Source organism: Corynebacterium renale (genome assembly GCF_002563965.1).
Classification (GTDB): domain Bacteria; phylum Actinomycetota; class Actinomycetes; order Mycobacteriales; family Mycobacteriaceae; genus Corynebacterium; species Corynebacterium renale.
The window spans coordinates 1,897,688-2,013,030 of the sequence record NZ_PDJF01000001.1 but is presented as its reverse complement, the minus strand read 5'-3'; the positions used below and the strand labels follow the sequence as shown (position 1 = coordinate 2,013,030).

Annotated in this window: 107 protein-coding genes, 2 tRNA genes and 3 rRNA genes (2 of these 112 running past the window's edge); 65 read left to right on the top strand and 47 right to left on the bottom strand. The window is 55.5% G+C overall.

What is annotated here, in order from left to right:
* Both ATK06_RS09420 and ATK06_RS09415 read right to left on the bottom strand, forming a co-directional pair.
* A protein-coding gene (locus ATK06_RS09420) for a DoxX family protein (RefSeq protein ID WP_098389240.1) crosses the window boundary here: on the bottom strand, positions 1–301 show its 5' portion. It extends 614 nt beyond the left edge of the window; the window shows 301 of its 915 coding nt (coding positions 1–301); it begins with the start codon at positions 299–301; its stop codon lies beyond the left edge, outside the window.
* Between the two features lie 118 nt (positions 302–419).
* The gene (locus ATK06_RS09415; RefSeq protein WP_048381298.1) at positions 420–1,022 is read right to left on the bottom strand and encodes an MBL fold metallo-hydrolase; all 603 of its coding nucleotides are present in this window, start codon (positions 1,020–1,022) and stop codon (positions 420–422) included.
* Positions 1,023–1,291: 269 nt separating this feature from the next.
* On the opposite strand from ATK06_RS09415, the gene uvrA reads away from it, so the two are divergent.
* From uvrA to der, 39 genes are all read left to right on the top strand, one after another.
* Positions 1,292–4,132, top strand: a complete 2,841-nt coding sequence (gene uvrA, locus ATK06_RS09410; RefSeq protein WP_048381301.1) for an excinuclease ABC subunit UvrA — start codon at positions 1,292–1,294, stop codon at positions 4,130–4,132.
* Between the two features lie 88 nt (positions 4,133–4,220).
* Entirely contained in the window at positions 4,221–4,937 is a 717-nt protein-coding gene (locus tag ATK06_RS11125) for a hypothetical protein (protein ID WP_143341414.1), read from the top strand.
* A 289-nt stretch (positions 4,938–5,226) separates the two neighbouring features.
* Positions 5,227–5,772 (top strand): translation initiation factor IF-3, encoded by a 546-nt coding sequence (gene infC, locus ATK06_RS09405; protein WP_083986167.1) that lies wholly within the window; start codon positions 5,227–5,229, stop codon positions 5,770–5,772.
* Positions 5,773–5,807: 35 nt separating this feature from the next.
* Positions 5,808–6,002 (top strand): 50S ribosomal protein L35, encoded by a 195-nt coding sequence (rpmI, locus tag ATK06_RS09400; protein ID WP_048381304.1) that lies wholly within the window; start codon positions 5,808–5,810, stop codon positions 6,000–6,002.
* Between the two features lie 58 nt (positions 6,003–6,060).
* A complete protein-coding gene (gene rplT, locus ATK06_RS09395; RefSeq protein ID WP_048381306.1) occupies positions 6,061–6,444 on the top strand; it encodes a 50S ribosomal protein L20 in 384 nt (127 codons plus the stop codon).
* A 102-nt stretch (positions 6,445–6,546) separates the two neighbouring features.
* On the top strand, positions 6,547–7,407 hold the full coding sequence (locus ATK06_RS09390; protein ID WP_048381308.1) for a TrmH family RNA methyltransferase: 861 nt from the start codon (positions 6,547–6,549) through the stop codon (positions 7,405–7,407).
* Positions 7,408–7,473: 66 nt separating this feature from the next.
* Complete coding sequence (locus ATK06_RS09385; RefSeq protein WP_048381328.1) at positions 7,474–7,689, top strand: TOBE domain-containing protein; 216 nt, start codon at positions 7,474–7,476, stop codon at positions 7,687–7,689.
* A gap of 150 nt (positions 7,690–7,839) precedes the next feature.
* On the top strand, positions 7,840–8,898 hold the full coding sequence (pheS, locus tag ATK06_RS09380) for a phenylalanine--tRNA ligase subunit alpha (protein WP_098389239.1): 1,059 nt from the start codon (positions 7,840–7,842) through the stop codon (positions 8,896–8,898).
* Between the two features lie 84 nt (positions 8,899–8,982).
* Entirely contained in the window at positions 8,983–11,502 is a 2,520-nt protein-coding gene (gene pheT / locus ATK06_RS09375; protein ID WP_098389238.1) for a phenylalanine--tRNA ligase subunit beta, read from the top strand.
* A 111-nt stretch (positions 11,503–11,613) separates the two neighbouring features.
* The gene (gene argC / locus ATK06_RS09370; protein WP_048381311.1) at positions 11,614–12,666 is read left to right on the top strand and encodes an N-acetyl-gamma-glutamyl-phosphate reductase; all 1,053 of its coding nucleotides are present in this window, start codon (positions 11,614–11,616) and stop codon (positions 12,664–12,666) included.
* 51 nt (positions 12,667–12,717) lie between these two features.
* Positions 12,718–13,872 carry a bifunctional glutamate N-acetyltransferase/amino-acid acetyltransferase ArgJ gene (argJ, locus tag ATK06_RS09365; RefSeq protein WP_048381313.1) on the top strand — a complete coding sequence of 385 codons (1,155 nt, stop codon included), beginning with the start codon at positions 12,718–12,720 and terminating at the stop codon, positions 13,870–13,872.
* 44 nt (positions 13,873–13,916) lie between these two features.
* Positions 13,917–14,858 carry an acetylglutamate kinase gene (argB, locus tag ATK06_RS09360; protein ID WP_048381315.1) on the top strand — a complete coding sequence of 314 codons (942 nt, stop codon included), beginning with the start codon at positions 13,917–13,919 and terminating at the stop codon, positions 14,856–14,858.
* The gene (locus tag ATK06_RS09355; RefSeq protein WP_098389237.1) at positions 14,858–16,096 is read left to right on the top strand and encodes an acetylornithine transaminase; all 1,239 of its coding nucleotides are present in this window, start codon (positions 14,858–14,860) and stop codon (positions 16,094–16,096) included. Before argB ends, ATK06_RS09355 begins: the two co-directional genes overlap by 1 nt.
* Positions 16,089–17,054, top strand: a complete 966-nt coding sequence (gene argF / locus ATK06_RS09350; protein WP_048381319.1) for an ornithine carbamoyltransferase — start codon at positions 16,089–16,091, stop codon at positions 17,052–17,054. Before ATK06_RS09355 ends, argF begins: the two co-directional genes overlap by 8 nt.
* Before the next feature lie 42 nt (positions 17,055–17,096).
* A complete protein-coding gene (gene argR / locus ATK06_RS09345; protein WP_272913505.1) occupies positions 17,097–17,615 on the top strand; it encodes an arginine repressor in 519 nt (172 codons plus the stop codon).
* Between the two features lie 142 nt (positions 17,616–17,757).
* Positions 17,758–18,957 (top strand): argininosuccinate synthase, encoded by a 1,200-nt coding sequence (locus ATK06_RS09340; RefSeq protein ID WP_048381320.1) that lies wholly within the window; start codon positions 17,758–17,760, stop codon positions 18,955–18,957.
* Complete coding sequence (argH, locus tag ATK06_RS09335; protein ID WP_098389236.1) at positions 18,958–20,391, top strand: argininosuccinate lyase; 1,434 nt, start codon at positions 18,958–18,960, stop codon at positions 20,389–20,391.
* Between the two features lie 65 nt (positions 20,392–20,456).
* Positions 20,457–20,633, top strand: coding sequence for a Trm112 family protein (locus ATK06_RS09330; RefSeq protein ID WP_048381322.1), 177 nt, complete (start codon positions 20,457–20,459; stop codon positions 20,631–20,633).
* Between the two features lie 12 nt (positions 20,634–20,645).
* Positions 20,646–21,914 carry a tyrosine--tRNA ligase gene (gene tyrS / locus ATK06_RS09325; RefSeq protein WP_197712636.1) on the top strand — a complete coding sequence of 423 codons (1,269 nt, stop codon included), beginning with the start codon at positions 20,646–20,648 and terminating at the stop codon, positions 21,912–21,914.
* Between the two features lie 567 nt (positions 21,915–22,481).
* A 16S ribosomal RNA gene (locus ATK06_RS09320) occupies positions 22,482–24,007 on the top strand.
* Positions 24,008–24,310: 303 nt separating this feature from the next.
* Positions 24,311–27,399: ribosomal RNA gene (locus ATK06_RS09315) — 23S ribosomal RNA — on the top strand.
* 115 nt (positions 27,400–27,514) lie between these two features.
* Positions 27,515–27,632 (top strand): 5S ribosomal RNA (gene rrf, locus ATK06_RS09310).
* Together the 16S, 23S and 5S rRNA genes form the textbook arrangement of a ribosomal RNA operon.
* 269 nt (positions 27,633–27,901) lie before the next feature.
* Complete coding sequence (locus ATK06_RS09305; protein ID WP_083986211.1) at positions 27,902–28,957, top strand: tetratricopeptide repeat protein; 1,056 nt, start codon at positions 27,902–27,904, stop codon at positions 28,955–28,957.
* 13 nt (positions 28,958–28,970) lie between these two features.
* Positions 28,971–29,954: an HAD-IIA family hydrolase gene (locus ATK06_RS09300; protein WP_048381789.1), complete on the top strand. Its 984-nt coding sequence runs from the start codon at positions 28,971–28,973 to the stop codon at positions 29,952–29,954.
* Positions 29,948–30,124 (top strand): hypothetical protein, encoded by a 177-nt coding sequence (locus tag ATK06_RS11265; protein ID WP_161796018.1) that lies wholly within the window; start codon positions 29,948–29,950, stop codon positions 30,122–30,124. The genes ATK06_RS09300 and ATK06_RS11265 overlap by 7 nt, the downstream gene beginning before the upstream one ends.
* Positions 30,125–30,136: 12 nt before the next feature.
* Positions 30,137–30,970: a TlyA family RNA methyltransferase gene (locus ATK06_RS09295; protein ID WP_048381788.1), complete on the top strand. Its 834-nt coding sequence runs from the start codon at positions 30,137–30,139 to the stop codon at positions 30,968–30,970.
* A complete protein-coding gene (locus ATK06_RS09290; protein ID WP_048381787.1) occupies positions 30,967–31,917 on the top strand; it encodes an NAD kinase in 951 nt (316 codons plus the stop codon). Before ATK06_RS09295 ends, ATK06_RS09290 begins: the two co-directional genes overlap by 4 nt.
* A gap of 97 nt (positions 31,918–32,014) precedes the next feature.
* Positions 32,015–33,769, top strand: a complete 1,755-nt coding sequence (recN, locus tag ATK06_RS09285) for a DNA repair protein RecN (protein ID WP_098389436.1) — start codon at positions 32,015–32,017, stop codon at positions 33,767–33,769.
* A complete protein-coding gene (gene steA, locus ATK06_RS09280; RefSeq protein WP_197712637.1) occupies positions 33,766–34,962 on the top strand; it encodes a putative cytokinetic ring protein SteA in 1,197 nt (398 codons plus the stop codon). Before recN ends, steA begins: the two co-directional genes overlap by 4 nt.
* 32 nt (positions 34,963–34,994) lie before the next feature.
* Positions 34,995–35,963, top strand: a complete 969-nt coding sequence (locus ATK06_RS09275; protein ID WP_048381783.1) for a copper transporter — start codon at positions 34,995–34,997, stop codon at positions 35,961–35,963.
* A gap of 38 nt (positions 35,964–36,001) precedes the next feature.
* Positions 36,002–36,652 (top strand): NUDIX domain-containing protein, encoded by a 651-nt coding sequence (locus ATK06_RS09270; RefSeq protein ID WP_098389235.1) that lies wholly within the window; start codon positions 36,002–36,004, stop codon positions 36,650–36,652.
* Positions 36,649–37,566: a site-specific tyrosine recombinase XerD gene (gene xerD, locus ATK06_RS09265; RefSeq protein WP_048381778.1), complete on the top strand. Its 918-nt coding sequence runs from the start codon at positions 36,649–36,651 to the stop codon at positions 37,564–37,566. Before ATK06_RS09270 ends, xerD begins: the two co-directional genes overlap by 4 nt.
* Before the next feature lie 153 nt (positions 37,567–37,719).
* Positions 37,720–38,613, top strand: a complete 894-nt coding sequence (locus ATK06_RS09260; RefSeq protein WP_098389435.1) for a ParA family protein — start codon at positions 37,720–37,722, stop codon at positions 38,611–38,613.
* A gap of 8 nt (positions 38,614–38,621) precedes the next feature.
* Positions 38,622–39,452: a segregation and condensation protein A gene (locus tag ATK06_RS09255; protein WP_048382007.1), complete on the top strand. Its 831-nt coding sequence runs from the start codon at positions 38,622–38,624 to the stop codon at positions 39,450–39,452.
* 29 nt (positions 39,453–39,481) lie between these two features.
* On the top strand, positions 39,482–40,327 hold the full coding sequence (locus ATK06_RS09250; RefSeq protein ID WP_098389234.1) for a sulfurtransferase: 846 nt from the start codon (positions 39,482–39,484) through the stop codon (positions 40,325–40,327).
* Between the two features lie 30 nt (positions 40,328–40,357).
* A complete protein-coding gene (scpB, locus tag ATK06_RS09245; protein ID WP_098389233.1) occupies positions 40,358–40,918 on the top strand; it encodes an SMC-Scp complex subunit ScpB in 561 nt (186 codons plus the stop codon).
* A gap of 117 nt (positions 40,919–41,035) precedes the next feature.
* Complete coding sequence (locus ATK06_RS09240) at positions 41,036–41,890, top strand: pseudouridine synthase (protein WP_408608309.1); 855 nt, start codon at positions 41,036–41,038, stop codon at positions 41,888–41,890.
* Complete coding sequence (gene cmk / locus ATK06_RS09235) at positions 41,890–42,624, top strand: (d)CMP kinase (RefSeq protein ID WP_048381772.1); 735 nt, start codon at positions 41,890–41,892, stop codon at positions 42,622–42,624. The genes ATK06_RS09240 and cmk overlap by 1 nt, the downstream gene beginning before the upstream one ends.
* Positions 42,617–44,143: a ribosome biogenesis GTPase Der gene (gene der, locus ATK06_RS09230; RefSeq protein ID WP_098389232.1), complete on the top strand. Its 1,527-nt coding sequence runs from the start codon at positions 42,617–42,619 to the stop codon at positions 44,141–44,143. The genes cmk and der overlap by 8 nt, the downstream gene beginning before the upstream one ends.
* A gap of 29 nt (positions 44,144–44,172) precedes the next feature.
* Here der and ATK06_RS09225 read toward each other — a convergent pair whose 3' ends face one another.
* On the bottom strand, positions 44,173–45,087 hold the full coding sequence (locus ATK06_RS09225) for a LysR family transcriptional regulator (RefSeq protein WP_048381770.1): 915 nt from the start codon (positions 45,085–45,087) through the stop codon (positions 44,173–44,175).
* A gap of 2 nt (positions 45,088–45,089) precedes the next feature.
* Positions 45,090–45,890 carry a class I SAM-dependent methyltransferase gene (locus ATK06_RS09220; protein WP_048381768.1) on the bottom strand — a complete coding sequence of 267 codons (801 nt, stop codon included), beginning with the start codon at positions 45,888–45,890 and terminating at the stop codon, positions 45,090–45,092.
* Positions 45,891–45,923: 33 nt separating this feature from the next.
* Here ATK06_RS09220 and ATK06_RS09215 point away from each other — a divergent pair, with 33 nt between their 5' ends.
* The 3 genes from ATK06_RS09215 (at position 45,924) to ATK06_RS09205 (ending at position 49,556) form a co-directional block, all read left to right on the top strand.
* Positions 45,924–46,889 (top strand): CE1 family esterase, encoded by a 966-nt coding sequence (locus tag ATK06_RS09215; RefSeq protein WP_083986209.1) that lies wholly within the window; start codon positions 45,924–45,926, stop codon positions 46,887–46,889.
* A gap of 376 nt (positions 46,890–47,265) precedes the next feature.
* A complete protein-coding gene (locus ATK06_RS09210) occupies positions 47,266–47,805 on the top strand; it encodes a hypothetical protein (RefSeq protein WP_098389231.1) in 540 nt (179 codons plus the stop codon).
* A gap of 224 nt (positions 47,806–48,029) precedes the next feature.
* On the top strand, positions 48,030–49,556 hold the full coding sequence (locus ATK06_RS09205; protein ID WP_098389230.1) for a hypothetical protein: 1,527 nt from the start codon (positions 48,030–48,032) through the stop codon (positions 49,554–49,556).
* Positions 49,557–49,621: 65 nt separating this feature from the next.
* Here ATK06_RS09205 and ATK06_RS09200 read toward each other — a convergent pair.
* Together ATK06_RS09200 and ATK06_RS09195 are read right to left on the bottom strand one after the other, a co-directional pair.
* Positions 49,622–49,695 (bottom strand) — tRNA-Pro (locus tag ATK06_RS09200).
* Between the two features lie 78 nt (positions 49,696–49,773).
* Complete coding sequence (locus ATK06_RS09195; RefSeq protein WP_048381765.1) at positions 49,774–50,172, bottom strand: YchJ family protein; 399 nt, start codon at positions 50,170–50,172, stop codon at positions 49,774–49,776.
* Positions 50,173–50,297: 125 nt separating this feature from the next.
* On the opposite strand from ATK06_RS09195, the gene secA2 reads away from it, so the two are divergent.
* From secA2 to ATK06_RS09170, 5 genes are all read left to right on the top strand, one after another.
* Positions 50,298–52,586 carry an accessory Sec system translocase SecA2 gene (gene secA2, locus ATK06_RS09190; protein ID WP_098389229.1) on the top strand — a complete coding sequence of 763 codons (2,289 nt, stop codon included), beginning with the start codon at positions 50,298–50,300 and terminating at the stop codon, positions 52,584–52,586.
* Between the two features lie 149 nt (positions 52,587–52,735).
* Positions 52,736–53,173, top strand: coding sequence for an oxoglutarate dehydrogenase inhibitor Odhl (gene odhI, locus ATK06_RS09185; RefSeq protein ID WP_048381761.1), 438 nt, complete (start codon positions 52,736–52,738; stop codon positions 53,171–53,173).
* Positions 53,174–53,263: 90 nt separating this feature from the next.
* Entirely contained in the window at positions 53,264–53,998 is a 735-nt protein-coding gene (gene ftsR / locus ATK06_RS09180; RefSeq protein ID WP_098389228.1) for a transcriptional regulator FtsR, read from the top strand.
* Positions 53,999–54,613: a bifunctional nuclease family protein gene (locus ATK06_RS09175; protein WP_048381758.1), complete on the top strand. Its 615-nt coding sequence runs from the start codon at positions 53,999–54,001 to the stop codon at positions 54,611–54,613. It begins immediately after the preceding gene.
* A gap of 123 nt (positions 54,614–54,736) precedes the next feature.
* Positions 54,737–55,285, top strand: coding sequence for a MerR family transcriptional regulator (locus tag ATK06_RS09170; RefSeq protein WP_048381756.1), 549 nt, complete (start codon positions 54,737–54,739; stop codon positions 55,283–55,285).
* Between the two features lie 13 nt (positions 55,286–55,298).
* On the opposite strand, the gene ATK06_RS09165 is transcribed toward ATK06_RS09170, so the two are convergent.
* From ATK06_RS09165 to corA, 6 genes are all read right to left on the bottom strand, one after another.
* Entirely contained in the window at positions 55,299–56,591 is a 1,293-nt protein-coding gene (locus ATK06_RS09165; RefSeq protein WP_098389227.1) for a hypothetical protein, read from the bottom strand.
* A gap of 99 nt (positions 56,592–56,690) precedes the next feature.
* A complete protein-coding gene (locus tag ATK06_RS09160) occupies positions 56,691–57,743 on the bottom strand; it encodes a hemolysin family protein (RefSeq protein ID WP_098389226.1) in 1,053 nt (350 codons plus the stop codon).
* Entirely contained in the window at positions 57,740–59,122 is a 1,383-nt protein-coding gene (locus ATK06_RS09155) for a hemolysin family protein (protein ID WP_098389225.1), read from the bottom strand. Before ATK06_RS09155 ends, ATK06_RS09160 begins: the two co-directional genes overlap by 4 nt.
* 15 nt (positions 59,123–59,137) lie before the next feature.
* The gene (locus ATK06_RS09150; RefSeq protein WP_098389224.1) at positions 59,138–60,496 is read right to left on the bottom strand and encodes a DEAD/DEAH box helicase; all 1,359 of its coding nucleotides are present in this window, start codon (positions 60,494–60,496) and stop codon (positions 59,138–59,140) included.
* A 45-nt stretch (positions 60,497–60,541) separates the two neighbouring features.
* A complete protein-coding gene (gene gndA, locus ATK06_RS09145) occupies positions 60,542–61,996 on the bottom strand; it encodes an NADP-dependent phosphogluconate dehydrogenase (RefSeq protein ID WP_098389223.1) in 1,455 nt (484 codons plus the stop codon).
* 88 nt (positions 61,997–62,084) lie between these two features.
* Positions 62,085–63,230: a magnesium/cobalt transporter CorA gene (gene corA, locus ATK06_RS09140; RefSeq protein ID WP_098389222.1), complete on the bottom strand. Its 1,146-nt coding sequence runs from the start codon at positions 63,228–63,230 to the stop codon at positions 62,085–62,087.
* A gap of 133 nt (positions 63,231–63,363) precedes the next feature.
* Between corA and ATK06_RS09135 the strand changes: the two genes are divergently transcribed.
* Positions 63,364–64,041 (top strand): class I SAM-dependent methyltransferase, encoded by a 678-nt coding sequence (locus ATK06_RS09135; RefSeq protein WP_083986207.1) that lies wholly within the window; start codon positions 63,364–63,366, stop codon positions 64,039–64,041.
* Positions 64,042–64,139: 98 nt separating this feature from the next.
* Here ATK06_RS09135 and ATK06_RS09130 read toward each other — a convergent pair whose 3' ends face one another.
* The gene (locus tag ATK06_RS09130) at positions 64,140–65,534 is read right to left on the bottom strand and encodes an NAD(P)/FAD-dependent oxidoreductase (RefSeq protein WP_098389221.1); all 1,395 of its coding nucleotides are present in this window, start codon (positions 65,532–65,534) and stop codon (positions 64,140–64,142) included.
* Positions 65,535–65,781: 247 nt separating this feature from the next.
* On the opposite strand from ATK06_RS09130, the gene ATK06_RS09125 reads away from it, so the two are divergent.
* Complete coding sequence (locus ATK06_RS09125) at positions 65,782–67,089, top strand: SAM-dependent methyltransferase (protein ID WP_048381745.1); 1,308 nt, start codon at positions 65,782–65,784, stop codon at positions 67,087–67,089.
* Positions 67,090–67,159: 70 nt separating this feature from the next.
* Here ATK06_RS09125 and ATK06_RS09120 read toward each other — a convergent pair whose 3' ends face one another.
* Positions 67,160–67,645 (bottom strand): phosphoribosyltransferase, encoded by a 486-nt coding sequence (locus ATK06_RS09120; protein WP_048381742.1) that lies wholly within the window; start codon positions 67,643–67,645, stop codon positions 67,160–67,162.
* A 149-nt stretch (positions 67,646–67,794) separates the two neighbouring features.
* On the opposite strand from ATK06_RS09120, the gene ATK06_RS09115 reads away from it, so the two are divergent.
* Entirely contained in the window at positions 67,795–68,694 is a 900-nt protein-coding gene (locus tag ATK06_RS09115) for a hypothetical protein (RefSeq protein ID WP_048381740.1), read from the top strand.
* A gap of 209 nt (positions 68,695–68,903) precedes the next feature.
* On the opposite strand, the gene ATK06_RS09110 is transcribed toward ATK06_RS09115, so the two are convergent.
* The 3 genes from ATK06_RS09110 to ATK06_RS09100 are packed head-to-tail and all read right to left on the bottom strand — an operon-like array spanning position 68,904 to position 70,117.
* Positions 68,904–69,089, bottom strand: a complete 186-nt coding sequence (locus tag ATK06_RS09110; protein ID WP_048381737.1) for a hypothetical protein — start codon at positions 69,087–69,089, stop codon at positions 68,904–68,906.
* Positions 69,089–69,778 (bottom strand): YceI family protein, encoded by a 690-nt coding sequence (locus tag ATK06_RS09105; RefSeq protein WP_048381735.1) that lies wholly within the window; start codon positions 69,776–69,778, stop codon positions 69,089–69,091. The genes ATK06_RS09110 and ATK06_RS09105 overlap by 1 nt, the downstream gene beginning before the upstream one ends.
* Before the next feature lie 6 nt (positions 69,779–69,784).
* Positions 69,785–70,117: a hypothetical protein gene (locus ATK06_RS09100; RefSeq protein ID WP_231913504.1), complete on the bottom strand. Its 333-nt coding sequence runs from the start codon at positions 70,115–70,117 to the stop codon at positions 69,785–69,787.
* Between the two features lie 135 nt (positions 70,118–70,252).
* Between ATK06_RS09100 and ATK06_RS09095 the strand changes: the two genes are divergently transcribed.
* A complete protein-coding gene (locus tag ATK06_RS09095) occupies positions 70,253–70,636 on the top strand; it encodes an RNA polymerase-binding protein RbpA (RefSeq protein WP_048381998.1) in 384 nt (127 codons plus the stop codon).
* 76 nt (positions 70,637–70,712) lie between these two features.
* Here ATK06_RS09095 and ATK06_RS09090 read toward each other — a convergent pair whose 3' ends face one another.
* The 3 genes from ATK06_RS09090 to ATK06_RS09080 all read right to left on the bottom strand — a co-directional run bounded on the left by ATK06_RS09090 (position 70,713) and on the right by ATK06_RS09080 (position 73,770).
* Positions 70,713–71,516, bottom strand: a complete 804-nt coding sequence (locus tag ATK06_RS09090; RefSeq protein ID WP_048381733.1) for a polyprenol monophosphomannose synthase — start codon at positions 71,514–71,516, stop codon at positions 70,713–70,715.
* A gap of 15 nt (positions 71,517–71,531) precedes the next feature.
* The gene (lnt, locus tag ATK06_RS09085) at positions 71,532–73,025 is read right to left on the bottom strand and encodes an apolipoprotein N-acyltransferase (RefSeq protein WP_231913505.1); all 1,494 of its coding nucleotides are present in this window, start codon (positions 73,023–73,025) and stop codon (positions 71,532–71,534) included.
* A gap of 100 nt (positions 73,026–73,125) precedes the next feature.
* A complete protein-coding gene (locus ATK06_RS09080; RefSeq protein ID WP_048381731.1) occupies positions 73,126–73,770 on the bottom strand; it encodes an FxsA family protein in 645 nt (214 codons plus the stop codon).
* Between ATK06_RS09080 and ATK06_RS09075 the strand changes: the two genes are divergently transcribed.
* Positions 73,762–74,415 carry a hypothetical protein gene (locus ATK06_RS09075; protein WP_111704140.1) on the top strand — a complete coding sequence of 218 codons (654 nt, stop codon included), beginning with the start codon at positions 73,762–73,764 and terminating at the stop codon, positions 74,413–74,415. The genes ATK06_RS09080 and ATK06_RS09075 overlap by 9 nt on opposite strands.
* Here ATK06_RS09075 and ATK06_RS09070 read toward each other — a convergent pair.
* The 14 genes from ATK06_RS09070 to ATK06_RS09005 all read right to left on the bottom strand — a co-directional run bounded on the left by ATK06_RS09070 (position 74,412) and on the right by ATK06_RS09005 (position 90,620).
* A complete protein-coding gene (locus tag ATK06_RS09070; protein ID WP_048381729.1) occupies positions 74,412–75,143 on the bottom strand; it encodes a precorrin-6A/cobalt-precorrin-6A reductase in 732 nt (243 codons plus the stop codon). The genes ATK06_RS09075 and ATK06_RS09070 overlap by 4 nt on opposite strands.
* A 58-nt stretch (positions 75,144–75,201) precedes the next feature.
* Positions 75,202–75,939: an SDR family oxidoreductase gene (locus ATK06_RS09065; protein ID WP_098389219.1), complete on the bottom strand. Its 738-nt coding sequence runs from the start codon at positions 75,937–75,939 to the stop codon at positions 75,202–75,204.
* Positions 75,940–77,067 (bottom strand): M24 family metallopeptidase, encoded by a 1,128-nt coding sequence (locus ATK06_RS09060; protein WP_408608289.1) that lies wholly within the window; start codon positions 77,065–77,067, stop codon positions 75,940–75,942.
* A gap of 88 nt (positions 77,068–77,155) precedes the next feature.
* Positions 77,156–79,951, bottom strand: a complete 2,796-nt coding sequence (locus ATK06_RS09055; RefSeq protein ID WP_098389218.1) for a DEAD/DEAH box helicase — start codon at positions 79,949–79,951, stop codon at positions 77,156–77,158.
* 56 nt (positions 79,952–80,007) lie between these two features.
* The gene (tatC, locus tag ATK06_RS09050; protein ID WP_098389217.1) at positions 80,008–81,087 is read right to left on the bottom strand and encodes a twin-arginine translocase subunit TatC; all 1,080 of its coding nucleotides are present in this window, start codon (positions 81,085–81,087) and stop codon (positions 80,008–80,010) included.
* A 92-nt stretch (positions 81,088–81,179) separates the two neighbouring features.
* Positions 81,180–81,440, bottom strand: a complete 261-nt coding sequence (tatA, locus tag ATK06_RS09045) for a Sec-independent protein translocase subunit TatA (RefSeq protein WP_048381723.1) — start codon at positions 81,438–81,440, stop codon at positions 81,180–81,182.
* 61 nt (positions 81,441–81,501) lie between these two features.
* Positions 81,502–82,491, bottom strand: a complete 990-nt coding sequence (locus ATK06_RS09040; protein ID WP_048381722.1) for a helix-turn-helix transcriptional regulator — start codon at positions 82,489–82,491, stop codon at positions 81,502–81,504.
* A 3-nt stretch (positions 82,492–82,494) separates the two neighbouring features.
* Positions 82,495–83,493: a helix-turn-helix transcriptional regulator gene (locus ATK06_RS09035; protein ID WP_053072909.1), complete on the bottom strand. Its 999-nt coding sequence runs from the start codon at positions 83,491–83,493 to the stop codon at positions 82,495–82,497.
* 63 nt (positions 83,494–83,556) lie between these two features.
* A complete protein-coding gene (pafA, locus tag ATK06_RS09030; protein ID WP_048381720.1) occupies positions 83,557–85,023 on the bottom strand; it encodes a Pup--protein ligase in 1,467 nt (488 codons plus the stop codon).
* 3 nt (positions 85,024–85,026) lie between these two features.
* Entirely contained in the window at positions 85,027–85,215 is a 189-nt protein-coding gene (locus tag ATK06_RS09025) for a ubiquitin-like protein Pup (RefSeq protein WP_048381717.1), read from the bottom strand.
* 44 nt (positions 85,216–85,259) lie between these two features.
* Positions 85,260–86,804 carry a depupylase/deamidase Dop gene (gene dop / locus ATK06_RS09020; RefSeq protein WP_098389216.1) on the bottom strand — a complete coding sequence of 515 codons (1,545 nt, stop codon included), beginning with the start codon at positions 86,802–86,804 and terminating at the stop codon, positions 85,260–85,262.
* A gap of 35 nt (positions 86,805–86,839) precedes the next feature.
* The gene (gene arc, locus ATK06_RS09015) at positions 86,840–88,387 is read right to left on the bottom strand and encodes a proteasome ATPase (RefSeq protein ID WP_169916291.1); all 1,548 of its coding nucleotides are present in this window, start codon (positions 88,385–88,387) and stop codon (positions 86,840–86,842) included.
* A 70-nt stretch (positions 88,388–88,457) separates the two neighbouring features.
* Entirely contained in the window at positions 88,458–89,294 is an 837-nt protein-coding gene (locus tag ATK06_RS09010; protein ID WP_048381715.1) for a tRNA (adenine-N1)-methyltransferase, read from the bottom strand.
* Between the two features lie 63 nt (positions 89,295–89,357).
* The gene (locus ATK06_RS09005) at positions 89,358–90,620 is read right to left on the bottom strand and encodes a M18 family aminopeptidase (RefSeq protein ID WP_098389215.1); all 1,263 of its coding nucleotides are present in this window, start codon (positions 90,618–90,620) and stop codon (positions 89,358–89,360) included.
* A 53-nt stretch (positions 90,621–90,673) separates the two neighbouring features.
* Here ATK06_RS09005 and ATK06_RS09000 point away from each other — a divergent pair, with 53 nt between their 5' ends.
* Genes ATK06_RS09000 through ATK06_RS08990 form a run of 3 tightly spaced genes read left to right on the top strand, consistent with a single transcriptional unit; the run spans position 90,674 to position 92,273 of the window.
* Positions 90,674–91,543, top strand: coding sequence for a RecB family exonuclease (locus ATK06_RS09000; protein ID WP_048381992.1), 870 nt, complete (start codon positions 90,674–90,676; stop codon positions 91,541–91,543).
* Between the two features lie 14 nt (positions 91,544–91,557).
* Positions 91,558–91,944 carry a YidH family protein gene (locus ATK06_RS08995; protein WP_048381714.1) on the top strand — a complete coding sequence of 129 codons (387 nt, stop codon included), beginning with the start codon at positions 91,558–91,560 and terminating at the stop codon, positions 91,942–91,944.
* Positions 91,945–91,952: 8 nt separating this feature from the next.
* Positions 91,953–92,273, top strand: a complete 321-nt coding sequence (locus ATK06_RS08990; RefSeq protein ID WP_083986201.1) for a DUF202 domain-containing protein — start codon at positions 91,953–91,955, stop codon at positions 92,271–92,273.
* 24 nt (positions 92,274–92,297) lie between these two features.
* Here ATK06_RS08990 and ATK06_RS08985 read toward each other — a convergent pair whose 3' ends face one another.
* From ATK06_RS08985 to ATK06_RS08950, 8 genes are all read right to left on the bottom strand, one after another.
* A complete protein-coding gene (locus tag ATK06_RS08985) occupies positions 92,298–93,605 on the bottom strand; it encodes an anaerobic C4-dicarboxylate transporter (RefSeq protein ID WP_048381711.1) in 1,308 nt (435 codons plus the stop codon).
* 182 nt (positions 93,606–93,787) lie between these two features.
* Entirely contained in the window at positions 93,788–95,224 is a 1,437-nt protein-coding gene (gene aspA, locus ATK06_RS08980) for an aspartate ammonia-lyase (RefSeq protein ID WP_098389214.1), read from the bottom strand.
* 128 nt (positions 95,225–95,352) lie between these two features.
* Positions 95,353–96,198, bottom strand: coding sequence for an ATP phosphoribosyltransferase (gene hisG, locus ATK06_RS08975; protein ID WP_048381707.1), 846 nt, complete (start codon positions 96,196–96,198; stop codon positions 95,353–95,355).
* 59 nt (positions 96,199–96,257) lie between these two features.
* Positions 96,258–96,521: a phosphoribosyl-ATP diphosphatase gene (locus ATK06_RS08970; RefSeq protein ID WP_048381704.1), complete on the bottom strand. Its 264-nt coding sequence runs from the start codon at positions 96,519–96,521 to the stop codon at positions 96,258–96,260.
* Between the two features lie 24 nt (positions 96,522–96,545).
* Positions 96,546–97,235 (bottom strand): HAD family hydrolase, encoded by a 690-nt coding sequence (locus tag ATK06_RS08965; RefSeq protein WP_048381702.1) that lies wholly within the window; start codon positions 97,233–97,235, stop codon positions 96,546–96,548.
* 13 nt (positions 97,236–97,248) lie between these two features.
* A complete protein-coding gene (locus tag ATK06_RS08960) occupies positions 97,249–97,647 on the bottom strand; it encodes a hypothetical protein (protein WP_053072908.1) in 399 nt (132 codons plus the stop codon).
* Between the two features lie 59 nt (positions 97,648–97,706).
* The gene (mshC, locus tag ATK06_RS08955; protein ID WP_048381700.1) at positions 97,707–98,966 is read right to left on the bottom strand and encodes a cysteine--1-D-myo-inosityl 2-amino-2-deoxy-alpha-D-glucopyranoside ligase; all 1,260 of its coding nucleotides are present in this window, start codon (positions 98,964–98,966) and stop codon (positions 97,707–97,709) included.
* 115 nt (positions 98,967–99,081) lie between these two features.
* Entirely contained in the window at positions 99,082–99,954 is an 873-nt protein-coding gene (locus tag ATK06_RS08950; protein ID WP_098389213.1) for an undecaprenyl-diphosphate phosphatase, read from the bottom strand.
* A 39-nt stretch (positions 99,955–99,993) separates the two neighbouring features.
* On the opposite strand from ATK06_RS08950, the gene ATK06_RS08945 reads away from it, so the two are divergent.
* From ATK06_RS08945 to ATK06_RS08935, 3 genes are all read left to right on the top strand, one after another.
* Positions 99,994–100,896: an aldo/keto reductase gene (locus ATK06_RS08945; RefSeq protein ID WP_098389212.1), complete on the top strand. Its 903-nt coding sequence runs from the start codon at positions 99,994–99,996 to the stop codon at positions 100,894–100,896.
* A gap of 139 nt (positions 100,897–101,035) precedes the next feature.
* Positions 101,036–102,010 carry a WD40 repeat domain-containing protein gene (locus ATK06_RS08940; RefSeq protein ID WP_231913506.1) on the top strand — a complete coding sequence of 325 codons (975 nt, stop codon included), beginning with the start codon at positions 101,036–101,038 and terminating at the stop codon, positions 102,008–102,010.
* Positions 102,003–103,121 carry a quinone-dependent dihydroorotate dehydrogenase gene (locus ATK06_RS08935; protein ID WP_098389211.1) on the top strand — a complete coding sequence of 373 codons (1,119 nt, stop codon included), beginning with the start codon at positions 102,003–102,005 and terminating at the stop codon, positions 103,119–103,121. The genes ATK06_RS08940 and ATK06_RS08935 overlap by 8 nt, the downstream gene beginning before the upstream one ends.
* 89 nt (positions 103,122–103,210) lie before the next feature.
* Here ATK06_RS08935 and ATK06_RS08930 read toward each other — a convergent pair whose 3' ends face one another.
* Positions 103,211–103,759: a YbhB/YbcL family Raf kinase inhibitor-like protein gene (locus ATK06_RS08930; RefSeq protein WP_048381692.1), complete on the bottom strand. Its 549-nt coding sequence runs from the start codon at positions 103,757–103,759 to the stop codon at positions 103,211–103,213.
* Between the two features lie 238 nt (positions 103,760–103,997).
* Between ATK06_RS08930 and ATK06_RS08925 the strand changes: the two genes are divergently transcribed.
* The 4 genes from ATK06_RS08925 (at position 103,998) to ATK06_RS08910 (ending at position 106,158) form a co-directional block, all read left to right on the top strand.
* Positions 103,998–104,083: transfer RNA gene (locus tag ATK06_RS08925), tRNA-Leu, on the top strand.
* Between the two features lie 59 nt (positions 104,084–104,142).
* Positions 104,143–104,790: a GNAT family N-acetyltransferase gene (locus ATK06_RS08920; RefSeq protein ID WP_098389210.1), complete on the top strand. Its 648-nt coding sequence runs from the start codon at positions 104,143–104,145 to the stop codon at positions 104,788–104,790.
* Positions 104,791–104,807: 17 nt separating this feature from the next.
* Entirely contained in the window at positions 104,808–105,497 is a 690-nt protein-coding gene (locus ATK06_RS08915) for a VTT domain-containing protein (RefSeq protein ID WP_048381689.1), read from the top strand.
* A gap of 46 nt (positions 105,498–105,543) precedes the next feature.
* Positions 105,544–106,158 (top strand): DNA-binding protein, encoded by a 615-nt coding sequence (locus tag ATK06_RS08910; RefSeq protein WP_048381686.1) that lies wholly within the window; start codon positions 105,544–105,546, stop codon positions 106,156–106,158.
* Here ATK06_RS08910 and ATK06_RS08905 read toward each other — a convergent pair.
* Positions 106,155–107,006, bottom strand: a complete 852-nt coding sequence (locus ATK06_RS08905; RefSeq protein ID WP_048381683.1) for a DUF3097 domain-containing protein — start codon at positions 107,004–107,006, stop codon at positions 106,155–106,157. The genes ATK06_RS08910 and ATK06_RS08905 overlap by 4 nt on opposite strands.
* A gap of 51 nt (positions 107,007–107,057) precedes the next feature.
* Between ATK06_RS08905 and ATK06_RS08900 the strand changes: the two genes are divergently transcribed.
* Complete coding sequence (locus tag ATK06_RS08900) at positions 107,058–107,885, top strand: hypothetical protein (RefSeq protein ID WP_048381681.1); 828 nt, start codon at positions 107,058–107,060, stop codon at positions 107,883–107,885.
* Here the strand turns inward: ATK06_RS08900 and ATK06_RS08895 are convergent.
* The 3 genes from ATK06_RS08895 to ATK06_RS08885 form a co-directional block, all read right to left on the bottom strand.
* Positions 107,860–108,915 (bottom strand): ferrochelatase, encoded by a 1,056-nt coding sequence (locus tag ATK06_RS08895; protein ID WP_048381679.1) that lies wholly within the window; start codon positions 108,913–108,915, stop codon positions 107,860–107,862. The genes ATK06_RS08900 and ATK06_RS08895 overlap by 26 nt on opposite strands.
* 59 nt (positions 108,916–108,974) lie before the next feature.
* Positions 108,975–110,696, bottom strand: coding sequence for a DIP1281 family NlpC/P60 protein (locus tag ATK06_RS08890; protein WP_048381677.1), 1,722 nt, complete (start codon positions 110,694–110,696; stop codon positions 108,975–108,977).
* Positions 110,697–111,153: 457 nt separating this feature from the next.
* Entirely contained in the window at positions 111,154–111,642 is a 489-nt protein-coding gene (locus ATK06_RS08885; protein WP_098389209.1) for an Rv1476 family membrane protein, read from the bottom strand.
* 254 nt (positions 111,643–111,896) lie between these two features.
* Here ATK06_RS08885 and can point away from each other — a divergent pair, with 254 nt between their 5' ends.
* Positions 111,897–114,716 carry an aconitate hydratase gene (can, locus tag ATK06_RS08880; protein ID WP_211282019.1) on the top strand — a complete coding sequence of 940 codons (2,820 nt, stop codon included), beginning with the start codon at positions 111,897–111,899 and terminating at the stop codon, positions 114,714–114,716.
* Positions 114,717–114,900: 184 nt separating this feature from the next.
* On the top strand, positions 114,901–115,343 hold the 5' portion of the coding sequence (locus tag ATK06_RS08875) for a TetR/AcrR family transcriptional regulator (protein WP_048381673.1). It continues 121 nt past the right edge of the window; the window shows 443 of its 564 coding nt (coding positions 1–443); its start codon is at positions 114,901–114,903; its stop codon lies beyond the right edge, outside the window.

Genomic DNA, 115,343 nt, shown 5'->3' with positions numbered 1-115,343 from the left:
AGAAAGCGTACTCTCCGAGCAGAGTAGGAACAGTGGTCAATGCCAACACCGTTGCGGAGAGGCGAGGCGCCTTGCCCAGTGCAAGAAGGGAACCAGCGCCGACCTTCGTGCCACCGAGAACACGAGTAACCAGCTCCGCGTCTTGCGGGACCTGGCGTGCGTACGTGCGGGGGAGTAGCCCGCGAACTCGGTTGAGAACCGCTTCCGTACCTTCAACATGCTTGTTGGTGTTAATCAGGGCATCAGCGCCCTCAACAACGTACACGGAAGCCAGTAGTGGACGTGCAATCTTACGAATCATGATGATCTGCTCTCCTTCGAGCTTCGTTACGAATGTCCCAACAACTTTACAGACTTTTGAAAGTTTTCGCCGACACTACAGGTGGTAAGGGACACAAGATATACAAGGTATGTCAGGTTTACCAGCGGCGTTCCCACCAGGTCTCCAAGTGAGGGCGCTCCGCCCCCAACGTAGTTGAAGCGCCGTGGCCTGGGTGAACGATGGTCTCATCGGGGAACTCGTCAAAGATTCGAGTCTTGACGTCGTTAAATAGGCGTACGAAGTCACTATCGGACGTGGTCTTGCCGAGGCCGCCGGGAAAGAGGCTGTCGCCTACGAAAATATGAGGCGTGTCATCAATGACAGTCGAAACTGCAGCCCCGCCAGGGGTGTGGCCACGAAGGATAATAACCGGCAGTTCCACACCTGCATGCGTAATTACTTCCCCGTGGTCAAGCTCGACGTCCACTGGGGCTGGCAGCGCAGGGCTATCAAGAAATGGGGCGTAGTGGGTAGCGCCCGTCTTTTCTAGGATTTCTTCTAGCGCGCGTGTATGGTCTGCGTGCCGGTGGGTAGTCAGTACTTTAGTAATTTTCACGCCCGCGTCTTCTGCCATAGTCAGTAGCTTGTCGGCGTTGTCGGCAGCGTCGATAAGCAAACCTTCGCCATCGCCGCAGAGGAGGTAGCAGTTGTTGTCCATCTCGGAGACGGATACAGAATGGAGTGTTAGTTCTTGAGCCATGCCACCACTGTAGCGATTCGTTTCTTTTGATGATGTGCATGCAATTCGTGCACTTCGTTGGTATGTTCGAAAGGGTAACTGTGGAGTCGACGTTGCACAGGTAGTTATAGACGGCTGCAGTCGGTGAGGCAGTGGCGTATCCTGGGCAGGATATCGCCATCGCGATTGGATGGTCGGGAACTCCGCATCCGGTGGTTGGCGTCCGCATTAATTGATAAAGCACGCGCGTCGAGAACGTGCACTACAACAGAAGTTTAAGGAAAAATATCGTGGCAGAACGCCTCATAGTACGTGGAGCACGCGAGCATAACCTCAAGGGAGTAGACGTTGACCTACCGCGCGACGCGATGGTCGTCTTTACTGGTTTATCTGGCTCGGGTAAATCTTCGCTTGCCTTTGACACCATCTTTGCCGAAGGCCAACGCAGGTACATTGAGTCTTTATCGTCCTATGCGCGTATGTTCCTTGGCCAGATGGACAAGCCAGACGTAGATTTTATTGAAGGGCTTTCACCAGCGGTTTCCATCGACCAAAAGTCTACTAACCGCAACCCGCGATCGACCGTAGGCACCATCACTGAAGTCTACGATTACCTCCGACTCCTTTTCTCTCGCGCAGGTACCGCGCATTGTCCTAAGTGCGACGAACCAATCGCGCGTCAGACTCCGCAGCAAATCGTAGACTCCGTACTTGCTGGCGAAGAGGGCGAAAAATTTCAGGTGTTGGCGCCAGTGGTTCGCACCCGAAAAGGCGAATTTGTCGATCTTTTTGAGGACTTGGCTTCCCAAGGTTTTGCTCGTGTGAACGTGGATGGGGAAACGTACCAGCTATCCGACCCGCCGAAGCTGAAAAAGCAGATTAAGCACAATATTGACGTGGTCGTGGACCGCCTCCAGGTCAAGGATTCACAGAAGCAGCGCTTGACGGATTCTGTGGAAACTGCTTTAAAGCTTGCCGACGGCCTCGTGGTCATCGATTACGTAAAGAGGGAAGAAAACCGGTTCATCCCGTACTCGGAAAAAATGGCTTGCCCGAACGGCCACATTTTGGACATTGATGAGCTCGAGCCACGTTCATTTTCCTTCAACAACCCCTACGGCGCGTGCCCTGCCTGCGACGGGTTGGGCACCACCATCGAAATCGATGAAGACCTACTGATCCCGGACCCAGACGCCCCAGTAGTCAACTCGGTGCAGCCCTGGAACTCTAGCCCTAATAAAAAGTACTTCTTCACCTTGATTGAGGCTCTGGCAAAGGAGCTTGGATTCGATCCTCAGACGCCGTATTCAGAACTGAGCGCTAAAGACCGGAAAGCGCTGATTAACGGCACTTCGACAAAGGTGTCCGTGCGCTACAAAAACCGCTTCGGCCGCCAACGCTCGTGGACAGCACCATTCGAAGGCGTGAAAGGATACCTCCACCGCAAACTCGAACAAGCAGAAAGCGAACACGCTAAGGAGCGTTATCTTGCGTACACCCGTGAGATTCCATGCCCAACATGCGGTGGTACCCGCCTCAAGCCAGAAATTCTCGCAGTTCGCTTGAGCAACCAGGAAGGTCGAGAACTTAGTATTGCAGGTCTTACCGAGCTGTCCATTGTGGATGCCTCGGCATATCTCGACGATCTCAAGCTTGGCCACCGCGAGGAGATTATCGCCGGTGCAGTCCTCAAGGAGATCCAAGCGCGCCTTCACTTCTTACTCGACGTCGGCTTGGAATACCTCACACTTAATCGTGCCGCAGGGACCCTATCTGGTGGTGAGGCCCAGCGTATCCGACTAGCGACTCAGATTGGTTCCGGTCTTGCTGGCGTTCTCTATGTTCTGGACGAACCATCCATCGGGCTGCACCAGCGAGACAATCAGAGGCTTATTAAGACCTTGGAGAATCTCCGAGATTTGGGAAACACGCTCATTGTGGTCGAGCACGATGAGGATACGATTCGCAAGGCAGATTACATTGTCGACGTGGGCCCGCGTGCCGGCGAATACGGCGGAGAGATCGTTTACCAAGGAAAGCCAAAGGGTTTACTTGAAGCAGAGGATTCGCTGACGGGCGCCTATCTGTCGGGCAAAAAGAAGATTGGCGTGCCAGACCATCGTCGCGACATTGATAAAGATCGTTGCCTGACGGTTGTCGGCGCACGGGAAAACAACCTCAAAGGCATTGACGTTACGTTCCCATTGGGAGTCCTTACGTGCGTGACCGGTGTCTCGGGGTCAGGTAAATCGACGCTGGTCAACCAGATTCTGGCTAAGGTGCTTGCCAACGAGCTCAATCGCGCCCGGCAGGTGCCAGGACGGGCACGTCGCGTTGACGGCCTCGACAACTTGGACAAGCTTGTTCAGGTGGACCAGTCGCCAATCGGCCGCACGCCACGCTCCAACCCGGCTACGTACACGGGCGTCTTTGACAAGATTCGCAATCTTTTTGCGGAAACGCCCGAGGCCAAGGTGCGTGGTTACAAACCAGGGCGCTTCTCATTCAACGTCAAAGGCGGGCGCTGTGAAGCTTGCCAAGGCGACGGCACGCTGAAAATCGAGATGAATTTCTTGCCGGACGTGTATGTGCCGTGCGAAGTGTGTCAAGGCCAGCGCTATAACCGTGAAACCCTTGAGGTCAAGTACAAAGGCAAGAACATTGCCGAAGTGCTGAACATGCCTATTGGCGAGGCCGCTGAATTCTTCGAATCCATCCAATCGATCCATCGTTTCCTCAACACGCTCGTCGAGGTCGGTTTGGGATACGTTCGCCTCGGCCAAGCAGCCACGACGCTTTCCGGCGGTGAAGCCCAGCGCGTGAAGTTGGCATCGGAACTGCAGAAACGCTCTAATGGGCGAACAATCTACATCTTGGACGAGCCCACAACTGGGTTGCACTTCGAAGATATTCGCAAGTTACTCTTGGTGATTCAAGGACTCGTAGATAAGGGCAATTCAGTCATCATCATCGAGCACAACCTGGATGTGATTAAGTGTGCGGACTGGATCATCGACATGGGGCCAGAAGGTGGCGCCGGAGGCGGCACAGTAGTGGCACAGGGAACCCCTGAGGATGTGGCTAAAGTCAAGGGCTCCTATACCGGACAATTCCTCGCGGAAATGCTCTAGGAGGTTCTCAAAAGAGTCGTATTTAGGTACCGTGCGAAACTAATGTTCCTATTGTGGTCAACAGTATTGGCCCACTAGGGTGATGGCTATGGAAAAAGACGACGATACTCAATCGCTTCCTCGCGTTGATGTCCCGGACGATCCGCCGCGGATGGGCAACACGTGGGACGATGGTTACGCCGGATTGACTCGTCAGCAATATGGCACGCCTGCCGCGCACCAGAACTTTTCAGGCCGTCCGGTCGAAGGAGGAGCGGGCTATGCGGAACATGTTGCTCACGGTCCGGTTCAGCGTCAATCCAACCCATGGAAGACTGTAGTCATATTCTTGCTGCTTATCGTCGGCGCAATAGTTTTGGCGTGGTTTGTGTACACCCAATTTCTCACACCATCTCAGGGGTCAGGCGCCAAGACGGCTCCAGTGACGACAACGGTCATCGTTGAAGAAACAACCGTCGTGGAAGCCTCACAGCCGGCTCCTGAGCAGCGGTTGCCTGACAAGGAACCCTCTGCGCCACGTTCCCAGGCGCCAACTTCTCAATTTCAGGTGCCTACCGACGCTCAACCATGCGGACTCACTGGAGTTTTTGCGATTTACCGAGGCTCTGAAAACACCACGTGTGGCTTTGCGGAAAACACCGCGATAGCAATGGAATTGAATCGAGGTCAGTCCGGCACTGTTGCAGTCAAGGTGAATTCACCTACTACGCAACTGGCATATGACATGAGGTGTAGTTACCGCGATCGTGATTCATATGTTTGCACAGGTGGAGACAATGCAGTTGTCTATTTAGAACATCGGTAAAGCTCAACGGTAGGAGTAGCTCGGGATGACGCCTCGTAGCGTGGGGATAACATAATTTGCATACCCGACGGTGAGTGTGTATCATATCTATCACTACCGCCCGTTGGCGCACACGCGTCAGGGCTACAAGAGGAGTACATCCCACCTCACGCCGCCACACAAGGTTGGTTAAAGGTCACATCGGTAGAAATACCGGTAGCAACATGTATTCCTGTTCCTTAGTCGTAGGGAGCAGGTTTTTTGTTGCGGGGGTCCCCTCAGGTGTAGCGCGGTACGTTAACCACTATTTCTGCAACTTGAGGAGTTCACAATCAGCGCTGAAGCTCGTATTAATGAGCGTATCCGAGTCCCCGAGGTTCGCCTCGTAGGCCCCAGTGGGGAACAGGTCGGCATTGTCCGAATTGAGGATGCGTTGAAGCTCGCCGAGGAAGCTGACCTCGACTTGGTTGAGGTCGCAGCTCGCGCTAAACCGCCGGTCTGCAAGATTATGGACTACGGCAAGTACCGTTACGAGCAAGCTCAGAAAGCTCGTGAGGCACGTCGCAATCAGCAGCAGACTGTCGTCAAGGAACAGAAACTACGTCCCAAGATCGATCAGCACGATTACGAGACGAAGCGTGGCAACGTGATCCGCTTCCTTGAAAAAGGGTCCAAGGTGAAGGTCACCATCATGTTCCGTGGTCGCGAACAGTCGCGTCCGGAGCTTGGTTACCGCCTCCTTGAGCGTCTTGCTGACGACGTCGCCGAGTACGGCGTCGTAGAAAGCAAGCCTAAACAAGATGGTCGCAACATGACCATGGTGTTTGGCCCAGTGCGTAACAAGGGCAAGAAGTAGTCAACAGTTTCCCCTCACAAGTTTAAGGATCAGGCATGAAGCAGAAGACCCACAAGGGCACCGCGAAGCGCGTGAAGATCACCGGCTCGGGCAAGCTGCGCCGTGAGCAAGCAGGCCGTCGTCACCTGCTCGAGGGTAAGCCCTCGACCCGCACCCGTCGCCTGAAGGGCACCGTTGACGTGGCACCGGCAGACACCAAGCGCGTCAAGCGTCTGCTGGGTAAGGCATAAGCCACCCGTTCAACCCCACCCCTTATCAACCTCAAAGATAAATTAAGGAAGTATCACCGTGGCACGAGTTAAGCGGTCAGTAAACGCCAAGAAGAAGCGTCGCGATATTCTGAAGTCCGCCAAGGGTTACCGTGGCCAGCGTTCCCGCCTCTACCGTAAGGCTAAGGAACAGTGGTTGCACTCGATGACCTACGCTTACAACGATCGTCGTAAGCGTAAGAACGAGTTCCGTAAGCTGTGGATCCAGCGCATCAACGCTGCTGCTCGTATGAACGGCATCACCTACAACCGTCTCATCCAGGGCCTCAAGCTCGCTGAGATCGATGTAGACCGCAAGATCCTTGCAGAGCTGGCTGTCAATGACTTTGACACCTTCTCCGCAATCTGCGAAGCAGCGAAGAACGCACTCCCAGAGGACGTCAACGCTCCAAAGGCTGCCTAAACCAGCCTAGGCACACGCCGGAAACAATCAACCCCACTTTCCATCGTGGAAGTGGGGTTGACGCGTATCACCGCCAGAAAACTGGTTTGCTAGATTGAACTCATGCACCTTGACTTTGACAATGCTTTCACCGAACGCACCCCACGCGTCGTTAACGCCTCGAAACTGCACCGGGCAGCACAGCGCAGGAAAGTAAAGCGATTCATCGTTGAAGGTGAAAACTCCGTGGAGGCAGCCGTTTCTACAGGTGCAGCCACCGACGTCTTCGTTACCGAAGATGCAGCTATCCGGTATGAGGAAGTTTTGCGTACTGCCGGGTACCTCAACGTCTATGTTCATCCAATCACCGATAAAGCTGCGAAGCTGCTATCGGACACGGTTACGCCACAAGGTATTTTCGCGGTGTGTGAACCAGTCTTGTGGTCCGTTCCCAAAGCGCTACGGAAGCCGCGTCTGGTGAGCGTCCCGGTCCAAACTTCTGAGCCTGGTAACGCAGGTACCCTCATTCGCAACGCGGATTCCATGGGGGCTGATGCAGTCATTTTTGCCGGTGACACCGTTGATCCTCAAAGTTCTAAAGCTGTCCGTGCCTCAGCTGGATCGTTGTTTCACCTGCCTGTTGCCCGTGATCGTGATATTTATCGGCTGCTCGGACAGCTTCGCGACGCCGGCCTGACGATCCTGGCAACCGCGGCTGATGGGGAAGTAGACCTCGACGATGCTGACGAACTTCTTGCCCAGCCAACGGCATGGCTCTTTGGTAATGAAGCGCATGGGCTTAGCGAAGAAATCCTGGCTCAGGCTGATCACCGCGTACGCATCCCGATTCGAGGCCGTGCCGAGTCCCTGAACTTAGCTACGGCCTCCGCAATTTGCCTGTACCAGTCCGCGCGCGTGCAGGCGCGCGCTGATAAGCAGACAGCGCTGGGAGAGGACGACTCCGCTGGCTTCGGGGAGGACTAAGAGGCGTTTCCCGTGGTCGTCGATAAGCATCAACTCGTCCACGAATCTGTTGCTACCATAGGAGCCATGAAACTTTCAGCACGTAATCAACTTCGCGGAACTGTAACTGCAATTGAAGAAGGTGCGGTTAATGGTCTGGTCACCATTAAGCTCGATGGCACTGAACAGGAAGTGACTGCTTCCATCACCAACCGTTCCATCGAGGAGCTTGGTTTGGAAGTGGGCAAGCCAGCAATCGCCGTTATCAAGTCCAGCGAAGTCATGGTTGGCATCGACGACTAATAATAGTTTGGCTCGTACCAGCTAAACATATGCACCCGTTCCACCGCGCGATGGTGGAACGGGTATATTTGTTTAGCATCGTAGAAGCATCCAGATATGCAGTAGCGAAGAGTTGAAGGCCACACGCCAGATAAGAAAGGTCGAATACAGGTGCAGGACAACACCGCAAATAGCGCCCCAGTGGAGCTGACAGAACAGGCGTTAGAGGAAGCAGCATCGGCTGCTATTAACGCATTCGAGTCTGCATCCAACCTCGATGAATTAGCGCAGGCCCGTCACGATCACCTTGGCGATGCCGCTCCCATCCCACAAGCGCGCCGATCGCTGGGAAGTATTCCGAAAGAACAGCGGAAAGACGCGGGTCGTTTGGTGAACATGGCGCGTGGCAAGGTTGAAAAACGTTTCGGTGAAGTTAAAGCCGAACTCGAGGAGAAGCGAAACGCGGAAATCCTAGAGGCAGAGAAAGTGGACGTAACCGTTCCTACTACTCGCCGTCAGACTGGTGCGCTGCACCCAATTACCACGCTGTCTGAGACGATCGCCGACATTTTCGTCGGCATGGGATGGGAGATTTCAGAAGGGCCCGAGCTCGAAGCCGAATACTTCAACTTCGATGCTCTGAACTTCATCCCGGACCATCCGGCACGTACTCTGCAGGATACCTTCTACCTTGGTGAAGAAGGCTCTCGCCAAATCCTGCGCACGCACACCTCTCCAGTCCAGGTGCGCACCATGCTCGAACGTGATGTGCCACTGTACATTGCCTGCCCAGGACGTGTGTTCCGTACCGATGAACTGGATGCAACCCATACCCCGGTATTCCACCAGGTAGAAGGCTTGGCGGTAGACAAGGGGCTCACCATGGCCCATTTGCGTGGCACTTTGGACCACTTGGCGCAGCAACTATTCGGCCCTGATACTCACACTCGTATGCGCACCAACTACTTCCCGTTCACGGAGCCTTCTGCTGAGGTTGATGTCTGGTTCCCGAATAAGAAGGGTGGCGCCGGCTGGATTGAATGGGGCGGTTGTGGCATGGTCAACCCTGCTGTTCTCCGTGCGGTAGGCGTGGACCCCGAGGAGTATTCGGGTTTCGCATTCGGAATGGGGCTCGAGCGTACACTTCAATTCCGTAATGGACTGTCTGATATGCGCGACATGGTCGAAGGCGACATCCGCTTCTCCCTGCCATTCGGCATTCAAGCCTAAGAAGTCTCCAGTGGCGCGGCACAACAGGGGCAGCGCCAGATCGTCTATAAACAGCCATATTTCTTATTTGAAGGTGTTTTAACCATGTTGATTTCCCAAAACTGGGTTACCCGAATCTTGGGCCACGCGAATCCCGGCTGGTCTGTTTCTGCTGAGGATTTAGATAGTGGTTTCGTGCGCGTAGGCTTTGAGACCGAAGGCTATGAGGCCATTGAGGAAACCTCCGGACCACTTGTTATTGGCCGGGTGGAAACCATTGAAGAGCTAACCGGCTTCAAGAAACCTATTCGTTTCTGCCACCTTGATGTGGGGCAAGCTAACGGCACGGGCGAACTTCAAGAGATTGTTTGTGGTGCTCGCAATTTCGCGGAGGGCGACTATGTAGTTGTCTCGCTTCCTGGGGCAGTCTTGCCTGGAGGATTTGCGATCGCAGCCCGCAAGACCTACGACCACATGTCTAACGGCATGATCTGCTCGGCTGCTGAGCTCGGGCTTGCCTCACAGCAGACAACCGGCATCATTAACCTGGGCAAAGACTCTTCTGCCTTCGGTTTAAACCCCGGCGATGACGCACGGGACTTCCTAGGTCTTAACGACACGATCTTCGACGTCAACGTCACTCCAGACCGTGGCTATGCATTGTCTGCTCGAGGCATGGTCCGAGAGCTGGCCTCGGCGTTTAATATCACGCTTGTCGACGTCGCTGCTAACCCCGAAGCCGCTGGCCACAGCATTAACGTCCCCGCTGTGTCTGGTGAAATTCTTGATGTGACCATCGATGACGACACGCAGACTCGTCGCTTCGGTCTGCGAGCTGTTCGGGGAATTGATCCAAGTATTGAATCCCCGTACTGGATGCAGGAGCAATTGCTGAAATGCGGTGCCCGCCCAGTCAACCTGGCGACTGACGTGACCAACTACGTAATGTTCCTGCTTGGGCAGCCTATGCACGCCTTCGACGCAGATCAGATTTCAGGTGGCCTGCATATCCGCAAGGCAAAGCCAGGGGAGAAGCTGCGTACCTTGGACCACGTTGACCGTGAGCTATCCGATGACGACGTCATCATCGCCGATAACAACGGCATCCAGTCCATCGCCGGCGTCATGGGTGGAAACACCTCTGAAATTTCGGACGCCACAACGAACGTATACCTAGAGTCCGCGACGTGGGACCCACTATCGGTGGCCCGTGCCTCCCGGAGGCACAAGTTGTCGTCGGAGGCTTCGCGACGTTTCGAGCGTGAAGTTGATCCTGCACTGGTAGAGGTTTCGCTGGACTTAGCGGCAACTCTGCTGGCTGAACTCGGAGGTGGTGAAGTAGCGGCCGGACGCACTCTCATTGGCAGCATCCCTGAACCTGCTCCGATCGAGATGGACGTGCATTTCCCTTCCGAAGTAGCAGGTGTTGAATATCCTGCCGACACTGTGATTAACCGCTTGGAGGAAGTCGGTTGCACGGTGGAACGAGGCGCTGGTGACTTGCTCAAAGTCACTCCACCAACGTGGCGTGGCGACCTTTCAGTGAAGGTTGACTTGGTAGAAGAAGTATTGCGCCTCGAAGGTCTGGAGAGTATTCCATCTATCCTGCCTACCCCTGTGGGCGGTCGTGGGCTGTCTCCGCAGCAGAAGCGTCGCCGGGCAGTTGGGCATGCGCTAGCTTACAACGGTTACGCTGAAGTTCTGCCAACGCCGTTCATCGCTAACGATACCTTTGATGTCTGGGGTCTGGATGCGGATGATCGTCGTCGACAAGCAGTTGTCGTCCAGAATCCCTTGGAAAAAGATTATGGCATTATCGGTACGACGCTGTTGCCGTCGATGCTGGATTCAGTTGCGCGAAATGTTGCACGTGGACGCAAAGATATGCAGCTCTTCGGTATCCAGCAGGTTGCGTTCGCTGGTGCGGCGCAGTCGCCGATGCCCGACGTTTCTTCACGTCCAAGCGATGCTGACATCACGGAGCTTGTAGATTCTTTGCCGCAACAACCTCTGCACGTGGTTACAGTCGGTACTGGTGAAACGGATTACAGTGGTCCCTGGGGCGAAGGACGGCCATACACCTACGCTGATGCAATTGAATCGGCCCGCGTGGTAGCGCGCGCAGCAGGTGTTGAACTTGAGGTAGCTCAAGGTGAAAAGTTGCCGTGGCACCCGGGTCGATGCGCACAACTACGTGTCGGTGAAGAAATCATTGGTTATGCCGGCGAGTTGCACCCGCAGGTTATCGCCCGGCTAGGCTTGCCGGCTCGCGTGTGCGCGATGGAGCTAGATCTCACCGCCGTGGTTTTCGACGAAGTTCTCCCAGCCCCGACGTTGTCTGCGTTCCCCGCCTTGCACCAGGATTTAGCGCTCATTGTTGATGAGGAAGTTCCCGCTGAGCAGGTTCGTAGGCTGATCTCTGAAGGTGCCGGAGACTTGCTCGAAGACGTGGAGTTGTTCGACATCTATCGCTCGGACTCCTTGGGCGAAGGCAAAAAGTCCTTGGCTTTCTCCTTGCTGTTCCGTGCGCAAGATCGAACGTTGACAGATGAAGAAGCTAATGAGGCTCGCCTCGAGGCTGCGAAGCATGCCCGCGAGGTAGTGGGCGCTGAAATGCGCGGATAGTATCCCACTTTTATTTCCCCGGTTGCGGTTTATAGCAACCGGGTTTCTGTATATCTACCCCCGTATGTGTGCATAATTTGCAATCAAATGCATAAAGAGTAGTCTTGGAGCATGACAAAAACAGTTGCAATTGCAGGAGTATCTGGATATGCAGGCGCGGAGATTCTCCGCCTCCTGCTTTCGCACCCAGAATATGTTGCGGGGAACCTGCAACTAGGATCCGTAACAGGAAACTCTAATGCTGGGAACACACTGGGTAGCTTGCTTCCTCATATTCCAGAGTTGGCACATAAGACAGTGGAACCTACCTCTGTGTCTATCCTGGAAGGCTACGATGTCGTATTTATGTGTTTGCCGCATGGCCATTCGATGGAATTGGCGCAGCAACTCCCGGATAGCACTGTGGTCATTGACTGTGCCGCGGATTTCCGCTTGAAGTCACAGGAAGAATGGGACAGGTATTACGCTGATTCGCACGATTATGCTGGTAGCTGGCCTTACGGGTTGCCGGAACTGCCAGGTAACCGTACCCAATTGCGCGGTGCTCACCGTATTGCGGTTCCGGGATGCTTTCCGACGGGCGCCTCTCTTTCCCTGTATCCGGCCGTCCAGGCAGGGATTGTGGAGCCTGACTTCGCCGTGACATCCATTACCGGAGTATCCGGAGCAGGCAAGAAAGCTTCGGTAAGCATGCTCGGTGCTGAAACTATAGGTTCAGTCAAAGCCTATGGGGTTGGGGGAGTGCATCGTCATGTGCCCGAGATCATCCAAAATCTCGAGCAGGTTAGCTCTGGAAAATCGGTGAGTGTTAGCTTTACGCCCGTCTTAGCGCCGATGACTCGCGGTATTCTCACGGTCGCAAGCGCTCCGCTTAATGGGGCCCATACTGAAGAAGACGTACGGCGTGTTTACGCTGAAGCTTACGCGGATGAATCGTGTGTTTATTTGCTGCCCGCCGGGCTGCAACCGCAGACTAAGTCCGTGGCGGGGGCGAACGTATGCCAAGTGCAAGTGGCGGTCGATGAACGCGCAGGACGTTTGCTTGTCACTGCAGCGATTGACAATCTGACCAAAGGAACTGCCGGCGCAGCGATTCAGTGCATGAACCTTGCACTTGATTTCCAAGAAACCGCTGGGCTCCCACTCATCGGTCTGGCACCCTAAACCGTAAGAATTTCCACGCTCAAACAACGCATCTAAACAAGGAGGGCACCCATGGCATCTGTGACAACGCCCAAGGGCTTCACCGCATCTGCTGTAGCTGCAGGAATTAAACCATCCGGCAACCCCGACATGGCCTTAGTGGTCAACAATGGTCCACAGTGGGCATCGGCTGCTGTGTTCACACAAAATCGGGTTTTCGCCGCCCCAGTTAAAGTGACCCGTGAGGCTGTTGCTCACGGCACACTAAAAGCTGTGGTCTACAACGCTGGCAACGCGAACGCCTGCACGGGTGCTCCCGGTGTCAACGATGCGCGCGAGATGCAGCAGCTGGTCGCAGACGCAATAGAGGTGCACAAGCAAGAGGTCGGTGTGTGCTCCACAGGTCTCATTGGTGAACCACTTCCGATGAGCAATATTCGCTCTGGAATAGCGTCCCTGACTAGCAACTTAGGCGACTACGGTGAAGACGCTGCTGAGGCAATCATGACTACTGATACGGTCAAGAAAGAAGCGTCTTATCAAGCAGATGGCTGGACCGTTGCCGCTATGGGGAAGGGCGTAGGCATGATGGCACCATCATTGGCCACCATGCTGGTGCTTATCACCACCGATGCTGTCGTCAGTAGTGAAACCTTAGACCGAGCGCTCAAGAACGCGACACCATCGACGTTCGATGCGATTGATATTGACGGTTCAACCTCAACTAACGACACCGTTATTGCCCTTGCTTCGGGTGCTTCCGGTATTGAGCCCGACGCCACTGAATTCAAGGAAGCAATTTACTCAGTGTGCAAAGACATCGCAGAGCAAATGCAAGCGGATGCCGAGGGAGTAACTAAGCGAGTGACGGTGCGTGTTACCGGTACCACCAGCGATGTACAAGCACGGAATGCGGCTAGGACCGTGGCCCGCGACAACTTGTTTAAATGTGCCATGTTTGGATCAGACCCCAACTGGGGGCGAGTGCTCGCAGCTGTTGGCATGGCAGACGCGGATATGGACGCAGAAAATATTGCCGTAAGTTTTAACGGTCACGCTGTGTGCAAAGAATCAACCGCTGTCCCCGGCGCGCGTGACGTGGACCTCAGCGGTGTAGAGATCGAAGTACACATTGACCTCGGGACTGGCGGTCCCGGCGATGCACACGTGCGGACCACAGATCTTTCCCATGACTACGTCGAAATTAATTCGGCTTACAGCAGCTAAAGGATCTAGCCGTCTGTGTCGCAGACGTTGAATTGAAGGAAATTATGGAAATACATCCGCCGGTTTTGAACAGCGCAATGCGTGCCGAAGTTCTTGCTGAGGCATTGCCGTGGCTCCAGTTTTTTCAAGACAAAGTAGTAGTGGTCAAATACGGCGGAAACGCCATGATCGATGAAGAACTCAAAGCAGCGTTTGCCGCAGACATGGTTCTTCTGCGAACAGTTGGGGCAAAACCCGTTGTCGTCCACGGGGGTGGTCCGCAGATTACCGCCATGCTGCAGAAGGTAGGTATTCCCACCGAATTTAGAGGTGGCTTCAGAGTCACGACGCCAGAAGTGATAGAGATCATCCGAATGGTTCTTTTCGGCCAGGTCGGACGTGAGCTGGTCAACCTAATTAATTCTCACGGCCCTTATGCTGTAGGTACGTCAGGTGAGGATGCTGGACTTTTTACCGCTAAAAAGAAGGCGGTTTATGAAGATGGCGAACTCGTTGATGTCGGCCTGGTCGGTGAAATTACCAATGTCGATCCTACGTCTCTAACAGATCTTATCGAAGCGGGACGCATCCCGGTGGTATCTACGATTTCTCCTGGTGAAGACGGAGAAATTTACAACATCAATGCTGATACCGCAGCTGGTGCTTTAGCCACAGCGCTCGATGCCGAACGCCTTGTCATGCTTACTAATGTTGCTGGTTTATACACAGACTGGCCACGAACAGAATCTCTTGTCTCGCGGATTGAAATCGATGCATTGCGAGAACTCATGCCAGGACTTGATTCAGGCATGATTCCTAAAATGGAAGCATGCCTGCAGGCAGTCGAAGGTGGAGTGCGGGCAGCACACGTGATTGACGGCCGCCAACCTCACTCAGTCATTCTAGAACTATTGACCATGGGTGGTATTGGAACCATGGTCCTACCGAATGACTTCAACCGCGCACATTACCCCGATAGCACTGCATTCAGGAAGAAAGAAGACTAATGACTACCGCTGAGCACAACCACACTTCGCTATGGTCAGATGTTCTGATGAACACCTACGGGACACCGCCTCTCAAAGTGGTCAAAGGCCAAGGGGCTACGCTATACAGTGACACTGGGGATGATTACATTGACTTCCTTGGTGGTATCGCCGTCAACTCCTTGGGTTATGCGCATCCGACTGTCGTGGAAGCAGTTTCACACCAAGTTGCACAACTTGCTCATGTATCCAATATCTTGGCTTCACCGCCAGTCATTGAACTCGGTGCCCAGCTGATTAAACGTTTTGTACAAGCCGCACAAGAAGTTCCTTGCAAAGATGAAGTTAGCGACACTGCACGCGTTTTCTTCTGCAATTCGGGCGCGGAAGCCAATGAAGCTGCATTCAAGATAGCTCGCGCCACAGGGCGTTCACGGATCTTGGCAGCGAAGATGGGCTTCCACGGCCGCACTATGGGCGCTTTGGCGCTGACGGGGCAGCCCGATAAGCGGAAGAAGTTCGAGCCCGTCGCCGCCGGAGTTGAGTATTACCCCTACAACGACTTGGACTATGTGACCAAACTTGTAGAAATCAATGCCGGCGACGTTGCTGCAATCTTCCTGGAGCCAATCCAAGGTGAAACCGGAGTCATTCCAGCTGATGCAGAATTTTTGCAAGGTCTACGGGCACTATGCGACGAGTACGGAATCCTACTAGTCGTCGATGAAGTGCAAACCGGCATCGGTCGAACGGGACAGTTCTTCGGCTTCGAAGCTGCACACATAGTTCCAGATGTCATCACCATGGCCAAAGGACTCGGAGCAGGCCTTCCGATAGGAGCCTGTATGGCTCGAGGCAATGCGGCAAAACTGCTTGAACCTGGAGATCATGGCACCACTTTTGGCGGCAATCCAGTGTGTTGTGCAGCGGGTAACGCAGTTTTGCACACGATTGATGACACTTTCTTAGAACGTGTTCAAGAAGCCGGGGACGCAATGCGAAAGCGCCTGTCGACAATTGATCTTGTAGACAGCGTCCGAGGCCGTGGTCTCATGTTGGGAGCGGTACTCAATCAGCCTCTTGCCAAGGAAATCGTGAATAAGGCCTGGGAACACGGGGTAATTCTCAACGCACCAAGTGACACCGTGTTGCGCTTTGTCCCGCCTCTAGTGATTACTGACCAGGAAATTACACTAGGGCTAGATCGCCTTGAAGCTACGATTACCGATGTAAAGAAAGATGCAAAAAAGAATGATTAATTCGAAGACAGGCGTTCGCCATTTTCTCGCAGACGACGACCTCACCCCAGAAGAACAAGCCGAGGTTCTCTCTTTGGCCTTAGAGCTCAAGAAAGATCCTTTCTCACAGCAACCACTAGCTGGTCCTCAGTCCGTTGCTGTTCTGTTTGATAAGACCTCAACCCGCACGCGATTCTCTTTTGACGCTGGCATCGCTCAATTAGGCGGTCATGCAATTGTTACTGAAACCGCAAATTCACAGATGGGTAAAGGCGAGACGTACCAAGACACTGGCGCAGTTCTTTCCCGCTTTGTGAAAGCCATTGTGTGGCGTACTTTCGCTCACCAGAATTTGCTTGATATGGCAGAAACGGCGACGGTCCCGATTGTTAATGCACTGTCAGATGACCTTCACCCGTGCCAAATTTTGGCAGATTTGGTGACGTGCATCGAGAACTTGTGCCCCGAAGAAGGGCCGGCTGGCCTGCGTGGTAAGACTATGGCTTATCTCGGTGACGGTAACAACAACATGGCAAATTCGTACCTTATTGGTTGCGCTACCGCCGGGATGAACATCTCAATCATTGCCCCTGAAGGATTCCAGCCACAAGCGCAATTCGTGGACCGAGCACACGCCATAGCTGACATGACGGGTGCCAAGATTCTAGTTAGCGCCGATGTGGATGATGTCGAAGGCGCAAATGTGGTTCTCACAGATACGTGGGTTTCAATGGGGATGGAAGCTGACGGCCTAGACCGTGAAACACCATTCCGCCCGTATCAAGTTACGGAAGAAATAATGCAGCGCGCAGGCGAAGATTCAATCTTCCTGCATTGTCTGCCCGCATATCGAGGTAAAGAAGTTGCTGCTGAAGTTATCGACGGGCCGCGTTCTCGTGTATTTGACGAAGCTGAAAATCGTCTTCACGCGCAGAAAGCTCTTCTAGTCTGGCTACTTGCGCATCAGCCGGAGGCGTAAGTGGGCACACACTACTCAACACCGAGCAGCGCTGAGGGTGAATTGAGCACTACGCTCACGGCGCCCAGCAGGACAGCACGGCAGGCTATGATTGTGGAAATTTTAGGCCATGAGGCAGTGCATAGTCAGCAGCAACTGTCACAGATTCTACGGTCCCAAGGAATCGCAATCACGCAAGCTTCTTTATCGCGCGATCTAGATGAACTTGGCGCCCGAAAGTTTAAACCGCGTGAAGGTAAGGCCTACTACGTGCTCGACGAACAGATTGATTACGCCGAGCCAACAAACTCCGGTCCGATGGCAAAGCTTCGGCGCATGCTTGAGGAGCTTGTCGTGGCAGTTGATTCCTCCGGTGCCACGCTAGTAGTGAGAACCCCACCTGGGGCTGCGCAATATTTGGCAAGCATCATTGACCGTGCAGGTGTACATCAAGTCGTCGGTTGTATTGCTGGTGATGACACAATTTTCGCGCTTGCCAGAGAGCCTCTAACGGGGCTTGAACTTTGGGATGTGCTCCGCGGAGATATATCCGTAGATGTAGTGAATCGAAAAAGAAACTAACCATCGCATACGTGCGACCCCTGACCTCCAAAGAAAGGTGGGGAAGCGGTAAGGTGTTACCGAGCGAGTGCACCAATGCGAAGCCTGTTCGGCGGAGACGAACAGGCACACTCAAACTTAAAGATTTGTACAAGGAGAAAAGATGTCTAATCGTGTAGTTCTGGCATATTCAGGTGGCCTGGATACCTCAGTTGCTATCCCTTACCTGGGCAAGATGCTCGAAGGCGACGTTGTCGCTGTAGCACTCGATCTTGGTCAGGGTGGCGAGGACATGGAGTCGGTTCGCCAGCGTGCACTCGATTGTGGCGCGGCAGAGGCAGTCGTGATCGATGCCAAGGACGAGTTCGCTAACGAGTACTGCTTGCCAACCATTCAGGCGAATGGCATGTACATGAAGCAATACCCTTTGGTATCCGCAATCTCCCGTCCACTAATCGTTAAGCACCTAGTAGAGGCTGCAAAGGAATTCGGTGGCACCCACGTTGCACACGGCTGCACCGGTAAGGGCAATGACCAGGTGCGCTTTGAGGTCGGCTTCATGGATACCGCCCCCGAGCTCGAGATTGTCGCGCCTGCACGCGACTATGCGTGGACCCGCGACAAAGCCATCGCGTTTGCGGAAGAAATTGACCTTCCTATTGAGCAGTCCACGAAGTCTCCATTCTCCATCGACCAAAACGTGTGGGGTCGCGCAATCGAGACAGGCTACCTCGAGGACCTATGGAATGCCCCAACCAAGGATATCTACGCCTACACCGAAGACCCAGCTCTGGGTAACGCCCCAGATGAACTGGTCATCTCCTTTGAGTCTGGCAAGCCAGTAGCTATCGACGGTCGTCCTGTCACTGTTCTCGAAGCTATTGAGGAACTCAACCGTCGCGCTGGCGCGCAAGGTGTAGGCCGCCTGGATATGGTTGAAGACCGTCTAGTAGGCATCAAGTCCCGCGAAATCTACGAGGCACCTGGTGCTATCACTCTGATTACTGCGCACTCAGCATTGGAAGACGTAACGCTAGAACGTGAACTCGCACGCTACAAGCGACTCGTCGAAGCTCGTTGGTCCGAAGAGGTATACGACGGCCTATGGTTCGGTCCGCTGAAGCGTTCCCTCGACGCTTTCATTGCTTCCACTCAGGAGCACGTCACAGGCGATATTCGTATTGTGCTTCATGCCGGCAAGGTCACAGTCAACGGTCGTCGTTCCAACCACTCGCTGTACGACTTCAACCTGGCTACCTACGACACTGGCGATACCTTCGACCAAACCTTGGCAAAGGGCTTCGTGCAGTTGCACGGCCTCTCCTCCAAGATCGCGAATAAGCGCGACCGCGAGGCGCAGTAAATGCAGAAACACGGAACTAACGAAGGTGCTTTGTGGGGCGGGCGTTTCTCCGGTGGTCCTTCCGAGGCAATGTTTGCGCTCAGCGTTTCCACCCATTTTGACTGGGTGCTAGCACCCTACGACGTCCTTGCTTCAAAAGCTCACGCCAGAGTGCTACACAAGGCTGGTCTTCTCAGCGACGCTGACTTTGAGACGATGCTCGAGGGATTGGATCAGCTCGGCCAAGACGTCGCGGACGGAAGCTTCAAGCCAGCACCATCGGACGAAGACGTTCATGGGGCCATGGAACGTGGTCTCATCGAGCGTGTTGGGCCCGAAGTCGGCGGGCGCCTGCGTGCCGGCCGGTCCCGTAATGACCAAGTTGCAACATTGTTCCGGATGTGGGTTCGCGACGCCATCCGTGGTGTCGCAGCTGACGTCACGGATTTGGTCGCAGCTCTCTCCGCGCAAGCGAAAGCACACCCGGATGCAATCATGCCAGGTAAGACCCACTTCCAGGCAGCTCAGCCAATTCTTCTGGCCCATTCGCTGTTGGCACACGCCCAACCACTTTTGCGCGATATCAACCGTTTGCAGGACCTCGACAAGCGTCTAGCTATCTCGCCTTACGGGTCCGGCGCGTTGGCTGGTAGTTCCCTTCATCTGGATCCTGATGCGATTGCTGAAGAACTAGGTTTCGACGCAGCCGCCGAGAACTCACTCGACGCAACCGCCTCACGCGATTTTGCTGCAGAAACCGCATATGTTCTGGCGCAAATTGCAGTTGACATGTCACGCCTCGCTGAGGAGATTATCGCCTGGTGTACGCCAGAATTTGGGTACGTCACTCTTGACGACGCGTGGTCGACCGGATCGTCAATCATGCCACAAAAGAAGAACCCAGACGTACCGGAGTTAGTTCGTGGCAAGACCGGACGACTCATCGGCAATCTTGCAGGTCTGATGGCCACGCTAAAGGCAATGCCCTTGGCCTACAACCGTGACCTTCAGGAAGATAAAGAGCCCATCGTCGATTCTGTCCAGCAGCTCAGCCTGCTCCTGCCGGCGTTGACAGGTTTGGTGTCCACGCTTACCTTCCATGAAGACCGCATGCGCGAGCTTGCACCACGCGGTTACACGCTTGCTACTGACTTGGCTGAATGGATGGTTCGTCAGGGAGTTCCATTCCGGGAAGCCCACGAAGCTTCCGGCGCGTGTGTCCGGATTGCTGAGTCCCGGGGCGTTGACCTCATCGACTTGACGGACGAGGAACTTCAGAGCGTCGATAAGCGCTTGACTCCCGAGGTGCGTACAGTGCTCACGATTGACGGCGCCGTCGCATCGCGATCAACTCACGGTGGTACGGCAGGGGTTCGCGTTGCTGAACAACGCGAACGAGTAGACGTTTTGAACAGCGAATACAAACAGTGGGCATCGACCCCTGTTCGCTCCTAAAAACCTACTTACCGGCTACAGACCCGCGCAGACAAAGGTTTGCGCGGGTCTGTAGTATCTAGGGCATGAGTCTTGATCCTAAGTTGCTTGAGGTTTTGGCCTGCCCACAAGATAAGGGCCCACTGCGATATCTGGAGGAAGAAAACCTCCTGGTAAACGAGCGCCTGGGACGTGCCTATCGTATTGACGACGGTATCCCGGTCCTCCTCATTGATGAAGCAACTGACTGGCCAGCGAAATAGGCCTGAAAGGAAATAGAGATGAATATTGTCGACGAACTGTCATGGCGTGGACTAATCAATCAGTCCACAGACCTAGATTCGCTGCGCGCGCACGCGGAAGAAGGTCCTATCACCCTGTACTGTGGTTTTGACCCCACAGGTCCTTCACTGCATGCGGGGCACTTGGTTCCCCTGCTGATGTTGGCGCGTTTCCAGCGTGCCGGCCATAACCCGTTAGTTCTTGCTGGCGGTGCGACCGGCATGATTGGCGACCCTCGTGACGTAGGGGAGCGGTCAATGAACTCTGCGGATACCGTCGCTGACTGGGCACAGCGCATCACCGGACAACTACAGCGTTTCGTCTCCTTTGAGGGCGATCACAAGGCAACCCTTGTCAACAATGCAGACTGGATCAACGAGATGTCTGTCATTACGTTCCTGCGTGATGTTGGCAAACACTTCTCGCTAAACACGATGCTCTCGCGAGATACCGTGAAGCGACGTCTTGAGAACGACGGAATTTCGTACACCGAGTTTTCCTACATGTTGCTGCAAGCAAACGATTACGTTCACCTGCGCAAGAACTACAATTGCACACTGCAAGTCGGTGGTGGCGACCAATGGGGCAACCTTGTTGCCGGTGTTGATTTGAATCGACGTGTGGATGGGACCACGGTCCACGCGCTAACGGTGCCACTAGTCACAGATTCCGAAGGCAAGAAGTTCGGCAAGTCAACCGGTGGCGGATCCCTATGGCTGGACCCAGAGATGACCAGCCCGTACAAGTGGTACCAGTACTTCATTAACACCGCTGACGCTGACGTCATTCAATACCTACGCTGGTTCACCTTCCTTAACCAGGAAGAAATCGCTGAGTTGTCTAAGGCAGTTGAAGAACGTCCGTTTGCGCGTGAAGCCCAGCGCACCTTGGCTCGTGAGATGACCAACTTGGTCCACGGCGAAGATGCCACGAAGGCCGTCGAACTTGCCTCTCAGGCACTATTCGGTAAAGCCGACCTGCATGACCTAGATGCTAAGACACTCGAAAGCGCAGTCTCAGAAACAGATGTATTCGAGCTAAACGACGGCGCACCCTGCACGGCAATCGACCTACTAGTAGGAACGGGTCTTGTTGAATCTCGAGGAGCAGCACGCCGCGCAATCAAGGAAGGTGGCGCCTACGTCAACAACACTCGTATTGAAAACGAGGAATGGGAGCCAGCTGCGGATGACTTTCTCCATGGCCAATGGCTCGTACTGCGTCGCGGCAAGAAAAACTTCGCAGGCGTAAAGCGCGTTTAGGCGTTTAGTTCAATCCATTCAGTCACAAACCCGTGGGTTTACCTGCTGGTTTGTGTTGTTTCCGGGGTGTGTGTAAGTTTATGTCTCGTTGCCGACGAGGTCACCACAACACAGTGTGTGTGGGTGATGGTTGGTGAACATGCTGGGGGTTTACTTCACGTTTGCTTGTTTGTAATCGTGTGTGGTAGGCTCCTGGGACATTGCAATCGCACTGATTGGCACTCGTAAAACTTGTGAGTGTTGGTGGTGTGTGTTGTGGTTGTGTGAGAACTCAATAGTGTGCCAATGTACTTTTATTATTTTTGTTACTGGTTACATTGCGCCTGACACGTACTGGTTCGTATGACTGGTGGTGTTGGGGTGTGACTGGTCGAGTGTGTGGTGTGGGTTAACACCTGTGGCTCGTTAAATATGATCATGGTGTGCCTAACTATGTTTGACCACATTGGTTTCTTGTTCATGCACCCCCGTGTGTGGATAAGATTGGTGTGGTTGTTTTGCTAGTTTTTGTTTGTCAGGTTTTTCAGGCTTTCTTGCTTGAGGATTTTTTCTGATTGAATTTTTTCTTTTGTGGAGAGTTTGATCCTGGCTCAGGACGAACGCTGGCGGCGTGCTTAACACATGCAAGTCGAACGGAAAGGCCACTGCTTGCAGTGGTACTCGAGTGGCGAACGGGTGAGTAACACGTGGGTGATCTGCCCTGTACTTTGGGATAAGCCTGGGAAACTGGGTCTAATACCGGATAGGACCATCGTTTAGTGTCGGTGGTGGAAAGCTTTTGCGGTACGGGATGAGCTCGCGGCCTATCAGCTTGTTGGTGGGGTAATGGCCTACCAAGGCGTCGACGGGTAGCCGGCCTGAGAGGGTGGACGGCCACATTGGGACTGAGATACGGCCCAGACTCCTACGGGAGGCAGCAGTGGGGAATATTGCACAATGGGCGCAAGCCTGATGCAGCGACGCCGCGTGAGGGATGACGGCCTTCGGGTTGTAAACCTCTTTCGCTAGGGACGAAGCTTTTGTGACGGTACCTAGAGAAGAAGCACCGGCTAACTACGTGCCAGCAGCCGCGGTAATACGTAGGGTGCGAGCGTTGTCCGGATTTACTGGGCGTAAAGAGCTCGTAGGTGGTTTGTCGCGTCGTCTGTGAAATTCCGGGGCTTAACTCCGGGCGTGCAGGCGATACGGGCATAACTTGAGTACTGTAGGGGAGACTGGAATTCCTGGTGTAGCGGTGGAATGCGCAGATATCAGGAGGAACACCGATGGCGAAGGCAGGTCTCTGGGCAGTTACTGACACTGAGGAGCGAAAGCATGGGTAGCGAACAGGATTAGATACCCTGGTAGTCCATGCCGTAAACGGTGGGCGCTAGGTGTGAGACCCTTCCACGGGTTTTGTGCCGTAGCTAACGCATTAAGCGCCCCGCCTGGGGAGTACGGCCGCAAGGCTAAAACTCAAAGGAATTGACGGGGGCCCGCACAAGCGGCGGAGCATGTGGATTAATTCGATGCAACGCGAAGAACCTTACCTGGGTTTGACATACACCAGACCGGGCCAGAGATGGTCTTTCCCTTTGTGGTTGGTGTACAGGTGGTGCATGGTTGTCGTCAGCTCGTGTCGTGAGATGTTGGGTTAAGTCCCGTAACGAGCGCAACCCTTGTCTTATGTTGCCAGCACGTTGTGGTGGGGACTCATGAGAGACTGCCGGGGTTAACTCGGAGGAAGGTGGGGATGACGTCAAATCATCATGCCCCTTATGTCCAGGGCTTCACACATGCTACAATGGTCGGTACAACGCGTGTGCTACTTCGTGAGGAGATGCTAATCGCTGAAAGCCGGCCTTAGTTCGGATTGGGGTCTGCAACTCGACCCCATGAAGTCGGAGTCGCTAGTAATCGCAGATCAGCAACGCTGCGGTGAATACGTTCCCGGGCCTTGTACACACCGCCCGTCACGTCATGAAAGTTGGTAACACCCGAAGCCCATGGCCCAACCAGTTTTCTGGGGGGAGTGGTCGAAGGTGGGATCGGCGATTGGGACGAAGTCGTAACAAGGTAGCCGTACCGGAAGGTGCGGCTGGATCACCTCCTTTCTATGGAGTATTTTTTATTAATTGTTTTACTGGTGGATCACACCCCCTCTTGTGGTGCGTGTAACCATATGGTGACAGGAATAAACGTTGGCATGCTGTTGGGTGTCTCATGCAACCCTTTGTGGTTGTGTGAAACATGTGCATCATAGGCTGGGATGACACACTGTTGGTTGTGTTGTTTTTGGTGTGTGGTGGTGTTGTGTGAGAACTGTATAGTGGACGCGAGCATCTTTATTTTTTGTGGCAAGTTGAATTGTAACTAGATACTAACCACAGTCTTTTGATGGTTGTGGTGGTGTTCTTGTGTGTTTGTTGTAAGGGCACACGGTGGATGCCTTGGTATGCTGAGCCGATGAAGGACGTGCAAGGCTGCGTTAAGCCTCGGGGAGTTGTCAATGGAGCGTTGATCCGAGGATGTCCGAATGGGGAAACCCGGCTACTGTTATTGGTGGTCACCCTTCCATGAATTCATAGTGGTTGTGGGGGTTACGTAGGGAAGTGAAACATCTCAGTACCTACAGGAGAAGAAAATAATATATGATTCCGTGTGTAGTGGCGAGCGATAGCGGATGATGGCTAAACTTTATGCGTGTGATACCTGGCAGGGGTTGCGTGTAGGGGGTTGTGGGAGATAATTGTTGTGGGTTCTGCCAGACCCACCCGCATGTCATATGACGCAAGTGGAACTGGTTTGGGATGGCCGACCGTAGTAGGTGAGAGTCCTGTACATGAATGTGTTGTGTGGTGTGGTGATTGTGTTCCCGAGTAGCAGCGGGTTCGTGGAGTCTGCTGTGAATCTGCCGGGACCACCCGGTAAGCCTGAATACTCAGTGTGACCGATAGCGGATAGTACCGTGAGGGAATGGTGAAAAGTACCCCGGGAGGGGAGTGAAATAGTACCTGAAACCGTGTGCTTACAATCCGTCAGAGCCCCGTATGTGGGTGATGGCGTGCCTTTTGAAGAATGAGCCTGCGAGTCAGCGGCATGTCGCGAGGTTAACCCGTTGTGGGGTAGTCGTAGCGAAAGCGAATCCTAATTAAGGGTGTTGTGTAGTGGCATGTCCTGGACCCGAAGCGGAGTGATCTACCCATGGCCAGTGTGAAGCAATTGTAAGAGGTTGTGGAGGCGCGAACCCACTTAGGTTGAAAACTGAGGGGATGAGTTGTGGGTAGGGGTGAAAGGCTAATCAAACTCCGTGATAGCTGGTTCTCCCCGAAATGCATTTAGGTGCAGCGTCACATGTTAGCTTGCCGGAGGTAGAGCTACTGGTTGGTTGAGCGGGACTATCATCTTAGCAATGTCAGCCAAACTCCGAATGCCGGTGAAGTGTTGTGTGGCAGTGAGACTGCGGGGGATAAGCTCCGTCGAGTCGAGAGGGAAACAGCCCAGATCGTTGGTTAAGGCCCCTAAGGGTGTGCTAAGTGGAAAAGGATGTGGGATCGCGAAGACAGCCAGGAGGTTGGCTTAGAAGCAGCCATCCTTGAAAGAGTGCGTAATAGCTCACTGGTCGAGTGGTTCTGCGCCGACAATGTAGTGGGGCTGAAGCATACCGCCGAAACCGCGGCATAATTTTTTGATTATGGGTAGGGGAGCGTCGTGCATGGGGTGAAGCCATACTGTAAGGAGTGGTGGACTGTGTGCGAGTGAGAATGCAGGCATGAGTAACGATTAACATGTGAGAATCATGTTCGCCGGATGACTAAGGGTTCCTGGGTCAAGTTCGTCTTCCCAGGGTGAGTCGGGGCCTAAGGCGAGGCCGACAGGCGTAGTCGATGGTTAACGGGTTGATATTCCCGTACCCGATAATGTGCGCCCAGTGACGAGGCTGATGATACTAACCTCCCACATGCTGTCAGCGCATACTTTGTGTGTGTTGGTGGTGTGTGGTTGGGACCTGAGTTGGTAGTAGTCAAGTGATGGGGTGACGCAGTGAGGTAGTCACGCCCCCGGTTGGTGTGGGGTGTAAGCGTGTGGCCCGCAGGGTAGGTAAATCCGTCCTGTATTGTGGGTGAGGCGTGATGCGTAGACCATTTTTTGGTTGATGGTGATGATCCTGTACTGTCGAGAAAAGCCTCTAGCGAGTGCATTATCGGCCCGTACCCTAAACCGACACAGGTGGTCAGGTAGAGAATACTAAGGCGTTCGGGTGAACTGTGGTTAAGGAATTCGGCAAAATGCCCCCGTAACTTCGGGAGAAGGGGGACCACTGCTGGTGGAATGGTCTTGCACTGTTTTTGCTGGTGGTGGTCGCAGAGGATAGAGGGAAGCGACTGTTTACTAAAAACACAGGTCCGTGCGAAGACGGTTAAGTTGATGTATACGGACTGACGCCTGCCCGGTGCTGGAAGGTTAAGAGGACCTGTTAGATCACTTTGTGGTCGAAGCGGAGAATTTAAGCCCCAGTAAACGGCGGTGGTAACTATAACCATCCTAAGGTAGCGAAATTCCTTGTCGGGTAAGTTCCGACCTGCACGAATGGCGTAACGACTTCCCTGCTGTCTCAACCACAGGCCCGGTGAAATTGCAGTACGAGTAAAGATGCTCGTTACGCGCGGCAGGACGAAAAGACCCCGGGACCTTCACTATAGCTTGGTATTGGTGTTTGGTTCGGTTTGTGTAGGATAGGTGGGAGACGTTGATGCAGCATCGCTAGGTGTTGTGGAGTCGTTGGTGAAATACCACTCTGATCGGACTGGGCATCTAACCTTGGCCCATGATCTGGGTTGGGGACAGTGCCTGGTGGGTAGTTTAACTGGGGCGGTTGCCTCCTAAATGGTAACGGAGGCGCCCAAAGGTTCCCTCAGCTTGGTTGGTAATCAGGTGTTGAGTGTAAGTGTATAAGGGAGCTTGACTGTGAGAGTGACGGCTCGAGCAGGGACGAAAGTCGGGACTAGTGATCCGGCACCTACTTGTGGATGTGGTGTCGCTCAACGGATAAAAGGTACCCCGGGGATAACAGGCTGATCTTCCCCAAGAGTCCATATCGACGGGATGGTTTGGCACCTCGATGTCGGCTCGTCGCATCCTGGGGCTGGAGTAGGTCCCAAGGGTTGGGCTGTTCGCCCATTAAAGCGGCACGCGAGCTGGGTTTAGAACGTCGTGAGACAGTTCGGTCTCTATCCGCCGCGCGCGTAGAAACTTGTGGAAGGCTGACCCTAGTACGAGAGGACCGGGTTGGACGTACCTCTGGTGTGCCAGTTGTTCCGCCAGGAGCAGGGCTGGTTGGCTACGTACGGGAGGGATAACCGCTGAAAGCATCTAAGCGGGAAGCCTGTTTCGAGATGAGGTTTCTTTTGAGGTTCCCTAGAGATGATGGGGTTGATAGGCCAGGGCTGGAAGGCATGTAAGTGTTGGAGGTGACTGGTACTAATTGGCCGAACGTAACACACAAGTAAGTTTGTAACGAGCCCAAAGATTTGTTGGGTGTTTGCGTCCACTGTGCAGTGTTTGACACAACACGTGGTGTTGTGGGCATGGTCCCTTTCGGGGTTGTGTTTATTGAGTGTGTTGGTGGTTATTGTGGCAGGGGTACGCCCGGTCCCTTTTCGAACCCGGTAGCTAAGCCTGTTAATCGCTGATGGTACTGCATGCGGGAGCGTGTGGGAGAGTAGGTCGCCGCCAACACTAAAAATTACATACAAGAAAAAGGGTGGTCCCCGGGTGACGTGTAAAGCGTGTTACCCGGGGACCATTTGTTTTGCGTCCATTATTCTGTTTTTGTGTTGTGGCCCGGGTTGGTTTGTATTACTTGCCCAGGCCACTTTTGAGTATGTGTATTTGTGAGTCGCAAAAATAAAGCCCCGCAATTTTTTAATATTTCGGTTTGGGTCAAAGACGTACTATCCTGTTGAAGTAGTTTTAACTCCTCCAACGTGCAGAAAGATTTCACATTAATGGCAGATTATCGTAGTGACCGTTCCGAGCATTCTCGTCGAAACGACAGTAAACGTGGATCGTATCGGGGCCGTAACGGCCGAAACAGTCACGACCGCACCGAGGACGGAGAACATCGGCGTAGCCAAGGCCGTAAAGATGACAGGAGCGGTCGTCGATTCGGCAATCGGGATGACCGGCGTGATGATAACCGTCGTGGCAATGGCCCGCGACAAGGTGGCGAACGTCGGCGTGATGATCGAAATCGGGAAGATCGTCGCGGTGGCGATAATCGTCGTGGCCAAGGAAATTCAGGATCGCGTTCCCAACGTGGTGGTAGTGGTCGTGGTTACGAGCGACGTTCAAATCCTCAACGCCCCGGATATCGTGAAGAGCGCATTAACAAGCGGATTAATGAACCCGATATTCCCGATGATATCGACGTACGAGATTTAGACCCATTGGTTCTTCAAGATTTGAAGGTTCTGTCTAAGCAAAACGCTGACGCCGTCGCTAAGCATATGATCATGGCTGCTACATGGATGGACGATGATCCACAGTTAGCACTTCGTCATGCTCGTGCTGCGAAGGATAGGGGTGGCCGCGTCGCGATTACCCGTGAAACTAATGGTATCGCTGCGTATCGTGCAGGTGAGTGGAAAGAAGCGTTGTCTGAGCTACGTGCAGCTCGGCGCATGGGAGGCGGGCCTGGACTTCTCGCGGTCATGGCAGACTGCGAACGTGGACTTGGTCGTCCCTTAAAGGCCATTGAATTAGGGCGTTCGGATGAAGCGGCCGAGCTTGATTCTGACTCCGCGGTTGAGTTGGCAATCGTCGTAGCTGGAGCCCGTCACGACCTAGGACAGCATGATTCCGCGCTGGTTACGTTGGAGCGTAAGAATCCGAGCAAAGAAGCCAGCGATGTTACCGGAGTGCGCCTAGCCTACGCTTACGCAGATGCCTTGGAGCTATTAGGTCGTTTTGACGAAGCCCGTGAATGGTTCGAATCGGTTGCTAAAAACGATGTAGACGGCTATACGGACGCCGAAGACCGCGTGTCTTCTCTCTCGAAGTAGAAAGCATTGAGTTATGCGTTTTATCGACAAATTCGACGCTCTTTTATTTGATCTTGACGGCACCTTGTGGGCTGGTTCCCAGCCGATCCCTGGCGCTGTCGAGGCTCTTGCGGCAACTGACGTGGACCGTATGTTCGTCACAAACAATGCTGCTCGTGCTCCACATGTTGTCGCCGATAAACTCACTGCGATGGGGATGCCAGCAAGTGAAGAGCAAGTGTTGACGAGTTCTCAAGCGGCAATCCATCTGGCTTCGCAGCATCTCGAACCAGGTTCGAAGGTTTTTGTAGCCGGCACGGATTCATTTAAAGATTTGGCTAAGGACGCCGGTTTTATCGTCGTTGATTCTGCTGACGACAATCCTGCGGCCGTATTGCAGGGCCACAACCCGGAAACTGGGTGGGCTGTATTAACCGAAGCCGCTCTTGCTATTCGCTCCGGAGCCCGTTTCTTCGCGTCTAATCTTGATACCTCGTTGCCAATGGAACGTGGTTTTGCCATCGGTAATGGAGCGATGGTTGAAGCCGTAGCAGTGTCAACCGGTGTTCGCCCCAAGGCCGCGGGTAAGCCGGAACCGACGATGTTCCACATGGCCGTCGAGAAGCTCGGCTCAAAATCACCACTGGCTGTGGGGGATCGCCTCGACACCGATTTGTGGGGTGGCAACCGCGCAGGTATGCCGAGCCTCTATGTCTCAACTGGTGTCTCCTCGCCCTGGGACGTACTGAATGCTCCAAAGGAGCAGCGTCCGATGTTCCTAGCTTCGAACCTTCTCCAAATTTTTGACGACTATGAGTCGCTTCAGCCAGGAGCCCAGGGTGGCTTCAATGCTTCCCGGAGTGGCGAACGCATCGTGCTTGGAGGCGGAAACTCCGAATCGACCTCCATTGAAGCGCTACGCACGGTGGCTGAAGTCATGTGGACATCCGACGTGGTCACGCCGTGCGAGGTTGTCGCGGAAGGTGAATTCGCTCAGCAAGCGGTTGCTCAATGGTAGAAGAAGGAATTAAGCCCGGGGATCCTCGGGCCTTCCGAATCTCGATTGACGCTATCGAAGCTGAAGTCAACGAACTACTAGGCCAGGAACCATCTGACCCTGTGGACGAATTAGATTTACTCAACCAAGCTCAAGAGTTGCTCAACGCGGCCCTACAGAAGCGCCGCTAGGAGGAATGTGACGTGGGTGTACAGCGCAGGCGTCTCGACGCTGAATTGGTACGTCGTAAAATAGCTCGTTCACGCGAACAGGCTGTAGCCATGATTAAGGATGGGCGGGTCGAAGTCGGAGGTTTCCCCGCCTTGAAGCCGGCGACTGTCGTAGAACCAGAAGCTTCTATCAAAGTAGCCGCGAGCTCAGAGAAAGAGTGGGCTAGTCGTGGAGCTCATAAACTTCTCGGCGCATTAGATGCCTTCGAACCGCGCGGATTGTCGCTGCGCGGACTCCGCGTTCTTGACGCAGGTGCGTCAACCGGTGGGTTCACTGACGTTTTGCTTGATCGCGAGGTTGCTGAAGTAGTCGCTGTGGATGTAGGTTACGGCCAGCTGGTATGGCGATTGCAAAACGACGATCGGGTCAAGGTTTTTGACAGAACCAACGTCCGTCATCTCACTCCTGACGTCATCGGAGGAACCTGCCAAGCGATGGTGGGTGACCTATCTTTCATCTCATTAGAATTGGTTCTACCCGCAATTGTCTCGTGCATGGAAACTGGAGCGCAGCTGCTGCCGATGGTTAAACCTCAGTTCGAGGTAGGAAAGGAAAAACTAGGGCACGGCGGAGTCGTGCGATCGATTGAACACCGCCAGGATGCCGTTCTCGGGGTAGCCCAGCGTGCGTTAGAACTTGGGCTTAGTTACCGAGGTGTTGCAGCGTCGCCATTACCGGGACCGAGCGGTAACGTGGAGTTCTTCCTGTGGCTGGAGAAAACCGATAACGTAGAAAATGCCACGCTCAAGCTCACTGAGGAACAGCAAGAAGAGATTAGAAACGTCGTAGAAGAGGCATCACGATGACGGAGGCAACCACCCGACCCCGCAGGGAAGTCATACTAGTCCCCAACGTTGGTCGTGAATCCAACTTGCGTGCTGCCTCCCGTGCTGCGCAACTATTACGGGAAGCAGGCATCCAGGTCCGTCAGGTGGTCTTGCGCGACGACCACGGAGCGCTTGCCAACGACGCCGTTCTCAGCCAAATAGAAACGGTATCAGGATACGGCCCCGAAGCCGATACTGCAGAACTGGTCCTAGTGCTCGGGGGAGACGGAACGTTCCTACACGCTGCTGAGATAGCACGTGCAGCGGACCTCCCAGTCCTCGGGATCAATTTAGGACACGTTGGTTTCCTCGCTGAGTGGGAAGCGGAATCTCTCGAGGAAGCAATCCGGTGCGTGATTGCAAAAGATTACCGAATCGAGGAGCGCATGACCGTGGACGTGGCAGTCTATGGCCCGGATTCGGAAAAACTTGGCGACGATTGGGCGCTCAACGAAGTAAGCGTGGAAAAACTTAATTCCCGCGGCGTCCTCGATGCGATTCTGGAAGTTGATGGCCGCCCAGTTTCGGCATTCGGATGTGATGGTGTGCTCGTATCAACACCAACTGGTTCTACCGCGTACGCGTTCTCTGCGGGCGGTCCTGTGCTGTGGCCAGAGTTAGATGCAATCCTGGTCGTTCCTAACAACGCACACGCGCTTTTCGCAAAGCCGCTCGTGGTTAGCCCGTCCTCGGTGGTGGCAGTTGAATCTCGTGCCGAATCTTATCCCGCCAATGCTTTGATGGACGGTTATCGCACGATAGAGATGCCTCCTGGCTCGCGCGTGGAAGTGTCAAAGGGTAAGCAATCTGTGCGTTGGGTGCGTCTCGACGATCGTCCTTTTGCAGATCGTTTGGTTCGAAAGTTTAAACTGCCGGTAAAGGGCTGGCGTGGGCCAGAGCGAATTCACCACGAAGAGCACGAATAGGCGGATTCCGCCGGAACCGTCGATAAGCATTCGCTGGTAGAACACATTTGCGAACCCTGGTGGTGTGGCTTGTCGGGTCGTGCGTTACAATGACGCCATGCTTTCAGAGATCAGTATCCAGAATCTCGGTGTCATCGACCGCGCCACTGCAGAACTCAGTCCCGGTCTGACTGTCCTTACTGGGGAGACAGGTGCTGGCAAGACGATGGTAGTTACCAGCCTTCGATTACTCACTGGTGGTCGCGCCGAAGCCTCCCGTGTGCGAACTGGTGCGGACAAGGCTGTGGTTGAGGGGCGTTTCGTTGTCGAGGGGGTAGATAGAGATATCGCAGCGAAAGCGTCGGAAGTAGTAGTCGAAGCGGGTGGCGATGCCGACGAAAATGGCGATTTTGTAGCTAATCGCATCATTAATAAGACGGGCCGCTCGCGTGCACACTTAGGTGGCCGTAGTGTCCCTGCAGTCACGCTTGAACAGTTCTCTCGTGAGCTCTTAACTATTCACGGCCAAAATGATCAACTCCGCCTACTTGGGGCGGATCAACAGCGTGCTGCTTTAGACCGATTCGATCCTGAAATCGCTCCACTGTTCGAGTCGTACAAAACCGATTACCGTGCCTGGAAAACACTGGTCAAAGATCTAGCAGAACGAACAGCCCGCCGTAGGGAACTAGCGCAGGAAGCAGATCGGCTCCAATTTGCTATCGATGAAATCAACACTATCGATCCGTATTCGGGTGAAGAAATAGAACTCGTCGACGCGATACGCACGCTACAAGATGTTGACGGGCTCCGAGAACAAGCTTTAAGCGCTCTCACCGCTATCGACGGTGGTGAAGCAGACTCAGCCTTCGATGATGAAGGGGCATCGAGCCTGCTCGGAAAAGCACAGTCTGTGCTTGGTTCCGGCGACAATCAACAGTTCCAGAAATGGGCCGAAGCTATAGGGGAGATGACAAGTCAACTGGCCGAGATCGCTGCAGGACTTGGTAGTTTCCTAAGCGAGCTCCCCAGTGATCCCGAGGCCTTGGAAAAGGCTCTCGTGAGGCAACAACAATTGAAGAGTCTCACTAGAAAATATGCGCCGACAATTGAGGAAGTCGTCGAATGGAGGGACAAAGCCGAACGTAAGTTGGCCACTATAGACACGTCACCTGAAGCTTTGCATGAACTTAAAGAGCAGGTAACTAAGGCTGAAAAAGCGATGCGGGAATCGGGCGCTCGCCTTTCTCGGGCGCGGAAGAAGGCAGGGGAGAAGCTTGGTAAAGTGGTCACCGAAGAAATACGGGGCCTTGCCATGCCGAAAGCGCGGATTGAGGTGGCAATCGAGCCTTGTGAGCCTAGCCCTGGCGGTTTAGAAACCATTGAACTTCGCTTAGCCCAAACTACTGCGGTGGAAGCCTTACCTTTATCACAGGCAGCCTCTGGTGGCGAGCTCTCCCGCGTCATGCTCGCACTGGAAGTTATCCTTTCGAGCGGTTCTCAAGGCTGCACCCTGGTGTTTGACGAAGTCGATGCCGGTGTAGGCGGCCGGGCGGCTGTCGAAATCGGCCGGCGGCTTGCGCGGCTGGCCTCGCGCCACCAGGTTATCGCCGTGACACACCTTCCCCAGGTTGCAGCGTATGCGGATACGCACCTTCATGTTGCGAAAGACGTTACCGATGAATCCGTGACGTCCGGTGTCGAGGACTTGGAGGGGGACCGCCGAGTCGAAGAACTCGCACGCATGCTCGCGGGTTTGGATGACACCGCCTCTGGACGCGCACACGCCCAGGAACTTTTGGACCGAGCGCATTCAGAAGTTTCCGCTTTCCGCGCGCCTTCACCACAAAAAGGCAGGGCTGCACAACAATAGCCAGCATGAGTCTATTTTCCCGCAATGACGATCTGCCCGGTATTCACGGTGCGTTGCGTGACCTAACCACCCCCGTCTCCAAGGGTGTGAAAAAGTTCGGCGCTGGTGATATCGCCATCGTTGACGCCCCAGACATTTCACGTCTCTTCGCACAGCAGCTTATCGACGCCCACCCGGCCGCAGTGGTCAACCTTGCGCAATTTAGCTCAGGCATGATTCCGAACTTCGGTCCGCAAATGCTCCTGGACGCCGGGATTTTCCTCGTAGAAGGTGCCGGGGCAGAGCTGCGAAGCCAATTCAAAGACGGCAAGAAGGGCCGTGTCACCGACGACGGCACCATCCATATTGGAGAAAACGCCATCGGGGCGGGCAATGTCGTAGAACGTGACCACGTGGAAAACAACTTCGTTGATGCGCAGCGCAACCTCGTTGACCACATGGAAGCTTACTTCGGCAACACAATCGAATTTGTACGCTCTGAAGCGCCCCTATTTATCGACGGTCTAGGAATCCCAGACGCAGGTGTGGAAATTTCTGGCCGTAAAGTTGTCGTCGTATCTCCAGGTATCGGTCATCGCGACGAATTAGCCCGCCTGAAGAATTTCATTACCGAATACGAACCGATCATCATCGGCGTTAACGAAGGTGGCGACACTCTGGTTGAAGTCGGATACACGCCACATCTTCTGGTCGGTGATCCTGCTGCTATGGCCGCAGAGACGTTGCGCAGCGGTGCGCGGGTTATTCTTCCTGCTGATCCAGACGGGCATGCTGTCGGCCTCGAGCGTATCCAGGATTTAGGCGTCGGAGCGATGACTTTCCCAACAGCTATCAACTCCGCTACGGACCTTGCGCTTCTTCTTGCTGATTACCACGGTGCCGAGCTGATCGTTAACGTTGGTGCGCCGATGGACCTCAACGCTGTGTTCCGTCGTGAGGCAGATGCCACGCCTTCAGCATTGCTAGCGCGCCTCAAGGCTGGTCCGAAGCTTGTCGACGGTAATTCTGTAGCGGCACTGTACGCCACAGCATCGACGGGTGTTGTGGCATGGCTTTGGGCAATCTTGGGAATCTTAGTAGCGCTGGCGGTCATCGTTGTCATCGCTGGAACCTCTGGCGACGGCAGCTTTGTAGAAAACCTCATCAATACCTGGAATAACATCGCATTGTCCTTCCAGGATCTGTTCCGCTAAACCCGAGCAAAGAAGCTTTAAGGAGACTACACATGGCTAAGAAACAAAGTGGCCGGAGTGGCTTGGTTATTGCAGGCCTGGGTTTTGGTGTTGCCGCAGGTATCGCCGCAGGTACTCTCGTAATTGCCCCTAACCTTCCAGGTGGCGTAGGTGGTGGAGCAGGAATGAGCGCCACAGAACTGGAGGCTGCGCAGCAAGAACGCGACATCAATGCAGCACAAGCCGAATCCGCGGATTCAGTGGTAGCGCATTTAGCGGACTCAACTGTCAGGGGAGTGCTTGAGGGCACTCCGGTGATGGTGATGTCCACGGCAGATGCTGACTCTGCTGTTGTCGATGAGGTTGCACGCCTTGCGGTGGTTGCAGGGGCTCGCGATGCTGGTCGCATCAAGCTAGAGAACAAGTTTTTCAGCCAGGACGGTGCCGATTCTCTGAAGAACATCATCGCAAATACCCTCCCTGCTGGCGCCACATTGTCGGAAACCAACCGGGACCCCGGGAATCACGCAGGTGAAGCCTTGGGAGCGGCACTTCTTCTACATCCGCAGAACGGTACTCCTCAGGCCAGTGAAGAAGAGCGCGCTGCGTTGCTGCAGGTCCTGCGTAACGAAGGCTTCATTTCCTACGCCGATGGAACTATTCTTCCAGCGCAGATCGTGATCTTAGTGACCGGTGATTCGGACGGTTCGGACGATGCTCAATTCCCGGCACTTCAACTTAGCCAATTTGCCCGCGCTTTGGACTACAAGGGCAATGGTGCAGTAGTTGCTGGTGAGATCCGTACCGCCAGCGACACCGGCGTTATTGGGTTGCTCCGTAGTCAACCAGAGGCAGCTGAGGCGGTATCAACCGTTGACTCGGTGAACCGTTCTTGGGGGCAGATTGCAACGCTCCTGGCGGCCCGTGAGCAGCTTGACGGCGGTTCAGGAGCGTATGGCGCGGCGGCCTCAGCTGAGGCCGCGCTTCCGCCTGTTCCCGCTAGTCGGCCTTCGACTAATTAGAGACCAACTGATGGCTGACGTAACGATTCGAGATTGGCATGTCTGAGCACACGTATTCGGTCGTCCGTAGTGACCTTCTCGTGGACGCACCTATCATTGCCCTGCGTAGGGATGAGGTGACAATGCCTGGAGGGCATACTGCAGGCCGCGAAATTGTGGAGCATTTCGGTTCGGTGGTGATCGCGGCCGTCGATAAGCAGCAACGTATTGCGCTTGTTCGCCAGTACCGCCATTCGGTGGGGCGTCGTCTGTGGGAGCTGCCTGCCGGGCTTTTGGACTTCGCTGGTGAAGAAGCGTTAGAGGCAGCGAAGCGTGAACTCGCTGAAGAAGCGGGTGTTGAGGCTGCGACGTGGAATGTCCTGGCAGATGTTGTGACAAGTCCTGGCTTCTGCGACGAGGCTTCACGCATTTTTTTGGCACGCGATGTGACTCGTGTCGATAAGCCGGTCGGGGAAGACGAAGAAGCCGACATGGTAGTGGAGTGGGTAGATCTTGCAGAAGCTCGCCGAGCAGTTATGGCCGGACACATTGTGAATTCTTTAGCGGTTTCTGGGATTCTGTCGTGCGCGCACGTGATTCTCGATGGCGGGACGCCAAGGTCAGTAGACTCGCCGTGGTCGGACCGTCCCCAAGCGTTGGCACGACGTCGCCAAACGCAGGGGGTAATCCCAGATATGAAGAAGATATGAGCCACATCGAGGAGATTGGTCAACGCTGGCTTGATCACCTCGCGGTCGAACGTGGTCTAAGCAGCAACACCTTGAGCAATTACCGACGGGACGTGCAACGTTACACGCAGTGGCTACGGTCGGCGGGAATTTCGTCGCTCCAGGCTGTCACAACTAATGACGTCGAGCACTATGTCGCGGACGTGCAGCGACCGCACGGTGACCAACCAGGGCTGTCGCCAACGTCTGCGGGCAGAGCACTTGTTGTTGCACGGGGGCTGCACAAGTTTGCCTTGTTGGAGGGCGAGGTGCCTATCGACGTGGCCGCGGAGGTGTCCCCTCCGAGAACCGGAAAGCATTTGCCCGAGACCCTGACCATTGCTGAGGTTTCGCGCATGCTCGATGCGATTGAGATGGACGCTGATGCCACACCGCTGGATCTGCGAGACCGGGCACTTTTGGAGCTTTTGTACGCCACAGGTGCGCGTGTATCCGAGGTGCTGGCCTTGGACATTGATGCTATTGCAGAAGATGCGGAGCTTATTCGCGTTGTTGGTAAGGGAAATAAGGAACGTGTAGTACCTGTAGGGTCCGCAGCGAGGCGCGCTCTCGACGCATATCTCGTCCGGGCGCGTCCCGTACTGTCGCGAGGGAAAAATCACGCAGTATTTCTCAACCAACGCGGTGGGCGCCTATCCCGGCAGTCAGCATGGCAGATCATTAAAGACCGCGCTGCGCGGGCCGGGTTGGAGCACGATATTTCTCCGCACACGTTGCGCCACAGCTTTGCTACGCATCTCCTCGAAGGCGGGGCTGACGTCCGGAGTGTGCAGGAGCTGCTCGGCCACTCTTCGGTTACTACGACCCAAATCTATACCCACATTACGGCTGACAACCTCCGAGAAATGTGGCGGCAGGCTCATCCTCGGCCTTAAACACTTCGCGTTCGACGCTACCGTCAAGTTGCGGGACTTTACTTTTGTAGGTCTCGTGGGGCGGTGTGCAGAGGCCGGCGGTTTCGTGTGATAATGAACAAAGCTTGCTAAGGGACGGAGTGCGTGGCGAGAGTCAAGGAAGAGGTCATGACCATGAGTGGAAAAAGCAACGATGGCGGTTTGTTTGACTCCTCTGAGGTAGAAGTAGGTTTGACTGGCCGCCCGGTACGCACCATCCCTGAACCTGCGCCGCTGGCCAAACATGGTCCCGCCACGATTTTGGCGATGTGTAACCAGAAGGGTGGCGTCGGCAAGACCACCTCAACGATCAACCTTGGTGCGTGCTTGGCGGAGTATGGCCGAAAAGTTTTGCTGGTCGACCTCGACCCACAGGGCGCCCTGTCCGCGGGGTTGGGCATCCCGCATAATGAGTTAGACGTGACTGTCTACGATCTCCTGGTAGATAATGAGGCGTCGATTCATTCAGCATTGACTCATACGATGGTCCCGAACCTTGATGTCGTGCCGGCAAACATTGATTTGTCGGCCGCGGAGATTCAGTTGGTTAATGAGGTCGGCCGCGAGCAAACACTGGCCAGGGCATTGCGCCCGGTTATCCGCGATTATGACTTCATCATCTTGGACTGCCAGCCTTCACTTGGGCTGCTCACCGTTAATGCGCTCGCGTGTGCTCATGGCGTCATCATCCCGATGGAGTGCGAATACTTCTCACTGCGTGGTCTCGCGTTACTGACGGATACCGTCGAGAAGGTCCGGGACCGCCTGAACTTTGACCTTGACGTTTTGGGTATTTTGGTGACCATGTTTGACCGTCGCACAAGTCATGCGCGCGAGGTCATGTCGAGGGTCGTCGAGGTTTTCGGGGACAAGGTCTTTGACTCAGTTATCACCCGCACCGTCCGGTTCCCTGAGACTTCTGTTGCCGGCGAGCCGATTACATCCTGGGCACCACGTACCGAAGCCGCCGAGCAATACCGCAGCCTTGCGCGCGAGGTTATCGAACGCAGTGCGGACCTGCGAGCTTAACTCAGATGATGCAGGCAGGTTCTGCTGCTTCTGACCAGCCCGGCGAACAATTAGAAATCCCGGGGTTCCGGGTCGCTCTGGCCAATTTTCAAGGTCCGTTCGACCTGCTTTTGCAGTTGATTGGTCAACGCAAGCTCGATATCACTGACGTAGCTTTGGCTGAAGTGACGGATGAATTCATCGAATACGTGCGAATGCTTGGCGACGCTGCCGAACTCGAAGAAATCACGGAGTTCCTCGTCGTGGCCGCCACTTTGCTTGACCTGAAGGCTGCCCGTTTGGTGCCGCGAGGCGATGTAGATGACGCTGAAGACTTGGAATTGCTATCGACTCGGGATCTGTTATTTGCCCGCTTGCTGCAGTACAAGGCGTACAAGCAGGTAGCTGACATGTTCGCCCAGTGGCAACGTGACGCCCAGCTGTCCTATCCACGGGCGGTTTCTTTGGAGCACCCCTTTGCGGAGTTGCTCCCTCCCGTAGCTATATCTCAAACTCCTCAGGATTTCGCGGAGCTTGCCGCCGCTGTTTTCCGACCACGCCCACCCGACGAGGTAGCCACAGGCCACATCCATGAGGTTGCGGTATCCGTGCCAGAGCAAGCTGGCAAAATCTTGGATACCTTAAAGCTCGCGGGGGAAGGTACCTGGCTTAGTTTCATGGAGCTAACCCGCAGTTGTGAAGTTTCCATGCAGGTTGTAGGCCGTTTTCTTGCGCTCTTAGAGTTGTATAAAGCGCTAGCCGTCGATACGCGTCAAGAAGAACCACTTGGTGAACTTTCCGTGGTGTGGACAGGCTTGGATGTTGATCCAGCAGTGGTAGCTGCCTCGAATTGGGATTAGCGTTTGGCTAATTTCCTATACTGGCACGCATGGCAGCTCTCATTGATACAACGCAACTAAACTCGGTCCGTCGCAAAGCAGTTGTGCTGTGCGCCAGCATGGGGACGAACGTACCCACAGAGGGGATTCCCGGTAGTTGGCTCGCGGACCTCGAGGCCGATTTTTCTGATCCGAATGCGCCGTACAAGTACACCATTCCAGAAAACATTCAAGAAGTCTTCGCTTCCTACGGTATTAGTGAAAACACTCCGGTAGTGATTTACGACGTCCATCCGCGTGTAGGCGTCCCGTCAGCGCGCATATGGTGGCTGGCCAAGATTGCTGGCATCAAGAATGTCGCAGTACTCAACGGCGGTATCGGCGCGTGGACAGCGGAAGGCCGGAGCCTCGGACCAATTTCCACGTTGGACGGCGAACGCCCAGAGACGGGCTCCTTCGAAGCCGGGCCCGAGTGGGAGCGCCTTGCCGATGCTGACGATGTGGTTGAGGCTGCCACGATGCCAAACACGCGGATCGTAGACGTACGGGGGGTTACACAGTACACGGGCGAGGAGACCGCAGGGCCTGTGCGTGGCGGCCATATTCCTACTGCTGTGAATCTGCCTGCCGGTGCATTCTTTGATGGTGCAAAGATGAAAGATCCTGATGGGCTCCGTGACGCACTTGAAACGGTGGTAGGCCCCTCTGACGCTCTAGTGTTTACCTGCCATGCGGCTATCGCTGCGTGCGTGGGCGCGTTAGCTGCCAACGTGGCGGGGTTTGGCGACGTTCGTGTGTATGAGGGCTCGTGGATGGAGTGGGGCGACCTTGACCGTAGTCCTGACGATTTCCCTGTAGTTACAGGTACTGAACCCGGTGAGTGGCCAGCCGCCTAGAGCACTTCTGCGAGAGTTAGAGGGTATTCCTTGAGTTTTGTCACACCACTGCGTTCGCAGATTGAATCTATTTTGTTGGTCGTTGATTCTCCCGTAACACCCGATGCCATTGCGCGTGCGGTAGAGACGTCGGCGGCGGACGTTCTGGAGGTTCTGCAGGAAATCGCGGAGGAGTATGAATCCCGTGGTCAGGGGATTGAACTCCGCGAATCCGAACAGGGCTGGCGTCTGTACACCAGACATGAAAATGCAGAGGTTGTCGAGCGTTTCGTGCTGGGTGGGGCGAGCACTCGGTTGTCACGGGCGGCCTTGGAGACATTGGCGGTGATTGCGTACCGGCAGCCGGTTACTCGTGCCCAGGTGGCGGCGGTACGTGGCGTCAATGTTGATGGTGTGATGCGTACGCTGCAGCTACGCGGCATGATTGTCGAAGTAGATCCTGAGGATACGGGTGACGACGAGCACTCCCGTGCGCACCGCTATGCCACGACTGATTTATTTCTCGAAGCGCTAGGGATTGATTCCTTGGACCGTTTGCCGGATCTGGCACCACTTTTGCCTGACGTGGATTCTATCGAAGAACAATGGTGAGAATCCGTAGTTAGCCTGCTAGAGTGGGCGCGGTACGTATTCAAAGCGTGGCCGGTATGAGGCTGCGCAACATAATGTAAGGACACTTTTGTGACCAATCCCGCTAACCGTGACGGTATACCGGACCAGGAGAATACTGATCTTCCTGACCTCACACCGTCCTATGCCAATCCTTCTACGCGTCAGCATGTGTCGCAAGAAGAGCTAGACGCTATCAAGAATGCTCCCCGTGAGGGCGAGGGAACCCGGCTTCAGAAAGTTCTCGCGCAGGCTGGTGTTGCTTCTCGACGTCACGCTGAAGTCCTCATTGACGCTGGTCGTGTTGAGGTCAACGGCAAAAAAGTAACCCGCCAGGGCATGAAGGTGCATCCTGAGGTAGACATCATTCGCGTCGATGGTGTGCGCATCAATACTGATAAGGATGCGGAGTACTTCATTTTGAATAAGCCTCGTGGCGTGCTCTCCACGATGTCCGATGACATGGGTCGCCCCTGCGTGGGTGACTTAATCAGCGAAAAGACAGTGGCTGGAAAGCGCCTGTTCCATGTGGGCCGCCTTGACGCTGACACTGAGGGGCTACTCCTGCTCACAAACGATGGTGAGTTAGCCAACCGTCTCACTCACCCACGCTATGAGGTGACCAAGACTTACCTAGCAACTGTTCTCGGTGAAGCTGACCGCGCGCTCGTGCGTCTGCTGACCAAGGACGGCGTTGAACTCGACGATGGGCCGGCGAAGGCTGACTACGTGCAAGTCATCGACACCCACGAGGGCCAGTCGCTGGTGCGCGTGGAATTGCATGAAGGCCGCAAGCACATTGTTCGGCGTATGTTGAAAGCTGCCGGATTCCCAGTCCAGCGCCTTGTTCGCACCAAGATTCATACGGTGCAGCTGGGCGAGCAAAAGCCTGGTTCGCTGCGTGCACTCAACGATTCTGAGCTGCGTAGCCTGTACAAGGCGGTGGGCATGTAATGGAGTCTTTCCACAATGTGAGTAACACCCCCGATGGGGGACTCATTGTCGCAGTTGATGGACCTTCAGGAACAGGCAAATCCACGACGTGCCGTCTCCTCGCAGAGCGTTTCGGCGCCCGGTACGTAGACACGGGAGCTATGTACCGCGTGGCTACTTTGCACGTGCTCAACCAGGGCATTAATCCAGATGACACTGCTGCGGTTAGTGCAGCGACCGCGGATATTCCTTTTGAGGTCTCAGCGGATCCGCACTCGCATGAGGTGCTTTTAGACGGTGAAGATGTTTCTGCTGACATCCGCGGTCCAGAAGTTACCGCGGCTGTGTCGGCGGTTTCTGCAGTTCCAGAGGTGCGCGCAAATTTAGTCGCTCTGCAGCGTAAGCTTGCCGACGAATCCGGTCGCGCTATCGTCGAGGGCCGTGATATTGGTACCACGGTTCTTCCTAACGCCCCGGTTAAAGTGTTCCTTACCGCAGCTGCTGAAGTACGCGCGCAGCGCCGTTACGATCAGGACCTTGCAGCTGGCCGAGAGGTAGATTTTGATACGGTTCTCGCCGACGTAAATCGACGCGATGCTGCGGATTCCTCCCGTAAGGAATCTCCGCTTCGCCCGGCAGACGACGCGCATATCGTCGATACCTCTGACATGCCTTTAGAGAGTGTCGTAAACACTCTTATAGATCTGGTGCGTGAAAGCGCCCAATCCTCTCCCAAGGAGAACACCCATGAGTGATAACGTGACCCCAGAACACGAGACTGAATTGGATACCGAGTTCGAGTATGTAGAGCCAGCGGACGGGGAGTACCCGGAGGATTTTGATGAATCCGAGTTCGGGGAAGCGGTATACGCCGACCCGTACGATACGGAGGCTGAGGAGCTCACCGACGACGAGTGGGCCGAAATTGAACGCGCCTACGGCGCTTACCCGGTGGAAGAAGAAGCGCTGCATACGGTGGCTGTTGTAGGCCGTCCGAACGTGGGCAAGTCTTCTCTAGTTAACCGTTTCATTGGGCGTCGTGAAGCAGTCGTGGAAGACCACCCGGGCGTGACCCGCGATCGTGTGTCGTACCTCAGTGATTGGGGTGGGCGCCGCTTCTGGGTTCAGGACACGGGCGGTTGGGACCCTAATACGAAGGGAATTCATTCAGCCATTGCGCGTCAGGCGGAGACGGCTATGGCTTCGGCGGACGTCATCGTGTTCGTTGTTGATTCCAAGACCGGCATTACGGAGACGGATTCGGTGATGGCGCGTAATCTGCAGCGCTCGGAAGTCCCGGTCATCGTGTGTGCAAACAAGGTCGATTCGGATATGGCGCTTGCCGACGTCGCGGAGTTTTATGCCCTCGGGCTCGGTGACCCATGGCCGATTTCCGCACAGCACGGTCGCGGCAATGCAGACGTACTCGATGAAATTATTTCGCACTTTGACAAGCCACCACGTAACACGAGTGTGACCTCGGGGCCCCGGCGCGTTGCTGTCGTTGGACGTCCAAACGTGGGCAAGTCGTCTCTGTTGAACAAACTGACCGGTGAAAACCGCGCAGTTGTGGACAACGTTGCTGGTACTACCGTGGATCCGGTGGACTCGTTAGTCCAATTAGATAAGCATCTGTGGAAGTTCATCGATACCGCGGGCTTGCGCAAGAAGGTGCACACGGCTTCTGGCCATGAGTATTATGCGTCACTGCGCACACGCGGCACGATCGAGGCGGCGGAATTGTGCATCATGGTTATTGATGCCTCCGAGCCGATTTCGGAGCAGGACCAGCGGGTGCTCGGCATGATCTTGGACGCAGGTAAGGCCTTGGTCATCGCGTTCAACAAGTGGGACCTCATGGACGAAGACCGTCGCTACTTCTTCGACCGGGAATTTGATGAGCAGCTTACCCACTTGCCGTGGGTGTCCAAGATCAATATTTCGGCGAAGACTGGCCGTGCTTTGCAGCGACTAGAGCCGGCAATGGTGGAAGCTCTGGATAGTTGGGACCAGCGCGTTCCGACGGGCAAGCTGAATACCTGGTTGCGTGCGGCCATTGCAAAGAATCCGCCACCAATGAAAAATAACCGTCTGCCGCGCGTACTGTTTGCGACCCAGGCGTCGACCCGGCCGCCAACAGTCGTCTTGTTCACAACTGGTTTCTTGGACGCTGGCTACCGCCGATACTTGGAGCGTCAGTTCCGTGAAGAGTTTGGCTTCCACGGTTCTCCGGTGCGGTTTGCCATCCGCGTCCGGGAGCGTCGCCGTAAGTAGCCGAAAGGCGCACCGCAATCGCTTGCCTCTTAGGCAGATTTTTGGGCGATTGCTAGGAGAGCTGCCAGTCCGCCACGCGGCTTGGTTCCGGCCCGCCACACTGCTCGCAGTGGGCGGGTCATTTCTTTACCTGCGACTGCGATTGCTCGCAGGGGCGTTCCCTCGAGAGCGATGCGGGGAAGGATCGCTGGTTCACGGAGAAGAAGTGCTGCTTGTACGATTGCGGCTTGCGAATTCAGTTCTGCGACTGGGGGCGCAAAGGCCCCTAATACTGTTTCGGCGGTAGAGCGGGTTCCGGAGCCGGGTTCGCGCACGATGAGGGGAGTCTTGCGGACCGTCGTGGCAGGTATTTCCTGGTACGCGGCCCACGGGTGGTCTGGGGCTACGGCGACGGTGAGGTCGTCGTGAAGCAGAGTGGTTGTTGCCAGTTGATGATGGACTTCACGCTCGATGGTGGGGGATTCGATAAACCCTAAAGACGTTGTACCGGCTATGACCGCGCGGGTGATGTCATGGGAATTACCGGCCGCAACGGTAAATCGTATTCCCGGTTCGCTGCGGTGCAGGTCTGCGAGCCATCGTGGGAGGTAATGCTCCATGATGGTTTGCGATGCGGCAAGATGAATGACTTCGTGGCCCGGGTTTATAACGCGGGCAATGTCGGATGTGAATTCATCGTAGTGGGTGAGGTGTTCTTGGATGAGCGCGAGTATTGCATCCCCGCGGCGTGTGGGCACCGTTCCGTTTGGGGTGCGGTGAAAAAGCGTTACGCCGAGGGTATGTTCTGCGGTGCGGACGCGTTCTGAGACGGCTTGCTGGCTGATTCCATGCGCTTTTGCAGCAAGTCCGATGGATTCGGCTTGGCCGACTGCAACGAGCGTGCGCATCGTCGAAAGGCTGAGCTCCGGCGTGGGGGATGTTTGGTGAGGTCGGTGCGCAGACATGGTTAGGAGCTCCTTGTGAGGACGAAAGCGTCTGTCCGGTAGGGCAGTGCGATAATTGCGTCGCGGTTCAGTGCGCTGTGCTCAAAGAAATACCACTCCAAGTTGCCACGCACGCGCTCGCGGATCTTTTCGTTTGCGCGTAACCAGTAAGACCTCGTTGCGGTGAGTGCCATGATGTCGTCGAAAGCCATAGGTTGGGTCCATGTGCTGCGGAGCTCATCGGTGATTGTCCACGGCTCGGACACAGTGGGGTAGAACCCGGCCTTGAGTATGTCTCCTGCGTGCATGATGCGGGTTAGTCTGTGGAACCAGGGATCGCTGACGTCGATGGAATTCCACACCAAGATTACCCGGCCTCCAGGCTTTACTATGCGGTCTAATTCACTGCTTGCCTGTGCTGCATCGACCCAATGCCATGTTTGCGCGCACGTCACGGCATCGAAAAAACCAGCCTGGGAAGCTGTCGCTTCCGCCGTTGCCTGCCACGTGGGTACGCCTGTGACCTGTGCGCATAGGTGCGTCATGTCACGGCTGGGATCGCACGCATAGACCGTGTGTCCTTCGGCTACCATTTGGGCGGTGAGTTTTCCCGTGCCGGCGCCGACGTCGAGTACTCGGGAGCGCGTGGGTATAAGACTCAGGACTTCGGCCGGATAACTGGGGCGGATATCGTGATAGTGCTGTGCAGCCTCGTTGCCGTGCGCATAGGCGCTTGCATGTTGTGCGCGGCTGTGGGCTGAACTAAACCGCGGGGCGTTAGCTTGCGATCGTGGCGCGGTGGACGGGTAGTGGGAGCTATTCATCACCGATGTACCTTACTCGCCTACACTAGGCGCATGATTGCCTCCGGGGTGCGTGCAGTGTGTGCGGTATGTGTGCTCGCTGTTATTGGCATGCTCACAGGTTGTGCCGCAGGAGAAGACGCGCCCCCAGAGAAGACATCGGCTGTGGAAGTTCCCGCACGGCCCGCCGAAGAGGTCGCGCGTTTTGCAGGTGACGCGCAGCCCCTTGGCCAGGTGGCGCCCGGGGTTTCTGTGTCGGAGACCGTCGAAGTAGACGGACAGTCTCGCACGATGCTTATCGACGTCCCCTCCGGCCCCATTCCTGAAGGCGGTTACCCTGTCCTGTTCTTTTTCCACGGCAAAGGGGACAATGCCGAGAACTTTCGCAAGGTAGTGGCCATGCATAAAACCAATGCGGTAGTTGTCTACCCGCAAGGCTTGGAATCCGCCTGGCAAGGCGGGCCGTATGCGGTGACTAATGATTCGCGTGCTGATGAAACCATGGTTGCGCTTACCCTTGCGCGCTTAGGAGCGACGCTCCCAATCCGGTGGGGCAAGGTTTATGCAGCGGGTATGAGCAATGGAGGCGGTTTCGCCAGTCTCCTAGGCTGCCGCATGCCGGATGTTTTCGCCGGTACAGCATCAGTGTCGGCGGCCTACTATCACAAGTATTTTGCTGAGTGCTCCGACAAACCGATGGCCACCCTCGATATCCACGGCACCCAGGACCCCGTAATCCAGTATCACGGTGGAATTCGGCACGGGGAGCAGTACGATTCCGTCGACCGAGTCCTCGAGCGCGCCACACAAAGGAACGCGTGTACGGGGCCAATTCACGTGGACCGAGTCACCCAGGACGTGGTGAGAAAAATGTGGACGCAGTGCGTGGCGCCGATTAAGCATATCAGTATTGGGGGAGGCCAGCACGTGTGGCCAGGCGCAGAAAATGACCCGCGCACTTCTGTCCCCGATGGATACGCTACCCGGGAAATTAAGCACTTCTTCAGGATTGAAGGCTAGAGCTTTCACCAGTCGGGTCGCTAGGCGATGGTGTAGGCCGTCCTCTTTGGGCAATTCTGCCTTTCGTCCTCTATGGAACGAGCGGTGTAGTGCGGCTAATTTCTGTATTGCAAAAGTCTAGGCAATCGCTCGTTATTCTGCTACGGTAAGCAATACATGTGCACGTTGGTTGCACGAGGGGCGTTGGGGGGAACCGAATTAGGGGGATTCCACGTCGAATAACTATGGGGAAAGTCCCCGTTCTTTGATTGCGTGGGAGGGAAGCGTGAAAACACTACGTGTATGCGTGGCCGCAATCGTGGCTACGTTGTCTGTTGTCTTATCGGGGTGTTCGCCTAGTGCCCCAGATGACTCTGCTAGGGATGAAGTGCGTTCCGTGGATGCGGACGCTAGTAATGAGGCGCCTACTAAAAATGCACCACCAGACTTTCTGAAATCTCCACTCGTTCTCGGAGATTATCCCGATGACGACTACACCCTTGACGTGCCTGTAGTCTGTGACGAAATTCCATCCCAGTTTTTTGAGCGTGTTTTAGATTCGCGACCTCTATCAGAACCCAAGGCACTTGAATTCGTAAAGTCATCGGTCTGCGCTTTCCGTGACAAGCAGCCTGACGATTACTTTACGAAATATGAGTACTACATAGCAGCCGATATGGCGTATAAAGCTGGCATTGCCAAAGATGGCGAGATTATGTACGAAAACGTTTCTCAGCGTTTTCCCTCAATGTATACGCACCACTTTCCGGATTCTGTAGATGGGTGTACGGCGTCGATTCACACCACTCGGGGAGCGCTACGGTTGAGCTATATTCTCGGGCTGGGCGTTGGCCCGAAGCCACCGCGGCCACACGAACAATGTCCGGATGCAGTCCAAGGACTGGAAAAAATTTTGATTGAATTGGGGGTTCAATGAGTTTTGAAGTAGATCAGCAATTTATCTTCGACACGGTTCGAAGACTGCAAGCATTTCGCGCAGAGCTGAGAAAGAATTCGCGGACGACGAGACAGAACAATCTGACAAGTTTCTCTAGGGTCTCGGGGTTAGATCACTATGGCCGAATCCATGACGATGTTCTTGAACGCCACGATTCTTCAGCGAGAGGTTTGCTGGAAAAGTTTAGCCACTACGCAGAATGGGTGTCGGATACCCTGGGACGGAATACCCAGGTTGCGTTTCTGCAGGATAACCTGTTTAAAGCAGTCCTCGGCCATGCTGACGTCGGTTTTGACGCTAATGCTGAAGCCATCTCTTTTGAGAAAGCGCCACCTATTACCGCGCATCCTTTCGGCATAACACCAGCGGTGATCATTCCGCCGTTATCTTTCGGTGAGCTGGAGCAACAATTCTTAACCACGGATACGGCAGCAATGATCTCTGGCCAACAATCCTGGGAAGCAATCAACGCAGGTATGACTGATCTTGCAGCTAGGTTCACCCAGCTTGCTGGAGATGTCAACACTGTCAACACCGGCCCACAATTTGACCGAGCTTCGGAAACCCTGGCTGATGTGGCAAAACTTGCTCATAACTTCAGTCTCAATGGTGCGGGTGTGCGCAGTGGGCTTGTCGGTATGCAGGCAGCACACGGGTGGGGTAGCCAATACGTTCGGGCAGCACATGCAGCGTTAGCACTTATCCCGGTTCCTGCTGAGCGTATTGCTGCTGAACAAGCATTGCTCCAGGCGTGGCCGCCGTTGTGGTCGGTATTTGCTGAGTTTTCCCGCCCACCGGTTGAGACTCTTATTGGTGCCCCAACGCAGAACAACGGAAACGGTGGAGTTGCTGAGGCGAAGACTGATGCTGTGGCTGTGAATTCTTTCCGTGAGGCTTTAGCTGCGATGACTCCGACGAGTCAGGCAGAAATTGAGCATGTTATGCGTGCTGCACCGGAATCGGCACAGTTCTTGCGCGCGGCTGCGGAGCCGCCTCGTATCACTGGTGGTGGGGCCTTAACGGAGATCGCGTCGCTTGCACCAGCAGCGCAGTCCGCGGCGGTGCCGTCATTAGGTGGAATGACACCGGGTATTCCGGGGAGCTTGGGTCCTGTGTCCGGGACGTCGCCAAGTACGGCTGCGAATGTGGGTTCTTTACCTGGTTCTGGTGTCCTGGGAAACGGTGGCATGGGAGCGGCCGGAATCGGAGGAATCGGTCAGGGCGGCACGCTACGTGGCAACGTTGGCCCGGGAACCAGCAGGATCGGTAGTTTAGGCCACGCCGGCGCTCTTCGGGGCAAGGCGACTTCGGGGGCAGCTGGAATGAGTGGACTGCACGGCGCAACAGGCGCCGGTGGTGTTGGTTCACCGCGTCCAGGTTTTGGTGGCACCGGTTTCGGTGGGGCTGCTGGTAGTTCGGCCGGTGCTCTTGGTCGTGGATTAGGTGCGGGCATGACAGGCAACGGCACGCCAGGCACCAGCACACCAGGCGCAGGCGTTCCGAGCACTGGCGCATCTGCTTCCGGTTCCGCCTCAGCACCCCAGGGCTCCGCCTCTCAGGGGGTTCGTGGTGGCCACCCGATGATGGCTGGTGGTGCACCGATGGGAGCCGGTGGTTCTCGGGAAAAGAAGCGAATGAAGGCGGTGACGAGTGTCGTCGAGAGGCGGGGCAATCTGAAGGCTTTGTTGGGTGATGGTGATCCTGTAGTTCCGCGTCTTATCGGACGCTAACGGGAAAACACTGAAGGCCGGTACATTGCGTACCGGCCTCCAGATTTGTTCTTAATGATCAAGAGTCGGGCTAACAGGATTTGAACCTGCGACCCCTACACCCCCAGTGTAGTGCGCTACCAAACTGCGCCATAGCCCGCCGTTATCTACTTAAGACAACGAGAATGAGGTTACACCACACTGCTGTAATTTGCCTAAAAATCCAGGTGATTCCGGGTTAGGAAACATCACCGTCGGTGTAATACCAGGCTCCTTCGATGCGTCGGAAAGTGCTGCGTTCACGCTGGGAGCCTGAGGGATCACCTCTGTAGAAGGCTTCGAATTCGACCACGCCGGCGTCGTCAAGCAATCCACCATCGCGGGTATCAAGAATGTCCAACCGGTAAAACGTAATGGGCATCTGATCCAGGGCTAAGGGACCAATAGGTCGGGTCGCGGGATCCCAGGTGCGTAAGAGGTAGGGCTCGTCGTGGGTGACAAACGCGCTGAAGCGGGAACGCATAAGTGTCTCTGCGGTGGGTGCTTGGGCGCCGTCGTGATAATGCTTGCAGCATTCACCAAAAGTTAAGCCAGAACCACATGGGCACCGTCTTGAAGGTGGGAACGTCGATGTCATGGGTACTACTCTAACTCCGCAACGTAGGCGGACGAGTAGCGGATGGGAGGCCGTAAGTTATGTGCAGCTGTGATGGCTAGACTGGTACGGAAACATTCGACACAAGTAAACAGGGAGGCGCGGCGATGGCAGCGTTTGATTGGTTCTGGAAAGCGATGGGAGCGGGGACGTCGCGCAACCAAAAACGCAGCCGGGCAATCTCCGAGAAAGCTACTGGAATCATCGCTGATTTAGCGCAACTCAGCGATAAGGAAGTTGTTTCAGCTGCGCGCGGTGCGCTTGCCGATGGCAAAGTGAAAGATTCAGCGACCTTCCTCGCCGCATTAGCCGTTGCCTCTGAACGCACCCTCGGGTTGAAACCATTTCCGTCGCAGACGCAAGCGGTCCTCCGCCTCGTGGAGGGTGACGTCATACAGATGGCTACAGGTGAGGGCAAGACCTTGGTGGGGGCAATGGCCGCGACCGGGTTTGCTCTTTTGGGCAAGCGCGTTCACGTTATCACCGTGAACGACTATTTGGCCCAGCGCGATGCTGATTGGATGGGGCCACTCGTGGAGTATTTTGGCGTTAGTGTCGGGGCGATTACGGAAAAGAAGGATCATGCGCAGCGCGCCCAGGCCTACTCGTGCGACGTTGTGTACGGCCCCGTGAACGAAATTGGTTTCGACGTATTGCGCGATCATCAAGTCACTGACCGTGTCGATGCAGTGCAGCAACCCGCTGACGTTGCAATTGTGGATGAGGCGGACTCAGTGCTCGTGGACGAAGCTCTCGTTCCGCTTGTGCTTGCTGGTAGTCAGCCGGGTAAGGCGCCGACCGGTCATATCACTGCGGTCGTTGGCCGGCTCAAGGAAGGGGAGCACTACAACACCGACGAGGATCGCAGAAATGTGTTTCTCACCGAGGACGGTGCTAACCGCGTGGAGCGGGAACTTGGCATTGACTCGCTCTACAGTGACGAACACGTCGGCACCACACTGGTCCAAGTGAACCTGGCCCTGCACGCCCATGCCCTGCTGCAACGCGATGTCCACTACATTGTCCGGGATGGAAAAATTCAGCTTATCGACGCCTCTCGGGGCCGTGTCGCTGATCTTCAAAGGTGGCCGGACGGCCTGCAAGCCGCAGTGGAAGCTAAGGAAGGCCTCGATGTGACTGAGGGCGGTCGCATCCTCGACACCATGACACTCCAAGCGCTCATGCGGCGCTACCCGATGGTCTGCGGCATGACCGGCACAGCTGTAGAAGCAACCGACCAGCTGCGCCAGTTCTATGACCTGCACGTGTCGGTCATCGACCGAGATAAGCCACTCCAGCGTTTCGACGAAGCCGACCGAATCTACGCCACTATGGCAGAAAAGAATGCCGCGATCGTGCGCGAAATTGAGGTCCTGCACGGGGAGCAGAGACCAGTGCTCGTCGGCACGCAGGACGTCGCGGAATCGGAAGCTCTTGCGGAAGCATTGCGTCACCGAGGCATCGAGGTCAACGTGCTCAATGCAAAGAATGACGCCGAAGAAGCCGCGATTATCGCCGAGGCCGGCGACCTTGGGCGCGTGACCGTATCCACCCAAATGGCCGGCCGAGGCACCGACATCAGACTCGGAGGCGCAGACGGCAAAGACCACGACGCAGTCGTCGCCGTGGGTGGTCTAGCGGTGCTTGGTACGTCGCGTCACAGGACGGCGCGTTTGGATAATCAGCTCCGTGGACGTGCCGGCCGTCAGGGCGATCCGGGGCTATCGCTTTTCTTCGTGTCTTTGGAGGACGACGTAGTCGTTGCCGGTGGAGCCGACGAAAGCGTCGTTGCGCATCCTGAGGAGGACGGCCTGATCACTGCACCACGGGTCCAAGAATTTGTTGAACACTGTCAGCGTGTTACTGAGGGGCAGCTTTTGGAAATTCACGCGCAGACATGGAAATACAACCAGCTGCTGGCTGATCAGCGGGATATCATCGAAAAGCGTCGCGCCCAACTTCTGGACACCCCCAAAGCATGGCAGGAGCTCGCTGAGCGGAGCCCTAACCGTGCAGCGGAGCTTGGGGATCTTCCCACCGATGTACGCGAGCATGCAGCCCGCGAAATTATGCTTTTTCACTTGGACAACGAGTGGGCCGAGCACCTTGAGGTCATGGATGACGTCCGTGAATCCATCCATTTGCGTGCAATAGCCCGCGAGACTCCCATTGACGAGTACCACCGAATCGCGGTGCGCGAATTTAAGGACCTAGCTCAACGGGCAGTCGACAAAGCAGTGCAGACCTTTAACACGGTGCTTATCGACGCCTCCGGTGCCCACCTTGATGATGAAGGCCTTTCGCGTCCTTCTGCAACGTGGACCTATATGGTTTCCGACAATCCCTTGTCGGGAGGCAACTCCGTTATTTCAGGCATAGGTAATATTTTCCGTTAGGAAAAACGTCGCCCTGGTTGCCATGATGGATTCTTCCAATGCTTCTGTGCAATTACAGTGGTGTAATCTCATAAGCGGCCGGCGACAATCTAAAAAGTCGCTATTATGGTAGCCATCGTACTTACCCGTCTGAAGCGGAGGATAAATAGATGAGCAACGAGCAGAACAACCTGGAGCCTCAGCAGGTCGAAACCACGTCAGTTTTTCGTGCCGATCTCCTCAAAGAAATGGAGTCGGGTGCTGCATCCGCGCCTGCACAGGACAGTGCAGATAATATTCCGGCAGGCGCCGCTCTGCTGGTGGTCAAGCGCGGGCCTAACGCTGGTGCCCGCTTCCTTCTAGACCAGGAAGTCACAACTGCGGGACGTCACCCTGAGGCGGACATTTTCCTCGATGATGTCACCGTTTCTCGCCGTCACGCAGAATTCCGTCAGACTGACGATGGTGAATACGAGGTTGTTGATGTGGGATCGCTGAACGGGACGTATGTCAACCGCGAGCCACGCAATTCCGAAATTCTTTCCACCGGCGATGAAGTTCAGATTGGCAAGTTCCGCCTAGTGTTTCTGGCTGGTCCAAAGAAGTAATCTAGTTCAACATTCGGTGAGCCCGTAAGGGTTATCTAGGCCGGTGTACTCGTCGGGTGCACCGGCTTTGTGTCAGAGTAGGTAGTTATCGTGAGCGCAGTGTCATCGTCATCCGCGGCGCAATCCCGGACGTCGACCAAAACCACCAAGCCCAAGACCGTGTCCATTGGGATTGTTCTTGAACAACTCAAGGCAGAGTTCCCCGATGTTACGGTGTCTAAGATTCGATTCCTTGAATCTGAAGGTTTGGTGTCTCCATCGCGTACCGCTTCGGGGTACAGGCGGTTTTCTGAAAGTGACATCAACCGTTTGCGCTATGTTCTCACGGTCCAGCGCGATAATTACTTGCCTCTGAAAGTTATTCGAGAGCAGCTTGAGGCCATGGATGCGGGTAACGTCACTCCGTTGGCTTCTGCCGGGGTCATGGTTGCACCGGAAAACTTTAAAGCACCGGCACCTGTCCGCATAACAGACTCTGATTTAGCGGAGCAAACTGGAACCTCGCCCGAGTTCATCGCAGATATTGTGGCGAATAAACTGATTAGCCCCGATGCTGCCGGATATTTCGGGCCCGACGATGTGAACGTTGTACGGCAAGCGCATGCCATTGCAGAATATGGGTACGACATGCGCCATCTGAGGACCGTTGCGCAAGCAGCACGACGTCAGGCCGACTTAATCTCAGCTGCGGTCCGGCCGGTTGCGCAAGCACACGACGATGTTGCACATGCTCGTGCTGAGGAGCTTGGTCAGCAACTTTCTGCCCTCATGGTGTCGTTGCACGGAGCGTTGCTTAAAGAAGCCGTACGGAAAGAACTGGGATAAATGGGTAAGCCTGTAGCATTGAAGATTTACGGCGCCAAAGTTCTTGGCCCCGAAAATTTTTCCTGCTGCGTGCTGGGTTGGGAAGAAGAAGCCAGGATAATCCCCGTATGGATAAGCCCAGCACAAGCCGCACATATTGAGGCGCGCATGTCTGGCCACGAACCTCGAAGGCCAGAGATACATGAAGTCGCGGGGCACATTATTCGCAATTTCAGTGATGAGCCAACTGTGACGTTGACAAACTATTTCGAGGGAGTGTTTGTAGCGACGCTAAATCTTGGCAACGGAAAGTCCTTCGACCTCAAGACCTCGGACGCCATCATCTTATCTCTTGAGCTCGATATACCGTTGTACGCGGATCCAATAGTATTGCGCGAAGCATCGCTTTTCATTCCCGCCGAAGAGATGGAAGAGACCCTGGGATTTTCCATCGCTAAATCCGAATCAGCGGAAGAAATAGGGGAATCCTTCGACGCCGACGAGCAAGGGACCTCGAGTGATTTTGAGGAGTTCATGAAGAACCTCGGGGTCTCTGAAGAAGATTTTAAACTCGATTCTGAAGAAACTCCTGGGACTAATGAAACTCAAGAGGACAGTGGGGAAGAAGGGGTATAACCTTAAAGTTGAGGTTGATGGTTACGGCGTGTCGCACGATGTTTAAGTAAACCTGTTTTACAGTTGAGACATTGCGCGCGACATGGCGTACACTTTTCAGCAACATCAGTTTAGGGAGAAATAATGAGCGAACAGGCGTCTAACGGAGTACAGGCAACACTCTTCGACGTTGGACCATCCGACGAAGTTGGATACCGAGTCCCCATCGCCTGCCAAGTCGCTGGCATTACCTACCGGCAGCTCGATTACTGGGCACGCACCAATTTGGTGAAGCCATCTATCCGCAGTGCACGCGGATCTGGCTCCCAGCGCCTGTACTCATTCCGGGACATCCTGGTCCTCAAAATCGTTAAGCGTCTCCTCGACACTGGTATTTCATTGCAGAATATCCGCCAAGCGGTTGAGCGTCTGCGAGATCGTGGCGTCGAAGATTTAGCTGGTATTACGCTCGTATCTGATGGCGCAACCGTGTATGAATGCCGGTCCGCCAATGAAGTTATCGATCTTTTGTCCGACGGCCAAGGCGTATTCGGTATTGCAGTCCCCGGGATTATGAAAGAACTCACCGGCACCATCGCAGAATTCCCGGCAGAATCCGTAGAACCAGAAGCGCCCGCTGTTTTTGGCGTCGACGAACTTGCTGAACGTCGTCGTATGCGTAACTCTTCTTAAAGCACGTTCGCTTTTACTCCCCGAATACGCCCGAAACCCGCGCAAAGGTTTCGGGTGTTGCTTTATTTGCTGCCAGCTGCGTCACGGACTGAGCACTCTCCGCAATAACTGGGTCAACCGGGGCAGAACCGAGATGCACCACATCCAGCATCACTTCACCCATAGCTTGGACTTCGCCGAAGCGCGCCGCAAAATCAGCATCCGACATTGACTCAGGTACGGATCCCGTAGTTACGAGGACAACCCGCACAGGTTGCTTCGTCTCGTTGCTGTAGGTGCTTGCTGCCTCCGCAGCTGCGAGCAACGACGTTCGTGTTTGAGGAACTCCGCCCGTACCCCAGCGTGCAGCAATTTCACCAGCGTTTGCTTGTCCGAAACTAGTGTTCACGCGCCATGGTTTATTAACGCCCTCGTTTAAAGGGGAGGAATAATTCCACACTGCTATCGGCTTGCCTTGAGCTTCAAGCTGAGCGGCTGAAGTACCCATTCCTGAGGCAATCGATCCCAACCATGGCGCTGCAGCCTCAGAAGTGTCGATTAAATACAGGGTAGCGACTGGGTTGTTGCTTGGTGCAGGCACTGCCTGGTGGTACTCGGTGGTGATGGATTCTGCGGGGAGGGCGTCGATAAGCGAGCGTGATACCCGCAGTATTTCTTCACTTTCAGGGGACGCACTAGTGGCAGCTAAAGCCCAGGCTGAGACGGGAATGTCGGCGCCAGGAATCTCTTGTCCAGAATCTGTGGTCACGAAAGGACGCCCCGATGCTCGGGCAATTTCTGCGGTGACGAAGCGATCGCGGTGCAGGAGGTTGTCGGCTTCGGCGGAGGAATGCGCTAAAGCTTTCGCGGCGGCAGCAGACGCTTGCGGTAGATCTACTACTGGGTAGACAACCTGGGCAGCGGGAGCTTCAGTGGTATCCGGTTCGTGGAGGAAAACAGGCGTAGTTCCTACAACAGTGCTGTCAACGGCTTCTCGTGAGGTGTGGGCGAGAGAAGGAGCAACGAGGATAGCGGCCTTCTGCACATCGTCAGTGATGACGGGCTTGAGGCAATAGTCACGCACTGTCCCCATGGATTCAAACGCGGAAATCACTGAGTCAGCTGCGCCTTGACGCCACTGTGCAACCGGGATCTCTATGGTTCCCGCAGGACAACTGTTTTTGAAGGCTGCGTCAGAAGCTTGTTGGCGTTCACGCGCCCCGTCCCAGACCCACGCCGCTGTCACAGAAATGGCGACGACGACTAGCGCCACGAAAATCCACGGGGCTATACGTAAAGGACTGTGGTCAGCCCGGTGACGTGACACTGCATACTCCTTTTAGAACAGTTCATATCTCAGCCGTAAAGCGCTTCTTATTTTACAGGGGAGCCGCACCTGCCCTGAAGCCCGCGGCGCAACCATGGTTTATGCGTTTTGTTCGTGGGTCCAATCTGAGACCGTGCCCACGTATTCCTCAATGATGTCCTCGAGAGTGACCACGCCCTTCATCTGGCCGTCTTGGATCACCTGCGCCATGTGAGCAGACTTGACGTGCATCGTATGGAGGGCTTCGTCGAGAGCCATCGTCGCATCAATGGAAATCAGTGGGCGGATGTCCTCACGGGGGATAATTGTATCCGGGTCATCGGTGGCTAGATTTCCTAGGACATCCTTGATGTGAACGTAGCCGAGATAATTGCCGTTAGGACCAGTTACGGGGAAACGCGAAAAGCCGGTTGAGACCACAAGTTCTTCGAGGTCACCGAGCCGTGCGCCACTGCTACCGTCTAGAGTTCGTACCTCGTCGCGCGGGATAAGCACCTCGGTGACAAACCTGTTCTCTGAGCGCAACGCTTTGTTCAGGCGGGCATGTTCTTCAGCGTCAAGGAAACCTTCAGCACGAGATTCAGCGATCATCGACGCTAATTGCTGCTGATCCACCGTGGAGTCAAGTTCATCTTTTTGCTCCACGCCAAAAGCACGAAGGGTGATACGTGCGATCCAGTTGAGGAAAGCCACAAGCGGACGCGTGAGTTTAGTCCAGATGATAATCGGGTGCGACAACCACATTGCCAATGATTCAGGCCCTGCGATCGCAATATTTTTCGGGACCATCTCACCGAAGAGAATATGCAAAAAGGTAATCAGGCCCAGAGCGATGACAAAAGAAATCGGGTGAATCAGGTTCTCTGGGACCCCAAGCGCCAGGAATGGTTCCTCAACATAGTGAGCTACGGCAGGTTCAGCGACTTTCCCCAGCACCAGTGAACAGATAGTGATACCCAACTGGGATGCCGCCAGCATGATTGACAGGTGCTCGGTGGCGTAAAGTACCCGCTTTGCCGCAGGTTTACCCTGGGCAATAAGGGCTTCGATGCGGTCCTTGCGCGAAGATATGAGGGCGAATTCGCTGGCGACGAAAAAAGCGTTGGCAAGGAGGAGCCCGGCGATGAGGATAATGGTCATCCAAATGCTCATGCTTCATACTCCTTTGCTTGTTCATCAGAAATTGGCGTGAATAGCGCTTTATCTACCCGACGCTCTTCCATGACTGTGACCTTGGCAATCCACCGACCGCCAGCGTCTGGGTGGAGCGTTTCAATGAGGTCACCTTCTTCGGCAGGTAGCAATGCGATGTCGCCTTCTTCCGGGATTCGTCCGAGAGTGGCCATGATGAGTCCGCCGACAGTCTCGTAGGGGCCGTTAGGGGAGCGGTATCCTACTGTTTCTTCAAGTTCATCGAGTCGGGCTAGGCCCGATACTTCCCAGCTGGTTCCCATCTGGAAGAAGTCGCGTTCGGCGAGTTGATCATCGTGTTCGTCATAGACTTCGCCGACAATCTCTTCGACAACATCTTCAATGGTTACGATGCCTGCCGTGCCGCCATACTCATCGGCGACGAGCACAAGTTGGGACCCAGCGGATCGCACGGCCTTCAACACGGCATCGCCGTCGAGGGAATCCGGAATAGTTGGAATTTCCCGCGCTAGGGATCCAACAGTGGTCCAAGATCGGTCATCGTAGGGAACCGAGAATGCATCCTTAATGTGGACAACGCCTACCGTTTCATCGAGGTCACTTTCGACAACTGGAAAACGGGAATGTCCAGACTCGATGGCAAGCGAAATCAATTCGGTGACCGTCGAATCTGTTCGTAGAAAATCCACCGTGGAACGAGGGGTCATCAAATACTGCGCGGTTGAGTCACCAAATTCGAGGGAGGCCTCGAGCACATCTGCTGTAGCAGAATCGATGGAACCACCCTCCACAGAGTTGCGGACAAGCGAGGACAACTCTTGTGGTGAACGTGCAGACGCGAGCTCATCGGATGGGTTGAAGCCCATCTTGCGAACAACCCAGTTCGCCGACGCGTTCATCCCTTTGATGAACCACTTCAACGCAACATTGAAAGCATTGACAGGAGGCACGACGAAGCGCGCCACAGTCAGCGGGTCGGTGATAGCCCAGTTCTTTGGCACGAGTTCGCCAAACACCATCGACAATGTGGTGGCGACGACAAGCGCCAGAATCAGAGCAACACTTGAGGCGGCCGATTCACCTAAGCCCACTAACTCAAGTGCTGGAGTGAAAAATTGAGCCAGCACAGGTTCTGCTAAGAAGCCCGTCGCCAGCGTGGTGACAGTAATGCCAAGCTGTGCGCCCGAGAGCGTAAAGGAAAGATTCTTGAAGTCGCGTGCGACTGCGTGTGCTCGCCTATCGTCCTTTTCCTTGAGATGGTTTTCGACGGTGGATTTTTCCAATCCTGTGAGGGCGAATTCAATAGCCACGAACAGGCCTGTACTGGCTGTAAGCAGCACAAAACCCACCAGTGAGAGGATACTTATAAGGATGTCCATGATTGTTGCTATATTCTAACGCTTTTTACTACGGGGCGTAGTATTTGCGCTAGTACGGCGTGGGCGGCTCTTAGCAGATTTGCCGGTGCTGTTGCCGCGCCCTCCGCCGCGACGGGTGTGCTTCTTCCCGCGATTCCGATCGCCACCGTGCCGCGTCCGCTGATGAGAGCTTTGAGCCGTTTCCTCGCCAGGGCGTTGCGATAGCGGTTGACCACTTGGCTCACGAGCCCCGGTAATCTGGGTAAGCGCTGGGCTGGCGGCGTCTACCTTAGTTTCCGTAGCGTTCACTCCGGCTTGTTTCAGCAGCTTCCGCACATCTTTAATCTGCTCCGGCATAACTAACGTCACGACGGTGCCACTGTCGCCGGCACGCGCGGTCCGCCCCGCACGGTGCACGTATGCCTTGTGCTCAGCAGGAGGATCAATGTGAACCACCAGGCTCACACCCTTAATGTCGATGCCGCGGGCGGCGATGTCAGTGGCCACGAGAACGGGACTAGCGCCCGTCGTGAAGCGATTAATCGCAAGCGCCCGTTGATTCTGGCTCTTGTCGCCGTGCAAACCTACTGCATCGATCCCGGCGCGCCGCAGCTTTTTCACCTGTCTATCGACGGCATGTTTGGTGCGCATAAACATGACAGTGCGGCCATCACGCGCTGCGATACGGAGAACGACATCGTTGCGCGACGGTTTATCGGCGACGGTGAAGAGATGGTGGTCCATTGTTTCCACGGCGGCTTCGCGCACCACAGTGGAATGCTGCACCGGGTTATGAAGGAAGCGGTCCACGAGTTTTTTTACAGCGTTGTCCAGCGTGGCAGAAAAGAGAAGACGCTGTCCTCCTGCCGGAGTGAGGTTGAGAAGAGCCTGCACTTGCGGAAGGAATCCCATGTCGGCCATCTGGTCAGCCTCGTCGAGCGCGGTGATCTCCACTTTGTCGAGGAAAAGCTTCCGCTGATTAATCAAGTCCTGCGCACGACCGGGCGTAGCCACCAAAATGTCCACTGGACGAGCAAGCGCCGTTATATGCCTTTTGATCGGCACGCCTCCTACAACGTCAAGGACGCGGAGATTCATCGCATGCGCGGGATCGTCGAGGCGTTCGCGTACCTGAGCGGCGAGTTCGCGGGTGGGGACAATAATAAGACCCCGTGGGTGAGCGGGTAACGATGGGGAATTGCCCAGCAGTTGGATCATCGGGAGGCCGAAAGCGAACGTTTTCCCTGAGCCAGTTGGCCCTTTGCCTAGGACGTCTTTGCCCGCTAGTGCGTCAGGAATCGTGGCCGCTTGAATCGGCATTGGGGTGCTGACCCCGATTTTGGTGAGCTCACGGATAATCGGTTGAGCTAGGCCGAGGTCAGAAAAAGAAATCACCCCCGCCATAGTAGGCGAAGGTGAAGTTCAGATGGAAATAGTGGTCTATGCCTCGATTTCGGTGCGGTCGCCGGACCACAGGGTGTGGAAGGTGCCTTCGCGGTCAACACGCCCGTAAGTGTGCGCACCGAAGAAGTCACGCTGACCTTGGATCAGTGCGGCCGGCAGGCGGTGGGAACGTAGCGAATCGTAGTACGACAATGAAGACGCGAATACTGGAATTGGCAGACCAATCTGCGTTGCAGCGACGACGACCCGGCGCCATGCGTCCACGGAGTCTGCAACTTGCTGGGTGAAGTAAGGGGCAAGCAGCAGGGACTCGACATCTGGGTTCTCGTCGTAAGCCTCTACGATGCGGTTCAGGAACTTTGCACGGATGATGCAACCGCCACGCCAGATGCGTGCCAAGTCGCGCGGGTCCACGTTCCAGCCGTGTTCTTCAGAACCAGCGGCGATTTCGTCGAAGCCTTGCGCGTATGCGACCAACTTGGAAGCGTACAGGGCGCGGCGAACGTCCTCCACGAAATCTTCGGTCTTAATTCCGAGATCTGCCAGGGTAGTGGTGTGTCCTGCCGGAAGTTTGTCCTGCGCTGCTGCACGCTGAGACGCAGCGCTAGACAGTGCACGGGCAAACACGGCTTCGCCGATGCCAGTAACGGGGATGCCCAAGTCCAGGGCCGCCTTCACGGTCCAACGACCGGTGCCCTTCTGGCCGGCTTGGTCAACAATGACGTCGATGAATGGTTTACCGGTCTCTGCATCAACTTGCTTGAGCACTTCAGCGGTAATCTCAATGAGGTAGGAATCGAGGTCTCCCTCATTCCACTGCGCGAAGATGTCGGCAATCTCGGCTGGTTCCAAGCCTGCGCCGTAGCGTAGCAGGTGGTATGCCTCGCCGATGACCTGCATGTCTGCATACTCGATGCCATTGTGGACCATCTTGACAAAGTGGCCTGCGCCGTCTGGGCCGATGTGGGTGCAGCAGGGGGTGCCGTCAACCTTCGCGGAGATGTCTTCCAGCAGAGGGCCGAGGGATTCGTAGGACTTCTCGGTACCGCCAGGCATAATAGAGGGGCCGTTCAATGCGCCTTCCTCACCGCCGGAAATACCGGTTCCGACGAAGTGTAGGCCTCGGGCAGAGATTTCTTTCTCACGGCGAATAGTGTCTGTGTACAAGGCGTTTCCGCCGTCGACGATGATGTCGTCTTCTTCCATGGCATCGGCTAGCTGCTCGATGACAGCATCGGTTGCTTTACCTGCCTGCACCATGATGATCGCGCGGCGTGGGCGCTCCAAGGAAGCGACAAATTCCTCGATTGTGGAGGATGGAATGAAGTTTCCGGTATCCCCAAATTCCTCCATGAAGGCGTCCGTCTTGGCGGTAGTGCGGTTGTACACCGCAACTGTGTGTCCGTGATTAGCAAAATTACGTGCAAGGTTTGAGCCCATGACGGCAAGACCTACGACGCCGACATGTGCTTTCTGCTCAGGAGTAGTCATAGGTTATATCGTACACGCACAAAAGCACCTTGCCCGCAATGGTCGCACCATTTTGCCAGGTGTAAAACCGCTACTGCGGTACCACCACCTAGATGTAATTGCGGCGACGACAGAATACGTAAATGATAATTACGCTGAGCAGCATCAACCCTAATGCCATCGGGTAGCCGAACAGCCAATGCAGTTCTGGCATTGTGTCGAAGTTCATGCCATATACACCAGCGATCAAAGTAGGCACGGAGATCATCGCGACGATGACCGATAAACGTCGCATGTCCATATTCTGCTGCAGGCTCACCTTGGCTACGGCGGCGTCGATAAGCGAGCTCAGTCGCTCGTCGAACTGTGAAACCTGGTCGCGAGCAATCGTCTGGTTGTCCAGGACGTCGCGGAAGTACGTGCGCAATTCCTCGTTGACTACATCGCCCTGGTGGATAAGTACGTTCAACGCCGCTCCCAGCGGGGAGATTGCATGGCGCATCTCTAAAATTTCTCGCTTCAGCTGGTAAATCGGCTGAATGTCAAGATCGGAGTCAGGGGAGAAGACGTCCTCTTCGAGGCTGTCGACGGCGTCGTCAAGACTGTCAACGATCGTGTTGTACTCAGACACGATGTGGTCAGCGACCTCCCACCCTAGAGCGATAGGGGTGTGTTCCTCATTTTCCATGTTCCGATCAAGTCGATCAACCAGTCCGGGGACAGGTTGGCCATGGTGAATGGTCAAGATGAAGTCCTTGCTGACTACCATCTGGACTTCACCGGTTTGGATAATGTCACGAGAGTTGCGAACTTCTTCAGAATCCGAATACGTAATCGTACGCAGCACGAAGAAAAGCTGATCCTCATAACGTTCGACCTTAGGGCGCTGGTGTGCTTGCACGGCGTCCTCAACGATGAGCTCGTCAATGTCGAACATCTCCGCAATCTTTTCCATGTGCTCTTCGGCCGGGCTATGAACGTCTAACCAGACAAAACCTCCCGAATCGCGCACCTCGTTGAGCGCACCCTGCGGGCTAAATTCCGTGGGCATGCACACGCCGTCACGGAAGACACGACACCGGCCGATCGTTTCCTCAACGGTCAGTGGAGTCCACGCAGGTTTGGAACCCTTCGCAGATTTTGCGGCAGCAGGGCGCGAGGCCTTGAGGACTCGGGGAATAGGGCGAAGAGTCGGTCGCGAAAGCGAACTCCGGTTCTTTTGTGGACCCTGATTGCGGGGGTTGCGCTGCTGCATAGGCAGTCCTTCCTGTGAAGGGTAAAGCCCGGATACGGGCCTAAGATAAGCCAGCGCTCTAGCACAGTGTGGCGTAGAACGAGGCGCCTCAAGCATCATAGGTCACACTTTCGCCTATGGCATACTTGTGCCTATGCGCACCTGGAAAGAGATTACTGCAGCAAACCCCGATCACTCTCACAATTACGCCCGACGCTGGCGGTCCATGGCGCAACAAGGAAAAGATATTTATGGGGAAGCACGGCTCGTTCACGCATTAGTGCAGCCAGGTTCTACCATCTTGGATGCTGGGTGCGGTACTGGCCGGATTGCAGGATGGCTTCAGGACCATGGACACCATGCTCATGGCTCAGATGTGGATCCGGTTCTCATTGACTACGCACGCGAAGACCACCCGGACGCCACGTGGTTCGTGGGGGACTTAGCGCAAGACTCACTCCCGCACGACACGTATGATGCAATCGTCTCCGCGGGTAATGTGATGGGTTTCATCGCCCCAGAAAGCAGACAATTCGTGGTCGATAACCTTGCGGCTGCCACCAAACCTGGCGGGCGGGTGATCGTAGGTTATGGCTCGGGACCAGGGCGGGATTGGAGCTTTGGCAGTTTCCTGGAGATGGCCGAGAACGCTGGTTTGCAGCAGGAGTTTCTGTTTTCGTCTTGGGACGTCCAGCCGTTTACGGACGATTCCACTTTCATGGTGGCGCTGCTCCGTAAACCGGCAGAATCGGGTCTTGTGGAAGGGGCGGAGGCGCGTCCAGCGACAATTGCTAGCGCCGGCTTGCTACAACACCTGCGCCCGCTGACGTAAATATCCGGGCAAGGGAGAACCCCTGTTCCGTGAGCGTCTTACCGAGCTAACGGAACAGGGGTTTTACTTCGCAGTGTAATCTCGCTGCGAGAGACGGCTTACTTACCGTTGAAAGTGCGGGTTTCGCGTACCTCGATTGGCGCCTCTTCGTTCTTAGTCAGTTTAGCCAAGCGTTCAATTGCGGTACGTGCATTTTTCTGGCGCTGCGACGTTTCCAAGTTGTAGCGCTTCCGGCTCAGTGCATTCAGGCCCCAAGCCCACGCAGCTGTGAAGCGGTTGCGGTAACCCACCAGGTACATCACGTGAACCGCCAACCAAAGGATCCAGCCGATAAAGCCAGATACCTCGACCTTGCCCATCTTTACGACAGCAGAGAAGCGGGAGACCGTCGCCATCGAACCCTTATCGAAGTACTCGAAGTCACCGAGCTCTGCTGGATCCTTGCCATCGGCTGCCAATGCGATCGCATCCGCGGCGTACTGGCCACCCTGAATTGCAACCTGGGCCACGCCAGGCAGGCCATCCAGGTTGATCATGTCACCGACGATGAAGATATTCTTCTTATCGCCGACAGTGAGGTCCTTGTTAACCAAGACGCGACCACCACGGTCAGTTTCGGCGCCCACCTGGTCCGCAACAAGCTTGCCCAGAGGGGAACCTGCGACACCTGCGGACCAAATCTTAAAGCGGCTGTTGATGACGTGCTCTTCGTCGCCAGTCTTGTAGGTTACCGAGTCTTCATTGACGTCGGTGACCATAGCGTTAAGCTTGACTGTTACGCCAATGCGCTCGAGTTGACGCTGAGCCTTGCGGCCGAGTCGCTTACCGAATGGGGGAAGGACCTGGGGAGCGCCGTCGAGAAGCACAATCTTTGCGGCGGAAGGGGAGAAGTTGCGGTAGGACCCCTGCAAAGTGCGGTGTGCCATCTCTGCAATCTGGCCGGCGAGCTCGACGCCCGTTGGGCCAGCGCCCACGATGACGAAGGTCAGGATGCGTTCGCGCTCAGCAGGGTCGTTGATGAGTTCAGCGCGCTCGAACGCGTCGACGATGCGTGCGCGAATCTCCAGGGCGTCATCGACGCTCTTCATGCCCGGTGCAAATTCTGCGAAGTGGTCATTGCCAAAGTACGACTGGCCTGCACCTGCTGCCACGACCAGGGAGTCGTAGGAGTAAGTGCGTTGATTATCGCCGAGAGTCGCGGTCACGGTCTGAGACTCAACGTCAATGTCCGTGACTTCGCCCATGACGACGGAGGCATTGTCTTGGTCCGAAAGGATCTGACGGGTAGAAGGCGCGATCTCGCCGGCAGCGAGCATGCCCGTTGCTACTTGGTAGAGGAGAGGCTGGAAGAGGTGGTGGTTGGTGCGGTCAATCAAAGTGACGTCGACGTCAGCGTTCTTCAGCTCTTTGGCTGCGGTAATGCCGCCGAATCCTGATCCGATAATGACTACATGGTGGCGGTCACTATTGGGGCGATGCACGGTTTCTGCCATTTTGGTTTATGTCTCCTAGAAATAGCGTGTGAGTGTGAAGCTTTCTTTAGTACGTAGTGTACCGCCCCAGCAGTATGGCCGTACTGCGGGGGTGTAGCTCTGATAGAGAGCTTAGTCTTTCAAGTCCCCTCGGCTTGCCTTCGCCTGAAGTGTGGGGTGTGGGGTTATCCTGAAGTCCGCGCAAACATACAATCTGCACCTCGCAGGAACATCGCGGGCGCGCTCGTGGACTGAAAGGACTGTGTCAATGCCAACGATCCCGTCATTGCCTATCCTTGACTCTTCACGCCCTGATGACGCCCACCTTTCGCACGTCGATCCGAAACAATGGCCCGGCGTGGCGCACGTTCCTGATTCGATCGGGATCACTGTCCGCGCCCGGCTAGCAGAAGCAGCCTTTGCCCGAGCGTGCGCAAAAGCAGGCTTATCGACGGACCCTTCCGGCAACCCCGATGTCGAAGTTCTGCACGAAGCGCTGTTTTATCGCATTGCAGAGTCAGGTTGGTTAGGGTTCGCCGAATCTTGGATGGCGGGGGAATGGCGGGCCGAAAATCTGGCGCATGTCCTAGAGAAACTCATCAGTGTGGGCTACCAGCCTCGGACTGTGACGCGGTCGAAGGTGCGGCCAGATGAATCAGAAGAAGCTGGCGAGGGTATTATTCCCCCGGCTCTTGTCGGACTCACTTCTTTTGACGGGCTCAGCGTCCATGGCGGCATGTTCGCCTCTGGAGTCCCTACGACCGTTCGAACCAAGGTCTCGGAGAGCACCTACGCTGACGTCACGGAATGGTCTGCACCCGTTGACGTAGAGCGCGCAGATATTCGGGATGCACACGCTCGCGCCGTCGAGAAGCTCCTTGACGCATGTGAAGTTCGTGCTGGCACCCAAGTGCTGGAGCTTCCCGTTCACAGTGGCGCCGTGACGGCTGCGGCTGCCCAGCGACGAGCAATCGTGGATGCGATGACTACACGCCGCGAATTGGCCTCCTGGTTAAAGGAGCAACTGGTCCTACAAGGCGTCGATGACGCTGTGCACATAGGGGTAACCGAAAAGACTATTCCCGCTAAGCTGAGTAGTCGCTATGATGCCATTATCTCCACAGAGCGATACGAACTATTGCCACCACGAGATCGGTCGCGCATGCTGGCAATAATTGACCGCACTCTTGCCCCCGGTGGGCGAGCAGGGCTGCAATCTTTGGTTGCGCTGCCAGCACTGAATCAGTCCGGAATCAGAAGTATGGATGCAATTCGTGCATACATCTGGCCCGCCCTGTCCTATCCTCAGCTAGACCAGGTGCGACAAGACATTGCTGCGACAAGCCGTTTATACATCGAGACAGAGAATCACTTTGGCATCCACTACGCCTATAGTGCGGAACTCCAAGCAAAGCTTTTCGTAGGCAACGCCAGAGAGGCCGCAGCGGAAGGATTTGATTCCGTCTTCCGCAAACTCTGGGAGTACTACTTTGGAGTCAAGCAAGCGCTGTTGAACCTGCAGATGATTGACGCCGTGCAGTTTACGCTGGCCACCCGTTCCCCTCGTACGCGCTGAACCCCATGAGACGCAGGCGCGGTGACACTGAGCTGTATGCTCTGTGTCACCGCTAAAAATAGTGGCGAATTTAAGGTTTTTCGATCTCAGCGTTGACCGGTGGCAATACTGACCACGGGAAGTTAATCCACTGGTCAGTCTTCTTCCACACGTAGTCAGGTTGAATGATGGAACGAGACTTTGCGTAGATCACTGCAGTGCGCGATTCTGCGACTGTTTCGGCGCAGTAGTCTTGGACGAGTTTGAGCGTCTCGCCGGTATCTGCGACGTCATCAGCGATGAGAACCTTCATACCTGACAGGTCAACTGCCTTCGGGGTGGGCGGCAGCATTACGGGCTGCTCAAGACGCTCATCTACGCCGGTGTAGAACTCCACGTTGATAACGGAAACGTTCTTGATGTCCATCGCGTAGCCTAGGGCGCCACCGATGAGAAGGCCGCCACGTGCAATGGAGAGAATGAGGTCTGGCTGGTAGTCCTCGAGGATGTCGGCAGCGAGTTCGCGTACTGCTGTGCCAAACGTTTCATAGGTCAAATTTTCGCGCTGTTCGTCCATGAACCTACATTAACACCCCGCTTCAGAACAGTGCACAATAGCGCTGGCGAACATGCGAGACTGCGTTGAGTCAACCATGCCTACCCAGATGGGGGTAATAGGCAAAGAAACTCCTCACAAGGTAGTTTGCATGCGAGTACTATTCGGGTATGGCACACCAAGAAGACCAAACGAAAAAATCGTCTAACAGCGTCGATGCTGAATATTCTGCAGCTGCGGGGGCAGCACAATATCCATTGACTGAACAACTTCTGCATAGTGCACGTGGGCGTGTATTCCTCCTAGATTACTTAGCGCACTTCGGCTACGGGCGCGAAGATCAAGGCACACTTGCGGAATTCCTCCATGAAATTGGCAACGCTCTCGCCAGGGCAACCGATAACAATGCCCCTGATGTATCGGGGCCGGCAGCCCGCGCGTGCGCGATGGGATTGTCTGTCCCGCTCGAAGGGGGAGCAGAGGTGAAAACGCGTCGGATTGTTGCGCGAGTGGCAAACCATATGGTTCGGTGGCACGAACATACGAGCTCAGAACGTATTGCTGCCTGCGCGGAGCTAGATCCCGCTTTGCAGCGTTGTGGTGAGTATCTAGAGAGCGTTGGGGCTTTGCAGGCTTTGTCTAGTCCGCAGGAAATTGTCCCCGCAACGGTCCGTGATACTCACGGCCAAGACTTAAGCGTCGCCGGAGTTACCGGCATTAAGCTCGCCGACGGTTCGGTGACTCGCATGTGGTGGGGCGGATATTATGTCAACCTGCCAGCCGGAGAGTCTGTGACAGTCTATGGCGTTGAAGGGATTGAGAACGCCCGGATCTTTACTATCGACGGCCCACACGATGTTCGGCGTTGGTCCGACGCTGTAGCGGACTGGGATGCGGTGTATGTAAGTGCGCTCGGATTCCTGACGGCTTCCGTCGGCGGCTACGGTCCAGGCGAGGTTCACTGGTCAATGCCGGTATCTGTCGCTGGCGGAACGGAGCAAGAATGGAAGAAGGCTGTAGAGGCCGGGCGGGGAGACGAGTTTGCTGTGTGGGTTCCAGTTGTTGAGTAGTGTCACCCGAGCGGCCAGGCCTTAGTTGACATAATGTACATTATCGGACAATTCTGGATGGATGGCTGACCGGGGGCTAATTTAGGTGCGACCGCGAATACGCCTCTAATTACGTAACGTGACGTAATTAGAGGCGTATTCCAGCGCCTAGAAAGTTCATGCTTAAACTTGAATGAACCGTCCCGACATGTACAGGCTTTAGTGAGGCCTTAGGCGTCGCGCCTGGCTTCGCGTTTCGCCCGATACGCTCCGGCAATCTGGAACCCCGTGATCGCGACCAGAATGGCTGCGATTGCTACGAAGAGCCATTGCTGTTGTGTAGTCACCCACACCAGGAATGCGAGAATGACGAGAAAGCGAATCCACAGGACTGGAATGATACGCGCAGGAATCATTATTTCTTTTCCATAGCTAACCGAATGTTCAACTCGCCTTGATCGTCAATAGACGCGGCGATGAAATCAGGAGTCTCTACATCGAACTGCGAACGCGTGATTGGGACGTCGCCGCTCACGATGAGGCGCGTGCCGTCGCGAAGCGCCTCTACATCGGTGGTGACTTCCTGTGTCACTCCGTGAATCGTCAATTCACCGGTGAGTTCTGCGGTGCCAGTTGTGCCATCAGCCGGGATGTGTGAGAGTTCGACTGGTCGGGTGACGTGAAATTCAGCTGTTGGAAATGTGTCCGTCTCGAGAACTTTCATACGAACGTTAATGTCACGGCGTTCATTGTCGGACGCGACCTTCTGCATATCTACAATGACTTCGCCTGCGGTAAGGGTTTCTCCAGAAATCGTGACCGACCCCTCGACGTGTTGCGTCGATCCTGAAGTAATGCGTTTGTCACCTGGTAGCACCTCGTGGAACGTATACCCTACGGACGTTGTATTATCACCGCTGCCCTGCACGATCGACCACTCCCCGTCCAGTTCTGTTTCCGCTGGCGAGGCATTTTTTGCTGAGAGGCCTTCGGTCTTTACGCCTGGCCCCATCATCGCGGATATCACGGTGGGAAGCACACTGACCGTGGCAATGAGGATAATCGCAACCACGAAAATCGTGGTCACGAGTTTGCGCTGACGCATAGAGTCCTACCTTAACTTTTCAATCGTCCGAGCCATGTCTACAAGTTCCTGACATAGTGCTGTCATTTCCTCTGCAGTCGCTCCTTCATTGGCGGCAGTCCGTATATCTTCAGCAACGCACCGCAGCTCAAACAGCCCGTCGCGGAGGCGGTCAGCCTTATCAGCTGCAAGGATGACGGCATCATCTGGAATCTGAGTCCCTACTACGTTATGCCGCTGTTCATAAGCGCGTTGTTTGCATGAGGCAGAGCAATACTTCCGTGGACGCCCACGTCCGGCGGATGCAATCTCAGCCCCACACCACGCACACTGTGGCGGCTTCGTCGTAGGATTCTTCATCTGTCTTATCATAACCGACGTACTGTTAAACTCCCCCACCTACGGTTAAAACGCACGTGGACCGCGGGAACAAACTCAGTGGGTGCTCCGTTATACTCTGTAGCAACAGTTGGATGATAGAAGGGACTGATGACCATGGCAGATCGCGTACTTCGGGGTAGCCGCATGGGAGCGGTAAGTTATGAAACCGATCGTGATCACGATCTTGCGCCACGCCAGATGGTTAAATACCGTACCCCATCAGGTGAAATCTTTGACGTTCCTTTTGCCGATGACGCCGAAATTCCCGCCACTTGGCTGTGTAAGAACGGCCAAGAAGGCACCCTCATCGAAGGTGAAGGTGTCGAAGCAAAGCCCGATAAGCCGGCTCGTACGCACTGGGATATGCTCCGTGAGCGCCGTTCGCTCGAGGAACTCGACGAGCTCTTGGAAGAACGTATCGAGGCACTCCGTAAGCGTCGTCGTGAGGCTACCCGTCTGCTCAAGCAGCAAAAAGAAGAGGAAGCCGCCGCAGAATAAGTAACGCTCTCGTGCTTTGCGACGAAAGGGCCAGCGCTTCACCAAGCGCTGGCCCTTACTCTATGCCGCAGACGTGTTAGCTGGAGAATTTCTTCGTGCGTTCTTTAATCTCGCGGCCTACAAGGCGGGACATTTCCGAACCTAAGTCACGAATCTGTTGCCCACGATGCTTCAAGCCCCACTTTGTGACCTCAAACAGAGAGTCCTTGACAAAGCTGCCGTCAAGCTTCGATTCGCCGATTTCGCGCTCGGTGAACGTAATTGGCACTTCACGCACGTCGTAACCGGCCTCCACAGCTCGGAACGCCACATCGACCTGGAAAATGTAACCAGCTGCCGAAAGAGCGTCGAAGTCGAGGTCTTCCAGAAGCTCGCGTCGGAAAGCGCGATAACCTGCGGTCATGTCGGATAGACCGGCGCCCAACGCTGCAGAAATGTAGATGTTACCGAGTTTGGACAACCAGTACCGCTTTGCGGGCCAGTTGACAACCTTGCCGCCGGGAACGTAGCGGGAACCGATCACCAGATCAGCGCCCTCGTCAATTTGCTCTAACAAAAGATGTAGTTGCTCAGGTGCGTGGGAACCATCTGCATCCATCTCGCACAGTACGGTGTAATCACGGTCAAGCCCCCACTCAAAGCCTGCTAGATAGGCGCCGAGCAGGCCACCTTTGCCCTCGCGGTGCAAGACATGGATGTTCGAGTCTTCAGCAGCCAGCTCATCTGCCCTGTCGCCGGTGCCATCCGGGCTGTTGTCATCGACCACAAGGATGTCAACCGTTGGGCAGGCAGCGCGCACACGACCGACGATCAACGATACATTTTCTAATTCGTTATACGTCGGAATGATGACCAAGGTCTTGTCACTCGGTTTAGCCACAGGCAAACTCCTTTATCATATACGGCGCCTACGGGCACGCTGGCCTTTATTCTTGCTGCGCCACCACAGACCAATGACGATAGCGGCGCCAAACACTCCTATCATAACGAGAACTAACTGAACCCAATAACCGAACCTTGCCGCCGGGGTGACGGAATCTTTCAACGGAAGTTCCGCAACGAGATTGTTGGCCTCAAAAATCTCAGTGGATTCAAGTACAGAGCCATCCGGTTCCACGATCGCAGATACACCGGATGTAGCAGCTACCACAACGGCGCGGTCCAACTCAATAGCGCGCATCCGGCTCATAGCAAGTTGCTGGTAAGTCATATCGGTAAACCCAAACGTGGCATTGTTTGTCGGCGTAGCAAGAAGCTGGGCGCCGTTACGGACTGCCTCCCGGTACGCCTGATCAAAAATGACCTCAAAACAGGTAGCAATGCCCAAGGCGATGCCGCCGATGCGGACTACCCCATCACCTTCACCAGGCTGAAAATTACCGGCCTGATCGACATACGATGAGAAGAGCCGGAAAAATTCACGCATCGGCATAGTCTCCCCGAATGGCTGCAAGTACTTCTTGTGGTGAAACTCTTCCATCTGGGAAAATGGGCCAATACTGCTGGCAGCGTAATCAGGATTAATCACCGTCATAGTGTTGCGGGGGCCGACGTCGTCGACAGTAATTGTTCCCACCAGGATTGGAGCGTTGACCGCAGCCGACGCTTGGCGGATGAGGTCTGCGGCTTCTTTGTCCTGATAAGGATTTACATCTGAAGAATTTTCCGGCCATACGACGATGTCCACAGGCGTATCAATCTTCTGTGTCTCGCGCACATGGTTCGCCAAAACTGCTCTACGCTGAGCGTTAAAATCTAGCCCCATGCGGGGCACATTGCCCTGCACAGCCGCTACCTTCGTAGAGCCCACTGGGTCCGCGGCGGTCGCTATTATAAGTAGTGGTTGAATCACTGCGATGACTGCGAATACGGCAGTGGCTACGGCAAAGCCCCGGCGCGATGTTGGCCGGCAAAGGATGGCTGCAACCAGCCACACAGCTATCGCGGTGGCCCAGAAGGTCACCAACGCTGGACCACCCCAACGAGCGAAACCTGCTAGCGGACCTTCGATCTGCCCCCAGGCAACACGGACCCAGGCGAAGCCACCGAATGGCCACGAGGATACGAAAAACTCGGTTGCGACGAACCAGAAAGGAAAGATGATTATGCCCCAGTGATGGCGCAAAAGTAGCGCGCCGATGCAGCCCATGAGAAGGCTATACAGGGAGCATGCTAGCGCCAGAGCAACGTATGGCAGCTGGCCTACAAACTCCCCTATCCACGGCAGCAACAAAAGGTAGGTAACTAACCCGAAGACCCAACCAAGAAACGCACCTTGACTACCGCTGGGCCCAGTCTTAGCGGTCCACGGAATTAAGCCGGCAGTGAGTAGGCTCAAGCCGATCAGAGCCGCCCACCACCATCCGAGGGGCTCATAGGACGCATACACGCAGACGCCTCCGAGCGCGACGGCATTGGCTCTGCCAAAGAATTCAAGCGAAAACCATGGGAGGCGTCCAGTGCTGGTAGGTCGCGCTCGGCGTTGCCCTTTAGTCCTCGCGTTTTTCTGAGCTTTGCTGGCCATCGTCGTCTTTCTGCTCCACCTGTGGGGGCCATTGTTGCTGGGGTCCGGAGTGTGGTGATTCGTTCACATCGATGTCAATGATTGTTGGATGATCTGAGTCATAGCGGTGTGCGGCTGCCGCGCCACGGAAATGGTCGACTGTGGTAAAACCATTCAAGCCCCACGTCTCTAATCGGGAGGTTATGGTACGCGACCCCCACGATTGAATGATGCGCTGGGTTGGTGACCACACCACCAAGATTCCCAGGACGGTAGTCACGATGCCGGGAAGAGCAAGGAGGACAGCGCCTGCAGCTGTGAGTGCAGCTGTGGCAACGACCTCTCCCGGTTTGTCTGCGGGGACGTTGCGCAAGCGCGGGGCAAGGGCCTGCATTTGCCGAGTTGCAGCGATCATCCCGCCTATAGTGCACAGCAGCCAGATGAGAGTGGCCCACCCAAATCCCAGTCCGGCGGTAATCCCGACGAACACCAAGACCTCGAGCAGGATGTAGAGCATCACGAGATAAATAGGCACAGTCCCCCACCCTACCGTTTCAGGATCATAGGTTGTGATGGCCATGGCGATGCGCGGGTGCCCGACAGCCGTGGTAAAGATGAAGGAATGACGCACGCTTCTTTAGATTCCAATTCTCACATTGTGCACGCCCCGGGCGGATTCTTAGCCGCTGGCTCATGGGACGGCATTGCAGACCTTGCTGATCTGACTAAAACACAGACTGTACGTGTCTCTGCCCACAGCACTTTGGAGTTCCCTGACGTAACCGATGCGGACTCCTTCGCAGTACTTGCGGCACAGTTAGGGTTTTACACGGGGCCAGAGCGTGTCATCGTGCCTCCACTTTTGCCAAGAAATGCGGAGGCCGCTGTTGCAGAATGCGCGTGGTCCCTGCTACCGGGTAGCGAACTCGTGGAAATACAGGTCGGCGGTCAGCCTCACCTGGGCGTAGCGGATGCTCGGACACACATCCTTGGTGGGCAACCGGATTCCCGCCAGGTCGAAGTAAAAGATGTCATCGGCTGGATTTCGCGTGACGACGGCACCGTGTCCCTCGGAGCGGCGTTAAAAGACGGAGTAATCTCCTCTTATCTTGCTCGTCTCCTCGGGGTTATAGGCACCCCTAGCGCGATCACGCCGTTTGGGACTGTCCTCATTCACAACCTCAGCGAAGCGATTGCCGACCAGGTGCTTCGCGTTCTGCCGGGGATGGGGATGATTTTTGATGCTGACAGCGTGAATCAGTTGTATTCGCGCTAAATAGCGTTGACGATGTCCTCGACTGAGTCCATGACCAAAACGTCTCGGGACAACACGCGGGGGCGCTTAATCATGACAATGGGGATGCCACGGCGGGAGGCGGCGTCGAGAAGCGGTTGAGCGGCTGGTGCGCCAGTGTCGGCCACGATGACGCAATCTATTTGATGCCCGGTGAGCATATCGTTTTCATGTCTAGCATCGGGATTGAACATGGGACCGGGAAGCACTCGGTACCGTGAGGGCAAGCGGATGGAACGGACCAGCCGTTCGTGCGGAGCCCGGAAAACGTAGAGATTTTCAGTGTCGGAAGTAAACGCCTCCATGTCCACCCACCGCGGGGAGGCCGCCACAAGAATATAGTGGCCATTCCTGCGTGCAGTCTGGGCTGCCTCGACCGCTGAACCGACAATGTCGATAGTCGGATAATCCCATGGTTTCGGCGCAAACGAGACAAACGGCACACGCGTAGCGCGCGCAGCTTCTTCTGCTGCGCAATGAGAATCCACATCAAACGGATGAGCCGCGTTAACAAACACCTCGATTCGGCGACTGCGCAGAAGCATCGCCAAACCAGCGGGACCACCGAAATCGCCGGTCACCACTTCCCCATGCACGACATTGACCACGACGTTCTCGGGTACCACGGTCGTGACCGCCCACCCGCCGGAATGCAGCTGTGCGACAAGCTCCTCAGCATATGGCGCTCCGCCGAGCACGCAAACGCGCATCCGCACCCGAATCAACCCTTCCTCACCGAATCAGTACTGTGTCTAGCGTACGCGAGGTTCACCGTGGCATTCGCGCCCACACCGGCCGCGGGATTAGTCTCATGATCCATGCTAAGAGCCGTAACTGGCGTGGAATCCACAACGTAGCGCTCCTCTTCCCGGCACGAATATGCGATGCCACAGTCTCAGCGACATCATGCGGGTATACAGACAGTGGCGCTGGCTTCATTCCTTCGGTCATTGAACCGATGACGAACCCTGGTCGGGCGGTTATGATCTGGAGATCGGTGCCACGAAGTGCGTCGGTAAGCCCTTGGCAAAAAGCATCAAGTCCTGCTTTTGTAGAACCGTACACATAGTTTGCGCGGCGCGGACGCCAGCCGGCAATCGAAGAAAATGCCACGATATAGCCACGGCTCATCGCCTGGCTGAGGGTCGTAAGTGCAGCTATTTGGGCTGTGTAATCAATCGTAGCGATGTCAGTGGCTAGCTCCGGGTCTTCTTCGGCGCGGGATTGATCGCCAAGGATACCGAAGGCTACGACCGCTATCTCAGGGGACTGGCCGGTGGCCTCCTTGCACGCGTCGACTGCTCGCTCAGCGGCCGTAGTTTCAGTGGCTTCAAACGCTGTGACAGTAACCGAAAGCGCCCCACGTGACCGCAGATCAGCGACAAGCTCTGCGACCGCTTCAGGACGACGCGCTGCAAGAACGCAATCCCTGCCCGAACACAACAAACGGGCCAGTTCCCCACCGATATCGCTCGTGGCGCCGAGGAGCAGAAGAGGGCCAGGCATTTAGACCAGCTCCCGTGGTTGATTATTAAGGCGACGAGCACCATCTTCAGTAACGACAACGATATCTTCGATACGTGCTCCCCACTGATCAGGGAAGTAGACCCCTGGTTCAATGGAAAAAGCCATGCCCGGCTCAAGCACAATATCATTACCGGGCATGATAAACGGTTGCTCATGGGTGGACAGCCCAATACCGTGCCCGAGGCGATGAGTGAAAAACTCCCCGTACCCAGCCGCTGCCAAAACGTCTCGCGCGACCTTATCGATAGACGCTGCAGTGACACCAGGCCGAACCGCCTCCACTGCAGCGGTCTGAGCTTCTAGCAGTACCGTGTACGCATGCGGTATCTGAGCAGGACTAGTCACTCCGCCGACGCGATACGTACGCGTGCAGTCAGAGTGGTATCCCGCACCGTATGTGCCTCCAATATCCACCACGACGATGTCCCCATCCGCCAGTATCCGGTCAGAATAATCGTGGTGCGGATGAGCACCATTAGGGCCCGAGCCTACGATGATGAAGTCCACTTCTGAGTGCTCTCGCAGGATGAGCTCTCGGATATCCTCGGCGACCTCCGCCTCCGTCCGCCCAGCCTGCAGTAACGCAGGAACCCGAGCATGGACCGCATCAATTGCAACTCCCGCAGCAGCCAACTGTTCAATTTCCGCAGCATCTTTCACGGTGAGAATGCTCTGCAGCGTCTTCTGCGCGGACACCCACCTGGCCTGAGGCAGCACCTCGTTTAATTCGAGTATGTGGCCAGCATCAAGAGATTCACTAATTGCCACCCTCGCGAGGGCTTCAGGTCTTCCTATATTGTCCGCCAAGACCGCGTAGGCGGATGGAGTTGCACCATCACGCCATGTGAGAACCTCAATGTCCAACTCTGGTACCGCGCTCAACTTCAGGTCGCCGGCGTCGGTAGCTGGGATAACGATAAACGGCCGGCCGTGCGCAGGAACAACAAGCGCTGTCAACCGTTCATGGCTGGATACCCACGAACCAGTGAAATATGCGAAGTCCGGCCCCGTAGCAAAAATTGCAGCTGCAATCCCCTGCTGCTTGCACGCGTCTTGCGCGAGCGCGAGTCGGTGCGAATACACGGCAGGATTAAACATGTTCACCATGCCAGCCATCGTAGTAAACACAACCGGCACGCACGCGCGCCCTCGCCCGGCTAAGCGGAAAACTCACGACGCAACAACCCCGACAGGCCTAGGACCCAATGGCCACAACACCACGCTGGATAGCGTCGATAGCCTTGTGCGCATTGCGCTTAATCTCATCGCTGTACCCCGTAGCCGCAACCTGGCCTAATATGTCAATGACCTGACGGCACCAGCGCACAAAATCACCCGGGCTCAACTCCGCACCAGATTCCGCAGCGGCTGCCAGCGCATACCCTAAAGGTGCACCCGCCGTCCACTGATGGATTGCAAGGGCAAACGCAGCTTCAGGCTCACGGGTCACAGGTAGACGGTATCGACGCTCATCACTGGAGAGCTCGGTCCAAATTCGTTCGGTGGCGTTCATAGCCGCAGCCATAGGCTCCGTGGCAGCTTCAGGAACCCCACGAGTCTCCTTGCGGTTTTCAAACACACACATCGAGGCAACGCCCGCGAGTTCCGCCGGGTCTAAACCATCCCACACACCGCGCTTGAGGCACTGCGCCACCAAAAGATCCGACTCGGAATGGATGCGTGAAAGACGCTGCCCTTCATCGGTCACGGAATACACGCCTTCAGATGAGACTTCCACGTAATCCATCTCCGCAAGCAGATCCAAAATGCGTGCAAAAGTCTTACCTAAGGTGTCAGAAGAAGCCGATGCCCCCGTCAGCCGAGCCAGGTCCCGGCGCCGTCGCGCCAAACGCTGCGCAATACGCACAGCTTCCTCACGCACGAAATCAGGCCAAGTGTGAACAGGGTGATGCTTCATCTCTGCACGCAATCCCTTGACCTCCGCACTGGGACGCACCCGAGCCTCCTGCTTAAGGGACTTCGGGCGATCAAAACGGGCTTGTTTAAAGGCCCGTACCACAAAGCGCGTATTCTTCCGTGGATTGTGCGTAATATTACGTGGCAAGCGCAAACGCCCGACCACAACGGGAGGATTACCGAACGCAGCCGGCTCGACGCGTCCTGACCAACCGGTCTCTGCAATCACCATTGGCGCTGGATTATCGTGGTGGCGCGCCGGGGAGACAACTACCGCCAGCAAAGGCCGCTTCTTCGTAGGCATGGCGATAACTTCCCCGACGTCCAGGCGGCCAAGAATTCGTGCGGTTTCCTCTTGACGCTGGGCGCGTGCCTGTTTCTTGTGATCTTTTTCCGCACGCGAGAGTTCACCGCGAATGTGAGCGTAATCTTCTACGTCACCGGAAGCCTCCGGGGTATCAATGCCGTGGGCATGAAGAGTGTCAGCTAGTTGGTCTTCCAATTGACGCACGCGATGTTGGGCCCGGTCAATGTCGCGCGCTTGGCCCACAACCGACCCATCTGCCTGGAACTGGGCAAACGAACTTTCCAGCAGGCCGATGGATCCCTCGTACCCATGGGCGTCGAGCAGATTGATTGACATGTTGTAGCCCGGTTCAAACGTCGAAATCAACGGGTACGTACGCGTCGAAGCAAGACCAGCTATGGCTTGGGGGTCTACAGCCGGACTCCACTGCACAACAGCATTGCCCACGATATCTATGCCTCGACGGCCAGCGCGGCCAGTCAACTGCGTGTACTCCCCCGGTGTGAGGTCAACATGGGCATCGCCATTGAACTTGACCGTCTTCTCTAGTACCACTGAGCGCGCCGGCATATTAATTCCCAGCGCAAGGGTCTCGGTAGCAAACACCGCGCGTACTAAGCCACGGACGAAGAGTTCTTCCACGATATGCCGGAAGGCCGGAAGCATTCCGGCGTGGTGGGCAGCGAATCCGCGTTGCAGAGCTGCACGCCACTGACGGAAGTTCAGAACCTTGAGGTCTTCCTCTGGAATATCTTCCACGCCGGCGTCCACGATACGGCCAATCTCGTCAGCTTCATCCTGATCAGTCAGGATTAGTTTGGAGCGCAGGCACTGGTACAACGCGGCGTCGCACCCCGCGCGGGAGAAAATGAAGGTGATAGCCGGGAGCATGTCTCGGTTTTCCAAGATTTTGAGTACCTCTGGCCGACCCATCGGTTTGTGCACATCTCGTGGGCGTCCGGAGCGTGAAGGCCGGCGTCCGTGCGACCGGGACCGGAAACCAGACTTGTCCGACTTGCTAGTTTCTTTCCAGGAGTGACGTTCACCGGAGCTGGGTTCGTCGTCAGTCAAGCGAGAAATGGCGCGTTCGAGAGAGGCGTTGACATTCCCGCCGTACCCAGCCGGGTCACCGGTTCCGGGTTCAAAAAGCGGATAGACGCGAGGACCGACCATCATCCACTGATTCAAGGGAACGGGACGGTGCTCCGAGACTATGACATCCGTTTCGCCACGGACGGTGTTGAGCCAGCGACCGAATTCCTCAGCATTGGACACCGTTGCCGACAATCCCACGATAGTTACGGACTCATCCAGATTCAGAATGACTTCCTCCCATACAGCGCCACGGGAGCGATCGCCGAGGAAGTGAATTTCATCCATGACCACGTGGCTCAGCAGCCCTAAAGCGGCATTGTCGCTGTAGATCATATTGCGCAAAACTTCCGTGGTCATCACCACAATCTGCGCGTCACGGTTAATCGACTGATCACCAGTGAGCAAACCAACTGCGTCTTCCCCGTATTCCGCGAGGAGGTCGTGATACTTCTGGTTACTGAGCGCTTTAATCGGAGTCGTGTAAAAGCAGCGTGTCCCCTTGCGCAGCGCCATAGCTACTGCAAATTCTCCCACCACGGTTTTACCAGCACCGGTCGGCGCACAGACAAGCACTCCGTGGCCTTGTTCGATTGCTTGGCAACCCTGGCGCTGAAACGGGTCAAGCGGAAATGAACGCTTTTGTGCAAACTCCTGGGTCAGTGGGAAAATCATGCATTCCAACTTACAGGTGCCACACTGGGCATGCTTATCGACGCCCCTCCGGTGGCCTACAGCACGTCGCTAAAATCCGTGCCTTCAGTCAGTGTCGTAGTCCGATCGGCCACTGGTCGCGGTGATGGCGTAACCGGCCCAGAGGCATGGATACGCTCTGGAGAGCCCACAGACATACCCTCCGATGCATCGAGCGCGCCTGCTTTCGGAGTGGGAGTAGCGGCATTGATTGGGGTGGCGGACTCGTCATCGACGTCTAACCAGTCGGGACGCTGCTTCTTCTTGCGTTTGTCGTTAATTCGACAGAATTGCACGGCAATTTCCACCAAAATAGTAAGGGCCACCGCAAGAATCAACATGGAAAATGGATCCTGACCGGGGGTTAAAAACGCGGCGAAAATAAACAAGCCTACGACGATATAGGAGCGCTTTCCCTTGATCGAGTCATATGAGACCAAGCCGGCCAGGTTCAGACCGCAGATGAATAGCGGAACCTCGAAGCTGATACCGAAGATGAGAAGCAAAGCGAGAAGGAAGCTAAAATACCTGTCACCGGTGAGCGCTGCGACCTGGGCTTCCCCGCCGATAGACACCAGCATTTCCAACCCGTACGACACAACGAAGTAAGCCAACACGGCACCTGCGACGAATAAAGCGACTGCAATGGTGACGAAACTAAATGTCAAGCGCTTTTCTTTTTTGTGAAGGCCCGGTGCGATAAACCGCCAGATCTGGGTAAGCCACACAGGTGAAGAAAACACTAGACCGGCTAGCGCGCCAACCTTCATGCGTAAAAGGAACATTTCGAAGGGGCTGGTTGCAAGAAGTTTGCATTCGCCGTCGGGAGTAAATTGCGCGCGCAGTTCCGGCGGAAGTTTGCAATACGGGCCTCGGAGAAGGTCACCCAACGTGGGGATTCCGAAGATCGAATTTTGGTACCACAGGAAGCCGATGATTGTGCCGATTGTGATTGCGATAGCGCTGATGATGACACGCCTGCGGAGCTCCTGGAGGTGCTCCATGATGCTCATGGTGGCTTCGTCGTTCGCTTTTTTCCTAAATAGGCGCCGGCGCGCGCTACGACGTGCCGCCTGAGCCGACGAACCGGCCGTAGGCGACGATTCAGGCGAACTCATATCTGGGCCATACTTCCTTTAACTGCGGTGATGATGCGAAAACAATCGTGCCCCGTGCCGTCGTGATGTCACGGTTATCGGAGCTGGGCAGTTTACTGCTGGTTGCGTGGCTCTTGATTTTCTACAACCTGCACGTTCTCCCCGGGTTGTTGGTTGGCCTGAGGGAGCTGCTCGGGGGCAGATTGCGCGGAAATTTCTTGCTGGTCATCATTTTTCATTTCCTTGACTTCCGAGCGGAAAATACGCATGGAGCGCCCCAAAGACCGAGCTGCGTCCGGAAGCTTCTTGGCGCCGAAAAGAACGACGATGACGACCAAAATAATGATGATCTCAGTTGCACCAAGGTTTGGCATTGTTACCCTTCTACAAGGTCTTTACCACAGATTGCCCCGCGGCACGGCGGTGCAATCGTAACTACATTGTCGAATCCTCATCATACGCCCTCGATGCCGAAAGCGCGTATTCCTTGACAGCAGCTGCCAGGTCCGGCGGTCCTACGACTTCGATTCTGTCTGCGTGGAAAAGGGCAAATCGTTGCAGCCATACAACTGATGCCACTGGCAAGTGCGCACGCAAAGAATCTGCATCGTCGGCTTCCCCATCGATGGTGAGCGGGTGGTAATCCGCAAGCCACGCTGAGTCGCGGGATATTTTTAGCTCTGCGACTTGCGCCGAATTCTCCCAATCGAACGGATCATCTGGCGAAAATTGGCGTGCTGAGGCTGGGACCGTGATCGTTGCTACATCCTCGATGTCCGACATACGGTCCAGCCGGTATGTACGGATTGCTCCAACGCCGCCATCGCTTGTGGGATTCCAAGCTTTCAGGTAGAGAATGTCATCAAGCCGGAAGATGTGTAGTGGTGCTACCTGCGGTTGCGAGGGAATCTCGTTATTTACCGATTGGTAGGAAAACTTTACTGAAGTGCCTTTGTGTAGCGCATTTTTAAGGCGGGAGAAAACTTCCGGTGCGGCTGCAGTGCCGTTGGCGTAGGACTCGGGTGTTACGTCGGCTACGGGGCTTTCACCGCCGGTGGCTTTCCGCAATTTTGCGGCTGCAGATACGACGGCTTTCGGATCGTCCACTAAACCGGGAGTACTTTCCAATGCTTCAAGGGTTAGCAACAAAGCTGCCGCCTCAGCCGCCGTGAGCCGTAACGGCCGATTAAGTCCCTGGTTATTCAAAATTTGGACTTCAGTGTATGAAGCCTGAAGATCGACGAGCTCATCCGGATATTCGCCAGGGCCAGTACAGTGCAATCTGTGCAGATCATTGACGATATCGGAGACGTCTTCGCCGAGGTCCCGCGCCGCTTCAAAAACGGTTCGGCCAGGGTGCGCCTGGAAGTACGGCAGCAGATTAAGTGAACGGGCAATGTCGTTGAGCTTAGAATTTTTTGCCACGGGTTAGTTCACCGCTTTCTGGATGAGTTCCTGCACTTCGCTGACTACGTCCTCAGGACTAACGACGCGGGCCTGGGCACCATAACTTGCTACCGTACGGACTAACCACTCCCGGTCGACGTCGTGAAGTGTGATGGTGTCGAGGCCATCCTCTGACGCAGAAACTTCCCCTGCGTTGCGCAAGGCTTGGCTAGTGCCGGTGAAGATGCGTACGGTGGCGTCGATGAGAGTCCTATTGCGCTGAAGTGATTCCTTCACCAACTCGGTCGCGCTCAAGTCGGCGGGATGAGGGTGGGTAATCGGGCGGTCGGTGCGGATAACGCGTGAGATTTTCACAATGCGGAAGGCGCGTCCCGCGTTTTTATCCAGGTCAAAGCCGAGGAGATAGATACGGTTGTTTAACGGGACGACCGCCCACGGATCCATACGCCGGGGCTGCGGGGTAGCTGCGGGCGATGGAGTGTAGTCGAACGTGACCGTGACTTTTTTCGCGACCGCATGAATGATGGGCTTCCATACCTGCGGGGTCACGCTAGAGAAATCATCTACTTGGTAGAAAATCTCGTGAGTCGAGTCAGACAGATCGCGGTCTAGTCCACCCGCAGCGAGTTTGCTCCACCCGGAGCGAGCAAAGGCTGCCAGTTCAGTTCGTCGTCCTAAATCACCGGCTAAACCCAAAACAGCAGCTTCTTCCGGTGTGAAGTCGATTTCAGGCAACTCATAGCGCTGCGAGTTAAGCCGGTAGCCGAATGAGCCATCGGGAAAAGTGGTGCGCTCAAGTGGCATCCCCATGCGTGCGATGGCCTCCACGTCACGGTTGAGCATATGCCGTGCTGCGTCGACAGACTTCCCCGAGTAATCGCGAATCTTCGACCTCAAGTCAGTGATACTTAAAAAAGGATGCCCGGACCTAGCAGAGTCAATGAGGACAAACATCAACTGCAAAATCCGGTCGGTCTTGTCCCGCGGATTCTCCTGCGGCGTCGTCTGTTCAGCAGCCACGTACGGCTCACGCTCCTTTCAATGTCCACCCATTATGGCCCAGGGTGGTCTGGCGCGGCGGCGCTATTGTTGCGGACCAGTTTCTCTAGCGTGGTCAACCATGGTCTGAATGAGGGTGTCTACCTCCGTGTTATCGGTCTCAAAAGGGTCATTGAGCCGAACGGAGGTAGGCTCTGGCCGGTTAATTTTCACAGTGGTCCAGTCCGCATTCACCATGGCTCCCACCTCACGTGCTGTGCGAAGGAATTTACCCCGGATAGCTGCGCGCGTGTGTTGGGGTGGGTTCTCCGTTGCGTGGGCTACAGAGTCTGGGCTGAGCCATGTTGCTATAGCTCCCCGCTGTTCCAGAACGGTGCCTAAACCTCTACCAGGGCGAATATCGTGATAGCGCAGATCGATTTCCCGGAGTCGCGGATCGTTCCAGTCGAGGTCGCCGCGGAGCCGGTAGGCGTCGAGAAGCTTCTTTTTGATGACCCAGTCAATTTCTGTCTCGACGGGACTCATATCCCCTGCTTCCATCGCTTCGAGGGTGCGCTTCCACAGATCTGCGGCGTAGATGAGCTCCTCATGGAGGTACTCGCCGGGGCCTGTGGTGGGACGCTCGTGTAGCCAATCGTGCGCGGCTTCGCAGAGGGTCATCTGGATTTCTAGTGCTGTCATGGTACTGCCGTCGCGCAGTTCCACCGGTGTGCGTCCGGTGAGGTCGCGGGACACGTCGCGGATGGCACGTGTGGGATCAGCCAGCTCCATGTCCGGAAGATCCCAACCGGCTTCCAGCATCTCAATTGTGAGCAGTGCAGAACCAATCTTCAGCACGAAGGTGGGTTGGGCAATATTGGAATCGCCGACGATGACGTGCATACGCCGGTACTTGGAGGAATCCGCGTGTGGTTCGTCTCGCGTATTAATCATCGGCCGTGAGCGAGTGGTTGCTGAGGACACGCCGTCGAGCATGTGGTCAGCACGTTGGGATAAGACGAGGCGTGCAGGCTCATCGCCCTGTGTGGGAAGAATTCTCCCAGATCCAGCGATGAGCTGACGGGTGACCAACATCGGTAAGAGTTGCCGCCCAAAAGCCTTGAGGCTAGTGTGCCGGCTGACCAGGTAATTTTCGTGGCAGCCATAGGAATTGCCCGCTGAGTCCACGTTATTTTTAAACAGGTAGATAGACCCGTTGAAGCCATCAGCGGAGAGGGCTTCCTCGGCGGTATCTGCGAGCTGTGTGAACAGGCGATCGCCGGCCCGTTCTTGGGCTAGCAGATCAGAAATAGTGAGGCATTCCGCAGTAGCGTATTCCGGGTGCGATCCCACGTCCAAGTAGAGGCGCGATCCATTGGGCAGGAACACGTTTGAACTAGAGTATTCCCGTACCACCGGGCGGAAAAGGTAGCGTGCGACCTCATCTGGGCTGAGACCTTTCCCGCTGCGGCGCGCGCCTGAACCAGATTGCTGGCTCGCCGACGGTTTCCGGAGGACCAAACCGTATTCGGTCTCGATCCCCATGATTCTCTGCAGAACTGCCTGGCTCATGGCTTACTGGCCGCCTTTTTGCACGTACGAGTTAACGAACTCCTCCGCGTTTTCCTCAAGGAGGTCATCGATTTCCGCCAGCAAGTCGTCTGCACTTTGCGTATCAATCTGGGGTGCAGCGACGTGCTCTTCGCCATGATCGTCCGGTGCGTTGTCGTGTGCGTTTGAGGATGTAAACCCTTGTTGTGCCATGGTTGTCCTTTCTGTTATCAACTTCCGATTGTAGGAGTAGTCCTTTACAGTGGGGTGACCTGTACTGGGATGTGCGTTTCTTCGGTTTCGACGTATACGGCCAATGCGTCAAGGAGTGCGTCAATGTCTCCGGAGGCGTCGTCGACAAGCGCGCCTACCGCAGTTTTGTTCAGGGCGTCGACTGTAGGCATGTCGATGCGCACGTGCCCATCACGACCTTCCACGATGACGTTTTGCCAGCTGGAAGCCACAACATGGGAAGCAAACTCCGAAGCGAGAATGCCCCGGAACCATGCTCGAGTTTCTTCAGGTGGCGTTTTCGCAGCGCGCGCGATTTCTTCTGGAGTTGCCAGAGCCCGCATCCGTCCTGCGCGCAGCAAGGCGTAGTACAGGCCTTTCGCTGGATCAATGTCCGTGTACTGAAGGTCAATGAGCTGCAATTTCGGACTGTTGACCGGGATGCCCCTGTCGATGTAGGTGGAGATGAGCTTCCACTTTGCCACCCAATCCAGAAGATGGGCCGCGGACAGTGGTTCCTCCGCAAGCAGCCCGGTGGCTTCATCCCACAGCTCCAGGACCTGCTTATCGACGTCCGTCCGGCCTTCAACTCGCGAACGATATTCAGCCAGAATCTCCAAAGCGGTGAGCTCGCGATCATCTTTGAGTCGCGCCTTGCGCGTGAGGCTGAGGTCACGGGAGAAGTTCTTCAACTCGCTTACAGGATCTACAAGGGCGAGGTCACTGAAATCGACACCGTTTTCAATGGCATCAATGACCAGGCTTGTCATGCCAACTTTTAGGAGGTTCGACGTCTGGGACATATTTGCGTCCCCGACGATGACGTGGAGCCTCCGGAAATGGTCGAAGGCAGCGTGCGGTTCGTCGCGGGTATTAATGATTCCACGGTTAAGCGTTGTCTCCAACGATATTTCCTGCATGAAGTAATCAGCCCGCTGCGAAATCTGGAAACCGGATTCTTCGCCACGTTCCCCTATTCCCATACGTCCAGCGCCGATGACCACAATCCGAGCCACGAAAAACGGGATCAGTGCTGCAGCTAGCGTGTCAAAATTTGTGGATCGCGAATAGAGATAATTCTCGTGACTGCCGTAGGAAGCGCCTTTCCCATCGACATTGTTCTTGTACAACTTCAGCGGCGGGCAGGCAGGATGGCCCTTCAGAGTAGATACACCTTGGGCGTAAAGTTCATCGATGATGCTACGCGCCTTATCCACGACCAGGTTGCCTGCAGCATCGTAGACCATCGCCTGCCACGCGTTTGAGCACTCGGGGGTCGAATACTCCGGGTGCGCGTGATCCACGTAGAACCGAGCTCCATTCGGGAGCATCATACTGGCTACGCCCACCGCGTTTGCGTCGACGACAGGAACGTTGTGATACCGCTTCAAGTCATAGCCACGCGTATCTTTCAGCGGCGACTCTTCTGCGTAGTCCCACCTCGGTCGGTGCTCCGTGTGCGCGGCAGCATAGGCGACTACAGCATGAGTTGACGTGATGATGGGGCTCACTTCTTCGTGGCCCGGGGTAGCAATCCCGTATTCAGTCTCCAGGCCGAGGTAACGGCTCATCGTAGAACTCCTCACAGCAATAGGCGAACAATGGCTTAAGAGTTGAGTATGCGAACGTGCGTGATATTACGGGCGCTTCCGGCAATCCGGGCCCACCCCGCAGGGTCGGAAGTGTTTGGCAAGTCAGTTCCTTCTTCGCGTTCCGCCAGAATCGCTTGGCGTATGTCGTCGGTAGTGATGCCGGTGGAATCGCCACGCAAGGAACGTTTCAACGCAGACTTCTTGGCCCGGTCACAGATATTGGCAATCATCGCTCCAGAGACGAAGTCCCGGTGGTGCAGCACCGAAACATTACCGCGGTCGGACGTCAGCTCCAAGAACGGAGAATCAGCAAACAAGGTATCAACGGCGCCCGATATAAGCTCTTCGACCGGCACCTCCAACGGCAAGTCCTCGGTGAGGTAACGCCGGAAAATAGCTTCCGAGCCACTCTTGTCTGGGCGGTTGATTTTAATCTTGACGTCCAAACGGCCGGGGCGCAGAATTGCGGGGTCGATGAGCTCCTCGCGGTTCGTCGCACCGATGATGATGACGTTCTTGGTCTGCTCTACGCCATCAAGTTCGGCCAGCAGTTGCGGCACGATGGTAGTTTCGATGTCAGAGGAACGTCCACTGCCGCGAGTACGGAAGAGCGATTCCATCTCATCGAAGAAGATAATCACCGGATGGCCGTCGTCGGCAAGCTCCCGGGCACGCTCGAAGATCATCCGAAGCTGACGCTCCGTTTCACCAACGAACTTGTTCAGCAGCTCAGGGCCCTTGATATTGAAGAAGTAAGGTTGCGACCCCTCCCCGGTGCGCGAGGCCAGTGCATTAGCCACCGCCTTGGCAATCAGCGTCTTTCCGCAACCAGGAGGCCCGTACAACAGCACGCCCTTTGGCGGTTTGAGGCCATAACGGCGGAATTGCTCGGGGTGGCTAAACGGCAATTCGACAGCATCCTGGATGTATTCAATCTGCGCGTCTAGACCACCGATGTCCGCATAGGAGACATCCGGAACTTCCTCAAGAACCAACTGTGCAACGTCAGATGCCGGTATAGCTTCGTAGCCGACAGCACTCCGGGAATCATAAAGCACCCGATCCCCCGCGCGCAGTGGCCTTTGACCAGAACTACCGATATCGAAGCCCAGGCGAATAACGTGATGCTCCCCCAACGCATCGGCCACTACAGCCCGAGAGCCGGAGATCACGTCTAAGACAACCCCGACTGACCCAGTAGACGGATAACCAACCGCTTCCACTACTAAAAGTCCTTCGCCCAGCCGTACCTCCATCCCTGGCTGTAAGGACGCCCTAGGCACTGCCGGCGACACCACTAAGCGCATGTGCTTGCCACCCACCATGACCTCGGCGCTACCTACCTGCTCAGAGTGCTCCACGAACACACCATAGGAAGACGGCGGCTGGCTTAAGTTATCCAACCGTTCCTTAAAAGCACCAAGTTTCTCACGCGACGCACGAAGCATGTCCGCGAGTTTCTTGTTGCGCGCACCCAACGTACGTAGCTCACGGCGTAGTTGCTCTATTTCCCCCGGCGCAGGCTGTCCGCTCGACCCGGATGCGTCATCTTTGAAAACCATTGTCTCACCCTCACGAACGTTCTCGCCCCGGTCCCATGTAACACCGGGGAGAATACGTGCAGTTAGTCGCTTATCGACGAGCCTTGCGCTGCGGCCGTGGAGGCGTGACGCCGTCGGCAAGCCGCCGCGTAGACACCAAGAAGGCCGTGTGCGCGTTCATACGGTGCTCTGGGCGTGTTGCCAAACCCTCTACACGCCATTCACGCAGCAACGTCTCCCAAGCGCGCGGCTCCGTGAAACACTTTTGCGCACGAAGGCCTTCCATAACATTCATGAGCTGCGGCACCGTGGCAACGTAGGTCATCATGACCCCACCGGGAATAAGCAGACGCTCGACGGTATCAAAGTAGTGCCACGGTTCAACCATGTCCAAGATGATGCGGTCTACAGGACCACCGAGATCGTCAACCGTGATCGCGCCAAAATCACCCAAAACAGGTTCCCACTGGGCAGGGCGCTCACCGAAATATTCGTCCACATTGCTCTTTGCGTACTGAATATGGTCATCGCGAATCTCGTAGGAAAAGACCTTTCCCTGCTCTCCCACGGCACGAAGCAGCGCAATCGACAGCGCCCCGGAACCGGCACCCGCCTCGAGGACGCGCGCGCCGGGGAAAATGTCGCCCTCGACGAGGATTTGGCCCGTGTCCTTCGGGTAAATCACCGCTGCACCACGTGGCATGGACAGCACGTGATCTACGTACAGGTGGCGGAAGGCAAGAAACTCAGATCCCTGTTCCGAGCGGACTACTGACCCCTCAGGTGTCCCGATGATGTCATCGTGAAAGATCCGGCCCTTGTGCGTGTGGAACTCGGCACCAGGCGTGGCCACGATAGTGAAGTGGCGGCGCTTAGCGTCGGTGAGCTGGACGCGATCGCCAGCCTGAAAAGGTCCTGATTGAGCCATGAAATACCTCTGCCTACTGCTTTTACCCGAGTGGGCCCCACCACGGGCAAAGTGATTGTCACATTAACGTACCCAGTATGCCTCAAGGGCTTGACCAAGCTGTAATACGTCAGAAATAGCGACGAGTTCTCGAGCGGAATGCATAGACAGCAGCGGTACGCCTACATCGAGGGTTTGGATTCCAACGCGGGTTGCAGAAATCGGTCCGATAGTTGAACCGCATGGAACGTCGTTCCTACCCACGAACATCTGATTCGGCACTCCCGCGGCGGAGCAGGCTTCGTTCCACAGCGCCACCATCGGGGCTGTCGTGGCGTAGCGCTGGTTCGCATTTATTTTGGTCACAGGCCCGCTACCGAAATGGGGTTGATGGTTGGGATCGTGTTTTTCGGGATGATTGGGGTGGACGGCATGGGCCGCATCGGCTGAAATCATTGTTGACCGTGCGCGCATCTGCTCGAATTCTTCCGCGTCTGCGCCCAGCGCACGCGCTGTGCGGCGCAGCACCTCTTCGAGCAGTGGGCCAGCTGCACCAGTCGGTGACTGGCTGCCCACTTCTTCGTGGTCGAAGGCAGCGAAGACCAGGATGACATCTGCAGCGTCATCGTTTTCGACAGCGTTGACCAAAGCCGCCAGGCCAGCCCACACGGAAGTGAGGTTATCTAAGCGGCCACTAGCCAGCATTCCTCCTTGCCCCACGTATGCGGGTGCCTGGCTGTCGCAGGTAATCAGACGGTGCGCAGCTATGTCACGGCCGTTAAGTCCTGTGTCGACGCTGGCTGCGAGGTCGTCGAGAAGCTCGGTAGCGTCCGAGGCGTACGTGAAAATCGGTGTGGTGTCGACTTGCCTATTAGGCGCAAACTCGGTTGACCGGTCTAAGTGGATAGCTAAGTGAGGTATCCGCAATGCGTTGTCCACGCGTGCTAGGTGGACGGAACCATCAGATAATACGACCTGCCCGGCTACGGTGAGGTCCCTGTCGAACCAGGACGGGATAATTGGCCCACCGTACACCTCAACGCCAACGGTCCCCCATGAACCTGCGGGATTAACCGGGTGTGGTTTGAGAACAAAACCTGGAGAGTCAGTATGCGCTCCTACGATGCGAAACGCGGGGCTGGTGTGAAGCTCGTGTGGAACCCACCATGCGAGTACCGCGCCATCAACGACGACAAAGTGACCACCAGGGCTAGCATTCCAGGGCTGGGCACGATGCTCGTGGCTAAACCCGTGGTCGACGAGGGTGCGCGCCACATTGTCAGCTGCGTGGAACGAGCTAGGGCTGTTCTTCAAGAATTCAACAAAATCATCTGGGGCGTACGTCATAGCCCCCAGTCTGGCACGGACACGCCGGTGAAGAAAGGATTAGGGTGGATGCGATGACTTCTCATGAATCTTTAGAACCGCAACCTGCCCACTTTTCTACCGGCCCTGCCCGTCCTCTAGCGTTGTCGCCATCGCGGGCAAGCGATTACCAGCAGTGTCCTCTCCTCTACAGGTTCCGCTCCATCGACAAGCTCTACGAGCCTTCTACTGTGGCCCAAGTGAAGGGAACCCTTGTACATGCCGTACTCGAAAACATGCACAAAGAGCCCGCTGAAAAACGTGAATATCCGGCAGCGGTGAAAGCTTTAAAACCGACATGGGCACAGATGGTGGAAAAGGATGCGTCCCTTAGCGAGCTCGTCCCAGAAGACGATATGTATCAATTCCTCGTCGAATGCCGCGATTTGCTCAAAGGATATTTTCTCATGGAAAATCCGCAGGGATTCGACGCAGATGAATGCGAACAATACGTGGACATGGTTCTTCCGAATGGGGTCCCAGTGCGTGGTTTTATAGACCGAGTCGATAAAGCTCCGACTGGTGAAATCCGAGTGGTGGATTATAAGACCGGAAAACTTCCGCATCCTCGATTCCGTGAAGCTCCTCTATTCCAGATGCGTTTTTACGCCCTAGTCTATTGGCGGCTCTTCGGAGTAATTCCGCACCAGCTGCGACTGATGTATTTGAAGGTTCGGGACTCGCTGTTTCTCTCCCCCTCGCCAGACGAGCTCCGCTACTTTGAACGTGACCTCGAACGCTTGTGGGACAAGATACTTGCCGACGGCACCTCCGGTACCTTCGCACCAAAAACATCAAAACTGTGCGGCTGGTGCTCCTTCCAGGATATTTGCCCAGCCTTTGGGGGAAATCCGCCCGAATACCCTGGATGGCCAGGTTCGGCTGCGGACACGAAACGTCGATAAGCAAAGGAGCGACCGTGACGACTTCTCATAGTGATCACGATGATGAGCGGAGCTACCTCGCGCGGACCCTCCTTCCAGAAGGCAGCGACCCAGACCCCCGCTTCACGCTAGCTAATGAGCGTACTTTTCTCGCGTGGACGCGCACATCGCTGGCGTTTTTGGCCGGCGGTATTGCTCTCGGCGCCGTTCCCGCTGATTTCATGGACGCGAGCACGCGCAAGGCTCTAGCAGCCGCCTTAATTGGCCTCGGGATGCTTATTTCATTGGGCGCGGCAGGGCACTGGATTAACGTGGAGCGCGCACTGCGCACCAAACAGCCTTTGCCGTTGCCGGCACTGTCTTTTGTGCTGAGTATTGGGATTATCGTGGCGTGCGTTGCAGCGATGATTGTGATTTTTTAGGCTAAGTCATGGAACGTCTTCATTCCGATCCCGGTCTGCAACCCGAACGAACAATGCTGTCCTGGGAACGGACTACGTTTGCATTCTTTATCGTGGCGCTTTTGTTATTGCGCTGGAGTGCCGTTTACGGTTGGCCCGTCTTTGTATTTGTTACGCTGTTGACCCTGTTCACTGCAGTCCTTTCCGTTAGGCAAAGACGCAGGTACCGGCAGCTTTCTCAGGCTATATCTACGGAGAAAGCTCAGGCAAATGTCGGGGCTGTAGTAGCGCTCACGGCGGTGCTCCTAATATGTGGAGCAACCGCCGTGTGGTTAATTCTCGCGGAGTAATTTCCGCGAAGCGCTTTTAGCGCATTAAATCAGTACTGCGCCGAGCGCATAGGACAGGGCAACAGCCAGCACGATGTAGATGGTACCCGGGACGATGAACGGGTGATCGAAAACGTACTTGCCGATGCGCGTCGAACCGGTGTCATCCATTTCGACTGCAGCCAGCAGTGTCGGGTAGGTCGGCAGGATGAACAGCGCCGATACAGCAGGGAATGCAGCCAGGGCGGTCAGCGGGCTGACGCCGATGGCTAGAGCAGCAGGCATGAGGGCCTTCGCCGTGGCGGCCTGCGAGTACAGCAGAGCAGCTGCGAAGAACAGGACTACTGCCAGCATCCACGGGAACTTGGTCAGGACGTCGCCTGCCAGGCCCTGAATATCTTCGATGTAGTGGTTGATCAGTGTCGTGCCGAGCCATGCCACACCCAGAACGCAGATACATGCCGACATACCTGAACGGAAGACCTGCGTATTCAGAATCTCCGCGGCGGGCAGCTTACCCGCAAGAACGATGATCGTCGCAGCCGTGAGCATGATTGTCATGATGGCTTCGTTACGAGGAAGCGTTGGGTCAGAAATCAGGCCGACCTGGTCGGAGGTGATTGTTGCCCAGATAACGACGAGGATGATGGACACCAAGAAAACAATCACGGACATGAGAGCAGATTTGGTGGGCTCGTAGTTTGCAGCGCCCTTAGGCTTTGCGACGAGGCCTTTCTCCATACGCTCCTGGTACACAGGATCTTCCTCCAACGGCTTACCCATCCGGTTAGCCAGAAGGGCGGTCGGGAAGATTGCGACGAAAGTTGCAGGAATGAGAACGCCCAGCATCGTCAAGTAGCTGATGCCGAGAGGCTCCAGAATCGAAGCCATGAAGACAACCGCTGCAGAAATCGGTGAAGCGGTAATTGCCATCTGGGACGCGACAACAGCAACGGACAGCGGTCGTGAAGGGCGGACCTTGCCTTCCTTCGCGACCTCGACGATAACCGGCAACGTCGAGAACGCCGTGTGACCCGTGCCCGCGAATAGCGTCATCAGGTAGGTGACGATAGGCGCCCACAACGTGATTTGCTTGGGGTTGCGACGTAGGAACCGCTCGGCCCAGTGCACGAGGAGATCCATGCCGCCAGCTCGCTGCATCGCGGAGATAGCTGCGATAACGGCCATGATGATGCCGATGACATCAAACGGGATGTCTTCGCGGGTTACCGGAACACCCGTGAGGCCGAGGAGCAGAACGCCCAAACCACCAGCGAAGCCAATCGCGATGGAGCCCAAACGTGCGCCCAAGAAAATCGCCGCAAGAACGATGATTACGTGAACAATGACCACGATGTAATCCTTGAGGTAGTGCTAATAGATATTATTAATTATTACGCTTAATGGCGTGCGCGCAAAATCGTACGTGCGTACCAAAAGTGCAGGAAGTGGGGTATGAAAAGGTGCGTGCACCAATATGATGCACGCACCTTTTAGACATCAGTTTTGTCGCTTTCCCCTACTATGAGGCGGGTTTACTTTTCGCCTTCTTCGTAGATTTTGCCTTGGAACTTCGGGTAGGTCAGGTTCTCAGTGGAGAGAACCTTGTTCAACTGTTCTTCGTCGAGAAGTCCCTTTTCAAGGACGAGGTCGCGGACCTTCTTGCCGGTCTCCCCTGCCTCGCGTGCAATGACATCACCATTGTGGTGGCCAATGAAGGGATTGAGGTAGGTGACGATGCCGATGGAATTTTCGACGTATGCAGCGCAGACGTCCTTATTAGCGGTGATACCAACGACGCAGCGCTCGCGCAGGGTGTCGGCAGCGTTCTTCAGAATCGACAGGGATTCAAAGATAGCCTGGGAGATTGCAGGTTCCATGACGTTGAGCTGCAGCTGGCCGGCTTCCGCAGCGTAGGTGATGGTCACATCGTTGCCGAATACCTTGAAGCACACCTGGTTGACAACCTCAGGGATAACTGGGTTGACCTTGCCCGGCATGATTGACGAACCAGCCTGGCGCGGAGGCAGGTTGATTTCGCTCAAACCGGCGGTTGGGCCCGAGGAGAGCAGGCGAAGGTCGTTACAAATCTTCGACAACTTCATCGCAGCGCGCTTAATAGCTGCATGCGCGTGGACGTAGGGGCCGTTGTCGGAGGTTGCTTCAATCAGGTGAGGCGAACCGACGATGTCGAGTCCGGTGACCTCAGCGAGCGCCTTGACTACCTCTTCCTGGTAGCCGTCTGGGGTGTTAAGACCCGTGCCGATGGCAGTTGCGCCCATGTTCACTTCGAGAAGCTCGTCTGCCGCCTGCTGCAGGTTCTTCAACTCTTCAGCAAGGTTGACGCTGAAGCCAGTGAATTCCTCACCGAGGGTCATTGGCACTGCATCCTGGAGCTGGGTACGGCCCATCTTCAGGACATCCGCAAATTCCTTACCCTTGTCAGCGAAAGCCTGCTGCAGCTTATCGAAGGCTTCCTTCAGCTCCTGCATTTCGTAGTAGATCCCGAGGTGCAGGCCGGTTGGGTATGCGTCGTTGGTGGACTGCGCCATGTTGACATCGTCCATCGGATTGAGCTCTGAATAGGTGCCTTTATCAAAGCCCAGCTTTTCCAGAGCGAGGTTCGCTACAACCTCATTAGTGTTCATATTCAGCGAGGTACCGGCGCCACCCTGGAAAGCGTCGATCGGGAATTGATCCATGCAGCGACCCTCTTCAAGAATCTGATCGCATGCCCAGACGATTGCCTCAGACTTGTGCTGTGGCAAAGTACGCAGACGGCCATTAGCCAAAGCAGCGGCCTTCTTGACCTGAACCATGCCACGAATGAAAGCGGGCATGTCATTGTTGGTGGTACTAGAAATAGGGAAGTTTTCCACCGCGCGAAGGGTGTGAATTCCGTAATAGGAATTTGCGGGGACCTCAAGCGTTCCAAGGAGGTCTTCTTCAACGCGAGTTGCGTGGTCTGTCATTTTTATGACAATCCTTTCTCAAAATGTTGAGCTTCTGCGTCTGACACCCTTCATAATACCTCTTTTGGTTGATTCGTGCCGGACCCTCGAAAAATAAAACTGCAGGTAAACAGTACAATCAGTGTGTTTTAAATACGTGCAATTCTTAGTTCGGAAGCCAAAATTGCTTCAGCACCTATTGCTGCCAGCCGGTCCATAATGGAATTTGCATTTTTGCGTGGCACCATTACACGTACTGCGACCCAATTATCTTTTGCCAACGGTGAAACAGTAGGGCTAGACAATCCCGGTGTAATCGCGCTTGCCTCGGGCAGGGTTCCCCGGTCGATGTTGTAGTCCAACATCAGGTAGGTGTGTGCGTGCAGGATGCCTTCGAACCGGCGCAGCATAACCTTTTGTGCATCGGTCAATTCGTAGCCTTCACGAGCCACCACGACAGCCTCGGACGAACAAATAGCTTCCCCGAACGGCTTAAGTCCCTGCTCACGGAGGGTTCGCCCCGTGGATACGACGTCAGCAATCGCGTCGGCCACGCCGAGCTTGATGGATATTTCGACTGCGCCCTCCAAGCGGATGACGTCGGCGGTAATCCCGTGTTTCTTTAGATCAGCGCGAACTAGGTTGGGGTAGGACGTCGCAATACGCTTGCCTTCGAGGTCTTCCACCGTCCACGACTCCCCTGCCGGTGCCGCGTACCGGAAAGTCGAGGCCCCAAAACCGAGCGCCAAGACTTCTTGTACCTGAGCGCCTGAATCCAGGGCGAGGTCACGACCAGTAATGCCCAAGTCCAATTTTCCGGACGCGACATAAATAGCAATGTCTTTTGGGCGGAGGAAGAAGAACTCGACATCGTTTTCTTTGTCGTAGACGTTCAAGGCCTTGGAATCACGTCGACCGGCGTAGCCGGCTTCTTTGAGAATTTGCGAGGCTACCTCAGACAGGGAGCCCTTGTTCGGGATAGCAATTTTAATCATGCAGGAAAACATCCTTTCGAACAGAAAAAATCCTGCGCTTTGTCTGCGCAGGTCGAATATCAGAGGTATTTGTAAATATCGTCGGGGGTGAGCCCACGCTTGATCATCATGACTTGAGTCCAATACATCAGCTGGGACATTTCTTCAGCCAGCTCTTCATCAGATTGATACTCCGAAGCAATCCACACTTCACCGGCTTCTTCAATGATTTTCTTGCCGATGGTATGGACGCCAGCATCCAAAGCTGCAACGGTCGCAGAGCCTTCCGGGCGCTGCTCGGCACGATCGGTTAGTTCTGCGAACAGAGAGTCAAAGTTTTTCATGCCGTTAATTATCGCACGTCGCCCTCAACAATGTGCGCTTAGGTTAAACCACCGTGAAATGTGACTGGCGCTAACTCCGCTAAACGATATGTTTCCATGCACCACACGCATGTCTAATGCGCCCTCCGGCACTGAGACATCATCCGAGTGTGGAAGCCCAACCACAGCGCACCCAGCACGCAAGCCACCGGTGATGCCAGGAATCGAATCATCAAAGACAAGGCACTGAGCGGGATCCACCCCGGCTAGAGCTGCTGCGTGATAGAACATCCCCGGATCGGGCTTATAGCCGGCTTCATCCCCGCACACAGTCCCCGTAAAGTACTGTTCACCGACTGCGTCGATTGAGACATCCGCCAAGGACCGCTCAGTATTGGTCGTCACGAACATGGGAACGTCAAGCGCCTGGAGCTCCTCTAATAGTGAAACAACTCCCGGGCGTGGTACGAGGTGTTTGGAAAACAGCTGACGAGCGCGACTGAACATTGTGGATTTCAATTCAGCCGCGCGGTCTTCATTTACTGAGACGCCCGCGTATTCCGTGCAGATGCGAAGCGTTTTCCCAAAAGAACCTCCGGTAGTGGCGTCGAGAAGCTCTTGCGGGAGCCTGCGCCCTAAAGATTCGCTCAATTCCAATGTTGCTTGCTGCCACAATGGTTCAGAGTCGACGAGAGTGCCATCCATATCCCACATGATGGCCGCAGGGAGTTTCATCTGCACGAAGTTTTCACTCCAGAATCGGTAGCTGTTCGATGCTGTCTTCATCTGCGCCGGCCACTTGGAACGCCGCTATAAGAATTGCGTTGACTTCGTCAAATTCTTCTGGCTCGAGGACTGCGTAGGCGAACTCGGCGTTAATCGATTCCAATTCTTGGATAGTGGTAGCTGCCAACTCACGCACGTCTTCTTGCGGTAGAGATGGGTGTGAGCGTGCGAGAGCGTCGACCGCGTCGAGGAAATTAGTGAGCGCAGTCTGGATATGAGGAATCGCAGAAGGATCGAAGGGTTGGTCCCACAAATCGGTTTCGTCCTCGGCAAGATAGCTGCCTGTGGCGAACATCTCTAAATCCGCTACGAAACTGTCAACTAGTTCCTGGCACTGTGCTTGCGCAGACTGTTGCTCCACCGTATAAACCTCCCTTGTGCCCCGCCCCACGCTATCAGCGAGGGGCAAGGCGACAGACCCTAATCTTCTGGAAGGTCCAGTTTAATGCCCATCAGGCCGTCGAGCGCGCGAGCAACAAGCTTGCCAGCTTCAGGGTTCGATTCACTGTCTGAGCTCGCAATGGCCCAGGCGTCAACGGCCTTGATTACGCCAGGGGTATCCAGGTCGTTGGCCAAGCATTCGCGGATGGTAGTAACCAGTTCCTCCGCGAGGTCCATGCTCGTGGAGTTCTTCGCTGCTTCGCGCCAATATGCTAAGCGCGACGATGCGTCAGCAAGAACTTCGTCGGACCAATCGCGGTGGTCGCGGTAGTGCCCAGCGAATACGCCCAGACGAATCGCAGATGGATCATATCCTTCCTTGAGCAGGTTAGATACAAAGACGAGATTGCCCAGGGACTTGGACATCTTCGTGCCATCCAGGCCAATCATGCCGGTGTGCACATAGTGACCAGCCATGCGGTCGACACCAGTAGCTGCCTCGACGTGCGCTGCAGAATACTCGTGGTGCGGGAACATCAAGTCATGGCCACCACCCTGAATGGAAAAATGGCTGCCCAAGCGGTTCAACGCGATAGCAGAGCACTCTACGTGCCAGCCTGGCCGGCCGGGGCCCAAGTCGGTGTCCCACGAAGGTTCGCCTTCGCGTTCGGAACGCCATAGCAGGGCGTCGATGCGCGCTGCCTTTCCAGGACGGTCCGGATCGCCACCGCGTTCGGCGAAGAGTTTTTCCATCTCTGCCCCGCTGTAGTTAGATTCGTAACCGAACTGCTCAGTAGCGTCGTGAGCTGCGTAAATGTCCGGGTTTTCCATGTCTTCGACGGTGTAGGCGGCGCCATTGGCTAGCAAGCGCTCAATGAGCTCCGCGGCCTCGGAAATAGTTTCTGTAGCAGCCACGAAATCGCGAGGAGGAATAACGGACAGTGCCGCCATGTCCGAGCGGAATAGGTCAATCTGGCTCTGGCCTAGTTCCTTCCAGTCAACGCCATCGCGTTCTGCGCGCTCAAAGAGTGGATCATCGACATCGGTGACGTTTTGAACATAGTGGACGTTATAGCCGTTATCTAGCAGCTGACGGTAGATGAGGTCGAAGGCCAGGTAAGTGGCCGCGTGCCCGAGGTGAGTGGAATCGTAGGGAGTGATTCCACAGACGTACATGCCCACGGGGCCGCTCTCCGGAATTTCGACCGGTTTGACCTCTTGATCAGCGGTATCGTAAAGCTCAAGGTCCTGAGATTGGCCAGGTACGGAAGGGACCTCGGGGCTCTTCCATGATTCCATATATTTTCACCTTCGATAGATAAGACACTTTTCGTGTGCGACGCTTTACTCGTTTCGGGACTACGTCCTAGCTGTGAACACGCCGCAATTGATAAACCTCTACTGTACGCAACGTTTAGAACGGTTGCAGAACGCCGGCTGCAAGCAATGCCATGACCAGCAGGCCAGCTGGGATGCGGTATGCCGCGAACCAAGAGAAAGAATTGTTGGAGACGAATCGCAGTAACCAAGCGATGGATATGTACCCCACCACGAAGGCAATACCAGTACCTACGAGTAGCTGGATCCCCGAGGCAGCCTGGCCAGCGTCAGGATTGAAAGCATCAGGAAGTGAGAATAGTCCCGAGGCGAGAACCGCCGGAATGGCCAGAAGAAAACTGAAGCGGGCAGCGACAGCGCGATCGAGCCCCAAGAAGAGACCAGCTGAAATTGTGCCACCAGACCGCGATACACCAGGTATCAGTGCCAGACATTGAGCGAAGCCCATGAGCACTGCGTCCTTCATGGTCAGTTGGTCGAAGCTGCGGGTCTTCGAACCCACTTTTTCCGCCCAAATGAACACGAATGAGAACAAAACGAGAACGGTCGCTGTAATCCAGAGGTTGCGGAGATTGTCGCGGATGAGGTCTTTGCCTAAGAAACCGATGACGCCGACAGGAATCGTGCCAACGATTACCATCCACCCCATTCGGTAGTCGAAGCCCCGTTGGTCTTTATTCATAAGGCCCCGGAACCAACCAGTCAGAATTCTCCAAATATCCTGAGCAAAGTACACCAGGACGGCGGCTTCTGTACCCAACTGCACCACCGCGGTAAAGGAAGCGCCCGCGTCTTCGCCCCAAAACATTTCGGATACGATGCGCAGGTGGCCAGACGAACTAACCGGTAGGAATTCGGTCAAGCCTTGTACTAAGGACAGGACAACGACTTGCGCCCAGCTCATCGCATCAGCGGCTGCGCTGGTTTCCCCGGCCGCGAGAACACTCATTTCATACACTCAAGACACCGTACTACTAGTCTGGGTGAAGTGGAATATCGACGTTTGGGTTCTAGTGGATTGCGGGTTTCCTCCGTAGGTCTAGGTACGGGTAGTTGGGGCGAGGAAGTCTCGGTCGACGTTGCGGCAGCTATGGCTCGTGAATTCTGTTCTGCTGGAGGCACGCTTATCGACGTCTCATCTGCTTATGGAGGCGGCCAATCGGAAATAATGGTTGCGAAAGCTCTCCGTGGAATTCCTCGTTCCGAGCTTGTCTTGTCTTCGGCTGGCGGTATCGACCCTACGAAGCCAGTCGGGCAGCGGGTCGACGCATCACGGCGTCACTTGTTGGCGCAGCTCGATCGGAGCCTGGCATCGTTGCGTACCGATTTTCTTGATTTATGGTCGGTGGCTTATTGGGATCCTGGAGTTCCGGTTGAGGAAGTTGTTGCTGTTTTGGAATACGCAGTCGATAGTGGTCGCGTCCGATATGCCGGTGTGCGGGACTACACAGGCTGGCAGTTGGCGCTTACCGCTTCTGAGGCTGGGCTGCCTATTGTGTCTGTTCAGAATGAGTACTCCCTGGTGGTTCGCGGTATAGAAATGGATGTTGTGCCTGCGGCGGAGTACATGGGTATTGGAATCATCGCTGCTGCTCCCCTCGCACACGGCGCTCTCTATGGGAGCCGCGCTGCAGATGGGCATCCTCCGGCAGCTTTGCAGCCTTATGCAGGTAGAAGAACAGACACCATTTCTGACGCCTTGCGCACGGCCGCAGACGGTTTGGGCGTAAATCCCGCAGCTGTTGCCCAGGCTTGGGTTCGCCAGCGCCCGGCTGTTGCATCAGTGATTGTGGGTGGTCGCGAAGTTGAGCATATTGTTTCGGCGGTTGAGAATGCGAGCTTAGTGCTCCCACGGGCGATTGAGCGTGCGTTGACAGACGTGTCACATTAGTCGGGGCGAAGGGTGTGGAATCGGATACTCTAGGCGTGCGCTGCTAGTGTCTTTGTGTGTGAGTGCTCATTTGATACGTCGCATTGCAGTCATAGGACTTTCATTAGGTGCTGGTTCCGTCTTGGCGGCCTGCAGTTCTATGGGAAATTCGGAACTTGCGGATGTCATGGGTGATGCTACCCCCGTGGAATCGCCCGTTAGTCGTGACGCTGATGGTGAAATCCTCTCTGACGTGTTCGCGGACGGGACCGTCATCGACATTGAGCATATTGGCAATATCCTCGCTGTCCGGGGCGAGGATTCTCTAGCCTTCGGCACCGTTGAGCAGTTTCAGGCCGGGCAATCGCGCGAGGTGGCCGTCGATAAGCAGTGCGGCGAGCTGACCGCAAATTCTGAGACTTTCGTCCTCGCGTGCGGTGAAAAAGTCATCGAATACTCTGGGCCTGAGTTTGAGGCCGTCGAGACTGCTGTAGATCCTGAATATCCGGCCACCTCGGCTGTTCGCTTGACTACCGGAGAATTGCTGACAGCTAATTCTGATAGTGCGCGAGTGGTGCTGTACAAAGGTGAAGAAAAACCCCACATCATTGAGGTGGAGAAATACACCACCCAACTATTGTCCTCTCCCGTGGACGACGGACCTGACGCAGTAATTCGCACGCTGTCCGAGGACACCACCATTCAAGACATTGACTGGTCGAATGGGAAGCAAGGTGCTCGACTTCGTGTCGGCCTCGGCATTGGACGGGTTGCCCCAGGACCTGATGGTTTGTTCCTCGCATCGGACACTACGGGCGGACAGCTGATGGTGTACACCGCTGATGACGTCATTCGCTTGCACCAGGCCGGACCTGTCGATGAATCGCCGTGGGCGGTCGCGTGGGACCCGCACCGCAACGTGGCATGGGTTGCCTCCACCGCCAACAATCTTGCAACCGCCTACGACATCTCTACCGGAGTCCAGCAGCCCGAATTCGAGATCCGAACAGTCGCCGACGCACGCTCAATGGTGGTGCTTGCCGATGGCACGATCGTCACAGGATCCGCTACTGGGGATGGACTCCAAATAATTTCCGAACCCCGCTCATCCACAAAGGAAAAGATCGATGAATGATATTTGGGTACGAGCCCGTCAAGCCGCATATGCCTTAGCGCTTAAAGGCATGTTTACCATTGATCCGGAAAAAATCCATGACATCATCATGGCCGCAGTGAAACTCACGCAAAAAGTCACGCCACTGCGTAAGACGCTTGGGGCAATACTGCCGGTCAACGACCCGATCTTGGTTCAAGATGTCTTCGGTATACGTTTTAATCAACCTTTAGGCCTCGCCGCTGGTTTTGACAAGAATGCTGAAGCGCCTGACGTATGGGCTGCTGTGGGATTCGGGTACGCCGAGCTCGGGACCGTCACCGCAAAGGCACAACCGGGCAACGACTCCCCTCGCCTGTTCCGTCTTCCCGCCGATAAAGCGATTTTGAATCGGATGGGCTTTAACAATGAGGGGGCAGAGACTGCAGCATGCAATCTCCGGGCGCGTCACGACGAAGGCGTGATCGCCATAAACATCGGCAAAACCAAAGTTGTCGCGCCTGAGGATGCTGTCGCAGATTATCGTGCGTCAGCCCGTGCAGTGAACGGAACCGCAGATTTCGTCGTGGTGAACGTCTCCTCCCCTAACACTCCTGGACTCCGAGACCTTCAAGCAGTGGAATCACTACGCCCAATTCTCGAAGCTGTGATGGAAGAAACTTCTTCCGCGAAAATGCCTGTGCTGGTGAAAATTGCTCCCGACCTCAACAACGACGACGTCGATGCAGTAGCAGATCTGGCAGTTGAACTTGGGCTCGCAGGCATTGTCGCAACCAACACCACCATTTCCCGTGAAGGTTTAAGCACGGATGCGGACAAAGTTGCTTCCATGGGGGCCGGCGGTATCTCTGGTGCGCCGTTGAATGATCGCGCGCTCGAGGTACTCCAACGCCTATACGCACGTGTCGGAGGAAAGCTTGCTCTTGTCTCCAGCGGGGGAATCTCTACCCCACAGCAAGCGTGGGAACGCATCACCAGTGGGGCAAACCTGCTGCAAGGGTATACCGGAATGATTTACTACGGACCTGACTGGATCCGGCTTATCCACAAGGGGCTCGCTACACAGTGCCGGCGTCATGGTTTGCAATCGCTTCAGGCTGCTGTCGGTAGCGGTCTGCCGTGGAAGGAATAAGCTAAAGCTCATCAAACGCCTAGGTTCGAGTCAGATTTTAGACTCATACCTAGGCGTTTTTAGTGCTGCCGGTACGGCCAATTCTTGGACTATTTGTTCTCAGCCCAGCCCCATGTGATGGTTCGGGCCAAAGAATGGAAGTAGAGGTTGAAGCCCAGAACTGTTGGTGTCGCATTCTCTGGGATATCTAATTCTTCCGTGTCCACAGCGTGAACGGCGAACAGGTAACGATGAAAACCGTGGCCAACTGGCGGCTGCGGACCGTAGTAGGCACGCTGGCCGGAATCGTTACACAACGCCCTGGCTTCCGGCACGCCGTCTAACCCGTCTTCAGTGGCTGCTCCTTCGGCGATCTCCGTGACATTGACGGGGATGTTGAAAACAGCCCAGTGCCAGTAGCCAGAGCCTGTGGGGGCATCTGGATCCAAGCACGTGATAGCTATGGAACGGGTACCTTCAGGAAGATCAGCTGCGTCCCAGGCCAGGTGTGGTGACACATTCTTTGGCGCTTGGAGGCGTGCGGCAAGTTCTTCGCCTTCGACAAAGCTGGAACTACGTACAGGAAAAGCAGGAAGATCGCCGAGTGGTGCATAGGGGTCGGGACCGGGGAATCGAGTGGTATCTACGTAAGAAGTCATACCTCTTGTCTACAGAATTGCGGGTCACATTTCTACATGCTCGCCTCATATTCTTGAGGCGCCTGGATTTTCGGCACGCAATTAGCAAACTGGACTCAAGCGTTGCGGAGATTACGGCACTGTAATTACGGTGAGTGCAAAATCTCCGAAAATACGGTTTACCCAGCGGATTTGCCCTTAGTGTAGCCTTGTGGTTAATATATCACGTGTTCGACGCCGTAAGGCGGTACACCACCTTGCCCGGGTGGCGGAATGGCAGACGCGCTAGCTTGAGGTGCTAGTGTCCTATTAACGGACGTGGGGGTTCAAGTCCCCCTCCGGGCACAGATATATCGGCATCCGCTTAACGCGGATGCCGATTTTTTATTGCAGAAAGGTCGCCTATGAGCAAAACACTGTCTTTGACGAGTTTCGAAAAGGCCTACGTTGACCAGGCCACCGAGCTGCTGACTCGCTCGTTTGCGTACGATCCCTCCTTCGCTGAAATTGCGCAGTTGCATACCGAACAAGGTGATTTCGGTGTATTGCGTGAATTGTTTCGCGCCCAGCTCACATCGTGGGGCGACCAAGCGCATGTCGACTTAGCTTTTCTCGATGACGATTTGGTGGGAATAGCCACCTGGTCCGAACCTGACGCATTGCCAGCTATGGAAGACATCGCCGATCACATGGTTCCAATTGTCGGGCAGGATGTCTGGGATCGTATGCTCAGCGGGCATAAAGAGGAACTGGCATACCACCCTAAGTTCCCACATTGGTATCTCTATGTCATTGCTGTAGCCCCTAGTGCGCAGGGACATGGGGTTGGCAGTGCCCTCATCAACAAGGGGCTCGATCGCGTGGGCCGCGACGCGGCGTACCTCGAAGCATCGACCCACCGTGCAGCGCGTCTTTATAAGCGGTTTGATTTCGCACTGTTGGGCGAGATCCCCACATCGGACGGATCCCCTGGCGAGTTAGCTATGTGGCGTTCTCCTGCTGTTCCCGACGAAGGCCCAGCGTTAGTTCGACCACGGACGAGCAGTTGGTAGGCAAAATACGCGAATTTATGGCATCGCTTGTACGTGACGCCGTAGATTCGATGCGCGCATGGTCGTGGATGAAGCGTTGCATAATCAGCGCAGGACTTATCCTTTTCCTGGCCTGCACGATTTTTTTAGAGGTCCCGCCTCTCAGCGTGTTGCGGGGTTGGGCGGACAGTCTCGGCTCAAGTTTTATCATCGTTTTTTGGCTGCTGTACGTCGCCATCACGCAATTCCCTATTCCGCGAACATTGTTGACCTTGGCAAGCGGAGTTCTTTTCGGTCCGGCGCTAGGGACACTGGTAGCGCTCACAGCCACAACTGCTTCCGCTATGCTCTCGTTGGTTGTAGTCAGACGTCTCCTTGGAGAGTGGATGGCGCCGAGGCTGAAGCATCCTGCCGTCGCAAGCATTAACACACGATTGCGGCAGCGCGGGTGGCTTGCTGTTGGCTCACTGCGTCTCATTGCGGGGGTCCCGTTTTCTGTTCTGAACTATGTCGCGGCGCTAACGTCCGTGCGAGTTATCCCCTTTGGGGCGGCAACACTCATTGGTTCAGCGCCGGGGACGTGCGCAACCGTGTTCATTGGAGATACTCTCACAACAGGTTTTAACCCGGTTCTCGCCGTTGTCACTGTGGGGCTTGCATGTCTCGGGTTCGTCGGATTGCTTATCGACGCTAAAGCCCCCGTCCGCAACCAACCAAACGATGCATAAAGTCCAGTTTCCACCCTTGGTCAAGCCTATTGGGTAGACTACAAGTATGTTTGCGATTTTTGCACGTTATCGCGGAAGATCGACGAACCGTGCTGAACTGGTACGTAATTCCGCGGAAGCGCTGTCCACATTGCCGGGCGTGGCGCCTTTTGAAGTACTCGGGATTGAGGATATCCGTACTACCGCAGCGGATCCTGGCACTGTATGTGATGTCGTGATGGCGTTGCTTTCCGACGGCCAATGGGCTGTGGGCATCGGTGTTGCACCAACCCTAAACACAGATTCGGAAGTGTCCCTGAAAGGCCAATCTGTGGACAATCGAAACCGAGCAATCCGGGCAGCCGAGCACGCGCTCCCGGCTCGTTCCCGAGCCGGGACCGTGTCCGCTCTTGTCGACCCCGATCCCGATGCAACCGCCGGCGCAAACATAGCTGCAGCGTTCCAACTGATGGGGCATGTCTTGTCCAAGCGCACGATAGAGGGGCGCGAGGCAACGTCGTTAGTCCGCTCGGGGCTCAACCAGAATGAGGCTGCTGCCGAACTTGGTATCTCCAAGCAAGCATTGTCGCAGCGACTCTACGCAGCTGGATGGCATGTGGAGAATGCCGGCTGGAAGCTCACATTGAACTTACTCAAGTCTGCTCACGAAAAGGCTATTTAAGGTAGCAGATCTTCTTTGCTCAGCTCGGGCGTGGTAACGAAGTCCACAAGTCGCTCCACCGCTCCAATAAGGCTGGAATCAATGTCCCGGAAAGAGTTGACGGCATTGTAAACGCGCGACCACCCTTCTTTAGGATCCGACCAGCCTAGCCGATTGCAGACGCCAGTTTTCCAGTCTTCGCCGTATGGGACTTCAGGCCACGCGCGAATTCCAAGCCGTTCTGGTTTTACCGCCGCCCAGATATCGATGTACGGGTGACCTGTAACCAAAACATGTGGTCCGACCGTTTCAGTGAGTCGCGTCTCTTTTGAGCCTTCAACCAGATGGTCGGCTAGAACTCCGACCCGCCGTTGCGCGGTTGGTTGGAATTCTGCAAGACGTTCAGGCAGATTATCCAGCCCCTCGAGATACTCAACAACTACCCCTTCGACCCGCAGATCGTGGCCCCAAACTTTCTCCACAATTGCTGCGTCGTGGATACCTTCTACCCAGATGCGCGACGGTGCCGCAACTTTTGCTTCCAGATTGTGCACACGCCGGGATCCCGAATTCGAATGTTGCGGTTGTTTTTGTGTTGATTCTACGTAGCGCGTCAGCGTGACCGGCCGACCTTCGAAGAGGAAAGCGCCCTCACGCATGTGAAAGAGGTGTTGTTCTCCACGACGGTTTTCAAGACGAATGAAATCACCGTCATAGGTGCGCTCAAAATTGATAATTTCACCGACGTAGCCCGTGGCCCGGACTTCGACGACGAGACCCGGTTGCGCCGGCAGCTTCGGGTACGTTGGCTTGGCGTTTCGTGCATGGCCGCTGAAGATATCGCCCGCATATGGGTCACGGTAAGTCATGTCTGCCTACCTTAGTAAGTGGCTAGGCCCTAAGGCTAAGGTGGTATCCCTATGGACATCCGTCGTTACATGTACTCCCCGGTGCAAAATTTAGCTGTGTGGGTGGCAGCCTGGTTGGCCGAAGTCGAACCAACGGATTCTCTTCTAGGCGCTTTCCGCGATATCGGCGGCAGCCACGAAGTTGTTGGTGGCGGCGAGCTTACAGACCTACTCAGGATGATGCGAGCGTATGGCGTCTCCCATCGGAGAAGGTCTTTAGCCGCCACGGGTGAAACACCGTCAACATGGTTCGAACTACCACTAGTGAGTTTACTCATGGCGGGACCAGGCCAAGCTCCTGTCACTCCAGCGAGCGCTGAGGGGGCGGTGATTGCTCGCGCATTGGTACAGGGCGATTTAGGTGGCCTAGCAGTGCACGGAATCGGTCAATCGCTGTACTTGGTACCGGAGGAGAAAGACGGCGCTATGGTGTGGTCCGTCTTCGAAACTAAAGACGCGCCACGCGGTGTTGCGCCGCTGCTTCCTGGCGATGCGGACCATGCTTTAGCTGAATCGACTCGAAACGCCGCCCTACAGATTGATGCTGCGGGCTACCGTTTCCCCGACAGCACACGAATAGATCCACTACTGACTGTAGGGACGCTGACTGATTACTACGATCTGCCTGGAGTCCCTGAAACGACACCGGTCCGCGCCACGCAACTGTTTGCGCGAGCGGACCGAGTGTCGGCGATTATAGAAACGCTTTTAGACAGAGTTGGCGACCACAGCTTAGATCCCTACCTACTCCCCTTGTGGGCGCATATTCGCAACGCGCGAATTGCTGGCGTCGATTATGCGGCCCGTGAATGGTTTAAGCGTGCGGGTAGGAATCAATAGGAAGGCCGTTGTATGTAGCTCCCCATGAGTCCATGTCGCCGAGACGTTCAATCTCTTTGTCGCCGTTGGCTTCAGCGATGAGATCTGCGAGCATTCCAGCGAAGTGAGCGGTCAGGCCTGCAGTCCTTGAACGCACCATGTGAATGTCGCGTTCCAAGCAGGCGTCGCGAAGTTCAGTGTCAAGATCCCACATGACCTCCATGTGGTCGGTGAGGAAACCGATTGGGGTAACGACGCACGCACGTAGGCCGTCTTCCTCGTGGACCGCTTCGACGTGGTCTACAACGTCTGGCTCCAGCCACGGGATATGTGGCGCGCCCGAGCGAGACTGCCATACGACGTCATAATCCGTGACACCTGCGACGTCAGCGACAAGCTTTGCCGCCTCATACACCTGAGCTTCGTAGTGTTCGGACTCCGTTGCGCCCGTGCCATCGTTATGGCCTTTGGAAAGCGGGACTGAGTGAGCGGTGAAAATCATGCGGACGTGAGGGAGTTCTTCAGGAGAAAATTCGTTGTACGCCTCACGAATTCCATCAGCCATTTCCTGAACGAAGGCTGGATGGTTGAAGAATTGACGGAGCTTGGTGAAGTTAATTTCCGGCAGGCCTTCTTTGGCCAGGTGTTCGCGAGCGCGTACGATGTCTTCATCATATTGGCGCGATGCGGAGTAACCACCCCAGGCCGAAGTCGCGAAGACAAGTGCGTTTTTAACCCCGTCTCGAGACATTTGCGCTGCGACATCTTCAACATACGGATGCCAGTTTCGAGTCCCGTAGTAGATAGGGAGCTGAATTCCGCGGCGCTCCAGTTCTGCCTCAAGGTTGGAGATCATAGCCTTGCATTGATCGTTAATTGGGGACTTACCGCCGTTGGCGTAGTAGTGCTCGCCCACCTCGCGCAAGCGTTCTTCCGGGATATTGCGTCCTCCTGTTGCATTACGGAGAAACGGAATGACGTCGTCCTCCCCTTCGGGACCACCGTAGGAGAGGACGAGGAGTGCATCGTAGTGAAGGTTTGAGTGAGTCATTCCTCCAAAGGTAATGCGAAAGTTGGATTAGTGCCAACAGGACGTGTTTTGTGCAGGTCCTAGATGAGACGAACTGCGTACTCGGTCATGCCGGAGTAACGGACTGGTGAGATCTTCACGGTGGAACCGGACTGTGGTGCTTCGATCATCATGCCGTCACCGAGATAGATTGCTACGTGCTGGCTTGCACCAGGGCCCCAGAAAAGAAGGTCGCCACGCTGGATGTTGGAGATATTGACTTTCTTACCGTGCTGATACTGGTAGCCAGTGTAGTGTGGCAGGGAAATTCCGACGCCCGCAAAAGCGTAGAGCACGAGGCCGGAACAGTCGAAGCCAACCTTGTTGTAATCGCCGTAAGAATCAGCGACTCCGCCGTCACGGATGCCCTTAGTCGGGCCGTTGGCATTGCCACCACCCCACGCGTATGGAGTGCCGATCTGAGCCTTCGCACGTGAGATGACGAGCTCGATTTTCTCTTCGCGGGATCCGGACACACTCTCCGTCACCTTTTCGGTGACTGACTGATTTGTCGGAACCTCTGGCAAGGAGACGTAGTAGTCATCAGCCTGCTCGGTAGAATCGCCAGTCGTATCCGTTGCCGTTTCGGTTGCAGAATCAGAAACAGCTGCGATATCAGTTGCACCCGCGTTTTCATCCGTGGGGTATGGGGATTCTACGCTCTGGTGGTCAGGCTGAGAGGCAGCAACCAACGCGGCAGTCGCAGCAGCTGCAGCAGCGGCCGCGGCTTCTGCATCAGCTTTACGACGAGCCTCTTGTTCCTTTGCCTCGCGTTCAGCCGCTGCCGCGGCCTCGGCCTGACGTTGAGCTTCCGCGCGTGCGGCTTCTTCAGCAGCGGCCTGGGCTGCTGCAGCCTCTTCTGCCTTACGCTTGGCTTCTTCAGCTTTACGAGCTTCCTCGGCCGCAATGCGTGCTTCTTCTTCAGCTTGCTTACGAGCAGCTTCCGCGGCCTGGTATTCCTCGTATTCCTTACGCTGATCGCGCAGTCCTTGCGCCGTTCCGCGAGCTTCATCAAGGCGGACCTGTGCAGCAGCCTGTTCTGCCAGCAGACGGTTGCGTTCTGCCCCGGCAGCCTCGAGTTCCGCCGCGTTTGCATCGATGGCCGCACGCGCAGTTCGTTCAGCGTCAGCAGCTTCGGCTTCACGTCGTTCAGCGAGGTTTCGTGCTGCGCGTAGCTCAGATTCTTTATTTGCTTGAAGGGTCCGGGCATGATCCAGCTCATCAAGCGCTGCACGCTGTTTTTCGGCCTGCGTGCGCAAGTAAGTCTGTCGAGTAAGAGCGTCCTCGGTTGCAGAATTGCCAGAAACATCAGCAAGAGGTTGAGAGCCACCGCGCCGGTAATGAGCGCGCGAGATCTCGTCGAGATTCTCTTGGGCTGAGTCAATTTCCTTCTGTATCTCGGACAGCTCGGACTTAGCCTGTGACACAGCTTGACGGGCCTGCTCTGCTGAGGCTTGCGCATCGTGAAGGTCGACGAGTGCCTTGTTGACCGCCTCCGCGAGACCACCCATCTTCAGCTCGAGGGCAGAAACCCTCTCCTGCTGTTTACTGATGTATCCGGCAAGCGTGGCAACGTCGGCCGTGTTGAGATCCACAGAGCGGTCCGCATCCGCGATAGCAGAGTCATCCGGGTTGGTGGGCACTGCAACGGCTGGGGTAACAGTACCGGTTAGAGCTGCGCACGCAACGGTGGCGATAAGGCTCCGGAACGCTAGGCGCGCGGACGACGGGCGATTAGGCCGAGTGTGAGTAGTAAAAGGCACAGAACACTCCTGTTTTTCGCAGCACAGGCTCATGGGAGCTCAGTGCAGCATCGATTCAACACTTGGGGGACTCGCTTGCCGGTTACCCCTTCCTCCGCAGAGAATCGTGCGCCCCAGGATGATTCAACAGGCTTCCCCACGTGCTGAATCTAGAAGCGTTACTCGTGTAGGTGAACCTGCACGAGTCAAGCTTCCATCCGGAACACTTGTGACTCTTTGGAGTATTGAGTTGCTAGTCGACACGCGAGTCGACGTGTCCACCATAAGCCACTATCGGCGTCAACACATCATTTGTTTCACTTTTGTAACAGGTTTATCATTACTTAAGTCAAGCCCATGGCCGGAACTATGGCGTTTATGCTGCACTAATTCAATGAAAAAGGCCGGATAGTGATATCTGTCACTATCCGGCCTTGACTGCGTGTTGTTTTTTAAAAGTAGGCGACGTCTGAGGTAGTTACTGTCGCAATGTTCGGGTCAAGGTTGCGCCCAGGACGGCAAGTACTGCGGCAGTGGCAACTGCAACCAATAGTCCCCAAGGAATGATTGATTCCGCGGATTGGGCGGCTTCAATAAAGGAGGCGGGACCCCTTTCGGGAACCGATGAAATCAGTGCGTGTTCCCCGATTTCAATCTGCGCTCTCGTGAGGGTGTCACTGGCAGCGCCTACCCCGCCCGGCGCTTGGATGATGACCGTGTCGTGGGTAGTAGAAAGTTGGAGGTCTTGGGCGATGTCGCGAAGGTCGGCGAGCTGGGTGGGGGTGCTATCGAGGAATGCGACTGCCACTGTGCCACCGTCCTCGGCGGCCAGCGAGTTGGCGTGAAGGAGTGCGTCCTCCAGTGTCGCATGGTCCAAAACTGTGCTGGTAGCCGGTTCAAACGCCGCGTTGCCGGCAGAGAGCTGCGCTTTGAGGCTCTCGATATCCACGTTAGCGGGAATTCCCATCACGCTTTCACTCTTCCTTATACTTTCGGACTCATTTTTGGTTCGGCTACCCCTACAGTCAAATCCCAAAGGGGGTAATTCTGCAATAGGACGTTTGTACTGTTAAGGTTGTCTGTATTCACGGGTTATTTTCGGCCCACTAGCTAGAATAGTGGTACGAGTCCGTGGTTGGTGTCAGGGCACGAATTTTACCGTGGACCTCGGCGCCGCTATCTCGTTAACGCACCCTTGACCTGTTGAGAATGGAGCTCCACATGGCTGAAAGCAAGAACTCCTTTGACGCACAGCGCTCACTAAAAGTCGGAGATAAGGAATACACTTACTTCGCACTTGACGCCGTCGAAGGCATGGAAAAGTTACCGTATTCGCTCAAGGTTCTTGGTGAGAACCTTCTCCGCACCGAAGACGGCAAGAATGTTACGACCGAACACATCGAAGCTTTGACGAACTGGGACCCGAAGGCTGAGCCTTCAACGGAGATTCAGTTCACCCCGGCACGCGTGCTCATGCAGGACTTTACCGGTGTTCCGTGTGTGGTCGACCTTGCAACTATGCGCGAGGCCATTTCCAAACTCGGCGGAGATCCCGACCAGGTCAACCCACTTAACCCTGCAGAAATGGTTATTGACCACTCCGTGATCGTTGAGGCTTTCGGCGGCCCAGAAGCTTTGGAGCGCAATGTTGCCATTGAATACGAGCGCAACGAAGAGCGTTACCAGTTCCTGCGCTGGGGCGCGGAGAACTTCTCCAACTTCCGCGTAGTACCTCCGGGCACCGGTATCGTTCACCAGGTCAACATCGAGTACCTGTCTCGCGTCGTTTTTGACAATGATGGCGTGGCCTACCCAGATACTTGTATTGGTACTGACTCCCACACGACCATGGAAAACGGTCTTGGCATTCTTGGCTGGGGTGTTGGCGGTATTGAGGCAGAGGCAGCGATGCTTGGCCAACCTGTCTCCATGCTGATTCCAAAGGTGGTTGGCTTCAAGCTCACCGGCGAAATCCCCGTAGGCGTGACCGCTACCGACGTTGTCTTGACGATCACCGAAATGCTCCGTGAACATGGTGTCGTTCAGAAGTTCGTCGAATTCTACGGTAACGGTGTGAAGTCGGTGCCACTGGCAAACCGTGCAACTATCGGCAACATGTCCCCCGAGTTCGGTTCTACCTGTGCGATCTTCCCGATCGACGAGGAGACCATCAAGTACCTCGAGCTGACTGGTCGATCCGAAGAGCACATTGCCCGCGTCGAAGCGTATGCCAAGGCACAGGGAATGTGGCTCGAGCAGGATGCTCCGGAAGCTGAGTATTCCGAATATCTTGAGCTGGATCTTTCTACTGTCGTGCCTTCCATTGCGGGCCCTAAGCGTCCGCAGGACCGTATCCTGCTGAGCGAGGCAAAGGAGACCTTCCGCGAGCAGCTTAAGGACTTCACCAACGACGAGGTTTGCCAGGACGACTCCGCTGCTGGTACCCGCATGGGTGCCGAGGGCAAGATTGTAGAACCGCCGGCACGCGAGGCCGCAAACTACAACGCCTCCGGACCTGGTAACGGAGAGTCCGCCGCGGCCGGTGCTAAGGGACGTCCGTCCAAGCCGGTCACCGTGCAAGCTGGTCTCGGTGGCGAATATGAGCTGGACCACGGCATGGTTGCAATCGCATCCATTACTTCTTGCACCAACACCTCTAACCCATCGGTTATGGTCGGTGCTGGTCTGATTGCCCGTAAGGCTGCCGAAAAGGGCCTGCGTTCAAAGCCATGGGTTAAGACCATTTGTGCCCCTGGCTCACAGGTTGTGGACGGCTACTACACCCGCGCCGACCTGTGGAAGGACCTGGAAGCTCTAGGCTTCTACCTCTCCGGCTTTGGTTGCACCTCGTGCATTGGCAACTCGGGCCCGTTGCCTGATGAAGTGTCTGAGGCCATCAACGACAATGATTTGACTGCCACTGCAGTTCTGTCTGGTAACCGTAACTTCGAGGGACGTATCTCCCCTGACGTCAAGATGAACTACCTGGCGTCCCCAATCCTGGTCATTGCATACGCAATTGCTGGGACGATGGACTTCGATTTCGAAACGCAGCCACTTGGACAGGACCAAGAAGGCAACGATGTATTCCTGCGTGACATCTGGCCGTCCACCGAGGAAATCGAAGACACGATCAACTCCACGATTTCCCGTGAAATGTACGTTGACGACTACGCTGACGTCTTCAAGGGTGACGAGCAGTGGCAGAAGCTGGATGTCCCCGAGGGCAAGACCTTCGAATGGGATGAGGATTCTACCTACATTCGTAAGGCGCCTTACTTCGACGGCATGCCAGTTGAGCCGGATCCAGTTGAAGATATCAAGGGTGCACGCGTGCTCGCGAAGCTGGGCGACTCAGTCACGACCGACCACATCTCCCCTGCTTCCGCAATTAAACCCGGCACGCCTGCCGCGCAGTACCTGGATTCCCACGGCGTTGAGCGCAAGGATTACAACTCCCTGGGCTCCCGTCGCGGTAACCACGAGGTAATGGTTCGCGGAACGTTCGCGAATATCCGTCTGCGCAACGAACTAGTAGATGAGCAAGGCGGCTACACCCGCGACTTCACCCAGGAAGGCGCGCCGCAGGCGTATATTTACGACGCCGCGATGAACTACCGCGAAAAGGGCATCCCGCTGGTTGTCCTCGGTGGTAAGGAATACGGTTCTGGCTCCTCCCGTGACTGGGCAGCGAAGGGCACCAACCTTCTGGGTGTTCGAGCTGTTATCGTGGAATCGTTCGAGCGTATTCACCGTTCTAACCTGATCGGTATGGGCGTTATGCCGCTGCAATTCCCTGCTGGTGAGACCCGTGATTCGCTAGGTTTGGACGGCACCGAGACCTTCACTATTGAAGGAATCACCGAGCTGAACGAGGACAAGATTCCAAGTACCGTTCATGTCACCGCGGAAAAAGAAGATGGCTCCAAGGTTGAATTTGACGCCGTCGTCCGTATTGACACACCGGGCGAGGCCGAATACTACCGCCATGGTGGTATTCTGCAGTACGTCCTCCGCCAGATGGCAAAGACTGAAAAGTAGTGCCTGCTAGGATGCCATTCGTGGCTTCCTAAAAGTTTGGGCCTTATGATGAGGTGCCACACCGAGTGCCGGGGTGGTACCTCATCGGCGTATATTTCCCAAATACGCCCCTCTGTTAAACTATGTTCGTTTTGTTTGTAGTGACGTAGGCTTCATTGTCTGTGTAAGAAAGGTGTGTAACTAGATGCCAGTAGTGAGTGAAGAAGAGCTATCGCGCCGTAGGCACGATATCCTCGAGGGCGCACGTAAGTGCTTTGCTGAACACGGGTATGAAGGCGCCACGGTGCGGCGTTTAGAGCAAGCCACCGGCAAGTCTCGCGGTGCTATTTTCCACCACTATGGCGATAAACAGACACTCTTCCTCGCAATTGCTCGGGAGGATGCCGAAAATGAAGCTGACGTAGTCTCTGAAAACGGTCTCGTCCAGGTTATGCGTGACATTTTGCGTAATCCCGAGCGTCATGAGTGGCTAGCTACACGCTTGGAGATTACGCGAATGCTGCGCACCGATCCTGCGTTCCGCAATAAGTGGCTGGAACATCAGCAGGTTTTGGACGACGCATTGCGTAAGCGCCTGCAATCTAACGCGGACGCACAACGTATGCGCGATGACGTCCCCCTGGACGT

Coding starts and splice junctions, on each gene's coding strand:
- ATK06_RS09415 (WP_048381298.1), bottom strand. CDS start 1,022: ATGGCTCAAGAACTAACACTCCATTCTGTATCCGTCTCCGAGATGGAC.
- ATK06_RS11125 (WP_143341414.1), top strand. CDS start 4,221: ATGGAAAAAGACGACGATACTCAATCGCTTCCTCGCGTTGATGTCCCG.
- rpmI (WP_048381304.1), top strand. CDS start 5,808: ATGAAGCAGAAGACCCACAAGGGCACCGCGAAGCGCGTGAAGATCACC.
- ATK06_RS09390 (WP_048381308.1), top strand. CDS start 6,547: ATGCACCTTGACTTTGACAATGCTTTCACCGAACGCACCCCACGCGTC.
- ATK06_RS09385 (WP_048381328.1), top strand. CDS start 7,474: ATGAAACTTTCAGCACGTAATCAACTTCGCGGAACTGTAACTGCAATT.
- pheT (WP_098389238.1), top strand. CDS start 8,983: ATGTTGATTTCCCAAAACTGGGTTACCCGAATCTTGGGCCACGCGAAT.
- argC (WP_048381311.1), top strand. CDS start 11,614: ATGACAAAAACAGTTGCAATTGCAGGAGTATCTGGATATGCAGGCGCG.
- argJ (WP_048381313.1), top strand. CDS start 12,718: ATGGCATCTGTGACAACGCCCAAGGGCTTCACCGCATCTGCTGTAGCT.
- argB (WP_048381315.1), top strand. CDS start 13,917: ATGGAAATACATCCGCCGGTTTTGAACAGCGCAATGCGTGCCGAAGTT.
- ATK06_RS09355 (WP_098389237.1), top strand. CDS start 14,858: ATGACTACCGCTGAGCACAACCACACTTCGCTATGGTCAGATGTTCTG.
- argF (WP_048381319.1), top strand. CDS start 16,089: ATGATTAATTCGAAGACAGGCGTTCGCCATTTTCTCGCAGACGACGAC.
- ATK06_RS09340 (WP_048381320.1), top strand. CDS start 17,758: ATGTCTAATCGTGTAGTTCTGGCATATTCAGGTGGCCTGGATACCTCA.
- argH (WP_098389236.1), top strand. CDS start 18,958: ATGCAGAAACACGGAACTAACGAAGGTGCTTTGTGGGGCGGGCGTTTC.
- ATK06_RS09330 (WP_048381322.1), top strand. CDS start 20,457: ATGAGTCTTGATCCTAAGTTGCTTGAGGTTTTGGCCTGCCCACAAGAT.
- ATK06_RS09305 (WP_083986211.1), top strand. CDS start 27,902: ATGGCAGATTATCGTAGTGACCGTTCCGAGCATTCTCGTCGAAACGAC.
- ATK06_RS09300 (WP_048381789.1), top strand. CDS start 28,971: ATGCGTTTTATCGACAAATTCGACGCTCTTTTATTTGATCTTGACGGC.
- ATK06_RS11265 (WP_161796018.1), top strand. CDS start 29,948: ATGGTAGAAGAAGGAATTAAGCCCGGGGATCCTCGGGCCTTCCGAATC.
- ATK06_RS09290 (WP_048381787.1), top strand. CDS start 30,967: ATGACGGAGGCAACCACCCGACCCCGCAGGGAAGTCATACTAGTCCCC.
- recN (WP_098389436.1), top strand. CDS start 32,015: ATGCTTTCAGAGATCAGTATCCAGAATCTCGGTGTCATCGACCGCGCC.
- ATK06_RS09275 (WP_048381783.1), top strand. CDS start 34,995: ATGGCTAAGAAACAAAGTGGCCGGAGTGGCTTGGTTATTGCAGGCCTG.
- ATK06_RS09270 (WP_098389235.1), top strand. CDS start 36,002: ATGTCTGAGCACACGTATTCGGTCGTCCGTAGTGACCTTCTCGTGGAC.
- xerD (WP_048381778.1), top strand. CDS start 36,649: ATGAGCCACATCGAGGAGATTGGTCAACGCTGGCTTGATCACCTCGCG.
- ATK06_RS09260 (WP_098389435.1), top strand. CDS start 37,720: ATGAGTGGAAAAAGCAACGATGGCGGTTTGTTTGACTCCTCTGAGGTA.
- ATK06_RS09255 (WP_048382007.1), top strand. CDS start 38,622: ATGCAGGCAGGTTCTGCTGCTTCTGACCAGCCCGGCGAACAATTAGAA.
- ATK06_RS09250 (WP_098389234.1), top strand. CDS start 39,482: ATGGCAGCTCTCATTGATACAACGCAACTAAACTCGGTCCGTCGCAAA.
- cmk (WP_048381772.1), top strand. CDS start 41,890: ATGGAGTCTTTCCACAATGTGAGTAACACCCCCGATGGGGGACTCATT.
- der (WP_098389232.1), top strand. CDS start 42,617: ATGAGTGATAACGTGACCCCAGAACACGAGACTGAATTGGATACCGAG.
- ATK06_RS09225 (WP_048381770.1), bottom strand. CDS start 45,087: ATGTCTGCGCACCGACCTCACCAAACATCCCCCACGCCGGAGCTCAGC.
- ATK06_RS09220 (WP_048381768.1), bottom strand. CDS start 45,890: ATGAATAGCTCCCACTACCCGTCCACCGCGCCACGATCGCAAGCTAAC.
- ATK06_RS09215 (WP_083986209.1), top strand. CDS start 45,924: ATGATTGCCTCCGGGGTGCGTGCAGTGTGTGCGGTATGTGTGCTCGCT.
- ATK06_RS09195 (WP_048381765.1), bottom strand. CDS start 50,172: ATGACATCGACGTTCCCACCTTCAAGACGGTGCCCATGTGGTTCTGGC.
- secA2 (WP_098389229.1), top strand. CDS start 50,298: ATGGCAGCGTTTGATTGGTTCTGGAAAGCGATGGGAGCGGGGACGTCG.
- odhI (WP_048381761.1), top strand. CDS start 52,736: ATGAGCAACGAGCAGAACAACCTGGAGCCTCAGCAGGTCGAAACCACG.
- ATK06_RS09175 (WP_048381758.1), top strand. CDS start 53,999: ATGGGTAAGCCTGTAGCATTGAAGATTTACGGCGCCAAAGTTCTTGGC.
- ATK06_RS09170 (WP_048381756.1), top strand. CDS start 54,737: ATGAGCGAACAGGCGTCTAACGGAGTACAGGCAACACTCTTCGACGTT.
- ATK06_RS09160 (WP_098389226.1), bottom strand. CDS start 57,743: ATGAGCATTTGGATGACCATTATCCTCATCGCCGGGCTCCTCCTTGCC.
- ATK06_RS09155 (WP_098389225.1), bottom strand. CDS start 59,122: ATGGACATCCTTATAAGTATCCTCTCACTGGTGGGTTTTGTGCTGCTT.
- gndA (WP_098389223.1), bottom strand. CDS start 61,996: ATGACTACTCCTGAGCAGAAAGCACATGTCGGCGTCGTAGGTCTTGCC.
- corA (WP_098389222.1), bottom strand. CDS start 63,230: ATGCAGCAGCGCAACCCCCGCAATCAGGGTCCACAAAAGAACCGGAGT.
- ATK06_RS09135 (WP_083986207.1), top strand. CDS start 63,364: ATGCGCACCTGGAAAGAGATTACTGCAGCAAACCCCGATCACTCTCAC.
- ATK06_RS09130 (WP_098389221.1), bottom strand. CDS start 65,534: ATGGCAGAAACCGTGCATCGCCCCAATAGTGACCGCCACCATGTAGTC.
- ATK06_RS09125 (WP_048381745.1), top strand. CDS start 65,782: ATGCCAACGATCCCGTCATTGCCTATCCTTGACTCTTCACGCCCTGAT.
- ATK06_RS09120 (WP_048381742.1), bottom strand. CDS start 67,645: ATGGACGAACAGCGCGAAAATTTGACCTATGAAACGTTTGGCACAGCA.
- ATK06_RS09115 (WP_048381740.1), top strand. CDS start 67,795: ATGGCACACCAAGAAGACCAAACGAAAAAATCGTCTAACAGCGTCGAT.
- ATK06_RS09110 (WP_048381737.1), bottom strand. CDS start 69,089: ATGATTCCTGCGCGTATCATTCCAGTCCTGTGGATTCGCTTTCTCGTC.
- ATK06_RS09105 (WP_048381735.1), bottom strand. CDS start 69,778: ATGCGTCAGCGCAAACTCGTGACCACGATTTTCGTGGTTGCGATTATC.
- ATK06_RS09100 (WP_231913504.1), bottom strand. CDS start 70,117: ATGAAGAATCCTACGACGAAGCCGCCACAGTGTGCGTGGTGTGGGGCT.
- ATK06_RS09095 (WP_048381998.1), top strand. CDS start 70,253: ATGGCAGATCGCGTACTTCGGGGTAGCCGCATGGGAGCGGTAAGTTAT.
- ATK06_RS09075 (WP_111704140.1), top strand. CDS start 73,762: ATGACGCACGCTTCTTTAGATTCCAATTCTCACATTGTGCACGCCCCG.
- ATK06_RS09070 (WP_048381729.1), bottom strand. CDS start 75,143: ATGCGCGTTTGCGTGCTCGGCGGAGCGCCATATGCTGAGGAGCTTGTC.
- ATK06_RS09065 (WP_098389219.1), bottom strand. CDS start 75,939: ATGCCTGGCCCTCTTCTGCTCCTCGGCGCCACGAGCGATATCGGTGGG.
- ATK06_RS09060 (WP_408608289.1), bottom strand. CDS start 77,067: ATGGTGAACATGTTTAATCCTGCCGTGTATTCGCACCGACTCGCGCTC.
- ATK06_RS09055 (WP_098389218.1), bottom strand. CDS start 79,951: ATGATTTTCCCACTGACCCAGGAGTTTGCACAAAAGCGTTCATTTCCG.
- tatC (WP_098389217.1), bottom strand. CDS start 81,087: ATGAGTTCGCCTGAATCGTCGCCTACGGCCGGTTCGTCGGCTCAGGCG.
- tatA (WP_048381723.1), bottom strand. CDS start 81,440: ATGCCAAACCTTGGTGCAACTGAGATCATCATTATTTTGGTCGTCATC.
- pafA (WP_048381720.1), bottom strand. CDS start 85,023: ATGAGCCAGGCAGTTCTGCAGAGAATCATGGGGATCGAGACCGAATAC.
- ATK06_RS09025 (WP_048381717.1), bottom strand. CDS start 85,215: ATGGCACAACAAGGGTTTACATCCTCAAACGCACACGACAACGCACCG.
- dop (WP_098389216.1), bottom strand. CDS start 86,804: ATGAGCCGTTACCTCGGCCTGGAGACTGAATACGGGATTGCTACCCCG.
- arc (WP_169916291.1), bottom strand. CDS start 88,387: ATGGTTTTCAAAGATGACGCATCCGGGTCGAGCGGACAGCCTGCGCCG.
- ATK06_RS09010 (WP_048381715.1), bottom strand. CDS start 89,294: ATGGCTCAATCAGGACCTTTTCAGGCTGGCGATCGCGTCCAGCTCACC.
- ATK06_RS09005 (WP_098389215.1), bottom strand. CDS start 90,620: ATGACGTACGCCCCAGATGATTTTGTTGAATTCTTGAAGAACAGCCCT.
- ATK06_RS09000 (WP_048381992.1), top strand. CDS start 90,674: ATGACTTCTCATGAATCTTTAGAACCGCAACCTGCCCACTTTTCTACC.
- ATK06_RS08990 (WP_083986201.1), top strand. CDS start 91,953: ATGGAACGTCTTCATTCCGATCCCGGTCTGCAACCCGAACGAACAATG.
- aspA (WP_098389214.1), bottom strand. CDS start 95,224: ATGACAGACCACGCAACTCGCGTTGAAGAAGACCTCCTTGGAACGCTT.
- hisG (WP_048381707.1), bottom strand. CDS start 96,198: ATGATTAAAATTGCTATCCCGAACAAGGGCTCCCTGTCTGAGGTAGCC.
- ATK06_RS08970 (WP_048381704.1), bottom strand. CDS start 96,521: ATGAAAAACTTTGACTCTCTGTTCGCAGAACTAACCGATCGTGCCGAG.
- ATK06_RS08965 (WP_048381702.1), bottom strand. CDS start 97,235: ATGAAACTCCCTGCGGCCATCATGTGGGATATGGATGGCACTCTCGTC.
- mshC (WP_048381700.1), bottom strand. CDS start 98,966: ATGGAATCATGGAAGAGCCCCGAGGTCCCTTCCGTACCTGGCCAATCT.
- ATK06_RS08950 (WP_098389213.1), bottom strand. CDS start 99,954: ATGAGTGTTCTCGCGGCCGGGGAAACCAGCGCAGCCGCTGATGCGATG.
- ATK06_RS08940 (WP_231913506.1), top strand. CDS start 101,036: ATGGGAAATTCGGAACTTGCGGATGTCATGGGTGATGCTACCCCCGTG.
- ATK06_RS08935 (WP_098389211.1), top strand. CDS start 102,003: ATGAATGATATTTGGGTACGAGCCCGTCAAGCCGCATATGCCTTAGCG.
- ATK06_RS08930 (WP_048381692.1), bottom strand. CDS start 103,759: ATGACTTCTTACGTAGATACCACTCGATTCCCCGGTCCCGACCCCTAT.
- ATK06_RS08920 (WP_098389210.1), top strand. CDS start 104,143: ATGAGCAAAACACTGTCTTTGACGAGTTTCGAAAAGGCCTACGTTGAC.
- ATK06_RS08915 (WP_048381689.1), top strand. CDS start 104,808: ATGGCATCGCTTGTACGTGACGCCGTAGATTCGATGCGCGCATGGTCG.
- ATK06_RS08910 (WP_048381686.1), top strand. CDS start 105,544: ATGTTTGCGATTTTTGCACGTTATCGCGGAAGATCGACGAACCGTGCT.
- ATK06_RS08905 (WP_048381683.1), bottom strand. CDS start 107,006: ATGACTTACCGTGACCCATATGCGGGCGATATCTTCAGCGGCCATGCA.
- ATK06_RS08900 (WP_048381681.1), top strand. CDS start 107,058: ATGGACATCCGTCGTTACATGTACTCCCCGGTGCAAAATTTAGCTGTG.
- ATK06_RS08895 (WP_048381679.1), bottom strand. CDS start 108,915: ATGACTCACTCAAACCTTCACTACGATGCACTCCTCGTCCTCTCCTAC.
- ATK06_RS08885 (WP_098389209.1), bottom strand. CDS start 111,642: ATGGGAATTCCCGCTAACGTGGATATCGAGAGCCTCAAAGCGCAGCTC.
- can (WP_211282019.1), top strand. CDS start 111,897: ATGGCTGAAAGCAAGAACTCCTTTGACGCACAGCGCTCACTAAAAGTC.